Here is a 115343-nt window from a genome sequence, read left to right as displayed (position 1 = left end):
TCTATTATAGGTACCAAACAATCATTATTATTAAGGTTAGCTATGCGATTATATAAAAATAAAGGATTAGAAAAAACATTATCATTTTCAAATATTATACCGAGTTTTTCAGCACTGAATTCGTTTAAATCATTTAAAATATTATTAGTGATATTGTCTAATTTTTGAAAAGCTGAATCTAAGTAGTTATTTTCAAAATCAGTAATTAATTTATGAGATAAAGAATTTATTAAAGAGTTAAAATTTGTGATGTTAACTTTAGCAGAATCATGTACTATAGATATATATAAAGTATTAACGAATTTATCATTCCAATGGTTTTTTCTTTGCCATAAGGTATGAATATTTGCCGGTAATAATTTTTTGTAAGGAGTTGAATCGTCTAAGTTTTGTTTTTCTCGTATTGTATGTAGCCAAAAAGCAAAATCATAATCGGTTATATTCTTTTTTATAGAAACTCTAACCATTTCACGTAAATTTTGTATGTTATCGCTTATTTTCTCTGAGGTAATGCCGTGTATTTTGATAATTTGTAGTAATTTACCGTCTTTGGTAAGTAAAGTATTTTCATTATAATGACATGCTATAGGTATAAAATTAGGAGCATTATAATTATATATATCTTTATCAAATTTTCGTAAACCACTAAACACAAATAACCTGAATTTAAATTATCGTTTTGTATACTCGTTCAACTTGAAAAATTGGCTACGTCGTCTTTGTAAGTCCTCGGATGCTCACGTATTGAGTATACGCTCCTCCGCCCCTCGGCTTACAGACTCCTTGCTCTTTTCCAAGTTGAACTTCGTATAATAACTCTTCATTTCACAGGAGTATATACTAATGAACTTTGCCTGTGTGGATGCTAGAGGCGTCATTGCGAGCAGCCGTAGGTCTCTACTCGATGTCATTCCCACGAAAGCGGGAATGACATAAGAGCCATGCAACAAAACCAATTTAACAACAACTAGAAACTTTATATTTTATATTTAATAAACAATTATTCACTATAGGCAATGATTTTTTGTAATCCTCCCATGTAATTTATCAAGACATCCGGTATAGTTATTGATCCATCTTCATTCTGATAATTTTCAAGTATTGCAACCATAGTTCTTCCGATAGGTAATCCTGAAGCATTTAAAGTATGAACTAAGGTAGTTTCGTTACTGCCGAATTCTTTATATCTTGCTTTCATTCTACGTGCTTGAAAATCTCCACAATTAGAACAGCTAGCAATTTCGCGATATTGCTTTTGTCCCGGAAGCCATACTTCTATATCATAGGTTTTTTTTGCCGCAAATCCCATATCTCCGGTGCAAAGTAACATAACACGATAAGGAAGATTCAGTTTTTGTAAAATAGTCTCTGATGCATTAGTTATATATTCATGCTCATTTGTTGATTCTTCAGGGGTAGTAATAGATACTAGCTCAACTTTACCGAACTGATGTAATCTAATCATACCTCTTGTATCTCTACCGCTACTACCTGCTTCTGATCTAAAGCACGGGGTGTAAGCAACATAACGTATCGGTAATTTTTCTCTTGGTATAATAGTATCGGCGACCATATTTACTAAAGATACTTCTGCGGTTGGAATTAGTCTGTAACCATTGGTTGTTGCAAAAGACTCTTCGGCAAATTTAGGTAGTTGTCCTGCATTATACATAGCATTATCTCGAACTAATACCGGAGGTGATATCTCAAAGAAATCCCACTCTTTAGTATGAACATCAATCATAAAATTAATTAAAGCACGTTCTAGCTTTGCTAAATCACCTTTTAACGTTACAAATCTAGTTCCAGAAATTTTAGCAGTTTGTTCAAAATCCATTAAATTTAATTTTATACCTAGTTCAAAATGCTGTTTATTCAAAGCATTTGGATTTGTCTCTCCGTAAGTACGAACTAATTTATTCATACTTTCATCCATTCCGTAAGGTACTTCGTCGTCCGGAATATTAGGAAACATATTTAATAGTTCATTTAATTCGTTATTATTATTTAGATCCTGTTCAAGTGCTTCCAACTTCTCATTTATATGTTTGACATCTCTTTGTAACCCTTCAAATTCTTCGCCGCTTTTAGAGGCCATATTACCTAAAATCTTTGATTTTACCTTACGTGCATGCTGAAATTCTTGAATTAAACTCGTAATTTTTCTTTTCTCTCCGTCGAGCATAGCAATTTTACTAGACATAGGTTCAATAAATCTTTGGCTAAGCTTTTCATCGAACAATTCTTTATTTTCTCTAATCCATTTGATATTTAACATTTAGTGTCCTCAGTTTTTCTATAAAATTACATATCATTATTGAAATTTCATATAATAAAAGTAGCGGTATTGCAAGAGCAAACTGGCTTAAAATGTCAGGAGGCGTTAATATTCCTGCAATAATAAAGTTAATTACCACGGCAATGCATCTTTTTTGCTTAAGTGTTTGTACCTTAACTATTTTTAGTATATTTAATATCATTATCACAATTGGCAGTTGAAAAGCGACTCCAAAAGCAATAATTAAATGAATAACTAAATTTAGATACTCGCTAATTCTTGCTTCCAAAACTATCGGTACTATCATATCACGTTTTTCAAAACTAAGAAAAAAATTCCAAGCTTTCGGCATTACAAAGTAAAAAACAAAAATACTACCGCACCAAAATAAAATAGGCGACATAAAAAGAATAAAAGCGATAATTTTTTTTTCATGACGGTGTAACCCGGGACTGATAAATAAATAACACTCCAAAGCAATTATAGGTATAATAATAGTAAAAGCAGTAAAAGCTGCAAGTTTAATATAGGTAAAAAATGCTTCTGTAAGTCCTGTATAAATTATATTTCGTACCGTAGTATCACCGCTTAGCTTAGCAAGCGGTTTTAATAAAACACTATAAATATTGTCGCTAAAATAATAGCAAATAGCAAATATAATTATAAAAGCAGTAAATATTCTAAGAAGTCTTATTTTTAATTCTAATAAATGTTCTTGAAAACTATATAGTTTCATAAAAATTCTGACTCTTCATTTCGCAGAAATATATATATCAATATTATAAACTTTTTTTAATAATTGTCATATCTTTTTAGAAATATTCACAAAGCCTAGTTTCTTTCTATATATTTTATAAAATATCGGGATAAATAACATGCTAAACAGAGTATTACCTAAAAAGAATACAGGCCAAGTAAGATATTTTGCACAAATACCGCCAAGGCTAGCTAGAATAATACGGCTAAGCGAGCTAAAAGATGCAATAATAGAATATTGTGTGGCAACAAATTCACTATTGCAAAGGCTAGCAAAATAGATAGAGATAATAGTTCCTGCAAAGCCTGCACAAAAATTTTGTACTGTAACAGTTATTATAAATGTCTTTATATCATAGCCGATAGTAGCAAGAATCATAAACATAAGAGGTGACAATAATTGAATAACTCCACCAATTAAGACACTATGAAATATACCCATTTTTGCAGCTAAAACGCCGCTTAAAGCTCCTCCGACGATCATGATTAGTAACCCGTAAGCTTTGTAAATAACGGCAATTTCATGAGTAGTAAAACTTAAATCGAGCAATAAAGGCGAACTCATAGCCATAGGTATAGAATCCGCAGCCTTATATAAAAAGATAAACAATATAATTAGCAGTAAATATTGCTGTTCATTTTTTAAGGAGATAATACTTTTTTTAATAACTTCAAAATATTGTTGTAATCCTATTAAATGAGTAGTTGTATGGTGTATTTCTTTTGATTGTGGTTCTTTAATACATAAAATTACTATAGGTCCAATTAGAGTAATGAATAGAGCCGATTTATATACTGTATTCCAGCCGAAAATAATTGATGAATATAAAGTACCGACGCTGCCAAGTAACATACCTAAACGAAACCCTATGCTACTAAAGGTAAAAGCCATTGAAAGCTCTTCTTTAGATGTAGGTCTCTCAATTCTATATGCATCAAGTACAATATCTTGTGTAGAACTGCAGGATGAAATAATAAATAAGATAATTGCAGTAATATATAAGTTATTACAAGGGTTTATGTTTAAGAACCCCGTCATCGCTAGGATTAAAAATATTTGTGATACCAATGCCCAGCCACGCCTGTGACCGAATTTAGAACATAAAAAAGGTATAGAGTATTTATCTATAAAAGGTGACCATATGACCTTTAAGCAATACGGAAAGGCAGCTAGTGATATCGAACCTATTATATCAGTGGTGTATTTTGCTTCGGATAATTGATATGGAACTGTAAAAAAAATTAAATTGAACGTCAGACCGGAAATTAAGCCTAAAAGTAAAATACCGATTAAATATGTATGGTTATTTATGTCATTCTTGCATGAATTGATCTTCAACGTCATTGTGAGGAAAAACTGTAAGTTGCGACGAAGCAATTCAGTAAAAAATTCTGATTTACAGAATATTCTATTATTATTTCTGGATTGCCACCACGCTCCTTGCAGTTGTGGCTTTGTTGCATGTCTTGCTTCCACTTCTGTCATCCCGCAAGTTTGTAGCAGGATCCAAATACTAATATTGTTAGTATTTTTAGTTGTTTTCTGGATACCGTGGTCAAGCCATGGTATGACACCGAACACGTTTTTTGAGCCATGCAACAACGCTTTCAGTCGCTCGCAATGACGATTAGGTACACACGCAATAATGCCTCGCAGGAATGACATAAAGGAATGATTAAAAATTTTGTACATGAAATCTAATAGCTTTAAATAGTTACTTAATATTTCATTTTTAGGGAGTAAGGAGCGACTTTGGAAAATATTTTACCGACTACCGGTATTTTAGTTACAATAGTGCTGATTAAGAAAAAGGAAGGAATAACATTTCCTTTAACCATAATTAATTGCTGCTTGGTATCAATATTACCTGTCATAGTAAAATCAAAGAACGGTCCATGTGCTTCCGTATCAAAAATTGTAATTATATTTCCTCTATAATTAAATTTACCGCTCATATCTTCAAATAAAATATGTTTATTATTAGTTATTGAACTAAGAAAACCCGGCAACGAAACAAAGGAAACAAGCCGTGTTAAAAAAGGAGTATCGACTACCGTAAAATGTTTTATAGAAAATTTGCCGTCTAATATTGGCACTATTTCACCTTTTTTTACTTCATATCTTTTTGTATTTAAGTTGATGTTAATTTGACCGTTTTGCATAGTGGTATACATTCCAAGTCCCTTAAGCAATGCTCCGGCATTATCGGATTCAATGAACCATTGTTCAAAAGTTTCCTTAGCAGTAAGCGACATCTTAACTTTTTTATTATCAATATTAGCATTTAGAAAGCCGGAGAAACACCGCACTTTATCACATTTAATTGCTAAATCAAGATTACCTAGAATTATATTATTCTTTAAAAGTATTTTTGATATATTAGTTTTTAAATTAATATTACGTGTAGAATCTCCCGCTTTTTCTAAAAACTGCATCATATTAGCATTTGATAAATCTAATCTGTTTCCATAAAGTGTCGTATTAAGATTATGGTTATCTATGATTATGTTTCCTTTTAAATCCGTATGATTATGTTTAACAGAGGCTAGATTAATATTATAAATATTTTTCTTAATTAAGGCATTACCGTTAATTTTTAGATTATCCTGCCCTGAAAGGTTAAATACAATATTTCTATCGAAATTTTTATCATTTAATTTAGTATATAAATATAAATTGGCTTTTTTATATAATTTTTTATGAATAGATACTTTATCTATATAAAATTCTAAATTATTAAGATTAGAATTAACGGTAATAAAACTCTCATTATTATGCTGTTTTTTATACTCAAAATTTAAAACGGTGCTGCCTGAAATTAATTTAAATACTCCAAATCTTTGATTATTTGCCGCAATATTGCTTTTTATTTTAAGTAAACACTCATTATTTTTATCCGATATATCATGATCATAAGTAAAGCTGCTTGCATAATTATTAATGTTACCTTTACCGCTAATATTTAGTTTATTATCTTTAAAACTACCTTTGGCTTCACCGTTTTGTAATAGGATATTATTGTCTAAGGTGTTAAAAGAGATATTTGTTAATGTCGACAAAACATTATAGCTATTAGGGATATTGGGGCTAATAGGAATTATTAGCTCTATTATTGAATTTGCCGTTCCTTTGATGTTTTTAAGATCAATATTTTGAGCTTTAATATTTTGATATGCATCATGTGGAACAAAGGCAATTAAGTCATTAATTTCACCTTTAGCAGTAGCATTAAAAACAAATTGTGATTTATCCAGTCCTTCCCATTTGAAAGTCATAATACCGTCTGAAACGACACTTTTACCGCTATATGCTTCATTAATTAGAAATTTTATTTCCGGTCCTGAAATGATTATATTAGTATCAACTTTAGTCAAAGGTGGTAAATCTGTATGATATTTATATTCAAAATTCGAGATATGTAAATTTGCTTTTAAATTATCTTCTACTAAAATATTTTTTTTAAAAAATTTTTTATCTAATTTAATATTTAATTCTCCGTTTTGGATGTAACCTTGTTTTATATGTTCTCGTAAATATGAGATTATAGGATTATCCGGAATGATTTTTTCGACTGTTTGATAAATTATTAAAGGCATATTTGCGGCAGCTGCACTTGCATCGATATTTTTATCGGTTATTATACTGCTTAGTGATAAAAAAGCTTTGTTCCCAAAGGTGAGTTTGCAATTAACAGTCTTTGGATTATATTTAGAATAGGTGGTTTTATATGAGCATAAAGCATTTCCTAGAGGTAAGTCTGCTCCTTGCTCATCAGTTAGGATATCACTTTTTATTGAAGTTAGTCGTATGTCGGTTAGGGAATTTTTTTTAATTATATTTAACGAATAATCACCGGTCGTTGAAGTATTTATAATCTCTTCATCGTTATTTGAAATTACGGAAATTTTATCGATATTAAAATTAGCCTCTATTAACGAATTAGAGAAGAAATTTTTGAAATTAAAGAAAAGATTAAAATCGTTAATTTCTCCTCTAGCATTATCTATAAGACTTAAGGAAATTTTATCTATGGATAATCGGTTTTCTTTAAATTCTAAATTATGTAGTACAGCCTTTATATCATTTTTACTTAAATAAAATTCAATTATTTTTTTCAAAGGTTCATTTAAGTGTCCTTTATTTGCACTATAAACAGTTAGAGTTATAGCCAAAGATAATGAAATCAGAATTATAAAAATACTAATAAAGGTTTTTTTAATAAAATTCATTTGAGCTTGTAAATCTATTGAAATATGATAAAAGCTTTATATACTCGGATAGAACTGCAAAAATTGGCTACGTCATCCTACAAGTACTCCGGTACTCACGTATTAAGTATACGCTCTGTTCCTCGTCTTGTGGACTCCTTGCACTTTTTGAAATTGAGCTTCGTCTATACTACTCTTCATTTATTTGAGGTATACACTTGGAATATAACGTATAATTTAAAAATTTAATATAAAAATCACAAAAAATTATGAATATTACATTTATCGGTAGCGGATATGTGGGATTAGTCTCAGGTATTATTATGGGCTATTTAGGTCATAATGTTACTTGTCTTGATAATGATGAGGTTAAAATATCCAAATTAAATAAGCAAATATTACCGATTTATGAAGCTAAACTTGATGAGTATCTTAAGCAAGCTTTAGAATCTGATAGGTTAAAATTTACAAATATTTATAATAATGAACTTCAAAATGCTGATGCAATATTTATTACGGTCGGTACACCTTCAAAAGGGTTGGGAGAAGCGGATTTAAAATATGTTTATGATGCTATTGATAAAGTTTTCGAGCATATAAATAAAGATTGTTTAATAGTCATAAAATCTACCGTTCCGCCGGGTAGTTGCAGTAATATTATAGCTTATTTAAAATCAAGAGGCTTTTCATTTAATGTTGCTTCTAATCCTGAGTTTTTAAGAGAGGGTAGTGCGGTAGAAGATTTTTTATATCCTGATCGTATAGTTATCGGTGTAAATAATAAAGAATCAGAGGCAATATTGCGAAAAATTTATGCACCTTTACAAGGTGTAAAGTTTGTGGTTACTGATTTAGTGACGAGCGAACTTATTAAATATGCTTCAAATAGTTTCTTAGCTACCAAAATTGCTTTTATTAATGAGATGGCTGATTTATGTGAAAAAATCGGCGGTAATATTAAAGATTTATCTAAAGGTGTAGGACTTGACCAAAGAATCGGTCAAAATTTTTTAAATGCAGGACCTGGTTTTGGCGGTTCGTGCTTTCCAAAAGATATTCTAGCATTAAATAATCTTGTAGAAAATCATCATATAGATTGTAGGATTCTTAAGGCAGTAATTAAAAGTAATAAGCAGCGCCCAAGTAATATGGTAGATAAAATAGCTACTTTGTTAGACGGAGATTTAAAAGGTAAAAATATAGCAATTTTAGGCTTAACATATAAAGCAGGAACAGATGATGTAAGAGCAAGCCCTGCCATCGCAATTGTAAAGATCTTATTAAATAAAGATGTATATGTTAAAGCATTTGATCCTATCGGTCTTGAAAATGCTAAAAAGAATTTGGAACATAAAAATTTGCTATATTTAGATTCAGCAGTTGACGCCTGTAAATCAGTAGATATTATAGTTATTGCAACTGAATGGTCAGAATTTAAAGAACTTAATTGGCAAGAAATTTATGATTTAGTAAAATCGCCGATAATCATTGATTTTAGAAATATACTAGATAATGAAACAATGAAAAAAATCGGTTTTAGATATTATGCAGTCGGAAGTAAAATTTAGTCTTGTCGTTAAGGCTTCCGATGTTATTCCCGCGTAGGCGGGAATCCAGGGTAAAGCGAGATAAATCGAGCTTTTAAAAAGTTTTAAAGTACTGGATTCCCGCCTACGCGGGAATAACATAAAAAGTCTACGGCAGTAAGACAATAAACTTTAACATTAATTTAAAATGCGACCTGAATTTATTCATTTAAGAACTCAAAGCTCTTATTCTTTTCTAGAAAGTGCATTAACGATTGAGAAGGTAGTAGAACTTGCTTCATCGAATAAAATGCCTGCTATTTGTTTGGCAGATAAGGGAAATTTATTCGGCTCATTAGAGTTTGCATTATGTGCAGTAAAAAAAGGACTGCAGCCGATACACGGAGTTATTCTAAATATAAAATACGATATAGATATTTTTGCTCAAATTTTGCTTATAGCTAAAGATGAAACTGGTTATAAAAATTTACTCAAACTATCAAGCCTTACTTTTACTAAAAATGATCGTAAGATATGCGATCACATTGATTTTGAAGATTTAATCGAATATCAAGAAGGATTAATAGGATTATGCTGTTATACCGACGGTATTGTCGGAAAATGCTTGCTAGCTCGTAACGAGGAGCAAGCGATGCTGTTTGCACGTAAATTACAGGAAATTTTAGGAGATCGTTTTTACTTTGAGATTATGAGACATGAGCTACCGGAAGAACAGTTTATTGAGGATAGTTATATTAGAATTGCTGCCGAGCTTGCTATTCCGCTTGTTGCTACTAATAAAGTTTTATTTAGTGAGAAAAGCATGCATGATGCACATGATGTATTGTTATGTATATCAGCCGGTGTTACTAAAGAATATCTGGATCGAAAAACAGTTAGCGAAAATTGTTATTTTAAATCACCGCATGAGATGATAGAGCTTTTTTCCGATTTACCTAGTGCCATCCAAAATACCGTGAATTTAAGAGAGCGTTGTTATTTTGCCGCACATGCAAACCCGCCGATGTTGCCTAATTTTGCCACCGAAAATATTAGTGAAACGGATTTAATTAAAAAAGATGCAAAAGAAGGGTTGCTTGCAAGGCTTGCTACAAAGTTTAAATCTGAAAATATTGCGTTAGAGAATCAAGAAGCATTGAAAACCGAATATTTTGCTCGTCTTAATTATGAGCTGGATATTATCTGTAATATGAATTTTGCCGGTTATTTTTTGATTGTATCTGATTTTATTAAATGGAGTAAAAAAGAGGGTATTTTAGTCGGACCGGGTAGAGGATCGGGAGCAGGCTCGGTTGTTGCTTGGAGCTTGCTTATTACTGATCTCGATCCGATTAAATTTGGCTTATTATTTGAAAGATTTTTAAATCCTGAACGTATTTCAATGCCTGATTTTGATATTGATTTTTGTCAGGAAAGGCGTGAGGAAGTAATTAATTACGTACGTTCCAAATACGGTAATAATAGAGTAGGACAGATTATAACTTTCGGTAAGATGCAGGCAAAGGCTGTAATTAAGGATGTCGCTCGTGTGCTTAGCTTACCTTATAAATTTGCTGATTATCTAACGGAGCTTGTCCCTTTTAGTGCAGTTAATCCAGTTAGCTTAGAACAGGCAATGCGTGAAGTTCCGGAGCTTGCAAATGCCGCTAAAGGTAATGGGCTGTATAATTTAGACGGTGAAGCGGAGTTAATTAAGTTAGTGATTGATACTTCGTTAATTCTTGAGGGGCTGCATAGGCATTCCTCAACTCATGCTGCAGGAATCGTAATAGCAGGTACTGATTTAGTCGATATAGTACCGGTATATAAAGATGCTAACTCCGATATGCTGATAGTCGGTTATTCTATGAAATATTCCGAGATTGCCGGTTTAATTAAATTTGATTTTTTAGGGCTACAAACCCTAACGGTTATTACCGATTGTAAGAAACTGCTTAAAGAGCAAGGGATAGAAGTAGATTTTAACAATATGACGTTTGATGATAATAAGACTTATCAAATGTTGTGTAAAGGTAAAGGAGTCGGCGTTTTCCAATTTGAAAGTATCGGGATGAAAGATGCACTTAGACGCCTTAAACCTGATTCTATACATGATTTGATAGCTCTTGGTGCTTTATACCGTCCTGGTCCTATGGAAAATATTCCTACCTATATAGCTTGTAAGCATAAATTACAACAGCCTGATTATTTACATGAGCTATTGCAACCAATCTTAGAAGAAACTTACGGAGTGGTGATATATCAGGAGCAGGTACAAAGAATTGCTCAGGTTCTTGCAGGTTATACGCTAGGAGCTGCCGATTTACTTCGGAGAGCAATGGGTAAGAAGATAAAAAAAGAAATGGAGGAGCAGGAAGAAATTTTTGTTAAAGGAGCAATTGCTAATAATATTTCGGAATCTCAAGCTAAATCCATTTTTGCGACCGTGGCTAAATTTGCCGGATACGGTTTTAATAAGGCACATGCTGCGTCTTACGGTGTTATTTCATACCAAACTGCATATCTTAAAGCTAATTATCCTGCTGCATTTTTAGTAGCATGCTTAAATCTTGAATTGAATAATCACGATAAAATTAATTTATTTTTACAAGAAGCAAAAGATAACGGCATAAAAATTATTGCACCTAATATTAATATTTCTGAAGGGTATTTTAGTGTAAAGTTTTCGGACACTGTCATCCCGCATAGTGTAAAGCCTGTCATCCCGCGACTTGATCGTGGTATCCAGAAAATTTCAAAAGATACCGTGGTCAAGCCACGGTGTGACATCGCGGGTGCAATAATCTTCGCCTTAGGTGCTATTAAGGGAGTTACGCCGAATTTCGGTAAGTTAGTAACGGATGAGCGAAAAGCAAGAGGGGCGTTTAAATCAATTACTGATTTTATTGAAAGATTACCCCCAAAATCTATTAACAGTAAATTATTGGAAAATTTAATCAAGTCAGGCTGTTTTGATGAGCTACATGATAATCGATTGCAATTATTGTCAAGCATTCCAAAATTGCTTTCTTATTCAACTGCATATCACGAAGAGCAGGAATCTAATCAATTTAGCTTAATTAAAGTTTCTAGTTTAAGTCCAACTATTTTAGTATCAAGCGATTATGCCGATAAAAATACTTTAGCCTTTTATGAATTTGAGGCTATGGGTTTATTTATCTCTAATCATCCTCTTACGGAATATCAAGAAATATTTAGTCGTTTAAATATTTTAAATACTGCGGATTTGCATAATAACTTACCTGATGGTACTAACCGAGTAAATCTTGCCGGTGTAATACAAAAAAAGGATTCTCGTATGTCGGCAAGAGGTAGGTTTGTGACGCTCGTGCTTTCCGATCCTGAGAATATCTTTGAACTTAGTATTTTTAGTGAGGAAGTTTTAAAAGATTATGTACATTTACTTGATGTTAAAAGTTTGGTAGTTGTTAATTGTGACATAGTTAAAGATGAGGGAGGAATAAAACTAACGGCAAAAAGCTTTTCATCAATTGAGGATGCAATTAATAATAAACAATTTGAACTACAGTTTTATCCACAAAATCATGAAGAATTACGGCAGATAGTAACCTTGCTTGCAGCTCGTATAAATAATGAAGATCAGAGTAATGCTAAAGCTACAATCTATTTACAAAGCGCAGATGTAAAAAATTTTGTAGCAAAAATTACATTACCTGAAAAATTCTTGCTCCAAGGGCAAGATTTTGAGATTTTAAAAGGATATAGTAAATAGCGTAGTTGTTGAGTGGTTCGGTTTTCCACTGTCATTCCCGCAAGGCATTGTTGTGTGGATATCGGGTCGTCATTGTGAGCAGCCATAGGCTGCGTGGCAATCTCATGAAATAATAACAAACTTGAGATTGCGGACGTACAATTACTTCGTAATTTTCCTCGCAATGACGAAAAAACCGAACCATGCAACAAAGCCAATGCCTCGCAGGAATGACATCGAAACCTTGAGTCAACTTTTTATAGGCAATACCTGAATTGACAGTAAAATGAATCTATTATTGATATAATTGAGTAATATTCTTTGATGTTTTTTTACCGCTAAATACTGCATTATTATTTTTAGTATCGCTAAGTTCCATATATTTTGTTAGTCGATGTTTGTCTGCTATTAACTTTGCTTCTTTTTCTAAATTGATATTTTGCTCAAGATTTGGGTCTTTAATTAATTCTTTAAAATAATTACTTATGGATTTGAATCCCAATTTTCTCGTTAATTTACTTAAATACTTATAAAATTTATTTTTGATAGTTTGTTTTTTAGGTTCTGAATTTTTATTGAATGTATTATTGGTTTTAACTTCTGATTTTTTATCTTCTAATACTCCTGTATTAATTGATCTTTTGGTGTTTGATTTAGTTTTGAATTATCTGCTCTTACCCCAGCACCGGCATTATATATATACGATAATTTTTTCCGTTTTCTTTAGAATATTTTATAACATTTGTATGTAATCCTGTATTAGTAGGAGCATTAGAATATGATAAATATGCTTCTCCGGTTTTTTGCAGTTTATCATATATTTCATTTGTAGTTTTTTCTAAAAATTTTTTTAACTGTTCTGCTGGTGGTAATTCAATTGAGCTAGTTAATTTACGTAAAAAGGATTGCTTATAAATCTCATCTAAGCCATCCATAAAATGGTCTAATTTTTTACCTGTATTTTCGTCAGGATTTAAAGCTTTATACGCTTAGCCGTTATAAAATGAACTGAGCCTAAATTATAATCTTTTGTGGATTTATCATAGGTACGGGTATCGTCAAGCATTTCGCAGTACTGAGTTGCTTTTGCTTCATACTCATATTTCTGTATGTTATTTAAGGTTTGAGTGATATTTTCATAATGTTCTTTCAGCTTATTTTGGTTATTCTTGTTTAGAGCAGTATTTGTAAGTTGATTATCATAATTTTCTAAGTTACCGAACTTTCTATTATTATTTACATTCTCAACCATATTTTCAACTAATTAGTTAAGCAGGGATCAAAATAATCATGTATTACGAATAAATGTCAATAATTACTCACCTCAATATATCTACTTTATCTAATTGTTCCCATGTAAAATTTGCGTCTTCTCGGCCGCAATGACCGTAAGAAGTCGTTTTTTGATAACATGGAGTGCGACGCTTAAGATGTTTAATAATTCTTCCTGGACGCATATCAAAATGCTGTGTTATGAGCTTAGTAATTTGTTCGTTGCTTAATGTGCTAGTACCGCAAGTTTCAGCATAAACAGATACGGGAGCAGCTACGCCTATTGTGTAGGATATTTGTATTTCACAGCGATCGGCAAGTCCTGCTCCTACTATATTCTTAGCAATATAGCGTGCCATGTAAGCAGCCGATCTATCTATTTTTGTTGGATCTTTTCCAGAAAAGCAACCGCCGCCGTGTCTTGCCATTCCTCCATAGCTGTCCACGATAATTTCCCTACAGGTTAAACCGCAATCTGCAACGGGACCGCCTATAACAAACCGACCCGTCGGATTAATTAGGTATTTAGTGTTTTTATGAAGTAAATTGCTTGGTAATGCTTGTTTAATAATTTCTTCCATTACTGCTTCAATAAGGTCTTTTTGTTGTATTTCCGGATGATGCTGAGTTGATAAAACTACTGTATCAATGGCAATTGGTTTGTTATTTTCATATCGTAACGTGACTTGAGCTTTTGCATCGGGTCTAAGCCAAGACAAGATATTTTGTTTACGTAAATATACTTGCCTTTTCATTAATAAATGAGCGTAGTAAATCGGTGCGGGCATGAAATATCCGTTTCATTACAGGCATAACTGAAAACCATACCTTGGTCTCCTGCACCTATTTCATCGTCATTTGCATTGTCAACACCCATAGCTATATCGGGTGATTGTTAATGATAGCTGAAATTACGACACAACAGCTACCGTCAAATCCATAATTTGGATTATTATAGCCGATTTCTTATATCTTGCTACGTACTATTTGCTCAATATCCACATAGGTACTAGGCCGCTCACTAGAACTAGACCGGTTGTTACAAATGTTTCACAGGCAACACGATCGTTAGGGTTTTGTTTTAGAATCTCATCAAGTACCGTATCTAAAATTTGATCGACAATTTTGTCCGGATGCCCTTCAGAAACTGACTCAGACGTAAATATAAAATTTTTCATACATTACGCTCTTTTTAAAATTCTTCAAATGTTATATTAATATATGCTTATTTTATCAAATATGTATGCTGTATTATATGTTGAAGTTATTTTTCTGGATTCCTGCTTTTGTGGGAATGACAGCAAGTCATGCAATAACGTCGCCTTTAGCTAAGAATGATACACCTTCAATGAATTTCCATCCAGTTATTACCTGCTCTAATTTCGGTTATAATCGGTACAGCCATATTAGTAGAATTTTCCATGATTTTTTTAATAATAGGTGTTATAATTTCTACTTCATCAATCGGTGCTTCAAATAGTAATTCATCATGAATTTGCAGTACTAATCTTGTTTTAAGTTTACGTTTTTCTATTTCTTGATCTAGATTGATCATAGCAATTTTAATTATATCGGTATTAGTTCCTTGAATCGGAGCATTAATAGCCGCACGTTCTGCGAATTGTTTAAGCTTTTTATCATGAATTAGAGGTACAAAACATTTTCTGCCAAAGCAATTTGTGACATAGCCGTTGCTACTTGCAAAAGCTTTTGTTTGCTCCATATATTCTTGCACTCCTTTATATTCAGCAAAATATTTCTTGATATATTCGGATGCTTCGCCGTTAGTAACGTTTAATTGCTTAGCAAGCCCAAAAGCACTTATACCGTAAATGATACCAAAATTTATAGCTTTTGCTTTACGCCTATGTTCGCTAGTTAGTTCGTGTTTTTGTAAGTTAAAGATCTGACAAGCAGTTTGAGTATGGATATCGTCTTTATTGATAAATGCTTGTTTTAGTGCATCTATATTTGCGATATGGCTTAATATTCTAAGCTCAATTTGAGAATAATCGGCAGATATTAATTTATAACCTTCTTCAGCAATAAAAGCTTTTCTGATTTGATTCCCCTCACTAGAGCGAATAGGTACATTTTGTAGATTAGGTTCCTGTGAGCTAAGTCTTCCTGTAGTGGTAGAAGTTTGTAAAAATGTCGTATGTACTCTATGTGTTATATTATCTATCTGTTTCGGCAAACTATCGGTGTAGGTATTCTTTAATTTTGTTAGTTGCCTCCATCTTAATAACAAATCTGCAATATTATATCCATGCTCACTAAGTTTTTCTAGTATTTCCGCTCCCGTTGAGTAAGAGCTTGCTTTAGCTGAAGCTTTACCGAAAGGTAATTGCATTTTTTCGAACAAGATTTCGCCTAATTGTTTTGGCGAACCAATATTAAATTTAGTTCCGCTAAGAGCAAAAATTTCTTCTTCAAGTTTTAGAATTTCTGTTCCAAATTCAGCGGATAATTGTTTTAGGTAATTAGCATCTACTGTAATACCCACTTTCTCCATTTTATCTAAAATAAAACAAATAGGTAAATCAATGTTGCTATAAAGTCTAAAGGTTTTGTTGTCTTTAAGTTCCCATATAGTTTGCTTATAAAGTGCGATAAAGTTTATTACTATTTTTGCTGATTCGATAATTATATTTTCTATCCAAGTTTCTTTCAAAACTTCTTTAAATAAATTTTTCTGTGATAAACCAGCAGATAATGCATACTGCATTAATTCTAAATCTTCTATAGCCGTAATGTCATGAGATTGGTTTGCATAAAATTTAAGTAGAGGTTTAAGAGAGTAAGTAATTTTTTTTATGGATTTATCGGTTAGTAAATTGAAGATTATATCCGAAAACCAGTTGTTATTACTTTTAGTATTATAAGAAAATAGATCATGAGAAGTGTTTGAAATTTTAATAATATAGCTTTGGTTTTGCAGTGATAAAATAAAAGCAAGATTAGCTCCTTTATGCTGTAATAAATATATCCCGAATATTCCTATTTTCGTGGCTTCTTTAGCAAAGTCTGCTAACTCATTAGCATTATTAAGTTCTTTTATTTCCGTTACTTTACTATCTGCTATCTCTTTGTGGTCGTTAATTTTAATATCCAATAAATTTTCTACTCTTTTATATAAAGATCTAAAACCGTATTCCTGTAAAAATCCTGTTAATTTATCGCTATTTGGAGGTGACCATTCTAAATTATTTAGCTGAAAATCTAAATCAACATTAGAATTAAGCCCTATTAACTGCCATGAAATTAACGCCGCTTCTCTTGAATTTTGTAAAGTTTCACGTTGTTTTACGCTTGAGACTTGGTCTAAAGAGTTAAATATATTTTCTACAGAACCAAATTGTGTTATAAGACTACTTGCAGTTTTTGGTCCAATAGATGGTACACCCGGAATATTATCCGATCTATCGCCGATTAAAGCCATTACTTCACGTAATTTATCAGAAGTAGTGCCAAATTTTTTAACCACATCATCCTCCGTAATATATTTCCCTTTTAACGGATCATATATCTTGATGTTTTCAGTCATTAGCTGTAATAAATCTTTATCGGAAGAGATAATGACTACATGTGCGCCAAGTGCAGCAGTTTTAGTAGCAAAGGTTGCGATAATGTCATCGGCTTCATAACCGTTCTTCTCTAGAATAGGAAAATTTAAGTTACTTGCAACATCACGAACTAAAGGTAATTGTATAATTAAATCTTCAGGGGGTGGAGGGCGGTTAGCTTTATAGTCGGGATAAATCTGATGGCGAAAATTTTTCCCGCCGCTGTCAAATACTACAGCGACATGCTTAGGCTTAAAGTCGCTCAGTAATTTTAGCAGCATTGAAGTAAAACCGTAAAGAGCACCGACAGGCTCGCCTTTTGGTGAAGTTAAAGGCTGTTGTGCATAATAGGCTCTAAAAACAAATCCGTATCCGTCTATGAGCAATAAGGTATTTTTTTGAGTCATTTTATGATTTTATTTTTAATTAGATCGTCATTGCGAGGAAATTACGTAAGTAATTGACGAAGCAATCTCAGGAGTTTATTATTACTTCATGAGATTACCGTGCAGCCTACGGCTACTCGCAATGATGACTCAATATTTGTGCGGGCAATGACGTAGCAAAACCTCACAACCCCACTAGATTTCTAGCAAAATCATGTTGGTTGAATATTTTTAAGTCCTCTATCTTCTCGCCTATACCGATAAAGTATAAGGGTAAATTAAATTTTTGTACTACTCCGACAATTACGCCCGCTTTAGCACTGCCGTCTAGTTTAGTCACGATAAGCCCCGTCAAATTAGTAGCATCATTAAAATGTTCTACTTGGTTATAGGTATTTTGTCCGGTAATAGCATCAATGACTAAAACGCTATGAGTGGGGGCATTCTCGTCTAGTTTTTTTATAACTTTTACAATCTTAGACAGTTCATCCATCAAATTTTTCTTATTATGAAGCCTACCTGCTGTATCGATAAAAAGTATATCGATATTTTGTTTTATCGATTCTTCCATCCCGCGATAAGCAACACTTGCGGGGTCAGCCGATTCTTCACCGGTAATAAGTAGTGCATTTGCTCTATCTGCCCAAGTACTTAGCTGATTTACGGCAGCTGCTCTAAAAGTATCGCAGGCTGCAACTGCTACTTTTTTCCCTTGTGCCGAGTACATTGAAGCAAGCTTACCTATAGTCGTGGTTTTACCTGCTCCGTTAACACCGCAAACTAAAATTACGTTTAATTTATTTTCGCTTAAAGTAAAAGGAATTGCTGATTTTGATAGCTGCTGCTCTATTAATTTAGCAAGGGCTTCTTTTACTGTATCACTATCTATTTCTTTGTCAAATTTTACCTTTTTAAACTCTTCAATAATATTAGTTACTACCAAAACACTCATATCACTTGAGATAAGTAGCTCTTCTAGCTCTTCTAGAGTTCCTGCATCTAATTTTTTCTTGTAAAATATTTTGTCGATACCTTCCGATATTTTATTAGAAGTTTTAGATAAACTTTGTTTTAATTTACTAAATATCGAAATCATATTAGATAGTTTTTTGTTTTATGGGTGTTGGTGTTACGCCTGCGTGAGTATCAAATCGTCATTGCGAGGAAATTACGTAAGTAATTGACGAAGCAATCTCAGGAGTTTGTTGTTATTTCATGAGATTGCCACGCAGCCTATGGTTCGCAATGACGATTAGGTATCTACACAGATAAGCCATCTTGCAATGATGATTAAGGTACTTATCTCTTTTTCTTATTTTTGCTTTTGTTTTTATTTCCGTCAGTGGTTTTATTGAATCTACCTAAATTTTTAACAAATTTTTGTAGTCCGTTAAGTTCCGTTCCATATGTCCTAGTATATTCATGGACTATTTCTATATCTTGTCTATGAGAATCATCTATTACTACTACTTCCTGCATAAAATTATTAGCATCAAACGTAATTTTTACTATCTTCTGCTTTTCAATTTTTGGATTGAGCCAAGCTCTTTGAGACATAACTCTTTCAACATAATACCAGGTATTTTGGGAATATTCCGGTACTATAGTAGGCGTACCTATTAACTCTACGACTTCTGTTTTATTTAGTTTTTTAGACTCTAATTTTACAAGTGCCGAATCATCTATAGATTGCCCTCTATTTTCGATAGTTTTGCAGCCGCTTAAGGAAAAAAAGGCTAATATACTAAAAATGTATGTTATAAAAATTTTCATAAGTTTAATTTTATCTAGATTTTATTACAAGATTATAATATACTGCTTCACTAATTTGACAAATACTTTTTAATTTATATTTAGAGAGACTAATAATGGCAGTTCCAAAGAAAAAAACATCAAAATCAAGACGTAATATGAGACGTTCGCACTTAGCACTTGGCAAAGTTAACGTAATAGTTGATTCGCAAACCGGTGAATATAAGCTTCCGCATCACGTTTCTTTAGTCGACGGTACTTATAATAATCGTCTAGTAGTAACAAAGAAAATTAAAACTGAAGAAGAAGTAGCCTAAAAGATTTATGACCTGTAAAATTATTGGTTGCGGCGGGTATCTTCCTTCAAAAATAGTTAGTAATGACGAGCTTGCAAAATTCGTAGATACTAACGATGAATGGATTAGAACAAGAACAGGTATTACGCAGCGTCATATAGCAGGTGATACAGAATATACTTCCCATCTTGCTTTAAAATCAGCTGAAAAAGCTATAGCAGATGCAGGGATATCGGTAAATGATATTGATTTAATTATTACATGTACTACTACTCCCGATAATAGCTTCCCTTCGGTTGCCTCTAAGCTTCAAGGTTATCTTGGTTTAACTAATATACCGTCTTTTGATTTACAAGCAGTATGTGCCGGCTTTGTTTATGGTTTACAAGTAGCAAATTCTCTTATCTCATCAGATAAATATAAAACTATTTTGCTTATAGGAGCCGAGAAAATGACGTCGTTATTAGATTGGAATGATAGGACTACTTGCGTTTTATTCGGTGATGGGGCCGGTAGCGTAATATTACAGCGTAGTAGTGATGATTCCGGTTTGATAGATAGTAATATCTTCTCAAGCGGGGCTGATTATGATGAAATATTATACACAAACGGTGGTGTAAGTATGAACGGTATTAGTGGCAAAATAGTTATGCAGGGGCAAAAATTATTTCGTCATGCAATAGAAAAAATGCAACAATCTATAAAAGATTTACTGCATGCTAATCAATTCAGTGTAAGCGATATTGATTATTTTATACCTCATCAAGCAAATATCCGTATTATAAATAAACTCGCTGAACTATTAAATATAGAAGAGCATAAAGTAGTGAAAACCGTAGACAAACATGCTAACTGCTCTGCTGCTTCTATTCCGCTTGCTTTGAGTACTCTCAAAGCATCAGGCAAAATAAAAAAAGGTGATATTCTACTATTTTCAGCTATCGGTGCAGGTCTTACTTGGGGCAGTGCATTCATTAGATGGTGAATATACTCGTTGTATTACATCTTCGGAAACTCTACTACTAGAGGTAATTTGTACGTTGATCCTGTACTCGAATCCTCACGTACCTCTATGTACGCTGCGGTTCTGCGTGCCGTGTCTCCTTCAAATTCCTCTCTATAAGCGAGTTTCTGAAGATGTCTATTTGAAAAATTGGCAACACTACTTATTTGCTTATAATTCTCACATATTATATATACGCTGGGGTTATAAGCTTCAAAATCGATTCCTCTTTTCCCCATTAAACTGCATCTATCTATTTATCCAAAGTATATACTTGTATTAAATGATATTTTTACCACATTTATACATGAGTAATTGCATTTTATAATATTTTAGCCTTTAAACTAATAAAATAATGATATATACTAACTCACATAGCTTTTGGTTAGTTTAGTTTTATGACTAGCTAAAATGAATTCAATATTAATAAATTATAATCTCAAGGAGTTTACATTATGAAAACAAAAATTACATTAGCTTTTCTTGCATTATGTGTGCTTGCAGGGTGTAATACAACAAAAAGAGCACCGCAATTTGACGGTAATATGAACCAAAGTGAAGAAACTTCATTAATGAAAGATTTCGAGAAGCATGCAGGAAATGCAGTATGGTTTGCTTTTGATAGCTCTGCTTTATCACCAAAGGCTAAAGAAGAACTAGAGAGACAAGCTTGCTGGTTATCAAAGCATCCTGAAGTAAAAGTTACTGTTGAAGGACATTGCGATGAAAGAGGTACCAAAGAATATAACTTAGGTTTAGGTGAAAGAAGAGCAGCAGCAGCGAAAAAATTCTTAGCTCATAAAGGAATCGATCATAACAGATTAAATACAATCTCTTATGGTAAAGATAGACCTGCTATGATGGGTAATACTGAAGAAGCTTTTGCCTATAATCGTAGAGCTGTAACAGTTGTACACCACTAAAATTATTTACTAATTATAGTATCCTAAAAGGTCGAGTTTACTACTCGGCCTTTTTTTATTTATAACTTGATGTTATTATTGCGAAAGCGTTGATGCGTGGATACCAAACCGTCATTGCAAGCCATAGGCTGCGTGGCAATCTCATGAAATAACAACAAACTCCTGAGATTGCTTCGTCAATTACTTTGTAATTCCTCACAATTACGAAAACACTGAACCATATTGCCCTGTTTTTTAGGCGATACCTCAAAAATATAAAAATTTTACTAGACTTAACTGCATAATAATTATATAAGTTTCAAATGAAAAGGGGCTGTAGCTCAGTTGGTTAGAGCACGCCGCTCATAACGGTGTGGTCGTAGGTTCAAGTCCTACCAGCCCCACCACACAAATTCTTATTTAAATTCGCATTAGCACTGAATTTATAATGATTAATCTAAAAACACTTTCTTGGTATCTTACTAAATTATATTCTAAGTGTTTCTTTATTATATTATTTCTTTTAATCGGGCTATTAATTATCTCAAATGTTTTTGATCTTTTACAAAAATTCAAAAATATTTATGTTCCTTTTAGTTTTTTTTGGAGACTTATCTTATATAAGATTCCTTATTTACTAGGTCAAGTATCTTCATTAATTAGTTTTACCGCTATGTTATTTTTTCTTAGAAATCTAACAAAAAATAATGAATTAACGGCTATGTTATCTAGCGGTATTCATATTTGGCAAGTGCTTGTTATTCCATGTATTGTAACTTTAATGTTAGGTATAGTTTTTACGACTATATTGAATCCTATCGGTACTATAGGCTTACAAAAATATGAGTTATTAGAAGCAAAACTAACTAAAAAAGCCTTGAGTGAGGGTATAATATCTAAATCAGGCTTATTATTTTTTGAATCTTTAAATGATGAAACTCAAATTATCCAAACACAATTTATTAATGTTGCCGAGAAAAAATTAAATAATATTACAATTTTATTTGTTGATCATAATAATTCTTTTTTAAAGAGAATTGATGCATTATACGGTATTATTGAAAATAAAATGTTACATTTAAATAGAGTTAAGGTTTTCACAAAAGAGGAAACTAAGGCTTACAATAATTTAACTATGCAGACAAATTTATCAATTAATAGTTTAGTAAATAAATTTATTCGTCCTGAAATGGTTTCTATTTGGGCTTTACCTAAATTAATTAATGAATTATTAAATTCAGGTTTACCGGCTATTAATTATCAAATTTATTATTACAAGCAATTATTTAAGCCTATAATGATGATGGCAACCGTAATTTTAGCAAGTTGTTTTATTAGTCTTAAACAGCGTGATAATTCCCAAGAAAAAATACTGCTATTAGGTTTATTTTCAGGTTTTATAGCATATTCGTTATCAGAAATATTATTAAAAATACTTACTTATAATAATTTGTCTTTAATTGCTGCTATTTTATTACCTAGTATGCTAATATTTTTTATTAGTAACTTTATTATGTTACATTATAAAGAAATTTAATATAGACGAAGTTTAATTTGAAAAATTGGCATCGTCGCTTCTCATTGTTGATTCTCACGTAGTATTCTACGCTGCGGTCAAAAATTCCGAGGCTTCTCGCTCTTTTCCAAATTAAACTTCGTCTATATTAAATTTTTATTTACTATGGGACTGTTTATTTTGTTAACAGTTCTATAGAAGTGTTTTTAGAATTTAGAGAGAAAAAATAAAATGATAATGAAATTTTTGGAAGGGTTTTCTTCCGGTATGGCCATAGATCTTGGTACGGCAAATACTATTGTCTATCAAAAAAATTGTGGAATTGTTCTAAGGGAACCTTCTGTTATTGCGTTAATAAAAAAAGACGGTGCTTTTGTGCCTTATGCTTATGGTCATGAAGCAAAAATGATGCTTGGGCGTACTCCTACGGATATTGAAGCAAAAAGACCTTTAAAAGATGGTGTTATTGCCGATTTTAAGGGTGCAGAGGAAATGATAAAGTATTTTATTAGAATGGTACATAATCGTCGCTCTTTTTTTGGGCCGACAATTGTTATTTGTGTGCCTTCCGGTTCTACGCCGGTTGAGCGTCGTGCTATCCAAGAAGCAGCAGAAAGTGCAGGGGGTAGGGATGTCTATTTAATTGAAGAACCTATGGCGGCAGCGATCGGGGCAGGGCTACCCGTAACGGAAGCAACCGGTTCGATGATTGTTGATATTGGAGGAGGCACTACCGAAGTTGCAGTTTTGTCACTAGGGGGCATAGTATATGCAAGGTCGGTAAGAGTCGGCGGTGATAAGATGGATGAAGCTATTATCTCATATATAAGAAGGCACTATAACCTATTGATAGGTGAGGCTACTGCTGAAAAGATAAAGCAAGAAATAGGTACGGCTTATGTAGATGAAAATGCTGAGCCGAGAAAGATGGAAATTAAAGGACGTGATTTAATTTACGGTATTCCTAAAGAAATGATATTGAACGAAAGACAAATTGCTGATAGTCTAATTGAACCGGTAAGTCAAATTGTTGAAGCGGTAAAAGTAGCACTAGAAGCAACACCTCCTGAATTATCTTCAGATATAGTTGATAAGGGAATTGTTTTAACAGGCGGCGGCTCATTATTACGAAATCTTGATTTTGTTCTTAGTGAAGCCACTAAATTGCCAGTAATAGTTGCAGATGATGCCCTCTCTTGTGTGGCACTTGGAACAGGAAAAGTACTTGAAGATTTTACAAAGCTAAAACATGTACTATTTAAACAGGATTAAAAATGGCAATACTTGCAAATAGAGTAAAAAATTCTTCAAATTCATTAGAATTAATAAGAATAATATCAAATACTCTTAAGCGTTTTTTTGTTATATTTGGGCTTGGATTGTCTGTATATTTATTTTTTGCTACACCTAAAAAAATATCTAGTATATCACTTGAAGTAACCGGTAGTATAGTATCAATCGGTTTAGCAGTGTATGAAGATATATTTGAATATATAAATTCAATAACACAAAAATTTGTTTATTTTCAAGATTTAGAACGAAAAAATATAGAACTTAAACTTGAGATAGCAAGATTACAACATTTACAAAGTGAAGTAGAATTGGTAAGAGCCGAAAACATTGCATTAAAAGATTTGTTAACGATTGCTGAGGAAGAGGAATTTGAATATATTACTACTAAATTACTGAGTGTTTCCTTTAATTCCTTTTCTAGAACTGCTTTGATTTCTGCAGGTAAAAAGCAAGGCATTGAACCTGATCAAATCGTTGTTAAGTCAGGAAAATTAGTAGGAAAAGTAATAGAAGTGAGTAATAATTATGCGAAAGTAATGTTAATTAGCGATGTTAATTCTAGAATACCTATTAAAGCTAATTCTTCAAGAGAACAAGGTATTTTAGCAGGTAATAATAATAATAGTAAAATTTTATACTTGCCTAACAATCATTTAGTACAGAAAGATGAGGAGATAGTAACCTCTGGACACGGTAATATTTATCCTGCAGGTATTTTAGTGGGCTATGTGTCTAAAGTGACAGAACATGATGTTATGGTAAACGTAGCAGCTGATCTATCTAAAACGGAATTTGTACAAGTATTATTGCCTAAGGAGTAATTTCTGTTTTTTTTGTACTCTATGTCATTACCGCGTAGGCATTGTTGCATGGATCGGTACAATCCCCTGTGTGTCACCCCGTGGCTTGACCACGGGGGCCAAACAACAATAAAAAATACTAGCAACAAAGCTTTCCCGTGTAGGTGGGAATTCAGCAAAATAACTTCAATATTGCTACAGAAGTTATATATTTGATAAAATAACCATATAAAAACTTGTTTTTATATGGTTTTACTAGATTTTTGCTTACGCGGGAATGAAATTGAGTAGGCTTTTCGATCCATGTAACAAGGCTGGTAATACTCGACTTTGTATATATCTATCCTTTATTTATTCAGAGGTTATTAATATGGCACTTGCTACTAAAGTAAAAGAATTTTTAGAAGAAAAATTAAAACAAGAAAAGATAGATCGTAAATATCTTGCCGAAGTCACTAATATCCCTTATACTACTGTTAGTAGAATTATGAGAGCGGAAGCTAATCGTGAATTCAACCCTGAAATAGATACTATTTTAAAAATAGCAAAATATTTTAATTGTACTATGGATGAGGTAATAAAAAGAAAAGTACAGAATAATTCATAAAGCTTGATACAAGCGAATTTTGCATGACTCGCCTGTACTCACTCACGTAGTTTACCTACCGCTTTCGCAGGCTTGCATTTAAATTCATCTTGTCTAAATCTTTCTGAAATATGCTGTACCTACGAAATAAAACATAAAATATGACAACAAAAAATAAAAGAGTGCTTCAGAAATGCGCTTATAGAGAGGAATTTAAAGGAGACATGGAACGTAGCACCGCAGCGACGTCTAAATTACCTCTAGAAGTAGAACTTTCGAGGAACTCTAAAGGACTGATTATAATTTTATCTTCCCCTTCAGGTACAGGTAAGTCGAGTTTAGCTAAAGCATTATTGAAAATAGATAATAATTTGCGTTTATCTATTTCGGCAACTACAAGAAAACCACGTTTAGGAGAAGTAGAGGGCATAAACTATTACTTTAAGACCGGTCTAGAGTTTGAAGAATTAGTTAAGCAGAATAAATTCCTTGAATATGCTAAAATATACGATAATTATTACGGTACGCCTAAAGAATATGTCGAAATGTTATTAAATCAAGGCTTGGATGTTTTGTTTGATATTGATTGGCAAGGAGCAAGGAGTATTAAGAAAAATGCTACTAATGTTGTTACTATATTTGTATTGCCTCCTAATATTGAAGTATTGGAACAACGCTTAAGAAATAGAGCGACCGATAATGAAGAAGCAATAAAATTACGTATGCAGTTGGCACAAAACGAAATATCACATGCTAATGAGTATGATTATGTAGTTACTAACGATGACTTTGACCGGACGCTTAAAAAAATACATGCGATTATAGTTGCAGCACGAGACAAAGCGTTTTGACTTTGTCGTTTTTTCTTTCTATACTGAGAATTAGACGTTATGTTTCTAATTTTCATATCGTAGAAGCTTATAATATTCCTAAAATCAATATTTTTGATCTTGAAAATCCTTTAGATTTAGCAAGATTAAATGAACCGATGCTTGCTTTGTCTGCTCTAAAAGGATTTGTTATTATTGATGAAATTCAGTATAAATCGAATCTATTCCCTATTTTAAGAGTTCTTGTTGATACAACTGATATTAAATTTTAGTACTAGGCAGTGCATCAAGAGACTTAATTAAACAAGGTTCTGAAACACTAGCAGGTAGAATAGGTTATATTGAAATGACACCGTTTACCTTATCTGAAGTGTCAGGTACTCAGCAATTATGGATACGCGGCGGATTTCCTTTATCATATCTTGCAGATGATGAAGAGTTAAGTGCTTTATGGCGTCAGAATTACATTAAAACATTTTTAGAAAGAGATATACCAAATTTAGGTTTTACAATTCCGTCTATGCAGTGACGTAGGTTTTGGTTAATGCTTTGCCATTATCACGCTAATATATTATGCTTCAGAACTTGGAAATTCTTTCTCTATCTCATATATCATACCGCAAAGCATTATTTAGATATTTTAGAGGGAACTTTTATGATCCGTATTTTGCAGCCTTGGTATGAAAACCTTAAAAAAAGACAAGTTAAGACTCCAAAAATCTTTTTTAGAGATATTGGAATATATCACGCTTTATTAGGCTTAAATAATTATGAAGCTTTAAGCACTCATCCTAAAATAGGTGCATCATGGGAAGGATTTGCCTTAGAACAAATTGTTAGATATTAAAAGCCGAACCCGAAGAATATTATTTTTGGTCATCTCATAATGGAGCGGAAATAGATCTTTTAATTTTTAAAAATGGAAAACGTGTGGGGTTTGAAATTAAATATACAAATACACCGAGCATTACAAAATCAATGCAAATATCTTTAGAAGATTTAAAACTTGATCAAATTAATGTAATATTTCCAGGTGAGATTAGCTTTAAATTGTCAGAAAAAATACAGGCAATAGGTCTTGCGAGCTTAATTCAAAATGATACAAAAGCTGCAACTATATAGTTACAGCTTTTAGAATGTTATATTATTTCACATACGCCTTTAGAAGCTTTACCGGCAAGTTTGATATCTTTGGAAGCATTATCCACACAATTACCTAAATCTTGATTATATTGGTGGATTTGACTACTCGCTTGCATAGCTTCTTTTAATATTGCGTTATGTTTTTGCTGTTGTTCTTCAAATTGTACTTTTGCAGCTTCTAAAGCTGCTTTTCTTTGTTCAGGAGTTAATTTTTTAAATTTAGACATAATAATTACTACTTTAGTTAAATTCCTCTCGTTTTATTATTTGTAACTTTAATATTAGGAGTACGAGCAGGAGATAAACTCCTAGTATTAGTATCTTTTACTTGTGTTTGTTCTCTGATTTTATTAGCTAAAGATTTAGTTTTATCCACGTTAATTTTATTTAGTACTTTATTATGATGCTCTATATCTTTTACAACGCCGTCTGTCTTAATTGCTTTATGCTGATGTTTTAGAACTAAATATTTTTCATATGCATCTAAATATTTTTCTGGTTCTTTTTTATAACGCTCTTTAATATCACTTCCTAATTTCTTTATTTTATCTTTATTTATGTTGTGTTCTTTTTCATATTTAATAATTTCTTGATCTACTATTTTTTTACTATTTTCAATCTTCTCTACATGTGCCTTATGTATTTTTAACATTTCTTGGTGAAATTCTAATTCTCCTTTTAATTCTTTAACTTTTTTTGGTGTTAAGCCTTTTTTTTGTAATTGTTGTGATAAATTCGTTATTGTTTTATTTAATTCATTTAATTCTGTATGTGCTTGTTTGTGTTCTTCAGTTATTTTTTTATGGTTTTTATGTAATACTTTATACGCTTGATTTAGTTTAAATATTTCTTCATGAGTTAATATTTCACGATTTAACTCTTCATGATCAATAATGTTTTCCTTTTCTAGTTTATTTATTATCTTATCTAAACGCTTATTACTTTCTTCAATTCTTTTAGTATCTTTAGTAATATTTTTTATAAATTCATTATGCAAATTATTAAGTGCAGCAATTCTTTGTGCGATTTCTTTTTCTTCTTCGGCAAGTTTTATTGCTCTTTGTGATTTTAGAAATTCTTCTTCTTGAACCCTAGCTTTCTCAATAGATTGTTCTACTTCATAGTGCTTGAGCTTAGTTTCAGCAGTCTCTTTTAGATTGGATATGTCAAAATTCAAGCCATATGAAGCTGCTTCGCTTTGTAAACTACTCAATTCTCCTAGAATTATTTCTATTTGAGAGCGAGAATAAGAATTGTTACGATGCTCTTTTAAATTATCGAATTTATATTTTAATGTAGCTGTTATATCAGACATGCTCATCATCTTTAATATTAACGCCAAGAAACGTTAACAAAAGTTAATAATTAAGTCAAGAAAATTTTAATAAAAATTAATCTTGTATTTCTAGCCATTGATTTAATAACTCGTCTAGTTTCTTTTTATCATTAATTAATTGGCTAGTAATGCAGTTATATTTTTGAGGATTATCTAAATATAGATTAACGTCTTCAAGTTCTTTTTCTAAGTGTTTGATGGATATTTCTAGCTTTTCAATATAGTTGGGTAATGTTTCAAGCAAACGCTGATATTTATAAGATAGCTTTTTATTTAGAGGTTCTTTTTGAGAAGTTAGTGGTAGTGGTTTTGAAGCTTTTTTGGCTATAGGAGAGGTAGTAAAATACTGCTTATAATCTTCATAACCTCCTGTTAAATCATGAATTTTACCTTGAGCGAAAACTAAAGTTCTAGTAACTAACCTATCTAAAAAGTCACGATCATGGCTCACGACTATTAAAGTACCTGAATAATCTGTAAGTATATCTAGTAAAATTTCCAGACTATCCATATCGAGGTCATTAGTCGGTTCATCTAAAATTAACAGATTGCCAGGGTTAATTAGAATTTTTGCAAGTAATAATCTATTAGCTTCACCGCCTGATAAAACAGCGGTTTTTGCATTAAGTAGTTTAGGATTAAACATGAATTGTTTTAAATAACCGGCAACATGCATGGTTTTACCGTGTGGCAAAAATACTTGATCACCGCCTGTAGGACATAAAGTTTGTTGTAATGTATGATTAGGCTCTAGTTTTTCTCTATGTTGATCAAAATATGAAATATCTAAATTACCGCCATATATAATTTTGCCGCTTTCAGGGGTAAGCTGTTTTGTTAGTAGTTTGATAAAGGTAGATTTGCCTGAGCCATTTGCACCGATTATACCAATTTTCTCGCCGTTTTTTACACGAAAGCTAAAATTATTGATAATTTTAGTATTTTTATAACTAAAAGTAATATTATCTGCTTCAATAATGAATTTACTTTTAGCTATATTTTCGGCAAGTTCTGCCCTAACTCTTTGTGTTGAACTAGCTAGTTTTGCAGTCTGTTCTTGTGTTATTGCTCTTAAAGCTTTCAAATCCGCAAGTCTCTTTTGATTTCGTTTACGTCTAGCAGTAACACCGGCATTTAACCATTCATTTTCTTGAGATAATTTTTTATTTAATTTCCGAAGAGCGGCTTCTTCTTGGTCTATGATAATTGTTTGCCATTCATCAAAAAATTTAAATCCTTTATCGGATTTACGTAAAATTCCTCTATCAAGCCACCAAATTTTATTAGTAACCTTTGAGAGGAATGTTCTATCATGACTAACGCAAATAATAGCACCGTTATAAGATTTAACAAATTCTTCTAACCATTCGATTGTTGCAATATCTAGATGGTTAGTCGGTTCATCAAGTAATAATATTTCCGGCTCTAATATTAAAGCTTTAGCAAGGCTTGCTCTTCTCAGTTGACCGCCTGAATAGGTGGATAAATTATCTGTTCCGTTGATTTGTAATTTTTCTAGAATTATATCGATTTGGTATTTATCTATTTCTTTTGTACTATCTGTTTGTTGTAAAACAAAATCATAAACAGTTAGATGAGTTTTTATAGCAATATCTTGTCTTAAATAACCGGTTGTAACTAAAGGATCTTGAAATAATGCACCGTTATCTAACTCATAATCACCTGATATGACTTTCATTAAGCTTGATTTCCCGCAGCCGTTACGTCCTATAAGACAAATCTTATCGCCTGTGTACAAATAAAGCTCTAAATCAGATAAAATTACTTTATCCGCAAAACTTAAGTTACCGTCTTTAATGTAATAAATTGGGGTCATAGTTGATTATTGGCTCGTTTTAATGTCATTCCTGCGAAAGCAGGAATCTAGAAAAATAACCTTAATATTGGTACAAAATTACATATTTGATAGAATAAACATATAAAAATAAGTTTTTATATGTTTTACTGGATTCCTGCTTTCGCAGGAATGACATTAAGTTAAAGGTTGGTAAACGAAGTTTAATTTGGAAAAGTACAAGGAGTCCATAAGACGAGGAACGGAACGTATACTTAATACGTGAGTACGGTGCTTATAGGACTTTGTGCCAATTTTTTAAATTAAACGAGTATACTCTTAATCACTAAACTAGCATTAGTACCACCGAATCCGAACGAGTTGGAAAGCACGTAATCTATCTTAGTTTTCTTAGCTTTAAGTGCAACTAAATCTATATTCACCTCATCCATAGGGGTATCTAAGTTTAAGGTTGGCGGTGCAATCTGGTCTCTAATTGCAAGAGCTGAAAAGATAAACTCAACACTTCCTGCCGCACCAAGCAAATGTCCTATTGATGATTTAGTAGAAGACATTAAAACTTTGGGATTCGCTTCTAAAAATAATTTTTGTACGGCTGCTAATTCTATTCCATCACCAAGTGTAGTAGAAGTACCGTGTGCATTAATATAATCAATCATATCGGGCGTGATAGTTGCATCTAGCATTGCGTCTCTCATCGCTCTATAAGCTCCTCTACCTTCAGGATGTGGAGCTGTCATATGATAGGCGTCACCTGTAGAGCCGTATCCTATAACTTCACCGTAAACTTTAGCCCCTCGATTTAAGGCATGCTCATATTCTTCTAAGACTACAACGCCTGCTCCTTCACCCATAACAAAGCCGCTGCGGTCTTTATCCCAAGGTCTTGAGGCTTTTTTAGGATTATCGTTATATTTAGTACATAATGCTCTAGCAGCAACGAAACCTGCAACTCCGACAGGTGTAACTGGAGCTTCCGCACCGCCTGCGATCATAACATCGGCATAGCCGTGCTTTATCATACGCATAGCATCGCCTATAGCATGTGCCCCTGTAGAGCAAGCTGTTACTGCCGTTTGGTTTGGACCGCTAAAACCGTATTTTATAGAAACAAGACCGGATAAAAGATTAATTAATGAAGCGGGGATAAAGAAAGGACTAACTTTGCCGTTATTTTCTTGATAAAGTTTGATAGAGGTATCTTCGATCATTTTAAGCCCACCGATTCCTGAACCTAATATCAAGCCGGTTCTATCACGAGATTTTTCATCGTCGGGTAACCAGCCGCTATCTTCAACTGCTTCGGTTGCGGCCGCTACTCCGTAATGGATAAATTTATCCATTTTACTTAGTCTATTAATGTCATCTGCTTGTATGAAATTTTCAAGTTTAAATCCATCTTTCTCAGAGTTATCTATAAGTCCGGCAATTTTACACGCAAGTTTAGAAGTGTCAAATTCTGTAATAGTTTTTATACCGCTTACTCCATCTACAATATTTTTCCAAGATGAGCTAACATTAAGCCCAACAGGAGTAACAAGTCCAAGTCCGGTAATAACTACTCTTTTATTTACTCTTTGATTCGACATTTTTATTATCTATTAGGGATTTTTTATGCAGATTAAGATTGGCGTTCTTTGATATATTTTATAACATCGGATACGGTTTTAATTTTAGTGGCTTCATCATCAGGGATATCAATACCGTATTCAACTTCTATTGCCATCATTAACTCTACGGTATCAAGGCTATCAGCTTTCAAATCTTCTATAAATCTTGAATCCGTAGTTATTATCGATTTATCTTTATTTAGCTTTTCAGCAACCATTTCAATAACTTTCTGTTCGATCTTATCCGTTGTACTCATAATTTTGAACTCCATAAATCATTTAATTTTATATGCCGTATAATAGTGGTTATTCAGCTATTAGACTTTATTTTAACTTGTATGAATATTTATTTAAAATATTCATTGCATTTTATCTTTAAAAGAACTTCTAGCACAAAAAATTATTTTATGCTAGCACAAAATAATCTTATTAATTTTTATACCATTAACATACCACCGTTTACATGTATAGTTTGACCGGTAATATATGATGCCTGATCGCTTGCTAAAAATGCAACTGCGTGTGCCACGTCTTCCGGCATACCATAAGTGCCTAACGGAATTTTTTGTACTATAGCTTCTCTTTGTTTTTCATTTAGTTTATCGGTCATATCTGATTTAATAAATCCTGGAGCTACTGTGTTAACCGTAATGCCTCTGGTTGCAACTTCGTAAGAGAGCGATTTGGTCATACCTATTAAACCTGCTTTAGAAGCACAATAATTAGCTTGCCCGGGGTTACCTGAAATTCCTACTATTGAAGATATGTTAATAATACGTCCATACCTGTTTTGTATCATTTTTTTTATTGCTTCACGATTTAAAATAAAATTTGCTTTTAAATTAATATCAATAACTTTGTCAAAATCTTCATCTTTCATTCTAATTGCTAGCGTATCGCTAGTAATACCGGCATTACATACTAAAATATCTAACTTTGATGCTTTAGATATTAAATTTCTACATTCTTCCTTATCGGCAAGATTACATACTTCTATCGTATAATTATCTTTTACAACCTTTCCAAGGGATTGTAATTTTTCCTCATTACTACCGCTAATAATTACATGGCTTCCGAGTTTGTGCAGTAACCTCGCTATAGCTCCGCCTATGCCTCCTGAAGCTCCCGTAATTAAGGAAGTTTTACCTGTTAAATCAATCATTTTCTTCCTCCGTTTGATCAAGATTTATATTAGTAATTTTTGACGATTTTTCACGTATTATTTTCTCAATTTCGTTGGAAATTTGTGGATGTTCTTTTAAATATTGTTTGACGTTTTCACGCCCTTGACCTATGCGTACGTTCTTGTAGGAAAACCAAGAGCCGGATTTCTCAACAATATCAAGCTTAACTCCAAGGTCGATTATCTCGCCTTCTTTTGAAATACCTGAACCGTACATTATATCAAAATCTGCAGTTTTAAATGGAGGAGATACTTTGTTTTTGACTACTTTTACTTTGGTTTGGCTGCCTATTACTTCTTCTTTATCTTTAATGGAGCCGATTCTTCTTATATCGATCCTAACAGAAGCATAGAATTTTAAGGCATTACCGCCTGTCGTAGTTTCAGGACTACCGAACATCACACCTATTTTCATTCTGATTTGATTGATGAAAACAGTAATACAATTGGTGCGATTAATTGATGCAGTAAGTTTACGCAAAGCCTGGCTCATTAACCTTGCTTGAGAAGCCATTTGAGCATCACCCATTTCGCCCTCAATCTCTGATTTCGGTACTAAAGCCGCAACACTATCTATTATTATCATATCAATACCGCTGGAGCGAATTAACGTATCGGCAATTTCTAGGGCTTGTTCACCTGTATCGGGCTGTGAAATAATAAGCTCATCAATATTTACGCCTAATTTTTTAGCATAAGCAGGGTCTAATGCATGCTCGGCATCAATAAAAGCACATGTACCACCCTTTTTTTGAGCTTCTGCAATTAAATGCAATGTTAGAGTGGTTTTACCTGAGCTTTCAGGACCAAAAATTTCGATGATTCTACCTTTGGGAACACCGCCGATTCCAAGAGCTATATCTAGCCCAAGTGAGCCGGTTGATACGGCCTCTATATCAACATGCGGACGCTGCCCTAGTTTCATTACCGAACCTTTACCGTAGCTTTTTTCAATTTGTGCGAGTGCTGCGGCAATGGCTCTTTCCTTATCTGTATTTGACATAAATTTCCATATTATAAACTTACCAATTAAAATATAAGCTTGAGAAAGAAAAATCAAATTTTATTTATGTTATTGTGCTTGTAAGATTAAATCTTGACTTCCATACTAGGTGATGCTTAGATGTTAAATTTACTTGTGTTATGGTTAATTGATTTGGACTTGCTGACAACTGAATTAACCTAGGACTATTAACAAAAGAAATTTTAAAGCTAATTAAATTACTTGTTAACAGTCCCATAGTTCTCGAAAAAGATAGATTTAGTAAAACCCTTATTAAATAACTTATCACATATGGTACCACAATTTCCGCAAACTGAATATATCGCTAAAGATAATTCATCATCTATATCTTATAAATTTAGATGGCATATTTTAATTATTTTAAGCATTTGCTTACTTTTGGTATCGATGGATGCTACAGTCTTGTATGCTGTTATGCCTACTATAATCCTTGATTTAAAACCATCTAATTTACAACAATTATGGATAATCAATGCATATGCATTAGTATTATCAGGTCTTCTCATTACCGCAGGTGCATTAGGAGATAGATTTGGTCGTAAAAGATTATTACTTTGGAGGCTTTTAGTTTTTTCCATCGCTTCAATGTTAGTTTATGTATTTGATAGCTCATGGGGATTAGTATTATGTCGTGCTTTACTTGGGTTAGGAGGATCAGTGATGATGCCTTCCACTTTATAATACACATGAACGTATGATCGCAATATCCGTGTGGGGAATAATGGCAACCGTAGGAGCAGCTATAGGACCAGTACTAGGAGGAGTATTGGTTGAGCTTTTAAGTTGGCAATTTGCATTTTTTAATAAATGCACCTATTGCATTAGTAATTATTGCTTTTGGTATAGTTTGGATTCCTAAATCATCTAATCCTAGTAATGAACCCATGGGATTGGATAGGAGTATTTCAATCGTTTTTTGGGATGGCAGCTTTAGTTCAAGACATTGAGATGTTGGCTAAATACGGTATTATGAATCTAGCATCCGGTGGAATGCTATTAATTGGCATTGTGTTACTAATAGTAATTACCTTACGTTATGCCAACTTAAAAGTGATGATCCGTTAGTGGATATGCGTTTATTCTTAATTAGCAATTTTAGTATAGGAGTAATAGTTTATTTGCTGATTACGTGTGTCTTAGGACCCATAATGTTATGGTTACAGTTTATCAAAGGGTTAAGTCCTTTGTATGCAGGTCTTTATATGTTGCCTGCAGCAGCTTTTGCTTTAATTGCATCTTTAGTTATGCCATATTTACTCACACGATTTATCGCACGTGTAATAATGTTTAGTGGGCTTATCTTTACTACTATATCATTGATGTTACCTAGTATATTAGACTATAGAGATTTATTATCGAATACTATGTTATATATCTTGGATTGCTTGGTATAGGAAGTAGTCTATGCCTCTCTACACCGTAACAGTTATGATGAATGCAGTACCGGCAGAGAGATCTGGAGGTGCAGCAGCATTACAAGAAACAGCATATGAATTAGGTAATGTATTAGGTATAGCTGTTATTGTGAGTATTACGTCTTTATATATATAGTAACAATCTAGTAATGCCTCACGGTGTTTCTGTATCAATTGCAGAAGTAGCTCATGACTCAATCGGTGAAGGAATAATTATTGCTCAACAACTACCACCTTCATTTGCTTACGAATTAATTAAGGATGTTAATATTACTTTTATAAATGCATTTAATATAGTAGGTATTATTCTAGGAATAATCATGCTAATATTGGCGGGTGTGATTATGTATGTTCTTCCTCCTTTTAAAGTATCTACCTCTCTACATTAATATGATGAAACTGGTATAGAAACCTTACCGTCTTTTGCTATTTTTGCACTATAATGGTTAATAATGATCTTAGTGCTTATTTTATAGTAGGTAGTTAATAAAATGAGATGATGATATTTTCAAGGCTATAAATCATTACTAAATATTTTTTCTAATTCTGTTAAGCGTTGTTCTATTCTTTCGATATCGCTTTTTGTTATAGATCTTTCTAGTAAATCTGCTATCTCGGCTCTTAGATTTTTTTATTTTCATTTAAAATAAATTCTATGATGAGTCTTGAGATGGTTTTAGTATTGTGGTCAGATATAGTTGTTCCCGATTAATTAAACTTACACTGCTTAAGTTTCAACCACCGAAGAGAAATAAACTCTTAGTGGTCGGGGGAGTAAGAAAAGCATCAACGATAGCCATAATAGCCTTTAGGTTCTAAGCTTAAGCTTTAAACCTTGGACATAACTATTATAACCCCGACCGTGAAGTCGAGGATTGCATCAGTTTTGTAAGAAATGTTCTCACTTTTGGCAGAGGTTCCGATACCCCGAAATAACACTTTGCTACTCTAAGCATCATTTTATATATAACTTTCAAAAAGTCAATGATGGTTTGTGATGGTACTAACAACGTTCTATGCTTCTATACCTAAGGAGTTATATGGTGATGATACATCGGCTAATAACGGCATTTTGCAATTTTGATAGTCAATATCTGTGTAACAAGGATTAAATATCTCAAATGTTTCTATAATGCTTTCTTTATATTCTTCAGACTTGGGATTTGCTGTTCGTATAATTGTTATTAAGCGTGCAAAGTTGCTGATAGTCTGAAAACTATCATCACCGCCAAGACTCTTACATATTTCATGCAATATTCCGCTTGAAGAATCTAAGTTTATTGCTATAGCGGATGGGGAATTTAATTTTACAATTTCATTATTTAAATTAGTTAGTGGTAGTATTGAGAATTCATATTCCTTAATAGATTTTGCTAGTTTTATAATATCATGTAAATTATTTATTTTTATAACTTCATCGAATATAACTGCATTCTTCTTAAAATTTTCATATAGTAGTTCTACAAATGCTAATTCTTTATTCTTCATTACTAAATCTAAATTTTCATTTTGTATATTTCTTCCCTTATACCAATCCCATCCATATTTAATACAATACCCTAAGATCGTACCTACAGCGAATGTTCCTAATGCTATTCCAGCTATATAAGCACCGCTGCTATATCCACCGTCATTTGTATCATCGTTAGGTCTTTCTGTAGTAGTAGGGTCAGTGTAAGCTTTACCGAGTTGATCTAAAATATTTTTACCTATTTCTGTAGGAGAGACATTATCTAAAGAGAGACCTAAGTGATTTAGAGTATTTTCAAGAGTATTTATAAACGATTCACGAGGGATTAAAGTTTCTGTATAAGCGTTATAGTTTTGTAAAGCACTCATAGCTTCTTCTTTAGTGCATTCATTTAAACCTAAGAAATCAGCTCCGCTAGTTTCGGTAATATTGCCTTGAGAGAATATATAATCATTCATTACTTTATAAAGTTGACTAAGAATACTAGCCGTACCGTTTTGATGAGGTGTTACGGTTTGTTGTAAAAGTATATGAGGATTATTTTCAGCATCGATAAAAATATTATTTATTGGAATATTTAAACCATTGTTGCACTCTTGGTGTAGTATTGAAAAATCATTTGGGGACTCATTGAAAGATTGTTCAATGTTTTTCCAATTACACTGTGTATTATCCACTATATAACCTTTTTTAAAAGCTCCTTCAACAGTACTATATACTGATGAAAATATAGTACTGCTTAATTTATGAATGATGTGGCTTACATTACCCGATAAACGGCTTACTATTTCATTGCTAAATATAGGCATAACGCATTTAAAATTTATATTTAACATAGATGCCATAATGTTACTCCTTTAATTAATAAAACATGGTTTCTAAAGTATGTTAATGTTTTTGTCAAGATAAAGTTAAAATAAATTAATATATGGAAAGATTTGAGAAAGATGATTGTTATGCTGTAATGTTTCGTTTTTTTGTCATTGCGAGGAGAGACAAAGCCTCGACTTGGCAATCATTTTGTACTAGACTTCTTGCATAACCTATCTTATAAAGAGGAATTTACAGGAAACGGATGTGAGTACCGGATTGAAGTACAAATTATCTTTAGAAGGAGGTTATGCAAGAAATCTACTGTTTCATGAGGTTGCCACGCTCCTTACAGTCGCTCGCAATGATGATTTGGTGTCCATGCAATAATACCTTGCGGGGATGACATAGAACGAGCTATACAATATTACTTACCTATGCAGAAATTTTTAAAGATCTCGCCTAGTATTTCTTCTACGTTGATAACACCTGTAATTGCACCGATGCAGCGTGCCGTCATTCTAATATCTTCAGTTGCTAGAACTAAATCATTATCTAAGCTAAAAGCCGTTAAATGTGAGAGAGCTTGTTGTAAATAGTTACGATGACGCTGATTTGTTATATAAGGAGTTTCGGTAAATCCTGCCATATTTTCGGCAATATTTTCAATATTTTTTAATATACTTGAAAGAGCAATATTATTTTTTACTGAAACTCTTAAGCATTTATATTTATTTTCAATAGAAAAGATTTTACTAGCTTCGATTAAATCGATTTTATTAATTATTGTGATAGTATTTTCATCAATTAAATTAATAATATCTTCATTTATAGAGGAGTCTAATTTTTCGGCATCAAACATTATAATTTTAATATCTGCTGTTTTAGCTGAATTTATAGCTCGTTTTATACCTTCCTGCTCGATAATGTCACTACTTTCTTCTCTTATACCTGCTGTATCCTGTAAAATAATAGGATAGCCGCCAATGTCTAAATGTCCCTCAATTATATCTCTAGTAGTTCCTGCAATATTTGAGACAATCGCTATATCTCTCTGCATTAAGAAGTTTAGTAAGCTAGACTTACCAACGTTTGGCGGACCGATAATTGCAAGCTTAAGACCACTTCGTAGTAATTCTCCTTTTCTGTTATCATTAAGATATTCCGATATTGTATTTACAAGAATTGTATGAGTATTAGTAACTTCATTAAGGACGGTATCAGGTATATCTTCATCCGGGAAATCTATATAAGCTTCAAGCAGAGAGAGCATTTTTAAAAGTTGACTACGCCAATTATTATATAATGCTTCAAGTTTGCCGCTTGCTTGTCTAATTGCTTGCTTATGCTGCATTATAGTTTCGGCATTAATTAAATCGGCTATCCCCTCTGCTGCTGTTAAATCAAATTTGTTATTTAAAAAAGCTCTTTTGGTAAACTCTCCTGCTTCTGCCAAACGAATACCAGCTATATTTAATAATGCATTTGTCAGCATTATAGATATAGCTTTACTGCCATGCGTGTGAATTTCGACTACGTCTTCCCCGGTAAAGCTACCAGGTGACTTAAAATAAACAACCATAACATTATCGATTAGCTCCTTAGTTTCAGGGACTGTAATTTGTTGATAATACATTAATCTTGATTTAAAGTCCTTTCTACCGGTAAGTAGCTGTAAAACTTCTAAACTTTTAGGACCAGAAATCCTAAAAACTGCTACGCCTGCTTTACCGAATGCAGAGCTTTGTGCAAATATCGTTTCCACTTATTTTCTATGCCTCTTGCTTAAGTTATTTTATATAATATAATAATAACAGAAATAATCATATTATTATTAATTAAGAAAATCATGACCCCAAAAACAACCTCTTTAAACTTTAGCCGTTTAAATTGTCAAATCCCGAATTATAAAACTAAAATTCTAGAACTTAGCAAGGAACGTGAGTCAAGTTCTATATATATAGATTTTGTTCAAAAGTTTTTAAATTATATTCCGATAGATTATGATTTTGAGAATAGAGCAAAATTATTCCAAAATTTTGCAGATGAAGCCTTTAAGTTTTTTAAGCAAAGGATAGCAAGAGCAAGAAAAATAGCAATAACAAAGGCAGTTATCGAAAATGATCCGGCAATAAATGTCTTGATATTACTTGATAATAAGCCGCATATTGTTGATTTTATCATATGTCTGCTTAAAAACATGAATTTGCAAACTAAGTTTTTACTCCATCCGGTAATAAACTGTGTCCGAAATAGTAAAGGAGAATTAGAAAAAATATTAGCAAATTCTGTGTCGGATGCAAAATCAGAATCAATACTACATTTAACCATTTTAGGAAATTTTGACGATAAAACTACTAGATTTTTAACCGAGGCTATAAATGAAAGATTAGAAAAGTTAGAGCAAAGCTATAGCTATTTACCGCAATTACGCACAAAATTACAAGATTTATCTAAAAATATAATTGATAATTATAAATTAAATTTTAAAGAGGCTAAAGAATTCTTAAATTGGTTACAAAACGATAATTTGGTTTTATTAGGGACTCTTGATTTTGAAGTAAAATCTTTAAAATTAAGCAATGAAATAGGAGCAGTAAAAATATGGCAAGAAGTAAAAGACGAGATTGATGATATTATAAAATGTTCTGCTAATCCTTTATATCAAAATCAATTAATAATACTCGGTAAAATAAATAGTGCGTCGCTTATCCATTCAGATAATTTAATCGACTATATCTTAGTGAAAAATTTTGACTCTTCGGGTGAATATATTTCGGGAAGTATAATTTTCGGTATATATAATTCAAATATGTATTACCATTCAATAAGTAATATTCCAATCCTACGACAAAAATTTAATTTTGTAATTGAGAAAGCCGGTTTTGCATTATCTGGTTATAATGCTGATAAGTTAAGAATTTTAATGGAGTCGTTACCGAGAGAAGCTTTAATACAAATTGATCAAGGCGATTTATATTGTATGTGTTTACATATGCTCTCAAGTATGATGAGTAAGAAGCTTAAATTATTTATTCAATATGATTGGTCTAGTTCTTTTCTTAATATCATAATTTTTCTGCCACGAGAACGTTTAACGGCTGAAATCCATAATATGATAGATTGTTATTTAGCAGAAAAATTCGGTAGTAAAATTTTATCCAACTATATCACCGAAGTAGCCGGTAATTTTTCTTATCTTTTTGTAACGCTTGAAGCACAAGGGGAACATAAAATAAATTTTGAAGCAGAAATAATACAGCACGATTTAGATCGTATCTCTACATGTTGGAGTGAAGATTTTTATTTTAAGTTTTCTAAAAAATTCGGCGAATATCAAGCAGGTATTAATTTAAAGCTTTTTGATAATGTTTTTTCGGCAGATTATCGGCAAAAATTTTCTCCGGAAATAGCTTTAGTAGATATTGAATATCTAACGGAAGCAAGTAAGTCACAAAAATGTATGTTTAATCTAGTTTCTGTAAATGAAACGGAATTTTACTTAAAAATATATAGTCCAAAAGTAAAACTTGCACTTTCTAACATATTGCCGCCAATAGAAAATTTAGGTTTTAAAGCAATTGATGAACAAACTTTTGCAATTAAGGAGGCTCTCGAAATCAAAGAAAGCTGGATATATAATTTTATCTTAACTTCTATTGTACCTGTAAAGGATAATATTACCGCATTAAAAATAAATGTTGAAGAAGCTTTAGACAAAATGGCACTTGGGATGCTTGCTAATGATTCTTTAAGTAAATTAATAGTGCTTGCCGGTTTTAATTGGAAGCAAGTTAAACTCGTCAAAGCTTTAACAAGATATTTACATCAAACGGGATTTAGTTACGGTAAAGGCTATGTACAGTTAACGTTACTTAAACATCCCGAATATACAAAAATGTTGGTAAATCTATTTGATATAAAATTTAATCCTAAACATTCGGATAATAATTGTGACGTAATTAAAGATAAACTAAATAATTACTTAGTAACCGTTGAGATGAGTAGTGAAGATAAAGTACTACGTAATATGCTTGGTATAGTTAATGCTATTACTAGAACAAATTACTATCAACCACATAAACATATTTTTTCATTTAAGTTTGATTCTTCAAAAGTACCGGATTTACCTAAACCTGTTCCGTTTGCCGAAGCATTTGTTTATTCTAGAAATTTTGAAGCTGTTCATTTAAGAGGCGGTCCCGTATCACGCGGAGGGCTTAGATGGTCGGATAGAGCAGAAGATTATAGGCTTGAGGTCCTTGGGCTTATGAAAGCACAAATGACTAAGAATTCTGTTATTGTCCCTGTCGGTTCTAAAGGCGGATTTTATGTTCATTTTACTGAGGAAGGGCTTACTCGTGATGAATATATGGAAAAAGTGGTAGAGTGCTATAAGAATTTCCTTAGAGGTTTATTAGACATAACTGATAATATCATTGATGGTAAAGTAGTACATCCAAAAGACGTTATTATTTATGATAAAGAAGATCCTTATTTAGTGGTTGCTGCCGATAAAGGTACAGCCTCATTTTCGGATTATGCTAATAGTGTGGCAAGAGAATATAATTACTGGCTTGATGATGCTTTTGCTTCCGGTGGTTCTGCAGGTTACGATCATAAAAAAATGGCTATTACTTCCAAAGGAGCTTGGATTGCCGTAACTAATCACTTTAAAACTTTAGGGTTAAATGTCCAAAAAGACCCTATTACCGTCGTAGGTATAGGAGATATGTCGGGAGATGTGTTCGGTAACGGTATGCTCAGATCAGAGACTATTAAGTTAGTTGCTGCCTTTAATCATAAACATATATTTATTGATCCTACTCCTGATCCTTTATCAAGTTTTAATGAGCGTTTGCGTTTATTTAATTTAAAGGGGTCTAATTGGTCTGATTATGATTCTAAGCTTATTTCTAAAGGAGGCAAAGTATTTGAACGCAGTAGTAAATTAATAAAATTATCGCCGGAAATTAAAAAATTACTTGATATAAATGATAATGAATTATCACCGGAAGAATTAATTAAAGCTATTTTAAAAGCAGATGTTGATTTATTGTGGAATGGCGGAATAGGCACTTATATCAAAGCTAAAACGGAAAATAATTTAGAAATCGGTGATAAAGCAAATGATAACCTTAGATGTAACGGTGAAGAAATTAGAGCAAAAGTTATAGCAGAAGGCGGTAATGTTGGGGTATCACAGAGAGGTAGAGTTGAATATGCTAAAAAAGGCGGGCGCATAAATGCTGACTTTATTGATAATTCAGCAGGTGTTGATTGCTCCGATCATGAGGTAAATATCAAGATTGCTTTAAGTAGTGCGATAACCTCAGGAAAAATTACTTTAGAAGAACGTAATAAACTTCTAAACGATATGACAAAGCAAGTTGAAGAGTTAGTATTAATTGATAATTATAAGCAAACCGAAGCAATAACAATTATGCAACTATCTCCTACTTTAACTGTTAATATACTTAGTCAATTTATAGATATTTTAGAAGAAGAAAAAGTATTAGAGCGGGAAAATGAATTCTTGCCTAGTGCAGAAGAATTGAATAGCAGAGCTATGAGCGGTGAAGTATTAACTCGTCCTGAGCTTTGCATATTGCTATCATATAGTAAGAGATCTGCTTATCATGAGTTAATTAATTCTACTTTTTCCCATGATAAATATTTTGATGCATATCTTATAGATTATTTTCCTGAAATGATGCAAAAAAAGTTTCGTAATGAAATTTTATCTCATCCACTTAAACATGAGATTATTAAAACCGTTACTATAAATAAAATAATGAATCAGCTTGGAGGACCGCTTATTAGTATTGTAAAGCGTGAGATTGGGGCTCCTCTTTGTGATATAATAAGGTCATATACCATTATTTGTGAAATTTTTGATCTTGATGATATATGGGAAACGATAAGTAAGCTACCTACTAATATTGATTACAATGTAAAAATCGACATGTTTACCGAAATAACGAAATTAATGCGTCGAGGTATTTCGTGGTTTATTAAAAATTTAAAACATCCTATTAATATTAGTGAAACTATAGAAGAGTTTAGAGTTCCTGCACAAAACTTAAGAAAAACGGTAGATACTTTATTAGTCGGAGAAACTAAAATAAGATTTGAAGAAAAATTAAATTATTATACCACTAGCGGGGTAGAGGAATCATTGGCTGCTACTATCGCTACATTTGACAATTTAATTTCAGTATTTGACATTATATATGTAACAAAACAGACTTCAGGGAATAATAAAGAGATAGCAAAAGTTTATTTTGTTATAAGTGATATGTTTAGTCTTGATTGGTTACGTAAAGCTTGTGATAGGCAATTGAACGATTCATTTTGGCGTCGCTTAGGTATTCAATCGCTAAAAGATGATTTATATGACAAACAACGTAGATTATTAATAAAAATAATTAATAAATCTAAAACAACTATTGATTTAGATTTATGGATTGATAATAATAATAACTTAGTTAGAAATTTGCTTGATTTTATTAAAGAAATTAAAGCTCAAGAAACTATAGACTTAAATATAATTATTTTAGCAAACAAGAAATTTGAAATATTCTTACAAAAACTTGAGTAAATTATGTCGTCAATGCTTAAGCAAATTAGGTTAGAGTCAGGTAAAACTTTAAATCAGGTATCTAGTGATTTAAAAATTAGAAAAAAATATTTAGTAGCTTTAGAAGAGGGTGATTTTGATGTTTTACCGGGAGAAGTATACGTAAGAGGTTACTTAAAATTATACTTGGATTATCTTAATGTAAAAGATAGAAATGCAGAGCAGATAGAAGCTACTAAACAGAACGAAACCGAAAAATTATTAAATAATAAAAGAGCTACGGTGATAAATTATAAACGTAAAAAACAATTAGTACTTATATCTATTATAATGTTATCAATTATTATTGTAAGTCATCCATTCATAATTAACGCTTAAACGAAAATGGATAATGAAATATTAGACTGCTTACAGAATGAAGCTAATAAAGAGGCATTTGAAGGAGACACGGAACGCGGCACCGCAGCGTACATAGACGTACGTGAGGATGCGAGTACAGGATCGACGTACAAATTACCTTTAGACGCAAGTTATGTAAGCAGTCTAAAGAAATTAATGGAAGAAGTAGAACATAAACTCGATGATTTGTTGAGTATGCTTGTAAATAATCAAAATGAAGTTCAAAAATTACAAAACGAAAATAAAGCATTAAAAGATAATTATATAATAATGCTAGATCAAATTAACATTTATATTAATGAACTTGAAGAAATAAAAAAACAGCAAAAATAATTATGTCAATTGTTACGGTAACATTAAATAACAAGAGTTTTCAATTATATTGTAATAATGGAGATGAGGAAGAATTACTATCTTTAGCGAATAAATTGAATGATAAAATAGCGGAAATTAAACTTGGTAGTCCCACAGCCTCTTTTGAGCTATTATTAGTTATGGCATCACTTAATGCACAAGCTGAAATAGTTAGTCTAACAGAAAAACTTAATAAAAATGGTCTTCAAAAAAATCATCCCGACGAAGAAAAATTCGCAGAAACCTTAACTACTATAGCAGGTTACCTAGAAAACCTTGCACGTAAAATGGGAAAGTGATATATTAACTATTAGCTGCTTGGTTCGTGAGCTTAATATTAACCTAGGACTACCACTAACTTTTAGGACATCGTCCCTGTCTAATACTAATTCAGTTTAGATATATGAAGTCCACCTTTACATAAAGGTCTTTGAAGGATTTTAAGTAACGGCCAAAGCGGTCATGTATACTCGTTTAATTTGAAAAATTGGCTACGTTGTCTTTGGCTGATAATCCTCACGTACTAGTATGTACACTGCGGTTATCAGCTTCAAAACGCCTTGCTCTTTTCCAAATTAAACTTCGTCGTCTACCTACTTTTCGTTTACTCACAGTATACCTTTAAAATGAAACAAACAAAATCACGCAATAAAGTTCTCGGTGCTTTTTTAGGCACTATTATTGAATATTACGACTATAGTTTATATGGTTTTTCAGCGGCAATTATCGCTGATAAATTCTTTTCAGCCAGTACTGATCTATTAACAAAGCTTGTAAATGTTTTTGCCGTTTATGCAGCAGCATATTTATCAAAGCCTATGGGTGCTTATATTTTTGGACGTATAGGGGATATATACGGTCGAAAAAAAGCCTTAAGTTTTACGATTATCGGTATTGTAATCCCTACCTTAATAATAGGTTTATTGCCCGATTATTCCTCGATAGGAGTTTGGAGTACAATAATTTTAGTTTTATGTCGCTTCATGCAAGGTATTTTTATTGGAGGGGAATATGACGGTGCAGCGATTTATGTTATTGAACATTTAGGAGCAAAATACCGATTTACTGCCTCGGCAATAACTAGATGTACAGGAGTAATGGGTTTATTATGCGGAATCGGTGCAACTAATTTCTTTAATTCTCATATTTTTCCGGAGTGGGGTTGGCGTATTCCGTTTTTACTAAGTTTACCACTTGCATTAATAACTCTTTATTATCGCCGGAAATTTGATGAAACACCGGAGTTTAAAAAAGCACACTATAGCCAAGATTCTATTGAAAAACTTAGCTCTATAATTAAAAAGCAATGGAAAAATATTGCACGGTTAATATTTTTAGCCGGAGGTTTTGGAGCAACATATCAAATTGCTATCATCTTTATGAAGCAATATTTACCGATCGTATTACCTTCAATCGGTATTATTATGAGTGCTTTTTCGGTCTTAATAGTAATATGTTTTGCTGTTTGCATGCCGATTGCCGGTTTTATTGCCGATCGCTTAGGAGTTAATTCAGTATTAAAAATCGCATTTATATGTACTATTACAGCAAGTGTATTTTTTGTGATAGCAGTAAAATATCAAATGACTAATTTAGGGCTTGCAGCTAGTTTAATGTTAGCTGCATCAGTTGCACCTTTTAATTCTCTTGCTCATAGTATAGTTATTAAGTCTTTTGTAGTTAAAGAACGCTATCGTGTTATAAGTTTAGGACATAATATCGGCTCAATGTTAATGTCCGGTACTGCTAATTATATTTGTGCAAAGGTAATAAAATCATTTGATTTTAACCTATTCCCGATTTTATATCTTTGCATGTTTGCCGTACTTGCTTATTCTATGACCATATTATTTAACCGTAATAGGTAAAAAATAAATCTTGACGATAACTTTAAATGTTATGCATAAAATTTTTCATAAATCTATAATTTTTATTATCTTATGTATACAAGGAAATATTAGTTTTACCGATGCAAACGGAAGTATATACGTTAGATATTGGTAATTGCAAAGAACGTAAATATAACTATGAAGATCATTTGGAAGAATTGTTGAAGCAAGAAATTTCTTTAGCAATGCAGAAGAATGGTTTAAGAGTTAAGCTATTGTACAACAAAGATATTAGAACACAAAAGCTTGATGATTTAGTATCTCGTTTCCGTAGCTCCTATAATAATACTTATACTGCTTTATATACGCCTTTATTATGGTCTGAGGTGAACCTGTTATAATGTTAGGAGAAAAAATAGGAGCTGATATATTTGTATTACTTAATTATGTGCAAATGATAAAGACTAATGGAGCTCGTACACATTAATGAGTGCTTTGGGTTGTTCAGTAAGTAATGCAGATAATATATTTATGTCTATAGGAATAGTAGAAGCAAAAAGTGGTAGAATATTATGGACTAATGCAACGCCCCAAGCACAACCATTTAGTAGCTCTATTTTCTCTTCTTGTGATAAATCAGAAATTGGCAATTTTTATTCAGTAATAAATATGCTTTTATCTCCATTATAAACTGAATTTTCTGTCGTTCAGGGGTGGTTGGTGTGGCTTATTATTCCTCTCTGTCATTCCGTGATTTATTCACGGGATCTAGTAAAACATATAGTATGGGTAGACAAAACACATCTAATTTAAGTGCATAAACTATAAATCATTTTTATCAAATAGGAAAAATTCACCTATTTCAGGGGTAATCAACTTATTTTCATCAATATTATGTTTTTTTCCGATCTCTTTAAAAAGATTATCGTTATAACCCGAATCACCTATAAAACAAATATCTCCTATCTTAGTTTTAATGATCAAAGTTCCCCATAATGCTTTATTTTTATCAAATATTCCTCTAGCCGACCAATGCTGTGTCGGTTCTAAATAAAATTCTACATCGCCTTTAATTTCATCTTCTTAGAAACTTTTTGAATTTAGCTGTATTTCTTGTTCTTTATATGACTCTCCCCACCCTAAGGTAACAATTTCTGCATCGGTAATATGTTTTTTGATTATTACGTCATTCATTAGCGGTGTAATAATCTTAGGGTTATCTTGTACCCATAAATCTTTAATTGTTCTGATGTCTAAATGGTCATAGTGATTATGGCTTATTAATATAACATCTATTTTAGGTAAATCGGTAAAATTAATACCGGGTTTTACCACTCTCGTTGGTCCTGTAAAAGTAAAAGGACTAAGCCGCTCCGACCATACCGGATCGGTTAAGATATTTAAACCGTCTATTTGAATTCAAAAGGTTACATGTCCTACGTAGGCTACTCGTACAGCGTCATCTCGATCACTTGATACTAATGAATTTCGTGGAACTCGTCTGTAGTCACTAATGTACACTGTGCAGACTCGTCCTTAAATTCATCTTGTCTGAAGCGATCGAGATTTAGCTGTGTATTTTTACTGCTAGTTATTTTTTGTGGTGGAATATCAGTGGAAGTAAACGGCAGTGTTGTCGGCCATTTTGGTCATTTTGAAGTTATTTTCCATTTTAGAATATCAAGTAAGGTTTTAAGTTTTATATTAGGCTCAATATTGAAAAACATATTTTTATTTAGATAGACCTTCCTTTCGGTTTATTAGAGCTTTTAACTTGTTTAGCAAAAGATTTTGTCTTTTTATTTGTTGGTTTATGAATAAACCCTCTAGTTTTTTCTCCTATCAACATGGCTTCTTGCAGTATATCTTTTGGTAGTTTAGCTATAGATGCCGATATTTCCGGAGTTTGTTTTATTTCTACCGTTATCTTTTTTGCTTTATTTATATCTCTGCCTATTACTTCATCTAGTGGAACATTTTTATAATCTGCAAGAGCAACAATTGCTCCCATATCAGGCATTTTTGTACGACCATCTAGAAAATTTTTCCACGCTGTTTCATGAGTACCTGTTTTTTCACTTAACTTATACGGGGTTATATTGTCTGTTTCTAATATATTCAGTACAAATTTTTTAAAATTATTTCTAATTTCTTCTGGATCATCTTTATTTGTTTCTGATATATCGTTAATCCGATTAAATCGTTCTTTTGACCTTATATCTTCGCTCATTATTTGTTCCTGTAAAATTTACTCCTAAAAATTGAGAGTTAAAATAACTTCATAGATAGGTTCTTAGACTTATTTATTAATATATAACTAATAAATAGTAAATAGAAGATAATTATAATGAAAATAATAAATTTAAGCTATTGAATTAAGTATTTAGGTCGTATATATGAAATTTAAATTAATCTATTTTAACTTTTTTTGTCACAAATTATAAAATTTTTCTGTAGTATGAGCCATGTCTGTTCCACTTCTTTTTCTATAAATTAAATTTCAGATGCAGAATCTAAGATATTTTAAAAAGATTATATAAATTAAAAATTGTTTTTTCTGTATCTTGATCATTTATGAATAAGGTAATTTTAACTTCTGATAATTGTATCATGTGAACATTTATATTATCGTTTGTTAACTTTGATAATATCGTTTCAAGTAATTTACAATCATTTTTAATCCCATAACCAATAAGAGAGATTGTAGCAATTTCGGTATCAAAAGTAAAATATTGTATCTGCTTATCATCTTTTAAATTAGTCAGTAAAGCTTGTAAATTATTTTTATCGGTTAAATTTGTAATAAAACTATATTCTTCATTATTTTTTATCTCTTGCATAAACTCAATATGATTATTATTTTGTGTAATCATATTTGCAACTTGCAAAAAACTTAAAGACATGCTCTTTACAGATATTTTTAATAAATTTTTATTAGAAGTAATGCTGTTAATAATCCCATTCTCCATATTTTTATCCTTTGAAGTGATTAACGTACCTTCTGTATCCGGTGAAAATGTTGACAGAACACGCATATCTATTTTATACCGCATTACTAACTCTCCGGCTCTAGGGTGTAGTACTTGTGCTCCACTTGATGCTAGTTCTAACATTTCTAAAAAATCTATTTCTTTTATCTTCTTGGCATTTGGAATAATTCTTGGATCAGCAGTAAATATTCCCTCTACATCGGTATAAATATCACATCTATCGGCTTTCATAGCTGCAGCGATTAAGGCGGCAGTAGTATCAGATCCTCCTCTGCCCAAAGTAGTTAACCTATTGGATTTGTTAATTCCTTGAAAACCGGCTATTATAGGGATGGTATTTAACTGTAAATATTTTTCTAGTAAATCTGTAGTAATTGATTCTACTAAAGCTTTACTATGATTATTATCGGTGAGCATCGGTAATTGCCAAGCTAGAAATGATCGCGCCTTTATATCTTCTTCTTGAAGAGCGAGCGCTAGTAATGAAGCAGTGACTATTTCACCGCTAGAAAGTGCTACATCATATTCTGCAAATTGAGAAATGTTATTAAGGCTTGATAATTCATTACACAATGTGACAAGTTGATTAGTAACACCTGCCATAGCCGAAACTACTACAATTACTTGGTTATTTTTAGCTATTTCGGTTTTTATGATAGGAACGATTTTTTTTATTCTATCAATATTTGCAACGGAAGTGCCACCGAACTTTTGAATTATTAAGGCCATAAGTAAAGAAAGCCTAATAGAATATTATGTTATATAATTAATTTCCGCCTGTCGTCATCTAGCGCACTTACAGACATTATTGTGTGGAACGGTTTTCAATTGTCATCTCGCGACTTGACCGCGGGATCCAGCTTAAAATACTAATAATATTAGTACTTTAAATTATTTTTATGGGCCCTTTAGTCAAGCCACGGGGTGACCAAGTGGACTTTACCAATCAACGTAACAATGCCATAAAAAGCATTTTTCGTTCCACGTAACACTAGTAGATCAAATCGCAATACTTAAGTACTTGCAATTTCTTTAACATTCACGATTTTATGATTTCGCTTAGTTAAAAATTCTACTCTACCTTCTATCAAAGCAAATATTGTATGATCTTTGCCAAGTCCTACATTCGTTCCAGGATGAATTTTTGTGCCGCGTTGTCTAACTATAATATTACCGGGTATTACATATTGTCCATCGGCTTTTTTAACTCCTAGCCTTCGACCGGCCGAGTCTCTTCCGTTTCTAGAACTACCACCGGCTTTTTTGGTTGCCATTTTATAATTCCTTTTAAGTTATTATTATTGTTTGGTAATATCTAATATTTTTAATTCCGTCAATTCTTGACGATGACCGGCTTTACGACGATAATTTTTTCTACGCTTTTTCTTAAAGACTATAATTTTATTATCTTTAAGTTGGTTAGTAATTTCAGCCGTAACGACAGCCCCTTTAACTATTGGAGTCCCAATAAAAGAAGGCTTTGAGTATTCGCCAATCATTAAAATTTGATCAAACTGAATTTTAGAGCCAAGTTCTCCATCAATTTTTTCGACTTTAATAATACTATTTCTGTCTACTTTATATTGTTTTCCACCTGCTTTTATAACTGCGAACATGAAAACTATCTCTTTAAAAATTTATAAATATTTATCGTATCATATTATTATATTAGAAATTAGTCAATGATCTTTTTTTATAGCAAATCTATTGTCGAATATCTATTAACACAAATATAATTGCGTATTGAGTTACCGCAGCAAATATTGCGGCTAGCAAATCATCAAGCATAACGCCGATACTGCCCTTAATATTTTTGTCCAACCAATTAATAGGCCAGGGCTTTACTATATCAAAAAATCGGAATAGACAAAAAGGTAATACGAAAAGTAATATAATATTTATTGTTAGCGGACTAAAATATTTAATTAAATACGATTCATTAGCAAATAAAGCGGAAAAAAATACTAAAACAATAGTTAGTATTTGCCCTACTACTTCATCAATGATCACTTCTTTAGGGTCTTCTGAATTTGTATAATTTAAATATATTTTAGTAAAATAAGTGCCGAGTATTAAGAGTATCAAACATAGGCTAAAGCTTATAATAAATATACTGACAAGTTGAGCTTCACCGAGAGTAAGACTTAAGAAAGGAATGATTATTTTGTTATTAACAATAAAATATATTAAGAAATAAGTTAGAGGGAAAGCAGCAATCGATCCAAAAGTGCCTGGGCAGTATTTTATTTTCCCGATATAAAAAAAAGTAGCAAAAAATTCTGAAAATTGTTTTTTAGTAAACATTTCTTTAATTATTTTATCCTAGATTAGAGCTATAATATCTTATATAATTAAATTTTAACTTATACAGCAAAAAAAATATCATGGGAATGAGCTTGAGCCATTTATTAATAGTTTTATTAATTATTTTTGTATTATTCGGTGCCGGCAAATTACCGCAAGTCATGTCCGATCTTGCTAAAGGTCTTAAAGCTTTTAAAGATGGCATGAAAGACGACGGTAGTGATAATGATAAAAATAAATAATTAATCTTTAGTTAGTGTCGCTTTGTCATCCTGTGGCTTGACCAGCCTTGTTGCATGGCTTGAAAAACCTACTCAATGTCATTCGTACAACACATGGTCAGGTCACTGAGTGACCAAGATACAACAACGCCCTAATTTCCTGAAACAGTAGAATATATCCCATTCTCTTTCCTAATAATATCATATCGTCTCTGAGCTACCCCATCGATGAAATAAATATTACCGGATAAACCTATATAAGGTTGTCTACTGTTCATTCTATTTAAAAACCTTTCAGATGCAAATTCATTGCCTATATAGTTTGCAGTCATACGTCCTAAATCATAAGAAAGAAGATGCATGAAGCCTATATGGTTAATACCTAAGTCTTTTGCCCTATCCGGAACGTTGCTATTGAGTAAATTTAAAGAGCCGGTAAAGCTAATATCGATATTTTCAGGGTAATCGATATCAATACGATGATCACCGATTAAAATAGCCTTTTTATCTAAATTATATTTACGAATACTATCAGCAAGTAGGTTTAAATTTTTTGGATCGTCTGATAGATAAATAACCGGTTTTGTCGTGTCGCTACGTTCATTTATAATATCGGTATTGTCTGAAATATTTCTTGCGGCTTTTGCTATAGATTCAGGATTATCCTCATAAAATTCAGTGCGTGATAATGATGCATTGTTCTGAATCAATATATTTTGCATTACTTGACTAATAGTTTGCGAATGCTTCCCTTTAGGTAATAATGCCATAAAATCTTTATGGTTGTTACTTGCGTAATAATTAATGATACGTATCAGTTGTTTTAAAGGTGCATGACCGAATACAAATAATTTATCTTCTGCAAGAGCCGGATTATTTGACATAGTTATTATAATAATATCATTTGCCTTTGCTTTTTCGGCTATTAGAGAGGTAAAGTTAGAATATAGAGGACCTAAAATAATCTTAGTTTTACGTGCTACTATTTTATCCATAGCAGCTAAAACGTTTTTTTCGTCTGAACCATCGTAAGAAGTAACATGTATGTAAGATTTGATTCCGTCGTTAAGTCCCATTTTAATTAAATCTTTATATTGTTTCCCGACAATACTATCAGGACCCTGATTTGGCATTAAAATTGCAATCTCAATTTCTGTTTGTTCTTTTTTAGGAAAACTTATAGGTTCTTCTTTAGGAGTTTGACAGGACGTTAAATATATCAAGCAAAAAAATGATAGAACGATTCGTAGTTTATGTTTTATACTAGCCATAATGTTACTTAAAATTAAAAAACTATGATTAGATATCTTGCCAAACCGGGATTATATATTGTTTCAACACCGATCGGTAATTTTGCAGATATAACGCTTCGTGCTATATCGACTTTAAAAAATTCGGATATTATCTTATGCGAGGATACTAGAATATCACAAAAATTGCTAGCAAAACATGATATTCATACAAAATTACAAATTTATAATGATCATAGTGACGAGAAAGATAGAGAAAATATCATAAGTTTAATAAAATCGGGCAATATAATAAGCTTAATTTCTGATGCAGGGACTCCTTTAATTTCCGATCCCGGCTATAAGTTAGTTAGAGGTATACGCAATCTTAATTGTCATATAGACGTAGTACCGGGAGTATCTGCACCGGTTACTGCTCTAACTTTATCGGCTCTTCCTACTGATCGATTTTTATTTCACGGGTTTTTACCTAAAACTATAGAAAGTAAGAAAAAGATTTTTTCTGAACTAGTAAATCTTAAGGCTACTTTGATTTTTTTTGAAACGGCTCCTCGTTTGATAAATACTTTATCGGTAGCTAAGGAAATACTAGGAAACCGAGAAATATGTGTAGCTCGTGAGTTAACTAAACTGTATCAAGAAATAAAAACAGGGGATATAGATGAAATAATAGAGTTCTATCAAAATAATATTTTAAAAGGTGAGATAGTATTGTTGATTTCAGGAAATATACAGGAACAAAACCAACACAAAAATTTAGAAAAATTTATAGAACTTTGCTTAAGTAAAAACTTAAGTAGCAAAACTACTACCGAACTTGTTTATGACAAATTCAAAGATGTTTATAGTAAAAAAGAGATATATAGATTGGTGAATAAGCAAAAGATTTAATATAAATTTATAGTAGAATATTTACCTCAGAATATGCTAAAATAAAGAGAAAATCACATTCAGTAACATAATAATATGTCAAAAGTTAATCCGAGAGTAGATTTAGCATTTAAAAAAATCTTCGGAGTAGAAGAGAATAAAGATTTATTGATATCGCTTATTAATTCGATAGTAAGTGAGAAAGATCAGATTGTAGAAGTAACATTACTTAATCCGTATAATCCAAAGAATTTTAAAGCCGATAAACTATCTATACTTGATATAAAAGCCAAAAGTAAAAGCAGTAAAAGGTATAAATCGAAATCCAAGTAACCGATGAAGTGGATTACGATAAAAGAGCTTTGTATTACTGGGCGAAAATGTATACGGAGCAACTGAAAGAGGGATCAGATTATGTGGCATTAAATAAAACAATAGAGATACACATACTTAACTTTACCAGTATTACAGATACAGATGAATATCATAATTCTTTTCAGTTAAAGGAAATAAAAAGTGGTTTAGTATATTTTAAAGATATAGAGTTACATACGATAGAGATTAATAAATTTGCTAAGCATCCTAAGGAGGAGTTATCTGATGTTGTCAAGAAAGTTAAAAATGCTTTAGATATATGGCTAGCATTTTAACACGTAATGATTTATTAAATAAAGATAATTTACCGAAAGATTTGGATAATGATGTATTGAAAAAAGCATTAACCGTGCTTGAGGTAATAAATTTAAATGATGCAGAAAGAGAGGAATATGAAAATCGTTTAGAGTGGCTTAGAATTGAAACTAGTGCTTTTAAAAAGATGAAAGAGGAAGGAAGAGCTGAAGGCGAAGCTAGAAGAAATATTGAAATAGCAAAAGAAATGCTAATTGATAAAGAGCCTCTAGAAACAATAATTAAATATACTAAACTTTCAAAAGAAGAAATAGAAAAGCTAAAAGCAGAAATCGATGAGGCAGAAAAATAAAAAGTCGTCTGCGATATATACTCCGAGTAAATGAAGAATCGGCAGACGACCCATTATAAAAAACAGTATATTTAGTTAGCTGAGCTGTGAGGACAGCCGCAACCTTTTTGAGGCTTATTGCTTTCTGCCGAATCTTTAAGTTTTTTACCGGCTACCTGTATATCTTGACCTGCACCTTGCATTGTATTACAAGCACTTGTTAAGAAAGCTACAGCTACTAATATAGAAGTTATAAGTGCTGAACGCATAAATTTTACCTTTATCAAATTGAGCCTAGATATTATGAAGTAAGCAAAAAATTGTCAACTTGAAAATATATTAAAATTTAAAGTATTTGTACACATCACTTAGCCGTATCTTTATAATCACATAAGATATTTTGTTGATAAAATATTAATTTTTAATATTTCTTTAAGAATTAATATTTAAAAGATTTATAAAATGAAAGAAAAATCAATGATCAATTGAAAGAAGCACTATCTTTTATGAAAGACGGTGTCTTAGATTGTACAAATTTAGAGGGAATAAGCTTACAAGAGATTTTTAATTTTCTTCAAAATCCTTATATAGTAAAGGATAAAATTATCGCTCTTGATATATCAACTTATGAACATTGGAAAGAAGTAAATGATTTTATTTTGCAATTAAATGATAATTCATCTTTTAAGCCCCAAACTATAGAAATTTATACCTTCTATAGATATATGGAAGATATTTTGAATTTAAGATTAAAAACAGGCATAAATATTACTAATCATATTGATGTTAATATGACAGATCGCAGAAAAGAGGCTTTATTAAAAAAATTCTTAGAGAAATTTAAAAAAAATAATTTTACTAAAGATGAAGAACAGTTAAGTCAATTTATAAAAGCTGTATGTAAAGAAGATAAAACCCCGGATGGAAATGCAATATGGGCGAGCTTTACGGCTTGGTTCTAAGTATAATTTCAGTAAAATAGATAAACAATATTCTGATTTACAGGGTATTTTTAAAAAGTTACAAGAGACACAAATACAAAAAGTAAATTCAGAAATTCATCATTATAAACAGGAAGATGATTTACATTTTTATATGGTAAAAGTCAACGAAGCGAATATGTCTGCTTGGCAAGATTTTTTGGGTAAGCAGAGTAGCTTTCAAAGTTCTTATCAAGGTAATAATCTGGTGATAAAAATTTTTAAGGGGAAGTATGCCTTTTCCGCTAGCTTAGATTATCATGATCAAGGCTTAACCGATGTATTATGTAGCCTTTGTTTCCAATAAAATATGACTCGCGTGATACTTCATCTATAGAGATGTTTATAACCATGCTGACTTCTCAAAATGCAAGCTTTATTTCGCATTCTGGTATAGCAAGACTTCCAATATATCAAGAAAAACCTTTTATTATAAAACATAAAAATCTTGCAGTTAAACTTCATAGTTTTATTGCCGCCTGTGCCAAAGATATTTATTCTAATAAAAAAGAATATATGATTACTGTACTGGTAAAAGAAATGACACAAATAATTCTTAAAGAATATGAGAAAAAAGGAGTTTTAGATAAAATATATATATAGGACATCAGCAAGAAAATTTAGAGAATAAACAAACCCCTATAAAACTTATTGAGGATAATGACAAAACTTTATTTAGTCTTTATGATAAAAACGGTAATATATTACATGAATTAACTAGTGTACAAATGGAAGGAGCATTCGCTTGGTTTTGCAAACATCCGTATCTATGCAGGGGGCAAGGTAAAAGGTGCACCGTTCGTTACTTGTCATTTAGAAACATTAGCAACACTTGATTCTAAACCTAATTCTATAGAACATGAATATTATTCAGAAATAATTGGTAATTTATAAGATTTACTATAACTCTTATTTAAGGTTAAAATAATAATCGCAATACTCTTTAATAGGGCAGATGTCGCAATCGGGTTTTCTAGCTTTGCATATATATCTGCCGTGCAGAATTAGCCAGTGATGGGCATGCGTTAGCCATTTTGTATCGATAATCTGCAGTAGCTCGTTTTCTACTATTTCAGGAGTATCGCCTTTAGCAAGCCCGATTCTGTTGGCTACTCTAAAGACATGCGTATCAACTGCCATTGTAGGCATGCCGAATAAGCAATTTAGTACAACATTAGCAGTTTTTCTGCCAACGCCCGGTAGTTTAATTAATGCCTTAAAATCATTCGGTACTGAAGCTTGATAATTGCTTATCAATATTTTACATAATGCGATAATATTTTTTGCTTTGCTGTTAAATAGTCCTATAGATTTTATATATTTTTTAAGTCCTTCTTCGCCGAGTTCTAAAATTTTTTCTGGTGTATCATAAGTTGCAAATAAAGATTTAGTTGCTAAATTTACTGATATATCGGTGGCTTGAGCAGATAATATTACCGCTACTAATAAGGTAAAATCATTCTTATATATTAATTCGGTTTTCGGATTTGGATTATTCTTGCTAAAAATCTCAAAAATTTTATTAACTATTTGTGCTTGCATATATTGCTATAGAAAGTGTATTTTAGAAGATAAATTATTTAGAAGATAAATTATTGAGTCTTAAAATGCTAGAAAATAAAAATTTTAAATTTATAGAAAATGAGATAAAAAATAATAAAGTAGTATTGTTCATGAAAGGTATTAAAAAGTCGCCTGCATGCGGATTTTCAGGAACCGTAGTAGCTATTTTGAATAAATTAGGTGTAGAATTTCGTGATATTAATGTACTTTTTGATGCTGAATTACGTGAAGATTTAAAAAAATTTAGCGACTGGCCGACATTCCCACAATTATACATTAACGGAGAATTGGTCGGCGGGTGTGATATTGCTAGAGAGTTATATCAAAGTGGAGAACTTGAGAAGATGTTGAAAGCGTATACTCGGTGAATTTCAAAAATTGGCGTATTCGTCTAGTAAGTTCTGCGGTGTTTACGTATTCAGTATACGCTCCGCTCCTCGCCTTGCAGACTCCTTGCTCTTTTTGAAATTGACCTTCACTACTACTCAACCTTAATATTTTAAGTACATAAACATATAAAAACATGAGCAAATATTTAGAATACCCCGAAGTAGAAAGTAAAGAGCAGCCGCCGAAGAAGCTAGTAGTATTACTGCACGGTGTCGGCTCGGACGGACATGATTTAATAGGACTTGTGCCTTATATCAAAAATTATTTACCCAATTGTCATTTTATTTCCCCGCATGGTATCGAGGCTTATGATATGATGCCTTATGGTAGACAATGGTTTAGTTTGCAAGACCGCAGCCCGCATATTATGGCAAAGCTAATTGCAAATAATATTTCTAAGGTTGAAGATATAATAAAGCAAAAGCAGGACGAGTTAAATCTAACCAACAAAGATACTATCATTATTGGCTTTTCTCAAGGTACGATGATAGGATTATATTTAACACTAGTTCAAAAAGAGCCGTTTTGCTGTACTATAGGTTTTTCGGGTGCATTAATTCCACCTATGGAAGTGAATAATAAGCTTACTCCTATATGCTTGATTCATGGGGAATTAGATGAGGTGGTCGGTGTTAGTGAGATGTATAATGCTTCAAACTATTTATCTAAGCTGCATATAGAGCATAGCGGACATAAATTAACGTCTCTTGCTCATTCAATAGATGGACGGGGGCTTGAGATTGCGATTAATTTTATAAATAACCGTCATTGCGAGCAGCAGTAGGCTGCGTGGCAATCTCAGGATTGTGGTATGAGATTGCTTCGTCAAAATTTTCAATTTTTCCTCGCAATGATGATTAGATATCCACACAACAAAACCAAAAAAATATGAGGATGAATGAATATTTTTAATAATAATTTACACGAAACGGATAAAGAGATTAATGAAATAATAAAGCATGAAAAGCTACGTCAAAGTAGTGTAATCGAGCTTATTGCATCAGAAAATTTCGTAAGTCCTGCTGTGCTTGAAGCTCAAGGGGCGCTTCTGACTAACAAATATGCCGAAGGATACCCAAGTAAGCGATTCTATAACGGTTGCGAGGAAGTAGATAAAGCTGAAAATTTAGCTATAGAACGAGTAAAAAAACTCTTTAACTGCAAATATGCAAATGTCCAACCTCATTCAGGATCACAAGCAAATCAGGCTGTATATCTTGCTTTATTACAGCCGGGTGATACGGTTCTTGGTATGTCCTTAGATAGCGGTGGGCATCTAACGCACGGTGCAGCTCCTAATATGTCTGGTAAATGGTTTAACGCCGTTTCTTATAGCGTAAATAAAGAGACTTATTTAATCGATTATGATGAGATTGAACGCTTAGCGGATTTGCATAAACCAAAATTACTTATAGCCGGTTTTTCTGCTTATCCTCGTAATATTGATTTTGCAAAATTTAGAGAAATCGTGGATAAAGTAGGAGCTTACTTTATGGCAGATATTGCTCATATTGCAGGACTTGTTGCCACAGGTGAGCATCAAAGCCCTATTCCTTATGCTCACGCTGTTACCTCTACTACTCATAAAACACTTAGAGGTCCAAGAGGCGGTTTAATTTTATCTAACGATGAAGCGATAGGTCACAAAATAAATTCTGCATTATTTCCAGGACTACAAGGTGGTCCGTTAATGCATATAATAGCTGCAAAAGCCGTAGCTTTTTTAGAAAATTTGCAGCCTGAATATAAAAGTTATATTCAGCAGGTAATAAGTAACGCTAAAGCTTTAGCAAGTAGCTTGCAAGAAAGAGGATATGATATATTAACAGGTGGTACCGATAATCATATTGTTTTAGTGGATTTGCGTAAAGACGGAATCACGGGTAAGCTTGCCGCAAATTCTTTGGATAGAGCAGGGATTACGTGTAATAAGAATGCTATCCCGTTTGATGAAACTTCGCCTTTTATCACTTCAGGTATTCGCCTTGGTACTCCCGCATGTACTACTAGAGGTTTTAAAGAAAAGGATTTTGTATTAGTCGGTCATATGGTAGCAGATATTTTAGACGGCTTAAAAAATAATGAAGATAATAGCGCTCTTGAGCAGAAAGTATTAAATGAAGTGACAAAATTAATTGAATTATTTCCGTTTTATGGCTAATTTAAATAAACGACCTGATTGGATAAAAGTAAAAGCTCCTAATTCTACAGAGTACTATAATACAAAAGATTTAATAAAGAATCTGAGATTAAATACTGTGTGCGAGGAAGCTGCTTGTCCTAATATTGGTGAGTGCTGGTCAAAAAAACATACAACTGTGATGATTTTAGGTTCGGTTTGTACTAGAGCTTGTAGGTTTTGTAACGTTAAAACGGGTAGACCGGATTTACTTGATCCGTATGAACCGCAAAGGTTAGCGGAGGCGGTACAAAAGCTAAATCTTAAGCATGTAGTAATTACTTCCGTCGATCGTGATGATCTTGAGGATGGCGGAGCGTCACATTTTGCGGAGTGTATTAGCGAAATCCGAAAATCATCGCCAAATACTACTATTGAGATTCTAACACCCGATTTTTTAAGAAAAGAAGGAGCAGCTGAAATAATAGCAAACGCAAAACCTGACGTTTTTAACCATAATGTCGAAACAGTACCGTCTTTATACAAAACGATTAGACCGGGGGCTAGATATTATAATTCTTTAAGTTTACTGCATAATATTAAAAAATTATCTCCTGAAATTTTTACAAAATCCGGTATGATGGTAGGACTTGGGGAAGAAATAAATGAAGTAGTACAGGTTATAGATGATTTAAGAGAAGCAAAGGTTGATTTCCTAACTATCGGGCAGTATCTGCAGCCTACCAAAAATCATGCTGAGGTCGCAAAATATGTTACGCCGGAAGAGTTTAAATATCTAGAGCGAGTAGCAAAAACAAAAGGATTCTTGATGGTTTCGGCAAGCCCGCTGACCCGTTCTTCATACCATGCTGATGAGGATTTTCAAAAATTAAAAGAGAATTACCAACAAAAACTGGTGTCTTAAAATATCATGCTTATTGCCTGTGTGGTCAGTTTTCATAGCTATTATCTTTGTTTACTAAAGTAAATAATCCTTATGTTGATTAATTTATATATATGATATCATACGTGTAGTAACACACGTGTATACGAGTATTTTATGCAGAAGAAATTGACAATTACTATAGATGAAGCGGTTTATTATAGGCTTTATTCTGTAATAGGTGAACGTAAAATTAGCAAATTTATTGAGCAACTTGTAAAACCTTATGTAATTAATGAGAAGCTTGGAGCCGCTTACAAAGCCATGGCTCAAGATATAAAAGCTGAGGAGAAGGCCAATGAGTGGGTAGAAGGGTTAATAGAACGCGATTTTTATGAAAAGAGCTGAGGTATGGTGGTCGACTTTAATCCTTTGTTAGGTGGGAAGTCGCTAAGGTAAGACTGGCAATAATTACTCAAATGCTTCATTAAATCGTGTGCAAGTAATACCTTTAACTAGTAACATCGATAAATGCTATCCTTGTGAAGCCTACGTAATGATAGGTAGCAAAAAAGGTAAAGCCATGACTGATCGAATAATGACAGTAAGCAAATTAAGATTAAAATCTAAAATTAACGTTATCTCTAATGAAGATATACAGCTTTTAAAATATGCTCTTAAGTTACAGCTAAGTCTATAACGACTATTTATTCAATATTTGGTACAATGATAAACGTAGAAATTGTAAGAAACTACAACAAATGGCGTGAGCATAAGCAGATAAATAAGAGTTTAATCAAAAAAATAACTCAAAATATTTTATTGCGGTTTGATAATTTTAGTAAAATAAAACAATTTGAATTATCAATTTTACTAACAAATGCTGCAGAAATATTGACCTTAAACAAACAATTTCGTAATATAGAAAAAGCTACTAACGTTCTTTCTTTTCCAAGCAACGAATTAAATTGGCAGGATTTATATTCTAAACTTGAATTTTTAGGTGACTCTGATTATATGCATTTAGGTGATATAGCATTTTGTTATGAGGTAATATATAACGAATCGTGCGAGCAGCACAAAACTTTTGAGAATCATTTTATTCATCTTTTAATACATAGTATTTTACACTTAATTGGTTTTGATCATCAAAATGACACAGAAGCAAATATTATGGAAAATCTAGAAATTGAAATATTATCATATTTCGGTATTTTCCCCCCTTATTAACTAAATAAAAAAATTTATGTTAAAATCTTCAAAAAAAGAAGATTCTAGTAAAAAAAATCAAAATAATAAGTTAATTTTTACTGTACGAAAATTATTCTCTCCGATAAAAAATTTTTTTAGAAAAACAAAAACGCCCGATAATTTTTTTGGTGTCATAAAACGCCTTAAAATTAATAGCCAAAAAATGACTTTAGACGAGCGTAATATTTTAGCTAATTTATTGGAGCTAGAAGATAAAACTATTGAAGATATAATGGTACCGCGTTCCGATATTGCGGCAATAAAATTAACTACGAATCTAGAAGAATTAAGTGAGTCTATTAAGTTAGAAGTCCCACATACACGAACTCTTATATATGACGGTACTTTGGATAATGTAGTAGGGTTCATTCATATCAAGGATTTATTTAAAGCATTGGCTACAAAGCAAAACGGTCGTTTAAAAAAGCTTATACGTAAGCATATAATTGCAGCTCCTTCTATGAAATTATTAGATTTGCTAGCAAAAATGCGTCGTGAGAGAACACATATTGCAATAGTTGTTGATGAATATGGCGGTACTGACGGTTTAGTTACTATTGAAGATCTGATAGAAGAAATAGTAGGACGAATAGATGATGAGCATGATCAGCAATTAGATAGCGATAATTTCAAGGTTATTAATAACTCAACAATTATTGCAAATGCACGTGTTGAAGTAGAAGTGCTTGAAGAAATAATAGGAGAAAAGCTACACAATGATTATGATGAATTTGATACGATAGGTGGATTAGTATTGACTAGAGTCAGTAGTGTTCCGGCTATCGGTACTAGAATAGATATTTCAGAAAATATTGAAATTGAAGTTACAGACGCAACTCCTCGTTCTTTAAAACAAGTCAAAATTAGACTAAAAAACGGTTTGAATGGTCAATGAATACGAATTTAGAGTCGGTGTGTCCTCTAAATTCGTTAAAAATATTTTATTATTATATTGCAGCTTGTGCTTCATTTCCTATCATCGGACTTTCTTGCGAAGTTGCGTCTGTATAATGCTCATATGCTAGCATTGCTCCCATTGTTGCTACTATATCGGCACCACATTTGAGAATAAAAGCCGGAGATTTAAGTAAATCACCTGCTATCACATAAAATTCCAACAGCACATGCTCTTACTACTGCAAGCTTACCATACCAAGGGGTTGGTATCATCACTTCTAAATAATTCTACTATTTTGTTAAGCATAAAAATAAACCTAATTAGTTAATATTAAATGTTAGTTATGCGATATATAACTAAACATTAACTAATTGTCAATGATAATTACCATGAAACATGGACAATATAATTTTATGCAATTATTGTCATTTGACTTAGCAGAGAAATTTGAGTTAAATATCAAAGCTCTATACATAAAAAATTATCATTATGAATGAATTATATATTAAACTACAAAATTACAGTGGTACATATCCTGAAGAAATTGTTACAAAAACAAAAATGCTTGAATTTTTAAATGAATATGAAAACCCTTTTAGCTGAGATTTACAAATAGGACATTTCACTGCTTCGGCTTTTTTACTTAATAATGATAAAACTAAATTTTTATTGATGCACCATAAAAAGCTTGATAAGTGGCTTCAACCAGGCGGTCATTGTGATGGAGATAGTAATATATTAAATGTAGCGGTTAAAGAAGCTATAGAAGAATCCGGAATTAATGAAATCAAAACGATAAATAAGGAGATTTTTGATATAGACACCCATTATATTCCGCGAACTCATAAGGAGCCTGCTCATTATCACTATGATGTACGATTTTTACTAAAAACAGTAAATAATGATAATTTTATAAAAAATAACGAATCGAATGAACTTAAATGGTTTAACTTTTCTGATTATTCAAAATTAGCTATTGAGCTAGAACGTTCTGTTACTAGAATGATAGAAAAGTTTATGACAATTAACCATCCTGCTTGTTAAATATAAATTATTGCTCTATAATAAATAGCGTTTTTTAAATAAAATGTAAATCAAATGCCATCATCTAGAATTTTTTCATTCCGTAGTAAGAACAAGGAAGATAATACTCCAAAAAACCTAGAAATTACGCATCCAGATTCAATTAATAAGAACAGATATCCGAACTCTCTAGCAGGCTAAGTTGTTACTATTAAACTTAAGGATTAACCTCAGCCTCATAATTTTATAAAGAGTGAAAAAGTTACCCTAACTTCATTTAAACCGCCTTCTTATTAAAGTAAAGACGATCTCTTAAAGGATTTTGAGATTTTCTTAGATAATATAGAGACTAAAGCTTTAGGAGAGATTGATTCATAGTAACATCGATAGTTTTATGCTGTAAGGTTCCTAGCTAAAAAGGGCATTACCCGCGTGGATCAAAAAACGCGTTCGGTGTCATACCGTGGCTTGACCACGGTATCTTGGTCAAAGACTTGTATTCTTAGATTCCGTGGTCAAGTCGCGGGATGACAATAATTTATTTTATGCTATTTTTTGATATTCACAATATATTTTTCTTACTGCATAAATCCACGCTAAGCATACAAAAGTAAATACCACCATTAGAATTGGTGAGATTAAGGTAAAAGTAGCGGTTGGAACTAAAGTAAAAATAATAGATTGCACAAGACCGCTAGAGGATTTGCCGACTTTTGCACTTATCACGTCAACCGCAGCTTTGCCTTTGGTTTTAAGCTCCTCATCAAGAGGGATATATAACATTTCTCTTGAAGTATCCCATATAGAATATTTAGTACCTTTAGCTAAAATATTTTGAATACCACCGATTGAAACGGCAAGAGCAAGAGGTGACATTAAAATTGCTCCATCAAATAATGATAAAATTTGTTGGTCAAATACGATAAGTACAAAGAACAAAATGCCGGTCACCATTATTATAACCGGTGAAATAACTGCTGCTACAAACCAGTTGTGCATACGCATAATGTTATTACCGATGATGGTCATAACCATTATTGCCACGCCTGTCCAAAGTATATACAGACTGTTAAATTCAGCATAGGTATTTACAGTCGGATATAATTCCTTAATTTTTGCTTTCCATACGGCTTCGACTAAGTTAATAGCAAATCCGAAAGCTGCCGAACAAATTAAAAGTAGCCATAAATATTTTGATTTCGCAATATATTTAAAGCTTTTAATTAGCCCCATACGTTCTGAAGTTGAGCGACCGCTTTTTGCTTTAGCATAAAATAACGGATTAGTAAAAACGTTCTTGCTAATAAATCTAACTAACAAACAACAAATAATAGCAACAATTGCCACAATTGTCGTGGATACTTGAACTAAAGTGATTTTACTATCCGAAATACTCATAAACTTCTTAATAATAGTATCTTCCGATGATAGATTCATCATTAAAAAGCCGACTAATATTAAAGAAGAGTTGCCGAATAGCGAAAAGAGAGTATAAAATCTTTTTGCTTCTTCGGTAGTAGTAAGTTCATTAGCGAACTGCCAAAATAATAATACGTAAAAAATATTAGGCCAAAGCTCGGCAAGACTATAATATACTATATAACCCCAATTACCTACTAATGAGATGTACCACTTAAAATGAGGATAACGTTCCATCCAGTCAGCTAGATTATTGGGATGTACATGAAAAATATGAATATTAGGATAGATTACAAAAGTGAATAAAACAAAAAAGCTGATAAAAAATGCACTTAAATAATAAAAGATCTTTTCAAAAGTAAGATAATTAATCATTTTAGCATAAATAATCACGAATAAAGCAGCGGCAGGCGTAACGCAATAAACTTTAGCAAAACCTGCTATTTCTGCACTAATCTCGGAGATTAAAATACTATCTTTTAAGATTCGTAAAACATTTTGATTAAATAAAATACAAAACATTAAGGTACTCATCGGAATAAACTTTCCGAGTTCGTAATTATGCACAGGCCAAAATGCCGCTCTGAATTTGTTTTTAAACGATCGTGATGAGGTACTTAGCATTATAAATCCCTAAGGACAAAAAAAAAACTTAAGCACTTCAAGATTTTATGAAAAGATATTTCCCCTAAAATTTTAGAGCCTATATACTTGTTATTACATTCTGAAGGTGCTGAACTTATACAATATATTTAGCCTTTTGTCAAGAATTACTAGATACTCTCAATGCTAGATAGTAATAAACTACAGGAATATTTTGACCTTTATAATAATTATACAAAGACACATAATTTAGGTAATTAATATTTAAAATCAGGTAAAATAGTAATGCAAACAGAGCATTATAGGGTGTTGTATTACTCGGCGTTATCCCGTGGTTTGTCCAGAGATTCCAGTAAAAATAAATTAAAAATGGATTCCCGCTTTCGTGAGAATGACAAAGGGGAAGTCGGGAATGACATAGAAAGAAGTCAGGATGACATCAAAACTTTCCTAATCATCCTCTCTATCTTCAACTCACTGGAAATATTTTTTTTAGCTCGTGACAAAAGTTTTATTGAAACTTTGAGAAGCTACGGTGAAGTTTATTGAATAGATTGGCTAGAGATTGAGGAACCTAAATATTTACTAGACGACTATGTGCATAAAATAATCGAAGTAATAGATAATTTGAAAATTAAAGACATTAATTTAATAGGTCATTGTATCGGCGGTAACCTTGCGATAGCTACAAACGTACTTATGCCTAAATTTATCAAAACTCTGACTTTACTTACCTGCCCGTGGGATTTTTCTCATTTTTTCTATATAAGAATGTTGCATCGATATTTAAAACTAGATAGTGGCATAGACAATTTACCGATAATTCCTAAAATTCATATTCAAATTTTATTTTTTCTTTTATTCCCTGATTATTTCAATGCTAAATTAAAAAATTTTTTCTCTATAACTTCCGATAAGGAGCAAGAATTAGCATTGAGAATAGAGAATTGGCTTATGTCAGGTAATAGTATATCTCAGGAGGTTTATAATCAAATTATACAAAATATATTAGATAAAAATATGTTTATAAATCTTAAATGGAAAATCGAATAATTTTATTATTGATCCGAGTTTAATTCATTGTCCTGTATATATATAGTAGCAGCAGAAGATGATCAAATAGTACCTAAATTTTCCATTTTACCTTTGCAAAAATTATTAAAAAACTCTAATGCTTATAGATGTAGCAGGCGGACATATTAGTTATTTAATAAATGATAAACTAGATAAATTGTTTAAGGAGTACACATTATGACAAAACTGGTTTATATAACTTATGCGAAAAGGACTGCTTTCGGCTCGTTTATGGGTAGCCTTAGTACAACGGCTGCACCTATGCTTGCTGCTCATTTAATAAAGGATATACTGCAAAACAGCAAAATCGATCCAGCTTTAGTAGGTGAGGTAATCCTTGGACAGGTAATAACCGGGGGTAGTGGGCAGAATCCGGCGAGGCAAACTCTGATTTATGCGGGAATACCGAAAGAAGTGCCGGGCTATACGATTAATAAAGTATGCGGCTCAGGTCTTAAAAGCGTAAGTACTTGCAGCAAATTCAATTATGATGGGTGATAATGCAATAGTTATAGCAGGTGGGCAGGAGAATATGTCGCTCTGTACGTTAGCTATATCAGAGCAGGAGCTAAATTCGGCGATATTAAAATGGTTGATCTAATGCAGTATGACGGATTAACCGATGTATTTTCAGGAGTATTTATGGGTATTACAGCCGAAAATATCTCGAAACAGTTTAATATTAGCAGACAACAGCAGGACGAGTTTGCCTTAAGCTCTCACAAGAAAGCAGCTAAAGCACAGCTAGCAGGAGTTTTTAAAGATGAAATCTTACCTGTCGAAGTAACGATTAAAAAAACTACTAGTTTGTTTGATCATGATGAAACAGTAAGACCTGATATCAGCCTTGAAATTCTGAGTAAATTACGTCCTGCTTTTGATAAAAACGGTGTAGTTACAGCGGGTAATGCTTCCTCTATTAATGACGGTGCGGCATGTCTTATGGTAGTTTCCGAAGAAGCTTTGAAAAAGCATAATTTAACGCCGCTAGCTCGTATTGTTTCTTATGCTTCAGCCGGTGTTGATCCAAGTATTATGGGTACTGCCCCTGTTCCTGCATCCAAAAAAGCTTTAAGTAAAGCAGGTTGGAGCGTTAATGATTTGGAAGTTATCGAGGTTAATGAGGCGTTTGCCGCTCAAAGTATTTATGTAAACCGTGAAATGAAATGGGATATGGAGAAGGTTAATGTTAACGGTGGAGCAATAGCCATCGGTCATCCGATCGGGGCAAGCGGCGGACGTGTACTTATTACTCTGATACACGGCTTACGCAGAGCTAAAGCTAAAAAAGGCTTAGTTACTTTATGTATCGGTGGCGGTATGGGTATGGCTATGTGCGTTGAAGCGGTTTAAATGTGCATTTGACTATATAGGCATTCATTGCTTTATTTGCTAAAGAAGAAAGTTGTATTCATCTGAATTAACTATAGTTCATTGTAATATATATCTGATCTAATATCTCTACAACCTAATAATGCATCATTACAATGTGTTATTGTATTTATAAACTCATGAAAGGTAGAAAAATGAGAGAATGCCTCCGGTTCATAACTCTCCCAATAATTTTCTGCTTCTTCTATATTATTACAAACACGCTTTAGCTTTTGACCAAAATATTTAGGAATATTCCCTAAATTTTTTGCCTAACTCCATACCATAAAATAGTTAGGATTAAAATCAGTAGAATCTATAAGAGGAGTTAGTTTAAAATGCTTCAATAAATTAGAAAAGTTATTTATGAGCTTATGAGAGGCTAACGCTTCATTGGGTATATAATTCTCATCATCAAATTGATGAAATATTTTTAATCTTTTTAGGCATATAGGTATCTCTTTTGCAAGTTCCATATAACGGAGAAGATAGAAATTGGGTATTATAAAAGGTATAAGTTTGATTGCTTTTAAGCCATTCCTGGTCATTATTTATTATTTGTGCATCTTCATGGATATGCATCATTCCCATCAATTAAACAAGACAATATATAACTTAAGGTAGCTAATTGTATGCTTGGTGACCAGTTTATAGGATTCCAATAAGACCAAATGCTAGACACTATATATTTAATAATTTCCTTAATTAGTTTGCATTTATTATATCCTATTTGGGTTAAGGAAATATATTAAATGAATTTATAAAATACTAAATTTTATTAAATCATTAATAATTTGGTGATAATTGTGTTAATTATACACATCTTTATATGCTATAAATAGTAACATTAAAAAGTTGTTTACTTCTTCTAGTTTCATACTTAGGATATTTCTATTTTAAGTGTACACTTCTTTTGATGTACAATCAATCTGATGAACAAATCAAATCTATCCTCGGTGTATGGAAGATTATTGAAGTACTAACTCCTAATAAAAACGAAAATTTAAATAGATATTTTGACATTATTAGAGAACATACCGATAAAAAAGGCAGTTTTAGTTGCAAACTGGATAAGAAAGAAACACTTTGTTCTTAAAAGATGCTTAGTTTGTGGATAAAACAAAACTCGGTATTGATCTTGAGAAAAACGAAGTAGCAGTGCATTGGCATATTTATCTCGGTTATTTAAAATGGTCGGAAGCTGCACTTGATATTTTAAAGAAAATCCAAAATATCACTAAATTAGATCAAGAGTTCTTAAATGATTATAATAACCATCAAGATAAGCAAGAGCAACCGACAAACACCTATTGCTGGTTTAACTATAGATGAAAACGGTAAATATATTGAAGGATTGATGGTTATCTCTACTGCTGCTTATGCTCTCGGTAGAATCATGAGAGATGAGTTCCAAGAAAAAGAATTAAAAGATTTACCAAATTTTGTAGATAATAATAACAGCCTAATAGAGGAAGTATTTTCAGAAAGTGAGAGAATATATGTTAAGGATAAAAAGCAAGATTCTTGAGTTAAAACTCTAGATTTAAAAATGATTAACCTTATGATTGATCTTGTAGTGCAGAAGTTAGAAATTGACAAAAAATATTTATTTAGCCGCTCTGAAATATGCTTAAGAAGAGTTACCTCGCATAAAAAGAAAAAAGATAAACCGGTAATTTATAATTTTGCCGCTCCTTCCTTAGAAATGTTTAATAGTTTTTTTCTAAGACCATTAGATTTTGTACGAAGTAATATAGAAAAATTTGACTTGGAATCAGCAATTGCCAAATATCTCGGTAAAGAAGATAAGCCGGATTCCATAGATGTTTTAAAGCATCAAGAAAGTCTACAAGAACTGTTATCTCCATTTATGATGCAACCGATGCGTTGGTGTTCATCGCCGAGTCATTCTCTTGCGGTACTGCAAGCTGTTGCGATTAATTTGGTATTACCCTCTTTTCAGGAAAGCTTTTTGCTGTTAATGGTCCACCTGGTACAGGAAAACCACTATACTTTTTGATCTTATAGCAAATATCTATGTAGATCGTGCTTCTTATTTAGTAACTTTAAAGATCCTAAGGAGGGGTTTCAAAATAAAAAATCTTCCTTACATACACCAAATTTTGATTATCATGTTAATTCTTTAAAACCGGAATTACAAACTTACGGTATGGTTGTTGCATCATCTAATAACAATGCCGTTGAAAATATATCTAAAGAAATATCGTTATATAGTAAAATAGATAAGCTATATCATAAAGATTTAAGTTATTTTAAATAACTTTTATTGAAAGAGGAAAAAGAGAAAGATAGGGGTATATTTGCTGCGGTGCTCGTTAATCATGGAAATAAAAAGAGATTTTCAAATAAGTTTTGGAAATATAAAGATGAAGAAGAAAACGATGATAAGAATGATGCAAAACATACAATGCTGCAATATCTTAATCTGCTAGTTAATAATAAATGTAGAGATAAAGCCCCTGCACATTTTAAACCTGAGTATTGTAATTCTATAGATGAAATTAATAATGAATGGAAAGAAGCGTGTGCTGGTTTTAACAATTTATAAAGTGAAATTCATGAAGTTTATGAAAATATTGCATCAGTTATTGAATTTAATAAAAAGAAAAGAGAGTTAATTAAGGAAGAGGATTGATATATGCAGAAAAAAAGAAGAGTAAAATGAGTTAGAATTAGAACTTGATTATAAAAGCTCTAAAAATACTTAAAATTGATTGTGAAATAAAATTATTAAATTTGGGTTTTTTTGAAAAAATTCATGCATTTTTTAAAACCGCAAAATACAATTCTTGCTATGAGCAAAAACGGGATTTAATTAAGCTAAAAAATAAATCTTCAGAAGAAATTGACTGGATAAAAACTGATATTAAGAATATTAAAGCTGCAATTAAGAAAATTGAAGTTTCTGTAGAAGAAATAAAACAGCTTAACGACGATATAAGCTTGGCTATCGTAAGTTTAAAAGATAAATATTTCAATATTAAGGATTTTGAAGAAGATTTATTTTGGAAAAATTGGCAAGAAAATTTTTAACTTACAAAATTGCTTGGCAAAATTTCTTTATGGTCATACCTGTTGTGTCTACAACTTTTCACTCATTCGATAAAATGTTGGCAACATCCGAACATAATGCAATTCCTTGGTTATTTATTGATGAAGCAGGGCAGATACCGCCACAATACGCAGCTAGTGCTATTTACAAATCAACAAAAGTCGTAGTAGTCGGTGATCCGCTGCAAACAGATCCTATTTCTATATTAAAGCAAGATTTAATCAAATTATGTGAACATTTTAAGGTTTCATATCCTGAGTGGTCACCTTCGGAAGTTTCATTGCAAAACCTAGCTGACCGTAATTCTTTATATCAAACAAAAATAGATGATGTTACGGTTAGTTTCCCTTTATGAGTGCATAGAAGATGCCAAAATCTGATGTTTAAAATATGTAACAAAATAGCTTACGGTGACAAAATGATTTTTGCTACCTCTGATTGTAACTTTGATATTAGAACGATTTTAGGTACTTCAAAATGGATAGATATAAAAGATAATAAGGTTCAACGTTATAAATATGAATCGGAAGCCGAATTTCAAAAATGACTAGAGTTATTAAAACCAAGTATTAAAAGAGAAAAATGGGGATGATTTGCTCAAACAAATTTATATCATTACAATGTATAAAGATTACAGCGAATCTATTCGTAGAAAATTGAATGAAATATATGACGATTCAAGATATGAGAAAACAATTCAAGTATTTGGATATAAAAATATCGCCACTATTCATGCATTTCAAGGCACAGAAAATGATACGGTAATAATACTACTAGGAGCTCAGCATCCTCTTGATAAAGGTGCACGAAATATAATGACGCAAAAGCCAAACGTTTTAAACGTCGGTATTAGCAGAGCTAAAAATAACCTTTATATTATCGGTAGCCTTGAGATTTGGCTGAAACATAAATATATGCCGGAAATCTATAATATGCTTGGTGATAAAGATTATACTTAGATAGCACTACAAGAATTGGTTAACTGTCTAGACTGGGGGGGTACGTTATGCACAAACCCTTAACCAGTTTAGATTAGCCTTGATTCAGGCTACGCTTAGGCCTGTTTATGCATTAGTACCAGCTCCAAATATTTAGTTTAAATATATTTTACCCCATGCTCATTAGTCCGGCTAAAATAAGCTCCTTATCATCATTATTAATTGCTTCGTAGATTAAATTAGGGCTTAGTAATGTAGTGGCCACTTGTAGCAATTCTGGATTATTGAAAAGCGGTTGGTAATAAATCCTTTGCTATAAATGTAATTATACTAGTGGATTCGTTTATTTCTTGAAGTATTATTGTCTCAATTTTCTTTCTTAAATCTATAACTGTTCCTTTAGTAATGTTGCCATCTAAAAGTTGCCCCATCCAGTTTGTTATTTGCTATATACTAACATTGTTTTCTAAAGTTTGTACTTTACTTGATATTTCGTTTATTTGTGTTTGTATCACTGCACTATCTTTAATGTTAGCAGTTTCTAATTTCGTAATTATTTTTTTACTGTTGCGTTGAATATATTTAACTTTTGTTGCGTTTGTTTTTCTGCCATTTCATTAACTTCATCTTCTAAATCTACAACTGTCCCCTCGGTAATTTCGTTTCCTATAAGTTCTGTTATACTTTGAGTTATATTTATTATGTCGTTTTGATCTGTTAGCTTCTGAACCTTATTAAGTATTCTATATAAGCTATTCTCTATATGGGCTTGTCTGCTTCATCAATATTAGTACTATTTTGTAAGTTAAAAATTATCTTGTCTATTATTTGGTAAATATTTGCTTCCTCTGCAATAATAAGTTTTTCGTCCTCGTTCTTATATATATATTTGTTTTATTGAATTGATTATTTAGCTCATTTACTCTTAAAGTTAATAAGTCATATATATTTTTAAAATTATTTTTTATAACTAAATTTAATACTGTTTCACCTTTATTATTAACATGATGAATAGCTTGAATAGTCGTTCTAGGTATTAATATAACTCACAAACCCTTTCTAAACCCTTCCATACAGCTAAAGTTAAGGCTATAGTACCATATAAGTTTTGGTAATAGTATTAATAGCCGGATCGCTCATTAGAGGGATTAGTGACATGCATACTTTACTTAAGCCTTTACTAGCAGCATAAGTTAAAACCGTTTCACCATTGCTATTAATAGTACTAATAGCCTGATTAGACATTTTAGAGATTAGTTGCAAACTTTATCTAATCCCTTTATAAGCAGCTAAAGTTAAAGCCGTATCTGTTATCGTCTATCTTGTTAAGCGTGTCACCGTTTAGCTCTTTAACTAAATTTTCTGCTTCTTCTTCCGTACTTTCTTTTATTACTAAAATTAGTTGATTATATTTTAGCTCATCAAGCTTGAGGTTTTGCTGTTGTTTTTCTTGTTCTTCCAATAGTTTTCTTTTTTCTTCCTCTACTTGTTGTGTTTCTAGTTCTTGCTTTTGCTGTTCTTCATATTTCTTTTCTGCTTTTTTTGGTTATAGTTTTATTTCTGTACAGATATTCATTAATTATTTTAAATGTTGCCTCGCCTATGTTGTTCCAAGGAAGATAAAGCGACGTTAAAGATCTATTAGCTTTAAGTGCTGCAGCTAAATCTTTTGCTTGTTCATCAGTTATATTTTTATTACTAAGGTCACTTGTTGTACTTTCGGATAATATTTTGTGCCAGTTTGTTTTAAAAATGTTTAGTATGAACATAATTATATTCTTATTAAATTCTATAAATTTTAATATTTTGTTAAAAATGAGCTATAGACAGAATCATAATAAGAAACTTTAAGAACGCAATAGAAATTTCACTAAAAGCATAAATAAATTGGAATTGATTTAGGGAATTTTTGAATATATAGAAGATTAAGAGAGGTTATTTTAATAAATGATAATAATTACAATTAGTAATTTAATATATTAGTTAATTATTTTAAACAATCAGTTACTACATTTGCAGCAACCGCAATCTCATTAGCAATTGAGGTTGTGTCTGTTGCACTTAAGGATAATGACCGCTCTATTTGCCGGCGTGTCACTAAGTATAGTACCGGACAATTTTTAAAAAGCCCTAGATGTCATCCCTGCGAAAGCAGGGATCCAGGCTAAAAAATCTTAATTTTAAATATTTTTTATTATATCATTTTTTTCAAGGTAAAACTTTTAAAAAAGCTTTAAAGTACTGGATTTCCGCTTTCGCAGGAAGGCATTGTTGTGTGGATCAATTTCACCTCTGTCATCCCGTGGCTTGACCACAGGGTCCATAAAAACAATAAAAAATACTAATAATTTTAGTATTTTTAACTGGATCCCGCGGTCAAGCCACGGGATGACAGAGGTGAAATTGATCCACACAACAATGCCTCGCGGGAATGACAGTAGCACCTCAAATTGTTTGATTAAATCAGTCATAATTTAATCCTTTAAATAATATCTCAACTACTAAGCTATAATTATTGTAAGTTGAGTATTGAAGTGTTATAATATCTTATGTGGGTTCGTCCTTTCCCACCAATGAGCTGAAGAGGTCGTTTACTGGGTAGCGGGATACGATTTTGTATGTTGTGATTGCGTAGTTAACGCCTTAGATTTATTCCTTAATTTCTGCTATTTTGCATCTCGATTATATACCAGCTACCGGCTTCATCTTTAACCTTTAAATCAAATATGCTTTTTTTCCTTTATTGAGCATAGGTACTTGCTCTATGGGCATAAACTCTATTTCTTTAATTCTAAAACCCTCCTGAAGTTCAAGAACTGCATTGATACATTCCTTTAATCTCTCTAAATCACGAAAGATTTTTTTAAACAAACTATCATTCGTTGGGTCTAAATATCTTTGCATATTAATTACTACTTTTAGTATTGTTTATACTATTTTCTATATTTAGTAATTATGGCTTTTGATATCTTACTTATGTACTTTCCGAATAAACCGTAATTTTTTGGTGTGTAATTGCTACTCATATATAAATTCTATTAAACCTAAGGTTACAGGAGATAAACCTTATATTTATATAGTGTATTATAGGTTTTCCTACTTATGATTTAGCAGATTTGTATAATTTATGTTGTAATCAAAAGCTGAAATAGCTAGGTTATTTTGAATAAATAGAATTTAACTATTGTAAGAAGTAAAAAATGAAAGAACAAAAATTATTTATAAATGAGATGAATTATATAAATCAACACTTGGAAATACAGAAGGAGTACAAGGTTGGTGTTGGGGTTTGTTTCACAAATACGATAGTAGTTTACCTTATGTTTCTTGGCGTGCTAATGAAGATATAAATGATATAAGAAGTGCAGTTTCGCAAGGCGTAAATAATATATTTAATGAAGTAATAGATGGTTTTCGCAACATAAGTGATATAAAATTGGCTACCTTAGAGGAAGTAACACAATTAAAAGATTTAGTAGCAAATGATAAAGTAAAATTAGGATGTACCATGTGTAATAATGGTAGCACAGACTGTAGTAATAAAGAAGAAACGTTGAAATTTTTAAACCTTTATATTTCCGACCCAACCCTTGAGCTTTATTTAAGTCCTCACTCAATTCTGGTAATAGGTGCAATTTTTATACACAAAAACTGAAAAATTTTGGTATAAACAATTAATTCTATTAAAAAAAATTTTTACAAAAAGCCCTCCAATCCCTTATTTTACGAGGAATAGCTCCTAGTTTGTATAGCGTACATATTTTTAGAAAAAAAATGGCTAAAATTGGTGAAATTTGTAGAAAATAACGTATAAGTAACAGAAAATATTAGAGAAAAGTCTAGCATAAACTAACATATGAATAGCATAGAACATATTAGTAGGTTTGTATTAAGAGCTGAAATCCTTGTTAAATCAAGGCAATAAGGCGATAATGTGTATTTGCGAACCTAAATTTGAAAGGCGGAAATCTTGATTACTCCTTGGCTTTTCCATTCGATAAACTACAAGAATTGGCTAACTATCCAGACTGGCGGAGAGAGAGGGATTCGAACCCTCGATACGGTATGACCCGTATAACGGTTTAGCAAACCGCCGCCTTCGGCCACTCGGCCATCTCTCCGGTTATGGCTTTACTTTATATCATCTAATAAGCACAATTTCTAGAATTATTTTATAATTTTTCTAACTAAATATAATCATTTTCCGGCTTTACGGAATTGCCCATAATCAAAGCTTCCTTATCACATCCGGATGGCCCTTTAAAGTCCATATACCAATAACTAGGTAAATCATCCCAACTACGGAAATATTCAATATATTTGTAAAACTGTTTAGCCTTGGCTTCGAGAGTTTTAATATCCGTGTTATCATCACAAATATCAAAAAGTTGTTGGGTTATGTAATAAATAGATTTAGTATCATTTTTATATTTATCTATTAAGTACTCTATAATTTCGATTCGCTTGTTTAAGCTAAGATTATAAGAGTCTGAAATTAACAATTTTACAAAATTCTCACTATCACTACAGATGCTAAATAATATGTTCTGAATGTTCTCAAATAATTTCTGATATTTAACTAAAAATCTATTCCAAGTTATTGCTTTAAGATTGACAAAACTCTTATAGTCTTTTGGTTGGCATTCGGGAATATATTTTTGTAACGGAAAAATTGAGGTTATCTAAATTTTGATGAAAATTGTTTAATTCTTCAAAATATGCAGCCATAAAAATGATTGTACACTGAGTAATAAGAAAATCTACAAAATAAAATTGATAAATAAATTTGATGATATTTGAATATCTGCTACTAACTTGCTGTCTAGTTTGCTAATATCATTTACTATATCACCTATATATTTTAACTCTTCATCCGTGTGATCTACATATTTAATATTTAAATCTTCAAAGGTAATAACTTTATCTTCGGCCATTTTATCTATTATTGTATAGTTTTTAATTATAGGTTCTTCATAATTAGCAATAATATAAATTTCCGGATTATATATATCTTTGAAGTTATTTTGCAGCATATTTTTTACTGCTTTTACCGTATTTTGATTTAGATAATCAAGCTCTAATATATGAGAATATTGGTAAGTAATAAACTTGCATGATCTATTTTATTAAAAGGAGCAACATACCATGGATATTCACCTTCTTTAATGTCTTTTTGGATAAGAGCAATTATAACATTCTTCTTTTAAAAATGTATCATTAGTATCTGTTAAGGCTAAATTTTAAAATCCTCTATTACCTTGTCTAAATAGCTCTGCCAATCACTAGTGAATAATTTTAGTAATTGCTTAAAAAAACTAAAACTAATTTGCATATAATAATATTAAGTATGAATCAGAAGTTATTAGAGACAGTTATTGACTAATGTTATCTAAACAATGCTGTAGTTCTTCTAAATTACTTATATTACTTAACTTATATGGATAATTAATTTTCCGGAGCATATTTGTTAGTACGCTTCCTGCCCCTATTTCTACTATATGAGCGATTTCTAATTTGTGAAATAGTTCTAAAGTTTCACGCCATCTAACTCGCCCGCATATCTGAAGCATTAAATTTTGTTTGATTTCTGTAGGATCTAGAGTAGGTTTTGCGGTATAATTTTGGATTATCGGTATCAGAGGTTTATTAATTACAGCTTTATCAAGAGCTACTCGTATTTTTTCTTCTGCCGGCTTCATTAAGCTACAATGAAATGGAGCACTGACTTTCAGCTTTATTGCTTTATAACCTAAATCTTTAATTATACTAATAGCATGATCTATAGCTGTGGTCTTGCCGCTAATAACTATTTGTCCTTCGATGTTATCGTTGGCAATTTGGCATAAATTTATTTTGTTGATCTCTTCTAATATTTCTTCAAGTTTTTGAAGCGGAATATTGATACAAGCCGCCATGCTTCCCTCACCTTCAGGACATGCTTCCTGCATAGATGTACTACGTATATGAAGTAGTTTTGCTGCTGTCTCAAGGTTAATACTTTCGGTGCTACATAAAGCACTATATTCACCTAGCGAATGACCGGCAGCATAATCGCAAAGCCTATCCAAACTTTTACCGGTTTCAGCTTTGATAATATTTATTATTGCCATAGATACTGCCATTAATGCCGGTTGTGCGTTAGTGGTTAAGGTAAGTTCTTCAGAAGGTCCATTAAAAATTATATCAGTGAGTTTTCGGTTTAGTACTTCATCAACGATTTGAAAAGTTTCTTTGGCGGGTTTAAAATTATCATAAAAATCTTTTCCCATGCCGATCAATTGCAACCCTTGACCGGGGAAGATAAAAGCTGTTTTCATATTTTGTATTATCGATTGAGTTTATTAATAGATTTTATTAAAATTTTCTAAAATAGTCAAATTATTTTAAGCATTTTAACACTGTTTTTCAATTTTTACGCTATATATAATTTTTACAAAAGTATTAATTTTTCTTAGCTCTATAACTTGATTACTGTCAACTAGTACTATAAATTAAACTAAGAAAATATAAACAAGGAAATTAGTTATGAAGTTAAAAGAATATTTTAAAAAGTTAGAAAGTACAGCTTTTGGTCCGTGGCTTGCTGCATTTAAAAAATTATTTAGTAAAGAGGCATTAGAAGAGGAAATACTGAATATAAAACTAAAGGAATCTGAAAAGCAAGAGGTTAATAAAAAAGATTTAGTTATTTTATCTAATAATGTTATTGAAATTGGACAAAAAGATACAATAGCGCATGAAATTTCAAGAGTTAACCAATATAAAGAAAATATAGGTTTGGTATTTACTCTAATTACCAATATTCAATTAGAAAAATTTGCAGAATTTATCTCTAATTTACCGAAAAAACATAGTGAATTTAAGGATTACTTTCGTAGTGAAGAACAAAAAGATGGGTTTTTTAAAGAAGATGCTTATAAAAAAGTTGTTAATAAAGGTAAATTAGTTGAAAAATTCCAAAACTCATATAAATATAATTATGAAAAAATAGAACAAAATGTTCATGAATTACAAGCTTATTTAGATTCATATGAATATAATTCTGGTATTCTTAAATCTGATTTATTAAGGCATGATTATTATCATAATGCATAAATTATTATGCTATCTATTTTAGAAGTAGCGGTTTCAATAAAAATCTTATTAATTTTCTTATGACAATATCTATAAATGATTTAAATTTAAGATATAGGAGTAAATAAAAAATATTTAAGTTGAAATTCAAATAAATGTTACTACTATTATGTAGTATCTAACTAAATTCTGTGAAATTAATGATGTTTGATCAGTTAAATATCTTATATCCTCTGTTAATAAGTATTTTTATTTTTCTTGTTGTAGTTGTTATTTCTAAAATAACAAAGTATAAACAAGCCTTAAAAGAAAAAAATTTAAGTATTATTCCTTATGACCTTTTTCATAAGCATAATGCAGGGATGGTAATTGTTTAACCTTTCTATTTTAATTCTTGCTTTATTTTCAAAGAAACTTTCTAAAATTTTTAACATAAGATGCTGTTTAAATATATGTGCGTCTTAATAGTCTATTATATTTAATATAGCAGCTACTAATTGAGAGATTTATCGCAAGTTTGTTTGGCTATTTCATACCAGCAATTTTCAGGAGTGGTAGATTTATTACTAAAACCGCATATAATCAGCCTGTCTTTAGCTCTTGTCATTGCAACGTAGAGTAGTCTTATATATTCTTGCAAATCTTTTAATTTTTCAGCTTCTTTCAGCTCTTGCAAAAACTCAGGAGTATCGGCAGCATTAGCAGAGAAAAACATTTCTCCTTTATCATCCCAAATAAATTTATTGCTGCTTATCGGTAAAGTAGTAGAATCGCATAGTATAACAATAGGAGCTTCAAGCCCTTTAGAGCCGTGGACGGTCATTACTCTTATTTTGTCTGAATGCTCTATATCACGTTTAATATAGATATCGTTATTCTCAAACCAAGCAACGAATCCTTGCAGTGAATTATCTATATCATTTGCATAGTTTTTGCTTAATGTTAATAGCTCATTTATCATATCATCACTATCATCATCGTAAAGCTCTCGTAAATTTAGATTATGTACCACTAAATCAAAGAAGTTCTCAACAATAGATATTTTATAAATTTCAATTAGAGAATCTAACTTATTATATATCTCCTCATGTGAAGAGAGTATATCCCATAAGCTATTCTCACTTTTATTTACAAGAAGTTCGTATAATTGCTGCTCGCTTATTCCAATAATCGGTGATTTTAGTAAACCGGCAAGATTTAAATCATCATCAGGTAGTAACACAAATTTAGCTAATGAAATTAAATCCATTATAGTTAGATTTTCCTTAAGGTTCATTCTATCGCTTACCTCAACTTTAAGCTTAGCTTTGCTAAGTTCTTTGATCAGATTATTACTAAATTCATCTCTCTTTCTGACTAATATCATGAAATCTTTTTCAGATATTCTGTGTGCAGTAGATGGTAAAATTTCTTCGCTTTCTATTTGTTCTTTTATAAAATTTACGATTTTTTCTATGAGTAAATCGGCAGCAGATTTAGAATTTTCATAATCTTCAGGTAGTGCCCAAAAAAGCTCTTCTTGTTTTTCACTCGTCACTAATGGCCAAACCGTTACAGAGCCTTGATGTGTACGAAATGAGGATATTAAAGGATTATTCGAAAGGAATAAACCCGGGTAATTGGATTTTATATTTTTTAAAACATTATAAGTAAATTGTAAAATCTCTGTACATGATCTATAAGAATATTCAAGGGTGATATTTTTGAATTTCTTATTAGCATTTGTAAGATTTGCTTTTAGTCGCTCATTTACTAAGTTGAAATTACGAAGATCAGCCCCTTGAAAACTGAAGATCGATTGTTTATCATCACCGACTATGAAAACACTATTATTTGGCCTCTCTACAGCATTAAACTCTGTTATTAAAGTAGTAATAATATTCCACTGCGAGGGGCTTGTGTCTTGTGCTTCATCGACAAGAATATGATTTATCTCGCTTTCAAGCTTATGCAGCAACCACTTATGAGTAGTTTTATTATTTAGTAATTTCTCGGTGTAGTAAATTAAATCGTCGTAATCGAGTAAATTATTTTCTTCCTTATATGAATCGTATTTTTTTAAAATAATATGCGCAAGTTTAGTAAGTAAGTTCGTATGATATTCTAGCTCTTCTATGCGACGCAGCTCATCTAATCGGTAAATTTCAGAGGTAATTTTTTCTAGCTCTAGTAATAATTTAGGATATTTCCTTATTAATTCTTTCGATAAAAGGCTTTTTCGTTTTTTCCCATCTTTGGTAAAAAAAATTTCTTTCGGTGCTATCTCCACATCATACTCGGCAAATAAGTTTTTTACCTTATCGTAAATATTATTTAATTCCCCTAACGCTAATCTTTTATTAGATATTTCTTTGGGAATTTGCTTATTTATAAATAACTTTCTGAATTTAATTTTCTGCTCGATTATCTCGGTAAAAATATCTTGCAGAGTTATTTCATGAAATCGGTTAAGTAAAATTTTCATTAAGTCATTATGTTCATCGCTTAAGTAAATTTCGTTTCTGATATTTAGGAAGATATCTTGTAATTTAGTTTCTTCAAGGATTTTAAATTCTGGTGTTATGCCGGCTTCTAAGGGAAAAGTGTTAAGGATTTTTTGACAAAAAGCATGTATTGTATAGATATTTAAAAGCTTATTGCTATTTAGTATTTTATCATATAAAGTTTTTGCGTTTTCTGTGTCTTGCGGCGATGGCTTATTGCCGCTCATTAAGAAAAGTGCTTCTTCTAGTTTCTCGGCGTTGCAAAGAGAAAGATATTTAAGTCTGCTATTAATCCTTACTTGCATCTCTATAGCTGCAGCATTAGTAAAAGTAAGGCATAAAATATTGGAAGGCTCTACGCCCGTTATTAACAGACGTAAAAATCGATCGGTTAGGATTTTGGTTTTACCGGTACCGGCAGATGCCGATACCCAAACGGAGTAATTAGGATCAGATGCTTCTCTTTGTAAGTCACTCATTTATGTATCGATTTTCTACTGTTACCCCGTGGCTTGACCACGGGGTCCAGTCTTTTTAATTATTTTTCTGGATCCCGCTACAAGCTCGCGGGATGACATCCACAGCCATATAACGACGCCGATAAATTACATATATTACGATTAAAGAAATAGCAAGTCCAAACCAAGTTAGGGCGTATTCTAAATGGTCATTTCTGATTGCTGCTAAATGATTTATTGCAAGAGGTAATAAAATATCTAGATTGCTAATATCTTTTCCTTCCGCAATAATATAAAAATTCTCAAGATCTAAGCCTAACACTTTGGATGTTTCTTTTAAATTTAGCGTTAGCCACACATTATTTTTTATATCGTTAGCAGGTAAGTAGATACGAGTTTTTTCTGATGGCATGGTAACACCGATAATCTCGTGCTGCCGGTCGTTTGTAGCTTGCGTGATAATATTTTTATTGCGATTACTGAACCAACCTCGTGCTACTAAAATAACTTTATCTTCTATGGTTTTAAAAGGAGTAACTAAATAATATCCGTCTTTTTCACTCGACATTGACCTTCTACCGTATAAATATATGTCTTTATTAGGCAAAAATTGACCGGTAATTTTTACTTTGTGATAAGGTAAACCGTCTTGAATTTCTGCTAAATTAATTGCAGGTGAGGTTAGGTTAGCTTGCATTGAAGCTAAAAATAATTTCTTTTCTTTTAAACGACTAAGCTGCCAAAAGCCTAAAGAGATAAGTATTGTAAAGGTTATAAATACAAGAAAATTTGTTTTCATAGATAAGGGGATTGTTGATAATCGTCATTGCGAGCGACTATCGCAATGACGTTTTAATAAGCAGTTTTTAAAATCCTACTGAGAAACTCTTTATGTTTTTGCAGTTCTTCTTTTGTAGGTTTAATAACAATAGTAGTTTGCTCTGTTTTGTTATTTACTTGATTAGTTGCTAAATTATTTATTACGGCAGATTTATCAACCATTTTAAAGGCGGATTGTCTACCGCCCATTAATTCTACATATACTTCTGCAAGTAATGCGGCATCTTTCAAAGCTCCGTGAAGCTGCCTACCTGAATTATCAACTTTAAATCTTTTACATAATGCATCAAGATTATATTTTGAGCCTGGAAATATGCTTCTAGCCATTACTAAAGTATCAATAGTATTTGCTAGTTCCAAGAGTTTAATGTCGGTTCTTTTTAATAATGATAATTCGTGATTTAGAAATTTAATATCGAAAGGAGCATTATGAATAATCAGTTTGCTATCTGAAATAAACTCTAAAAAATCATCGGCTATTGTATGAAATAGAGGCTTGTCTTTTAAAAATTCGCCGGATATACCATGAATTCTATAAGCCTCAAACGGCATATCTCGCTCAGGATTAATATAAAAATGAAAATTCCTGCCTGTTAATACCTTATTTACCATTTCAATAGCACCGATCTCAACGATTCGATGACCTTGTCGTGGGTCAAGTCCCGTAGTCTCGGTATCTAAAATTATTTCTCTTAAACTCGACATTCCAAATCCTTTATTAGCTTCGCTATTTGTTTTTCCAAGTCTAACATATCAACGCCGCTATTTATAGCAAAATCTGCTTTTGCTATTTTGCTTTCTTGTGATAGTTGAATTTCTTTGATTTTATTATAAATTTCTATATCAAACGAAGATCTCGTTATTGCTCTTTGCATTCTTATTGCTTCAGAGCAGTATATTGTTACGACAAAATCAAAATATTTCTCAAATTTAGCTTCATAAAGCAGCGGTATTTCGGCAAAGCCAAATTTGGAATTAGCATTTTCTTTTTTAAATAAAATGAGTTTATCTATTAGTAAGGGGTAAATAAAATTTTGTAGTTTTTCTCTAGCTAGGTCGTTATTGTAAATTAAATTACTGATTTTTCTAATATTGAAAGACTCAAGTTCAGGTAGTAATTTTAAAATCTGAGTTTGCAAAACTACATCTTGATATAATTCTTTTATGCATCTATCGGCACAAAAAGTTTTATATCCTTTTTCTGTTAAATAATCCAACATAAAAGTTTTACCCGATGCATAGCTACCGGTAATACCTATTGCTAACATTTTGTTATAAAAATTTTATGTTTATTAGCGAGTTTTATAGTTAATTCCTCTTCGACTATAATTACGTTATTTTTTTGAATCGCTACCCCTTTGTAATTATATTTAGCAAGATTCTTTATAGTATTAGGACCGATCGTCGGCATATCTAGTCTATTATCTTGACCTAATTTCGCTATTTTTACTAATACTCCTCCATGAGGATTTTTACGTAAATCTGCACATCTCGTTATTAAATTATCCGTTCCTTCGGCAGCCTCTATACCAAGTATATAGCCACTTTCAACTATAACCGATTGTGCGATATCGAATGCACTTAGATGATTCAATAATTTTATTCCAAGCTCAATATCATTTTTATCTGAACTTATAGGGTTAGTATTGGTTATAATATTGGAGTTACCTTGTTGATTTTTATATATTTCATTACTTGAAATTACCTTGAAACCGTAACTTTCAAAAAAATCCGCTACTATTTTTAGCAAACTATCATCTCCTCGAATTTTTTGCCCAACTATTTTGAAAAGCAATAAACCGCCTATTTTATCTACGGCTAAATTTTTAAAATTCGGTCTATTAACTCCACCGATAAAAATAATATTTTTTACCTTATGCTCCTTAAAATATTTTATAGCTTCCCCGACCATACCGATTTTTAAAATCTTATATTCAAAATCTTTAATTTGCTCTATATCAGCTTCGTCTTTAATTGCTGCGATATAGCAATTACCGCCTTGCTTTGTATAATTACCTGCTATTAAGTAAGGTAATGAACCTCTGCCGGCTATAATTCCAAGATTTGGTAGCATAATTAAGTTTTTAATTTAGAATTCTAACCATTTATTATAAGTCTATTTTTAATATAAATCTAGAATTCTTATTTGACCTTTACATTTTAATCAAATTAAGGCATAATATTTGGTGCTAATATAGCTATAGTAATAAACGTAATTTAGAATAGAGGTTGCGGACTCGGGGGCAGTACCCGACGCCTCCACCAAAACTTTCTAAATAACTTGCTCCTAAAGGTAATTTGTACGTCGATCCGGTATTCGAATCCTCACGTTACTTGCGTGTACCCTGCGGTTCTGCGTTCCGTGTTGCCTTCAAATTTCTCTTTATTAGCTACGTCATTTAGAAAAGTTTAAATATGTAATAACTCTTAAAGAGTAGACAATACGAAGTTCATCGAGTATTTTTGGGGGGCGAAATAGGATCGACGTGCCTAATAAAAAGATTGCTTTTACTCGGGATGATTCCGCCGATGGCTTGTGCCATATGGGTCAAAACAAAGAAACGCAAACGATAATAATCGTTCTGTAGGTCATTTAGCTTTAGCAGCTTAATCCTACGCGGCTGGAGGGTGTGCCGGGCAACAGAACAACCCTCACTTATACTTGTTTAATTTGAAAAATTGGCATTGCCTAAAAACGGTTGATCTTGTCATTGCAGGCGAACGTAGAGAATGTGGCAATCTCATAAAGTAGGACTCCTGAGATTGTTTCGTCAAAACTTACAGTTTTTCCTTGCAATGACTTAAACTGTTCAAATTAAACTTCGTCGACTTATTTTTATTTATTTTTCTCGTATGAATATTGAATATAAAAAATTTGTGCATGAATATATGCTAGAATTTGTGAAAAAAATTCTAACAAAAATTCAGCATGAAAATTTATATTGGGATCAGTTAATATACATATCGTACAGAACCGATAATCCTGCAGTAATTTTACCTTCAAAAGTTAAACAGGCATATCCGAAACAGATAACAATAGTACTGCAATATCAGTTTGAAAATTTAATAGTAAATGATACGGGCTTTTCTTTAACGGTAAGTTTTGACGGTGTTAAAGAAATAATTTACGTACCTTTTGATGCACTTATTAGCTTTGTTGATTTCAATAATAATTACAGTCTCACTTTTAATCAGTCGTTAAATATACATGAAAATCCTCAACATGAAGAGGCAATAAGTAATAATAAAAGTGATCAGACTTCATCATCTTCAAGTCCAAATGTTATAATGTTAGATAAGTTTCGTAATTCTTCTAAACCTAGTTAATGCATATTATGGATTCAAAAGTAGTGATATATACTGATGGTGCATGTGCAGGTAATCCAGGTCCCGGAGGGTGGGGAGCTTTGCTTCAATTTAATGATACTAGCAAAGAAGTATTTGGGTATGAGTTAGATACGACTAATAATCGTATGGAAATTACGGCAGCACTTGAAGCCTTGAGGATTTTAAAAAAATCTTGTAATATTGAGATTTATACCGATAGTAAATATTTGCAACAAGGAATTACCGCTTGGATTCATAATTGGATAAAAAATAATTGGTGTAAAAGCAACAATGAACCCGTTAAAAATGCCGATTTATGGCAAAAATTATACGCAGAATTGAGTAAACATACTATTATTTGGAAATGGGTAAAAGGTCATGCAAATAATAGCGGTAATATTGCTGCCGATAAACTTGCAGTGCAAGGAAGAGAAACTGCTATAGAAATTTTAAAATGTCGTGGATAGATAAGTGTTTTATTACTTTTTTTCACAAAAAAGTAGGAGAAGATGAGTTTTTGAATCAATATTATGAAAGCCGTAATATTGATTATTTGGGGCGTCCAAGGAGGTTTGTTATTTATAAAAATGTAAATGAACCTACAAAAATTCCGCCAAGTTGGCACGCTTGGTTACATCATTTAGTAAATGAGAGACCAAAAAGTATTCAGCTTTTTCCATGGCAAAAGAATAATAAAATGGTTAAAAAGCTGCCTAAAACATCAAATCTTAAATATAATAGATGGCAACCGTAATTAATTAATAAAATATAAAAAACAATGCAACAGAACATTATTGAAACAATTATAGGCTTTGTAGTATTAATTATTGCTTTGCTATTTTTGATTTTTGCCTACAAAACAGGTAGTTCTATAACTAGCTCAAAAGGATATCAGGTAACTGCTCATTTCCAAAGTGCGGAAGGGATAGCAGTTGGAAGCGACGTAATGATTTCAGGTATAAAAATCGGTAGTGTAAAGCAAATTACTTTAGATCCAAATAGTTTTGATGCAAGTGTATATCTAAATATTAATGATGATGTTAAAATACCTAAAGATTCTAAAGCCCAAGTAGTCACCAGCGGGTTACTTGGAGGTAAATATATTTCAATTGTACCGGGTAATGACGATGAAAATTTAGCGGCTAATGAAGAGATAAAATATACTCAATCAGCAATTAATATTGAATCATTAATTAATAAAATTGTTTCTTCATTCGGTAGTAAGTAGAAGTAATACGAAATAAAAAATCATTAAATTTAGCCGAATCTAGTTTAGATTCGTTTTTTTATTGTGTAAGCTATTGTAAAGTGCTTATAAGAGTAGCATCGTATAAGTTTTGTAGGCAAAATAATTTGCTTAACAAAATGTAAACTAATAAAGGAGTAAATTATGAAAGAATCAAATTCAAACTCTACTAAAGCAGATGTCGAAGGTATCAAAAAAGATATTGAAAGCTTAGTGTCAAGATTACGTAATTTAAAAGGTAATCCAGAGATATTCTAGATGAGCAGTTAGGTAATTTATCATCCCGTTATGGAACATTATAAAGATAAAGGAATGGATAAAGGTAAAGCTAATGTAGCGGATTTATGTGAATTGACACGTGACCACCCTTTGCGGAATCTCGCTTACGCTTTTGGTGCAGGTGTATTGCTCGTTATTCTTATGAAATAGGTAATTCCATGTTAAAATCTCTAATATATTAATTATTAAAAAGTAGCATTAAGCAAGAAGAGAAATCTTATGGCAAACCATTTGTCTATTTTTTTAATATTCTAGGTTTAGTTTTAATACTTATTGCTAATTATTGTTATTGTTCGGATAGTCTGGAATTTTATTTTCTTATGCAAAGCGGAATAATTTCTATTATATCTTCTATGGTTATTGAAGTTGTTAGATGTTATTTAAAATACAAAAATAGATATCGTACTTTAGATTGTTTAAGATCAAAAAGTAGAGAGTTAGTAGAGAGCATCAGTACGTCGTTTACTGACTTAGTCTCAACTAAGACCTTAATAAGATATTTACCTACGATAATTCGCTATGTTCCAAGTACCGTACTGACATTTTTAGTATGTACTTATATTAAAAGAAAATTCTTAAAAAATGTTACATATCCACTTTTAGGTAAGTAGTAATTTATCTCTCGGTTTAGGTAACTCTAAACCGAGCTTTAAATAACTCTGTCTTACTTAAAAATATAGTTTCAATATTAAGCTCTTGATACCGAATTTGGTAAGATTCGCTTATACGACTTCGTTAAGCTCACTCTTAAATTTGTTATTTGAGTGTCTAATTTTGTTTTTGGGAAATCTACATTATCTTAGCCAAGTAGTATGAAAGTGTTTAAGCTTTCTTCGTCGTCTTTGGTCATTATATAATGCACTTTGACATATATAAGCATTTGATGTGTTTTGTCCGATATTTTATTTTTCTCTAAAAACGCATATGATTTATGAGTATTGTTATGTTCATCTTGTATACTAAACACTTTATTTACTGTAACTGATTTATCGGATTTTGATATAAAATCAAAAATCATCAATAAAATAGTTTAAAGAATCTCTAAATAATTCGCTTAATTGCTTATCATTTTCAAGTTCTTCATATGATAACGATCTTGCGGTTTTCAACTTAAAATATGATTTAATCATTTCAAGAGCAGAATATCTATCGCAGTTATTATTAAGAATTTAATATAACATTTTTTTATCAAAATATGCAGGTATTATTTTTAAATCCTTATTAATAATTTGCTGTTTGTAATAAGATAATTGACGCATAAACACGATAAAAGTAGCTGTAAGACCTGCAACTAAGATAGAGTATAAATTTAGTGATTGAAAAAGCATATTTTGAATATATTTAATTATAATGACCAATGATAGTATAGTATTTTTTCTTTCAATTAGTGTATTTATCACATATCTATCCATGCTAAAAAATAAAGTAAATTTAAAGTACTAATTGTTAGTTTGTTTCTTGCTTTTAACGTTACTATTTGCTGGGGAATACAGTTAAATCTATATAATTACAACTATAAAAAACATCGCAATATATTATAGCTTTTTTCTATCAATTCACGGCATATATTAAGTTGCACTTCCTTTTCTTATTTATCGTGTAAAGTGAAATTTTCTATTGACTTTTATATAAAACAGTATAAATTTCTTTACAATTTAATTTTTTGTAAAGAATTTATGCTAGGCTATGAAAAAGAACAGAGAAGTTTAACAAGCGACCAAAAAGCAGCCACGGGAAGTTGTACGTTCATTTAGCAGTATAAATGAATTGTTCTTTCCTAAATATGATGCGAGTGCAGCTGCTCTTCTCTCTGCCTTTACCTTTTGTTCTACCTTTATATTTAGACCACTAGGAGCATATGTTTTTGGTCGAATAGGTGATATAAATTAGGGCGAAAATCTACTATTATTATCTACCTTAATGGCTTTATCCTGTATAATTATGGCAAATGCTCCTACTTAAATTGGGACAACTGTAGCTTTAGCTATAGTATCTTTAGTGACTACTCAAGGATTTAATTGGCGTCTTGCCGTTTGGATAGATGCAATTATTGCAGTTGTGAGAGGTTACGCTAAAGCTCATCTTAGAGAAACGCCTGATTTTGTAGATGCAAGTGCTAGACTTTTACGAAAATATGAAAAAGCAAATATCGACAAAAAAGAATTAAAAAACGATGAGATTTTTTACCAAAAACCTAAAAGAAGACAACTATATATTTTTTCATAATGGTTGTGCTTGGCCCATATTTTCTACTATACTTATATTACTTGTGGTGAAGTTTTAAAGAATGCATTTGGATATAGTGCAGCTCAGGTTATTCATCATAATTTTATTATTTTAATGTTCCACCTAGCTAGTATGTCTTTAATATGTTTTCTAAGTTATAAAATATATCCTTTAAAAATTCTTAGAGTAAAATTAGCTTTACTCTTATATTTATTCTATTTGCACCATACCTTTTAAAAAGTACAACTACACCTTTCTAGCTTCTTTTAATTCAAATAGGTTTGATAATATGTTCATTTGATACTGTTCATGCTGTTTCAATCTTTTTTTTAGGCTCCGGTTTTTAAACGCTTTACAGTAGTATGATATATGCTGTTTCTAGAGCCTTAATGTGTATAATTACTTCGTTTGGCATTATATATTTAACAAAATATTGGGGTCAATATGGTTTGTTTGTTGTGATGGTTCCATTACTTATAATTTGTATGTTTGGTCTAAATCATTTTCAAAAGTTGGAAAAAGAAACAGGTTATTCATAGTGAATAATGATATTTATTTTTGTTGAGAAAATTTATCTTTGTATAAAAACCTATAGCAAATTTCATTAAACTTTTCTTCAATTTCATAACACTCTAAATGTATAGCAACAACTAGACACTTCTTAAATGTTTCCATAATGATCTGCTTCGCTTTTTCAGGTGATTTAGCTGCTAATGTTTGTACATTATGAATACGAAAATAATTTTATAAGTGCGGTATCCTATCGTTTTTGCTTAATTAATAGGTTTAAGCTTTCCTCGACACTGATTTGTCCGTGAGGTTTAATTCTAGTTAAACCTTCTACATGTTTTACTATTTCTTTACCAAAAATTTCGATGATCAGCTTTTCAGTAAGTTCTGTATCCTCAATAGTATAGTGGAAGTAGAGCAGCATTTATCATATTAGAAGTAAAAAGCTTAGGCGCTTCGTCTGCTACAAACTTTGCAAGTATAATCGCTGCTTCGATCGGGTGCGAATAATACGGATCACCTGACTGACGCATTTGTGAACCATGATATTTACGAGCGTAGTAGATACCTGTTTTAACTTCCTCTATATCAACAGGATTTTTTACTTTAGTGTTTAAATATTCGAGTTTATCAACTAGCTTTTTAGCGTAAACACAAATTTCAAACTTTTCTTTCCAAGATTTTATATCTTCCATAAAAGTTATTTTATTTATATTAATAATAGTTGATTACAATTAAAGCAAAAGTGTAAAAATTGTAAATAATTTTTTAACTTTAAATAGATTAATAGTTTTTGGTTACATTGTATTTAAACAATTTCATTTTGTGTTATTATGTATTTTTGCTTCTTGTTCTTGCTGTAATTTATACTCTGCTGCTTTTTCTTCTATATAGTTAAAAAAGAAATAACAAAAAGTTAACAAACTAGTGAGAATAATAGCAAATGTTATTAATATTAACTTAAGCTCTTTCCTTGCATTGTGAGCTTTTAAACGCTTTTCCTCCTCTTCATCTATTATTCACTCAAAGGTTAAAGTTTCTTCTTCTTTATTTTCCATATTTTAACTCTTATAAATTAAATTATATTATGAATGACAGAGTTTAATTATCATTTTTAAGAAAAGTAATCTATAAAGTAATTAAAATAAGTCAATGACTATAATTATTTAGAGTTGAAAAGATTATCATTACGCGGGAATGACATCGGAAGGCTAAATTACAGCATAAAACAACTGCTTTTAATCTTAATTTTTATATTCCAGGATAAACTATAGTATGCTAAGATATTGCTTTTAAAAATAAGTGATTATCAGTGTCAAAATTTTCTTTTAATATTCATCATCAGCATAAAAAAGCTAGAAGCGGTATTATCGTAACCGCACACGGTGAGATGCGTACACCCGCTTTTATGCCAGTTGGAACTAGAGGAACGGTTAAGGCAATGCTACCTGAATCGGTAGCAGAAACGGGGGCGGATATATTGCTTGGCAATACTTACCACTTAATGCTTCAGCCGACTGCCGAACGTATAGTACAGCTTGGTGGCTTACATAAATTCATGAATTGGGATAAGCCGATATTAACCGATTCTGGCGGTTTTCAGGTAATGTCGCTATCGAAGTTATGCAAGATAACCGAAGAGGGAGTAAGTTTCAGCTCTCATATTAACGGCGATAAATATATGTTAACTCCTGAGCGTTCTACCGAAATACAATATCTGCTCGGTAGCACAATCACTATGGCTTTTGATGAATGTACGCCTTACCCTGCAACCTTTGAAGAAGCTAAAACTTCTATGCAGCTTACGACTAGATGGGCGAATAGATCACGTAATGCTTTTGTTAAGCGGGAAGGCTATGCACAATTCGGTATTATTCAAGGTAGCGTTTACGAAGAATTACGTGAGCAATCGGCTAAGGATCTAGTAGAACTTGATTTTGAGGGTTATGCTATAGGTGGACTTGCAGTAGGTGAGGGGCAGGAGCTTATGTTTAAAGTACTTGATTATGCTCCTGAGTTTCTGCCGCAAAATAAGCCGCGTTATTTAATGGGAGTCGGTAAGCCTGTTGATATTATAGGTGCGGTTAGCAGGGGTATAGATATGTTTGACTGCGTAATCCCGACACGCTCAGGTCGCAACGGTCAGGCTTTTACGAAATACGGTACGGTAAATATCCGCAATAGCAAATATGCCGATGATAACAAGCCGCTAGAACATGATTGCCTATGTCCTGCTTGTAGAAACTATAGTAAAGCTTATCTACATCATTTAGTTAGAATCGGTGAAATACTTGGCTCTATGCTAATGACATGGCATAATTTAACATATTTCCAAAATCTCATGAGCCGTATTAGAGCATATATTAAACTAGGTAAAGATTTTGATTTTGATTCTTAAAGTGACTAGTTATAAAACATGCCTTATTACATGTAAACGTACTTAAGTGGGTTATGTTATGAAAAAAGTTTGTGCAGATCACATTTCAGTGATTGTAACTAGACAAAAACAAAAACTGGTGGTTATTATGTCGCTTGAAGATCATAATGCTATGGAGGAAACTATACTTGTTAAAAAGTCCTAAAAATGCTGAAAGACTAAAACGAGCAATTAGCGATTTTAAAGAAAATAAAAATTTTAGGAATTGGATTTGATTGTAAATTAAAATAAAAGTATGAACTACTAATGCAAAATATTGATTTAATATCTGAAGAGGAAGCACAAAAATTACTAGAAGAACTCGCTGATAAAATTGCAGCGTATAACCATGCTTATTATATAGAAGATAATCCTTTAGTTTCTGATAGCGAGTATGATCAGCTATTTAATACCAATCTCAAGTTAGAACAAAAATTTCCTCATTTAATTTTAGAAAATAGTCCTAGCAAAAAAGTAGGGGCTAAAATAGCAAATAAATTTGCTAAAGTTACGCATCAAGTGCCCATGCTATCTCTCAGTAATGCTTTTGATGAGCAAGATGTGAGAGATTTTGTAGACCGTATAAAAATTTTCTTACGCCTTAATGAGTTTGCTCCTATCTTTTGTGAACCTAAAATAGACGGTTTGTCTTTTTCTGCTGTTTATAAACACGGGGTGCTTACAACGGGAGCTACAAGAGGTGACGGATATGTCGGTGAAGATATAACAGCAAATATTAAAACAATCAAAAATTTTCCTCATAAAATAGATAATGTTCCAGAGTTTTTAGAAGTACGAGGGGAAATTTATATTGAAAAACAAGATTTTTTAAATCTAAATAAAGAACAAGAAGAGCAAGGCAAGGATAAATTTGCCAATCCTCGTAATGCTGCTGCCGGATCACTTCGTCAGCTTGATTCTTCTATTACGGCTAAAAGACCGCTCAAATATTTTGTATATTCAGGAGGGGTAACTGAACAGAATCTCGCTTCTTCACAAGATCAATTACTTACAAAATTAAAAGAATGCGGCTTTAACATTAATGAAATATCTAAACTTGCGAGTTCTGAAGAAGAAATTTTCGCCTTTTACGAATATCTCAAAACAAATAGAGAAAATTTACCTTATGAAATTGATGGAGTAGTATATAAGCTAAATGATTTTGCACTGCAAAATAGAATGGGCTTTATTGCACGAAGTCCACGCTTTGCTACCGCTCATAAATTTCCTGCAATAATAGGACAAACAAAGTTACTTTCTATTACTGTACAGGTCGGTAGAACTGGTACGTTAACGCCGGTAGCCGAACTTGAACCCATAGAAATAGGCGGGGTAACTGTTAGCAGAGCAACATTACATAATTTCCAAGAAATTGCACGAAAAGATTTGCGGATTAAGGATTATGTATTCCTGCAACGTGCTGGTGACGTTATTCCTAAAATCATGGGAGTTGATTTTGATAAACGTCCTAATGATACAGAAACGTTTGATACTCCTTTATTTTGTCTGTCATGCAATTCTAAATTGCATTATACGCCTGAAGATATTATTATACGCTGTGATAATGGTCTTAACTGCCCTGCTCAGAATTATGAGCGTATCCGTCATTTTGTATCGAAAAATGCTATGGATATTGAGGGGCTTGGGCGTAAGCAAGTTGAGTTTTTAATAGATAAGGGATTGATTAGTAATCTTTTAGATATTTTCTTTTTAAAAGAAAAAAATGACTCTAGCTTAGCAAAACTTGAAAATATGGATGGATGGGGTAAAAAATCAGTAGAAAATCTTTTTAAAAATATAGAAAAATCAAAAAACGTTAGTTTGCCAAGATTTATATATGCATTAGGCATAAGGCATATCGGTGAACAAAATGCTAAATTACTTGCTAGAGAATTTGGCAGCTATAATAATTTTATAGCTCAAATGGAATTGCTTAGAACAAATGAGCCTGACATTTATCAAAAACTAAAGAATTTAGAAGGAATCGGTGATAAGATTTTAGTAGATATTATTGATTTTTTTGATGTTAAAGAAAATATTGAGCTTATCAAAAAACTTGGTGAAATATTAAATATTGAAGATTATAAAGAGACTAGAGAACAGAGTGGTTTAACGGACAAGATAGTCGTATTTACCGGTAGTTTACCGACGATATCTAGAGCAGAAGCTAAAGCAACGGCTGAGAAGCTTGGGGCTAAAGTTGCAGTTGGCGTATCATCGAACACGGATTTAGTTGTAGCCGGCGTTGATGCAGGCAGTAAACTTAAAAAAGCTAAAGAGCTTAATATTAAAATTATTGATGAAGAAGAATGGCTTACGCTTATAAAAAATGTTTAAAGCAAGGCATTGCTAACTAAATGATAGTAAATAAAAAACTCGATGTTATTTTCACGAAAGCGGGAATGACATCGGAAAGCTAAACTACACTATAAAACAACTTTTTCTAGGCAATGCTAAACTTTTTGACAAAGATAGAACAGTTATTACAAAACATATTAATAAAATTCTAAAAGAAAGAAAACTAGACAATATAGTATGTGCAAATTTTGCACATACTGCCGCTGATGGTAAAACATACCAAGTAGAATACTATAATTTAGATATGATAATATCAGTAGGATATAGGGTAAATTCTAAGAGAGGGATCGCTTTCAGAAAATGGGCTACTAACTTACTTAAAGAATGTCTAATTAAAGGCTATAGTATTAATCTACACTGCTTTTACAAAAGATTGCACAGTAAAATTATACTATGATATAATATATAATTACTGTAGCTAATACTGTAGCTAAATTAGACGAGATGCCTAAATCTACTAATACGAGAAGCCATTAAAAATTATTTATGTGAACTAAAAGAAGATAGAGAAGATGCAGAAACTGCTTTAGCAAGAAGCAATAATAAAAGTGATAAATTACTTAACTTCAGCAGAAGCAACGGAATTCTTAAAAAAGAAGTATGGTTTATAAAGTATATGCTCTATGTCATTCCCGCTTTCGCGGGAATGACATAGAGCCATGCGTGCGAGTTGGTCATAGAAGTGAAATTTATGATTAATTTAAAATGCAGGCAATTTTGCCGATATAGTCAAACATTTAGTCCTAATTAGTATTTTAGAACAGCTCAAGAAAAAAGAAAAACCTTTTGCGGTTTTAGATGCTTTTACTGGGCTAGGTCTTTACGCTTTAAACTCGGAGGCGGCTTCTAAAACTCTAGAAAGCGATACGGGAATTAATAAATTACTGCAAGCGACCGATCCTATTCCTCAGCTCTTACAAACTTTTTTAAATATAATAAATATAACAGGCAAAAGTCACTACCCAGGTTCACCTTTTATAATTAAGCAATTATTAAGACCAAATGATCGCTTAATTGCCTGCGAACTTCATCCAAGCGATTATTTAAGTTTAAAAAAATTATTACCAAATGATACGCATAATATAGATGCTTATAATGCTATCAAAGCTTTGCTACCATTTAAAGAGAATAGAGGATTAATTTTTCTTGATCCGCCTTTTGAAGTAAAAAATGAGTTTCAAAAATTACTTGAAGCACTTAAAAAAATTAAGCTACGAGTTCTTAATAATACTGTCTTAATTTGGTATCCTATAAAAGATTTATCTTTAGTCCGTGATTTTTACCATAATTACAAAAATATCGGATTTAAAGAAACTATGATTATTGAATATGAGCTTTTAAATAGTGATAAAAATATGGTAAAGTGTGGGTTAATGTTAATTAACCCTCCAAATATTAGAGGAGAATTAGAGAAATTAACAGAATATTTAAGTGGCACGAAATTTACATACATTTATCTTTAATGTCTTTTAAAAAATATATCTTTTTACTGTTTATAGTTTTTCTTGTTCAAGGTTGTAGCAGTATTAAAAAATCTAGTGATACTACGTTACTTGCTACTACTTCATCTCAATTAAAACAAAAATATAAAATCAGCCATGCGGATTTAGTAGTACAGTATGATTTAACAAACAAAAATAGCAAATGTATATATGCAAAAAACTTAGGTCTAATAATTAATAACCCTAAACAAAATAAGATTTTTTTACACAAATTACATAATAAAAACCTGGCAGAATTTAATAAAGCAGCCGAAATAAAAATAGCTAATATAAAGGCAGTTGTAACGAAACTACATTCAAAATATAAGTTTCTCTCTAAACCGGAAGCTAGCTATTTTGCAAAAAAACAAACTCATAGGAATAATATCTCAGAATTAACCAAGCTTGATAAAATAATTAGTACAATACCACTTATGATGCCGGAATATGAGCCGAAAATTACTAGCCATTACGGAACTAGGACAAGTCCTCATAAAAAGAAAAGAAAAAAGAAATGTTTCCATAGCGGTATTGATTTACAAGCTAAAAAAGCAGCACCGATATATGCAGCAGCAAGCGGAATTGTTATAAAAGCCGCTAGAGCACCTGATTACGGGAATTTTGTTGAGATTAAACATGGACGCAAATTTGTTACGAAATATGCTCATTTAAAAGAAATGTCAGTCAAGGAAGGAAATAAAATTAAGCGTGGTCAATTTATCGGTATACAAGGAAGCACTGGTAATGCAACGGGTGAACATTTGCATTTTGAAATTCTGTTAGATAATAAAGCAATCAATCCGTTTGACTTTATTTTTAACTACCATAAATGTTAAACTATGATCAAACTTTTATATCCTGAATTTTGGCAGAAGCGAAATATTATAGCTTATTTGCTTTTGCCTATAAGCGTGATATATAAATTTTTAGGCTATTTACGAGCTAGTTTAGCACGTCCTATTATGTTGCCTGCTAAAGTTATTTGTGTCGGTAATTGTAGCGTAGGAGGTACGGGTAAGACGCAGATAGTAATGTATCTAGCCAAATTACTAAAATCTAGAAATGTAAGTTTTGTAATAGTAACTAAGGCTTATGGTAGTAACCTTAAAAGTGCAACTACCATACATCAAGGACATACAGCATTAGAGGTAGGAGATGAGGGGGTAATACTTGCAAAGTACGGAGCAGTTATTGCGACTAAAAATATTAAAGAGATTGTGCCGTTACTTAACGAGCTTAAACCTGATATAATAATAGTTGATGATTTCCTACAAAATCCTTATTTTCATAAAGACTTTACTATAGTCTCAGTAGATAGCCAAAGGCTTTTCGGCAACGGTTTTCTAATTCCTGCCGGTCCTTTAAGACAATATCCAAATAAAGCCCTTGATGCAGCTGATTTAATTTTTTTAGTCAGTAGCCACCAAGATAAAATACCAAATATTTTAACTCCTTATGTCAATAAGTTAATAAATGCTCAAATAGTTCCTTCAAATAATATAGATAAAACTAAAAATTATTTTGCTTTTAGCGGTATCGGTAATCCTGAGCGTTTCTTTGCGACTTTAAAAAATTACGGATTAAATATAACCGGTTACAAAATTTTTCCTGATCATTATAATTATTTACAAGCAGATTTAGAAAATTTATATTCATTAGCTAAAGAGCATAATGCTACCTTAGTTACTACAAGAAAAGATCATGTTAAGTTTAATGATTTAAATAATAATATTGTCTGTCTAGATGTAGAATTATCTATAAACCATCCTGATTTATTAAATGAAAAAATTTTTAAAAAAGCTTAGATATTTAATTGAGTATTTTATCGTTGTTATATTCCTGAAAGTAATAGGAATATTCGGTGTAGATAAAGCGGCGGATATTTGTAGTTTTATAGCAAGAAAAGTCGGTATATTATTTGCTGTTAATAAAATTGCTAGACGAAATATTAAAGTAGTATTCGGCGATATGTGTGATGTTGAAAAAATCATAGATCAAACTTGGGATAATTTTGGTAGGTTTATCGGTGAATTTACATATGTTAGCAAGATGGATGAAGCCGAGTTAGAGCGTAGAATCGCAATAATCGGCATAGAAAATATTAAAAAACTTGAAGGACAACCTTTTTTATTATTTGGCGGTCACTTTGCCAATTGGGATATTAGTATTAAGATTCTTCATAAATTTTATCCGAAAGTTGCCGTAATTTATCGTAAAGCAAATAACCCGTATGTTAACAAGTTGGTTAATGAAAGTCGTGCCGGTGATAAATTAAGACTTATACCGAAAGGTCCTGAAGGTAGCAGAGCTTTAGTCAGGGCTATCAAGGAGAGTGAATCTATTGTTATGCTTGTTGATCAAAAAATGAACGATGGAATTGAAGTGCCTTTTTTAGGGCATCCTGCTATGACTGCAAGCGCCATCGCTAAAATTGCTTTGCAGTATAAATATCCAATTATACCTTGCCAAATCATTAGAACTAAAGGCAGTTATTTTAAAGTAATAGTTCACCCGCAATTAAAGTTTGAGCAAACCGGCGATAATAAAGCCGATTGCTATAATATTATGCTTAATATTAATCAAATGCTAGGAGAATGGGTTAAGCAAAATCCTGCTCAATGGTTTTGGTTTCACAATAGATGGAAGAAATGAAACGTCATTGCGAGCAGCCGTAGGCTGCGTGGCAATCTCGTCAAATATCCTGAGATTGCTTCGTCAATTGCTATGCAATTTCCTCGCAATGACAAAAAAATGAGCCACGGTATGACATTTTAAGAAAGCATAGTCCGTAATTTCTCAAGTACTTCTTGAGCGTGATTTTTAGCATTTACCGACCGCCAAATATGCTTAACTATGCCTTCCTTATCAAGTAAAAACGTAGCTCTATCAATACCCATATATTTTTTACCGAACATTGATTTTGCTATCCATACCCCTAGTTGTTCGCATAAATTTGAATTTGCATCAGAGGCTAAATCAAATCCTAAACTATATTTTTCTTTAAATTTATCATGAGAGTCAAGCTTATCTTTGGATACTCCGATAATTACCGTATTAAGTTTATCGAATTCCGGTTTTAGCTTGTTAAAATCTTGTGCTTCAATAGTACATCCAGGTGTATCGTCTTTCGGATAAAAATATAATATTACGAATTTTCCTTTTAAATCCGATAGTTTAATTACGTTATCTTGACCTATGTGTAAAGATAAATCAGGAAGTTTTTTTCCTAGTTCTAATGTCATAACACCCTCAAATTTATTTGATATAATAACTATATATTCAATATGTACTTTTTAAAATTGCTTTTTATAATTATATTATTTATGATACCGGTATATAATATTTAAGTTTAATTTTTATTAACTATTTCAATAAAGAGGTTTTATAAGAACTATAAGTGAAGCACTTGAAGAATTAAATCTTAAGGACTCTGCTAAAATTATTACTGTCGATTTTAATAAAAAATGTCATGAAGTAGCAGATAAATTATCCGTCAAAATTAATGATTTAGAGGAATATGCTAAGGATAGTAAAGACCATTCTTTAGAAACTATAAAAGCGCAATATAAAAATTTAACGAAAGAGTTACAGGATTATCAGAAAATTAAAGATGATAAAGTGGAAGAATATAGACAGACTCTTGTGAAAAAACTTGATGATTTAAGTAAGAAAGTTGAACAATATAATAATAAACATAAATAATTGGAGAATATAATGAAAAAATTTTTAATAACATTAGGTGCTACCGCTACTTTATTATTAACATCTAGTATTTTTGCAGATTTGCCTACCAAGGATGAAACAAAAGCAAATGAAGTGCAAACTGCAGAAGTAGCTACAAGCAGTACAAAAACAATTACCGAAAACTTACAGGAATTAAAAGACAATTTAACAAACCTAGCACAAACGGGAGCCGATAAATTTAATCAGACCTTAAGCAATACTTATGATCAGATAGCCCAAAGCGTTACAGAGATAAAAAAGAATGTGAAAGATCAGAAAGATAAAAAAGGTGAAGAACTGCAAAAATCTATAGATGCTGTAAAAGCAAAAATGGAAGCTTATAAAAAAGCAGGCAGCAAGAAGCAAGAAAAAATACGTCAGCACCTAGTGGATAAATTAGAAGAGCTAAATAAAAATATTAACGAATATAATAACGATAAAGAAAAAGCAAATTCGTAATTTTTTAATGTCATTGCGAGGAGATGCGTAGCATCGACGCAGCAATCTCATAAAGTAGGATCAACTTCTGAGATTGCTTCGTCGAAACTTATAGTTTCTCCTTGCAATGACTGCAGACAATATACCCTTAAAAACCGGTATTATTTATGACTATTACCAAAGCAAAAATTGCAGCTATGTTAAGCTCTAAATTGGGTTTTTCAAATAATTTATGCGAGGAAATAGTTCATACGGTTTTTTCTAATATTTTAGAAATAGCAAAAGAGCAAAAATTAACTTTAAAGAATTTTGGTAGCTTTGAGGTGAAACAAAAAAATCCACGTCCCGGAATAAATTTTCATACCAAAGCACCGGTAATTATAGAATCAAAAAAGCATTTACGTTTTGTCCCTTCTTCTAAATTAAAAGCTTTAATTAATGAATCTACTCGATGAACTTCGTTATAATTTGTTGGCTTGTTGTATGTCTCGGAAAATGCTTTTTATGTCATTCCCGCGAAAGCAGGAATCCAGTAAAACCTATAAAAAACTTGTTTTTTTAGGTTTATTGTGTCAATAATGTGTATCAATATTAAGGTTATTTTTGGGACTCCCGCCTACGCGGGAATGACATAAAACGAGCCATGCAACAAAATCTGTATTCGGAGTATATGACAAACAATAAGCTAACAAAAAAATATTATTCTGCTAGTGAAGTGATTAAGCATTTAAATATTGCTTTACATCAATTAAGATATCTAGAGACAAAAAACCCTGATTTATCTAATTATAAAATAAATAATAGAAAATATTATACTGCTAATGATATTGATCTACTCCAAAAATCTTTAAATAAAGATATTACATCTCTTTCTACCGCTAGAATCGATATATTACTTACCAATTTCCATAATTTGTCTCTTCAAATAACAAAAATTCTTGCCGATTCCTCGATGACGTGCGTATAGTACTTGTCATATCACGTTTTAAAGAAAAGAAAGGAACATATTATGACAATAAGACAAATGGTAAAGCCAGTAATTATAGGTATATCTGGTCCTGAATTAACCGATGCCGAAAGAGAATTATTTGAAGAGCATAATCCTTTAGGTGTAGTTTTATTCCGTCGTAATATTAGAAAGAATGATAACGGTGCGCAGGCTAAAGAAGCCCTTATTAAGCTTATTGCAGATATAAAAGAAGTATTAGGGGAAAATACTATCATCTCTATAGATCAAGAAGGCGGTAGGGTACAAAGGCTTATAGCACCGACTTTTTATGACGCTCCGGCTGCTCAAACTTTTACTGATCCCCAAGCATGTAAACAAAATTATAGTGATATTGCGAAAGAGCTGAGAGAAGTAGGCATTAATCTAGATTTTGCACCGGTAGCGGATTTGCTCCACGAAGGAGCAGACAAGATAGTCGGCGATAGAAGTTTCGGCGGGGAGCCGGAAGTAGTCGTGCCTTTATGTTTAGCTGCTATAGACGGATTACAAGAAGAGAAAGTCGGGGCTTGTATAAAACATATTCCGGGCCATGGTAGAGCTACGGTGGATAGCCATAAAAAATTACCGATTGTCGATGTTGATATAGAAGAGTTAGCAAAAACAGACTTTAAAGTATTTAAGGAGCTCGCGAAGCACGATAATATTAAACTTGCTATGACGGCACATATAATTTATAAAGCTCTTGATCCTGAGAATCCTGCCACCCTATCAAAAAAAGTGATAGACTATATTAAAAATAATATCGGCTTTAAAGGGCTTATTATTTCCGATGCAATAGATATGAAGGCTTTAAGCGGTAGTATGGCAGATATGACCAAAGAAGTTTTAGATGCAGGTGTAGATATAGTGCTTGAATGTACCGGAGAATTTAACAAAATGTCTGAAGTTCTATGTAGTGTTTCGGAAAGTTCTATAGATAAATTTTCTGACTTGTTTATTGCGTAAGGCTATTATTCCATTTAATGTCGTACCGCGGCTCGACCGCGGTATCTTAGGACACAGTCTGTGATGTAAGATCCCGTGGTCATAAAGCCACGGGATGACAACAGAACTGCACAACGGCAGGTATTTAGCCGTAAAATATGGCTATTAAGGAACTTATCCAATTAATCTAAGTTAAAATTAATTAAACAATTATATTGAAAAAATTTATTTTTACTATTAATCTGTTTTTTAATTTTTGGTTAAAGAATTAATTTTATAAATTACTTGAATAGTGTTATGAACAGTCTTGTGGATTTAAGTTCTAAAAGCTATAGGTAATATTGACTAAGAATAGAGATAGAGAGAATTTTAGGTAGCAGGAGGGGATTTGATTTGTGATATTATTAATCTGCTTAAAGAAGATTTAAATAAAGCAGATATAGAAAATGAGATATATATGCGTCTTAAAGAACCTTATTCTGTTTTAAAAAAGATGAAAAGGAAAGAAGTGCCGATTGATGCATTGAAAGACTTATATTGCATGTAGGATTATAGTTAAATCTAAAGCTCTATGCTATAATGCTTTGGACGTAGTTAAGAGTTCTCCGCATTTAGATTGGTTATACACCAAAGATTATATCAATAGACCAAAAAGTAACGGCTATCAGTCTCTTCATAATATAATGCAGTTTTTACACTCTAAACGTAATTTTGAAATACAGATAAGAAGTGAAAATATGCATAAAGATGCCGAGCTTGGTAGAGCAGCTCATTTAAATTATAAAGAAGAACAAGACCGTCATTTGCAAAAAGTTTTTGACGTTACTAATGACACGATACTTTCTAAAGCACGTCAAATGGTGAAACAATTTGAAGGATTCGAAGAGCAAATTGTAGAATATGAAAAAGAAATTATGCGTATTTGGCATACTAAATACGACGAAATGCTAAAATGGGCAAATACTGCTGAAGTGCTAATATTTAACAAAGATTAGGGGGATAATTAGTTCGTAATCCCGTGACTTGACCACGGGATCCAGTGCTTGGTGTCATACTGCGAGCTTGTAGCGGTATCCATCTAAAAAAATCAAAAATGTATACTTATTAAGTTATTTTTTTTGGATCCTGCGGTCAAGCCACGGGATGACACTGATAAGGCATAACGCTAATGTGGTAAAAATATAACATTTATTAAAACTTTATAAAAAAACTATAGCGATGCTTGTAATTATATACAATATATAGTATGCTACAGCTTGTAGTTTAGAAACTATTGAAACAAAATATTCAGGTTATTTCCTTATCAAATGTGGGATATCTTGACTCACGTTTGATTGTTTTAATACTAGGTACTAAATTTTAACTTAAATATAGGACAAAAATTATGGCTCAAAAACCAAATTTTCTAAAAAAATTAATTTCCGCAGGGTTGGTAACTGCTTCTACAGCTACCATAGTAGCAAGTTTTGCAGGTTCAGCTATGGGTGCTGCTATACAGCAGAATAGAACAACAAACGCAGTTGCTACAACTGTTGATGGTGTGGGATTTGACCAAACTGCAGTTCCTGCAAATGTTGCAGTTCCTCTAAATGCAGTTATTACTGCTGGTGTTAATAAGGGTATTACTTTAAATACTCCAGCCGGTAGTTTTAACGGTTTGTTTTTAAATACTGCAAACAATTTAGACGTGACAGTGCGTGAAGATACTACCTTAGGGTTCATCACTAATGTTGTTAATAACGCTAACCACTTTAACCTTATGCTTAATGCCGGTAAAACTCTTACTATAACAGGTCAAGGTATTACTAATGTACAAGCTGCTGCTACAAAAAATGCTAACAATGTTGTTGCACAAGTTAATAATGGTGCTGCTATTGACAATAATGATCTTCAAGGTGTAGGAAGAATAGACTGCGGTGCTGCGGCTTCTACATTAGTATTTAATTTAGCAAATCCTACAACTCAAAAAGCTCCTCTTATACTTGGAGATAATGCTGTAATAGTTAATGGTGCTAACGGTACATTAAATGTTACTAATGGATTTATTAAAGTTTCAAGTAAAAGTTTTGCTACTGTTAATGTAATTAATATCGGTGACGGTCAAGGTATCATGTTCAATACTGATGCTGATAATGTTAATACTTTAAATTTACAAGCAAATGGTGCTACTATTACTTTTAATGGAACAGACGGTACGGGTAGATTAGTATTATTAAGTAAGAATGCTGCTGCTACCGACTTTAACGTTACAGGAAGTTTAGGCGGTAATCTAAAAGGTATTATTGAATTTAACACTGTTGCAGTAAACGGTCAACTTAAAGCTAATGCAGGCGCTAATGCAGCAGTAATAGGTACTAATAATGGCGCAGGTAGAGCTGCAGGATTTGTTGTTAGCGTAGATAATGGTAAGGTAGCAACAATCGACGGACAAGTGTATGCTAAAGACATGGTTATACAAAGTGCTAATGCAGTTGGACAAGTAAATTTTAGACACATAGTTGACGTTGGTACAGACGGTACTACTGCCTTTAAAACAGCAGCTTCTAAAGTTGCAATAACCCAAAACTCAAACTTTGGTACTACTGATTTCGGTAATCTTGCAGCACAGATTATAGTTCCTAATACTATGACCCTTAACGGTAATTTTACAGGTGATGCTAGCAATCCCGGTAACACTGCAGGTGTGATAACTTTTGATGCTAACGGTACTTTAGCAAGTGCTAGTGCAGATGCAAATGTTGCGGTGACAAATAATATTACAGCAATTGAAGCATCAGGTGCCGGAGTTGTCCAATTATCAGGAACACATGCTGCCGAGTTACGTTTAGGAAATGCCGGTTCTGTCTTTAAACTTGCTGACGGTACAGTTATAAACGGTAAAGTTAACCAAACTGCTCTTGTTGGCGGTGCTCTTGCAGCCGGTACTATTACCTTAGACGGTAGTGCTACAATTACCGGCGATATAGGGAACGCTGGCGGTGCTGCTGCGTTACAAGGCATTACTTTAGCTAACGATGCTACAAAAACATTAACACTTGGTGGAGCAAATATTATCGGTGCTAATGGTGGAACGATTAATTTCCAAGCTAACGGTGGTACTATTAAATTAACAAGCACTCAAAATAATATTGTAGTTGATTTTGATTTAGCTATAGCTACTGATCAAACAGGCGTTGTTGATGCGAGTAGCCTAACAAATGCTCAAACTTTAACTATTAACGGTAAAATCGGTACTGTTGGAGCTAATAATAAAACTCTTGGACAATTTAATATTGGCTCAAGTAAAACAGTTTTAAGTGACGGTGATGTTGCTATTAACGAGTTAGTTATTGGAAATAACGGTGCAGTACAATTCGCGCATAATACTTATTTAATAACAAGAACTACAAATGCTGCTGGTCAAGGTAAAATAATATTTAATCCTGTTGTAAATAATAATACAACTCTTGCAACCGGTACAAATTTAGGTAGTGCTACAAATCCACTTGCAGAAATTAATTTTGGATCTAAAGGGGCTGCTAATGTTGATACTGTATTAAATGTTGGTAAAGGTGTAAATTTATATGCTACTAATATTACTACTACCGATGCTAACGTAGGTTCTTTCATCTTTAATGCCGGTGGAACAAATATAGTAAGCGGTACAGTCGGTGGACAGCAAGGTAATAAGTTTAATACTGTAGCATTAGATAACGGTACTACTGTTAAGTTCTTAGGTAATGCAACATTTAACGGTAACACTACAATTGCAGCTAATTCTACCTTACAAATCGGTGGTAACTATACTGCAGACTTTGTTGCATCTGCCGATGGTACCGGTATAGTAGAATTCGTTAACACCGGTCCTATTACCGTAACATTAAACAAACAAGCTGCACCTGTTAATGCTTTAAAACAAATAACGGTTTCTGGTCCCGGTAACGTAGTGATTAATGAGATAGGTAATGCAGGTAATTATCATGGTGCCGTGACTGATACGATTGCTTTTGAAAATTCAAGTTTAGGTGCAGTTGTATTCTTACCTAGAGGCATTCCATTCAATGATGCAGGCAACAGAATTCCTTTAACAATTAAAAGTACCGTAGGTAATAAAACAGCTACAGGTTTTGATGTTCCTAGCGTGATTGTTTTAGGTGTTGATAGTGTCATCGCTGACGGTCAAGTAATCGGTGATCAAAATAATATCGTAGGTCTAGGTCTTGGAAGCGATAACGATATAATCGTTAATGCTACTACATTATATGCAGGTATCGGTACTATAAACAATAATCAAGGTACTGTCACACTTAGCGGTGGTATTCCTAATACCCCTGGTACAGTTTATGGCTTAGGCACAGGTATTGGCGCTTCAAAGTTCAAGCAAGTAACGTTTACTACAGACTATAACAACTTAGGTAATATTATTGCAACTAACGCAACAATTAATGACGGTGTAACTGTTACTACAGGCGGTATAGCCGGAATAGGTTTTGACGGTAAAATTACTCTTGGAAGTGTTAACGGTAACGGTAATGTAAGATTTGTTGACGGTATATTGTCTCATTCTACAAGTATGATTGGTACTACTAAAGCTAATAATGGTACTGTAACTTATTTAGGTAATGCATTCGTCGGTAATATAGGTGATTCAGATACTCCTGTAGCTTCTGTTAGATTTACAGGTAGTGATGGTGGTGCAGGATTACAAGGAAATATTTATTCACAAGTCATAGACTTTGGTACTTATAACTTAGGTATTTCAAATTCTAATGTAATTTTAGGCGGCGGTACTACTGCTATTAACGGTAAAATCAATCTTCGTACAAATACTTTAACATTTGCAAGTGGTACTTCAACATGGGGAAACAATACTTCTATTGAAACTACTTTAACATTAGCAAACGGTAATATAGGTAACATCGTTATTTTGGAAGGTGCGCAAGTTAATGCAACAACCACAGGAACTACAACCATTAAAGTACAAGATAATGCCAATGCAAATTTCAGTGGTACACAAACTTATACTTTAATCCAAGGTGGTGCTAGATTTAACGGTACTTTAGGAGGTCCCAACTTTGTTGTAACCGGAAGTAATCGTTTCGTAAATTACGGTTTAATACGTGCTGCTAACCAAGATTATGTAATAACACGTACTAACAATGCAGAAAACGTAGTTACTAATGATATCGCAAATAGTTCGTTTGGAGGTGCACCGGGTGTAGGTCAGAACGTTACAACATTTGTAAATGCAACTAATACTGCAGCATATAATAATCTTCTTTTAGCTAAAAATAGTGCTAATTCTGCTAACTTTGTTGGAGCTATCGTTACCGATACAAGTGCGGCCATAACTAATGCACAATTAGATGTAGCTAAAGATATCCAAGCTCAACTTGGTAACAGATTAGGTGCTCTTAGATATTTAGGTACTCCTGAAACTGCTGAAATGGCTGGACCTGAAGCTGGAGCAATACCGGCTGCGGTTGCTGCAGGTGACGAGGCTGTTGATAATGTAGCTTACGGTATATGGGCAAAACCTTTCTATACTGATGCACATCAAAGTAAGAAAGGTGGTTTAGCTGGTTATAAAGCTAAAACCACCGGTGTTGTAATCGGTTTAGATACGCTAGCTAACGATAACTTAATGATCGGTGCTGCTATTGGTATCACTAAAACTGATATAAAACACCAAGATTATAAGAAAGGTGATAAAACCGACGTTAACGGTTTCTCATTCTCTCTATATGGTGCCCAGCAGCTTGTTAAGAACTTCTTTGCTCAAGGTAGTGCAATATTTAGCTTAAACCAAGTGAAGAACAAAAGTCAGCGTTACTTCTTCGATGCTAACGGTAATATGAGCAAGCAAATTGCTGCCGGTCATTACGATAACATGACATTCGGTGGTAACTTAACAGTCGGTTATGATTACAATGCAATGCAAGGTGTGTTAGTAACTCCAATGGCAGGACTTAGCTACTTAAAGTCTTCTGACGAAAACTACAAAGAAACCGGTACAACAGTTGCAAACAAGCAAGTTAACAGCAAATTTAGCGATAGAACCGATTTAATAGTAGGTGCTAAAGTAGCCGGCAGTACTATGAACATAACTGATCTTGCGGTATATCCGGAAGTTCACGCTTTTGTGGTTCACAAAGTAACCGGTAGATTATCTAAAACTCAGTCTGTATTAGACGGACAAGTTACTCCGTGTATCAGCCAGCCTGACAGAACCGCTAAAACATCTTATAATTTAGGTTTAAGTGCAAGCATAAGATCTGATGCTAAGATGGAGTACGGAATCGGTTACGATGCTCAGATTTCAAGTAAATATACTGCACATCAAGGTACTCTAAAAGTCCGTGTAAACTTCTAATCGCTCCTGATTAGCCGGTTTATAAGTTCCTCAAGAAAAAAAGCCCTCTTTGAAAAAAGAGGTGCTTTGTTTGTTCTTTCTTCCCGCCTACATGCCTTGTTGCATGGCTCAAAACCTATTACATTCCTGCGTAGGCAGGGATCCAGAAAAAAGCGAGATAAATCGAGCTTTTAATTTTACAAACTTATTGTGTATAATCTTTAAATTACTGGAGTCCCGCTTTCGCGGGAAGGACATAAACGAGCCATACAACAACCCTCCGCCTATGCGAGAATGACATCACCTACTTTTCCACCCCGTGCAATACCTTCACTAACCTCAAATTTTATTGACTTCTAGTCGAAAAGATATAAATTTTTACAGCTAAGAGTTTAAAATTAATAAATATTATGAAAAAAATATATATTAGTGATTATTATGCTTCTAATAAGCGGCAGTATATTTGCTCAAAGTCAAATATCCAATTTAGTTGTACCGGTTAGCTATTTTATAAATCATGTATCCCAATTGGAAAAACTAAAGGAAAATCTTAATAAATATAAGTAATCTAGTGTAGTAGGGGTAAGCGGTATGGGTAAAACGCAGCTTGCTAGAATGTACGCTTATGAAAATAAAGATAACTATAACATAATTTGGTTGATTGATTGTAATCTAAATATAGAGTCGCAATTACTCAAATTATCTAAAACTATTAATACCGAGGTAAAATCACCGGTGATTTCAGAAGATATGGCAGTGATGAAGAAAGATTTAATGGTTTATCTAGTAAGTAAGGATAAATGGTTATTGGTGTTTGATAATTTAAAAATAGGCGAGAATAAGAAAATAGAGGATTTTATTAATTGGTAGTATAAAGGTAATATTATATTTTGTACCCAAGACGATGAATTATTATCTAACATAATCAAAGCAAACGCTTTCACTAAGCTGGAAGCTGCATTACTTGCAACAAATATATTGGAAAATAAAAATCTGGAATTAATAAATTGTTTGACTCAAGCATTTGGAGGTTATCCGATTCTCATAGTTCAAGGAGCACAAATATTAAATCAAATACAAGGTTTAAACTTAGAGAAATACAAGAAAAAGATAAAAGCCTCTAAGGATAAAATTGAGCTAAATATAACACTTGTTAGCAATGAATTAAAGCCTAGTGCCAAGAGATTACTAGATGGGATAGCATTGCTTAATAATCAAAGTGTTTCAAAAGAATTATTAAATTCTATTACTGAAGATAAGCATAGTCTAGATGATGATATTTATCAGTTTTCTAAATTTGCTTTGATCTCTAATATTGAACCTAATGAAGTTAATCCGATATTTGAAATGCATGATGGAAAAAATATTACAAAATATTACAAATAAATGGAGATAAAGGAAATAAAGAATATCTTGAACGTAGTGTTACTAATCTTTTAAATTCTATGCCTAAAAGTTTAGTAAAGGGGCGTATTTTTAGAAATGCTAAAACTATACCGGATTAATTACAAAAAATGCAGAAAAATACGATATATCAATATATAAAATTTTAGAGTTATAAATTTATTAATACAATATGCTAATTCTTCCGATTTATATAACTCAAAAAAATTAGTAAATTGGTTTGATAAAAACGATCAAAAAGGTAAATTTAAATTATGGACAATGAATAATGAAGAAAAATTTGCTTATGCTGCATATTTAGGACGCATAGGGTGGTATTATAGAACCTGGTCAGATCCTAAAAAGCAATTGAATAGATACGAAAGCTAAGCAGGTATTTGATGAAGTGAAAGTATATGATTCCGTAAAATGTAATGTAGTTTTCGGTTCGGCTATATCCAATATTCAGCTAGGAAATCTAGAAGAAGCAGAAAAAAATATCCAAATGATGGAAGATATGTTCAATCAAAATCTAGTAGATCAAACTGACATAGCAACTATATATTATGCAAAAGCTAAATTATTTAATATCCAAGGTAAAAATTATGAAGCATTAAGAAGAATTGACGATACTATAAATGCTTGTATCGAAAACGGGATGAAACCTCAAGATTTATTTCTTACCGGTTCATATTTCATTAAATTAGATGTATTAAATAATCTTAAGAAACATCAGGAAGCTCTTTCTTTATTAGAATAAGTATATATGATATGAATAAGTCGAGTAAAAAAGAGGAAAATCAAGTATTTGGACGAATTTTTACCCAAAAATCAAGAGCAAAACTAGGTTTAGGTGATGTTACCGAAGCTCTAGAATAAAAAAGCTAAAGCAATTTTTCTTAATGATCCAACTAGACCTAACAAAGAGATTATTATATCACCGGATATAGATTTGGCAAAAACGTTTGTTGCTGAAGGGGATGCACTAGTGTTACTTAATCAAAATGAGGAGGCGGTAGATACTTATGCTACTGCTGAAAATATATATTGGAATAATTATAAAGAAAATATGAAAAATGTGTATGAAATAAGTAATATGTATTTTGCAGCCGCTAAAGCTAGTTGTACTTTACCTAAGAAATTTTGGTATGAAAAATTCCATAATAATCAGATAGAACAATTCGGTGCTGATCATCCGAATAGTATTAAAATTTTAAACCTTAAATGTGATGGTTCAAATTAGCTAGAATTTTTTCTGATTAGTGCAATAAAAAAACCGGACGCGGTAAGAATAATTCCAAGCCAAATAAAGCTTATCGTTGGCTTGTAATATATTTTAGCATGGATTATATCGCCGTCTATATTACTTAAAACTGCGTAAAGATCATATAATAAGTAAGAGTATATATCACTTTCTTGCGATAAACTCTTTTCAACTATATAAAGTCTATTTTCCGGCTTTAATATAGTTATATTACGGCTATTATCCTCAAGCCAAAATTCAGCGATTTGTCTATAATAATTTTTACCTTGAGCAAACTTAATATTTTGCAATGTTACTTTAAATTCGTTAAATGTTTTACTTGTTCCTACTCTGCCGGTAAAATCCATTTCACTTTGTAATAATGTATTCATAGTAATACTAAAACTAATTAGTGCAAAACCAAAATGCCCAAGGATCATACTAGCGTTACTTGCTTTAAGTCTATTTCTACAATAATTAGTTTTAACCAAAAGATAATGAATATTATGAAGCATAAGAAATATAGATGCGATTATAGTTAAAATCGATATAACACTAAATGTTACTTTTAATGATATTAAATAAGTAATTATTAGAGATAATATTAGAATTATAATATGTTTTTTAATAGAGCTTCTGGTAGTAAATAATCCTATGGTACCAAGAATAGGGATAACGAATATAATAAAATTATTAACAAAAAATGTTTCACTAATAATAATAGATTTATCGTCGAATAAAGAGTAAAGTGGCGGATAAAGTGTGGCAGCTATTAGCACAATAAGGCTAAGAAGGAGGAATATATTACCGAGGAGTATGGAGTTTCCACAATGCGTCATTGCGAAGCCACAAAAGTGGCTGTAGCAATCTTGGTTAGCTTCCTGAGATTGCTTCGTCAATGTTAATGCATTTCCTCGCAATGATGTGGTAGTATACCACCCAATACTACCAATCCCCATAATCAAAAATATCCCAAGCAAGTATATTCCTCTCTCAGGTGAGAATGCAAAAGAGTGAATTGAGGTAATAAAACCGGAACGTACTAAAAAAGCACTAAATATTACTAATAAAAAAGTAATGATGGATAAAATTACTGTCCAGTTTTGCATACGTCTGGTTTTTGTTGTTACAATTATAGAATGATGGAGCATAATTCCGGATAACCAAGGAAATAGTGAAATATTTTCTACCGGATCAAAAAACCAAAATCCGCCCCAGCCGAGTTCTCTATATGCCCACCAAGAACCAAGGCTAATTCCTATGGTAGTAAATAAGATACCGATATTGGAAAATGTTTTGAGAAGTCTTAGGTCATTAATGGATGCCCGCTTTCGCGGGAATGACATAAGTGGGTATGAGAATGACATAGAGGCACAAACAATAGTAAACGGTACTACATAGCTAACATAGCCTAAATAAAGCAGAGGAGGATGGATGCTCAAAGCAATATCTTGTAGCATCGGGTTTAAGCCTAACCCTTCTTTAGGAACGAAAGAAAACACGTTAAAAGGATTGGAGGTAAAGTAAATAAAGCTGCTAAACAATAATTGTATGGCTGATAGAATAATAATAGATAAAAATTTAAGACGGTTATCTTCAAGTAAAAATATATAACAGCAACTAACGATTTGTAATAAACAAAACCATAATAACATTGAGCCTTCGTGGCTCGACCAACTACCGGCTATTTTATATATTAAAGGTTTTAAAGTACTGGAATTTAAGAAAACATTTTGTAG

The 115343-nt window shown here is 31.9% G+C and carries 129 protein-coding genes, 2 tRNA genes, 2 other RNA genes and 9 pseudogenes (2 of these 142 only partly in view); 86 read left to right on the top strand and 56 right to left on the bottom strand.

The features are described from left to right. From RC_RS06020 to RC_RS06000, 6 genes are all read right to left on the bottom strand, one after another. Positions 1-653: the start of a VirB4 family type IV secretion/conjugal transfer ATPase gene (locus RC_RS06020; protein WP_010977782.1), read on the bottom strand. The gene continues 1780 nt to the left of window position 1, outside the view; the window shows 653 of its 2433 coding nt (coding positions 1-653); it begins with the start codon at positions 651-653; its stop codon lies beyond the left edge, outside the window. A gap of 84 nt (positions 654-737) precedes the next feature. After that, positions 738-956, bottom strand: a complete 219-nt coding sequence (locus RC_RS11115) for a palindromic element RPE5 domain-containing protein (protein ID WP_071597821.1) — start codon at positions 954-956, stop codon at positions 738-740. Between the two features lie 44 nt (positions 957-1000). Next, complete coding sequence (serS, locus tag RC_RS06015; RefSeq protein WP_010977781.1) at positions 1001-2278, bottom strand: serine--tRNA ligase; 1278 nt, start codon at positions 2276-2278, stop codon at positions 1001-1003. Further along, the gene (tatC, locus tag RC_RS06010; protein WP_010977780.1) at positions 2256-3014 is read right to left on the bottom strand and encodes a twin-arginine translocase subunit TatC; all 759 of its coding nucleotides are present in this window, start codon (positions 3012-3014) and stop codon (positions 2256-2258) included. The genes serS and tatC overlap by 23 nt, the downstream gene beginning before the upstream one ends. Before the next feature lie 66 nt (positions 3015-3080). Beyond that, the gene (locus tag RC_RS06005; protein ID WP_041471748.1) at positions 3081-4616 is read right to left on the bottom strand and encodes an MFS transporter; all 1536 of its coding nucleotides are present in this window, start codon (positions 4614-4616) and stop codon (positions 3081-3083) included. A 137-nt stretch (positions 4617-4753) separates the two neighbouring features. Further along, complete coding sequence (locus RC_RS06000; protein WP_010977778.1) at positions 4754-7264, bottom strand: DUF3971 domain-containing protein; 2511 nt, start codon at positions 7262-7264, stop codon at positions 4754-4756. Between the two features lie 248 nt (positions 7265-7512). Between RC_RS06000 and RC_RS05995 the strand changes: the two genes are divergently transcribed. Then, positions 7513-8811, top strand: coding sequence for a UDP-glucose dehydrogenase family protein (locus RC_RS05995; RefSeq protein ID WP_010977777.1), 1299 nt, complete (start codon positions 7513-7515; stop codon positions 8809-8811). Positions 8812-8977: 166 nt separating this feature from the next. Beyond that, complete coding sequence (dnaE, locus tag RC_RS05990) at positions 8978-12523, top strand: DNA polymerase III subunit alpha (RefSeq protein ID WP_010977776.1); 3546 nt, start codon at positions 8978-8980, stop codon at positions 12521-12523. 274 nt (positions 12524-12797) lie between these two features. On the opposite strand, the gene RC_RS05985 is transcribed toward dnaE, so the two are convergent. From RC_RS05985 to RC_RS05950, 7 genes and pseudogenes are all read right to left on the bottom strand, one after another. Continuing rightward, entirely contained in the window at positions 12798-13004 is a 207-nt protein-coding gene (locus tag RC_RS05985; protein ID WP_010977774.1) for a hypothetical protein, read from the bottom strand. 172 nt (positions 13005-13176) lie between these two features. Then, positions 13177-13437, bottom strand: coding sequence for a hypothetical protein (locus RC_RS05980; RefSeq protein ID WP_010977773.1), 261 nt, complete (start codon positions 13435-13437; stop codon positions 13177-13179). A 38-nt stretch (positions 13438-13475) separates the two neighbouring features. Then, entirely contained in the window at positions 13476-13754 is a 279-nt protein-coding gene (locus tag RC_RS05975) for a hypothetical protein (protein ID WP_010977772.1), read from the bottom strand. A 67-nt stretch (positions 13755-13821) separates the two neighbouring features. Beyond that, positions 13822-14952 (bottom strand): annotated as a pseudogene (gene metK, locus RC_RS09305) (methionine adenosyltransferase). Positions 14953-15119: 167 nt separating this feature from the next. Then, positions 15120-17747, bottom strand: a complete 2628-nt coding sequence (gene polA, locus RC_RS05960) for a DNA polymerase I (RefSeq protein WP_010977771.1) — start codon at positions 17745-17747, stop codon at positions 15120-15122. Positions 17748-17910: 163 nt separating this feature from the next. Further along, positions 17911-18822 (bottom strand): signal recognition particle-docking protein FtsY, encoded by a 912-nt coding sequence (gene ftsY / locus RC_RS05955; RefSeq protein WP_010977770.1) that lies wholly within the window; start codon positions 18820-18822, stop codon positions 17911-17913. A gap of 203 nt (positions 18823-19025) precedes the next feature. After that, positions 19026-19499, bottom strand: coding sequence for an outer membrane protein assembly factor BamE (locus RC_RS05950; protein ID WP_010977769.1), 474 nt, complete (start codon positions 19497-19499; stop codon positions 19026-19028). Between the two features lie 95 nt (positions 19500-19594). On the opposite strand from RC_RS05950, the gene rpmF reads away from it, so the two are divergent. Both rpmF and RC_RS05940 read left to right on the top strand, forming a co-directional pair. Beyond that, the gene (gene rpmF, locus RC_RS05945; protein ID WP_004997395.1) at positions 19595-19795 is read left to right on the top strand and encodes a 50S ribosomal protein L32; all 201 of its coding nucleotides are present in this window, start codon (positions 19595-19597) and stop codon (positions 19793-19795) included. 7 nt (positions 19796-19802) lie between these two features. After that, complete coding sequence (locus RC_RS05940) at positions 19803-20759, top strand: beta-ketoacyl-ACP synthase III (protein ID WP_010977768.1); 957 nt, start codon at positions 19803-19805, stop codon at positions 20757-20759. A 14-nt stretch (positions 20760-20773) separates the two neighbouring features. On the opposite strand, the gene RC_RS05935 is transcribed toward RC_RS05940, so the two are convergent. Beyond that, positions 20774-21016 (bottom strand): palindromic element RPE1 domain-containing protein, encoded by a 243-nt coding sequence (locus RC_RS05935; protein WP_010977767.1) that lies wholly within the window; start codon positions 21014-21016, stop codon positions 20774-20776. Positions 21017-21232: 216 nt separating this feature from the next. Here RC_RS05935 and pal point away from each other — a divergent pair, with 216 nt between their 5' ends. The 12 genes and pseudogenes from pal to RC_RS11285 all read left to right on the top strand — a co-directional run bounded on the left by pal (position 21233) and on the right by RC_RS11285 (position 27826). Then, the gene (pal, locus tag RC_RS05930) at positions 21233-21700 is read left to right on the top strand and encodes a peptidoglycan-associated lipoprotein Pal (protein ID WP_010977766.1); all 468 of its coding nucleotides are present in this window, start codon (positions 21233-21235) and stop codon (positions 21698-21700) included. Positions 21701-22009: 309 nt separating this feature from the next. Further along, positions 22010-22086, top strand: a tRNA-Ile gene (locus RC_RS05925). Between the two features lie 41 nt (positions 22087-22127). Continuing rightward, positions 22128-23216 (top strand): LptF/LptG family permease, encoded by a 1089-nt coding sequence (locus RC_RS05920; protein ID WP_010977765.1) that lies wholly within the window; start codon positions 22128-22130, stop codon positions 23214-23216. A 210-nt stretch (positions 23217-23426) separates the two neighbouring features. Further along, the gene (locus RC_RS05915; protein ID WP_010977764.1) at positions 23427-24467 is read left to right on the top strand and encodes a rod shape-determining protein; all 1041 of its coding nucleotides are present in this window, start codon (positions 23427-23429) and stop codon (positions 24465-24467) included. Positions 24468-24469: 2 nt separating this feature from the next. After that, entirely contained in the window at positions 24470-25309 is an 840-nt protein-coding gene (gene mreC / locus RC_RS05910) for a rod shape-determining protein MreC (RefSeq protein ID WP_010977763.1), read from the top strand. Between the two features lie 256 nt (positions 25310-25565). Beyond that, the gene (locus tag RC_RS05905) at positions 25566-25895 is read left to right on the top strand and encodes a helix-turn-helix domain-containing protein (protein WP_010977761.1); all 330 of its coding nucleotides are present in this window, start codon (positions 25566-25568) and stop codon (positions 25893-25895) included. A 140-nt stretch (positions 25896-26035) separates the two neighbouring features. After that, positions 26036-26725 (top strand): guanylate kinase, encoded by a 690-nt coding sequence (gene gmk / locus RC_RS05900; RefSeq protein ID WP_010977760.1) that lies wholly within the window; start codon positions 26036-26038, stop codon positions 26723-26725. Between the two features lie 2 nt (positions 26726-26727). Beyond that, on the top strand, positions 26728-26976 hold the full coding sequence (locus RC_RS11305; protein ID WP_407635648.1) for a hypothetical protein: 249 nt from the start codon (positions 26728-26730) through the stop codon (positions 26974-26976). Positions 26977-27050: 74 nt separating this feature from the next. After that, entirely contained in the window at positions 27051-27233 is a 183-nt protein-coding gene (locus RC_RS11300) for an ATP-binding protein (protein WP_010977758.1), read from the top strand. 15 nt (positions 27234-27248) lie between these two features. Continuing rightward, positions 27249-27551 (top strand): DUF4143 domain-containing protein, encoded by a 303-nt coding sequence (locus RC_RS11295; RefSeq protein WP_010977757.1) that lies wholly within the window; start codon positions 27249-27251, stop codon positions 27549-27551. Then, positions 27545-27613, top strand: a pseudogene (locus RC_RS11290) (hypothetical protein); the annotation flags it as partial. The gene RC_RS11295 and the pseudogene RC_RS11290, both read left to right, overlap by 7 nt. Positions 27614-27634: 21 nt before the next feature. Then, the gene (locus tag RC_RS11285; protein ID WP_010977756.1) at positions 27635-27826 is read left to right on the top strand and encodes a hypothetical protein; all 192 of its coding nucleotides are present in this window, start codon (positions 27635-27637) and stop codon (positions 27824-27826) included. A 17-nt stretch (positions 27827-27843) separates the two neighbouring features. Here the strand turns inward: RC_RS11285 and RC_RS05890 are convergent, their stop codons facing one another. From RC_RS05890 to recA, 7 genes are all read right to left on the bottom strand, one after another. Next, entirely contained in the window at positions 27844-28074 is a 231-nt protein-coding gene (locus tag RC_RS05890; protein WP_010977755.1) for a hypothetical protein, read from the bottom strand. A gap of 17 nt (positions 28075-28091) precedes the next feature. Next, on the bottom strand, positions 28092-29162 hold the full coding sequence (locus tag RC_RS05885) for an actin-based motility regulator RoaM (RefSeq protein ID WP_041471745.1): 1071 nt from the start codon (positions 29160-29162) through the stop codon (positions 28092-28094). A gap of 76 nt (positions 29163-29238) precedes the next feature. Then, complete coding sequence (locus RC_RS05880) at positions 29239-31020, bottom strand: ABC-F family ATP-binding cassette domain-containing protein (protein ID WP_010977753.1); 1782 nt, start codon at positions 31018-31020, stop codon at positions 29239-29241. A 281-nt stretch (positions 31021-31301) separates the two neighbouring features. Beyond that, complete coding sequence (fabF, locus tag RC_RS05875) at positions 31302-32588, bottom strand: beta-ketoacyl-ACP synthase II (protein ID WP_004997426.1); 1287 nt, start codon at positions 32586-32588, stop codon at positions 31302-31304. A gap of 32 nt (positions 32589-32620) precedes the next feature. Then, entirely contained in the window at positions 32621-32881 is a 261-nt protein-coding gene (acpP, locus tag RC_RS05870) for an acyl carrier protein (protein WP_008579292.1), read from the bottom strand. A gap of 164 nt (positions 32882-33045) precedes the next feature. Beyond that, positions 33046-33771 carry a 3-oxoacyl-ACP reductase FabG gene (gene fabG / locus RC_RS05865; protein WP_016830954.1) on the bottom strand — a complete coding sequence of 242 codons (726 nt, stop codon included), beginning with the start codon at positions 33769-33771 and terminating at the stop codon, positions 33046-33048. Beyond that, positions 33764-34795: a recombinase RecA gene (recA, locus tag RC_RS05860; RefSeq protein ID WP_014411056.1), complete on the bottom strand. Its 1032-nt coding sequence runs from the start codon at positions 34793-34795 to the stop codon at positions 33764-33766. The genes fabG and recA overlap by 8 nt, the downstream gene beginning before the upstream one ends. A gap of 291 nt (positions 34796-35086) precedes the next feature. On the opposite strand from recA, the gene RC_RS10870 reads away from it, so the two are divergent. The 5 genes from RC_RS10870 (at position 35087) to RC_RS10535 (ending at position 36620) form a co-directional block, all read left to right on the top strand. Continuing rightward, entirely contained in the window at positions 35087-35497 is a 411-nt protein-coding gene (locus RC_RS10870) for an MFS transporter (RefSeq protein WP_010977749.1), read from the top strand. Positions 35498-35510: 13 nt separating this feature from the next. Further along, a complete protein-coding gene (locus tag RC_RS11110; protein WP_010977748.1) occupies positions 35511-35675 on the top strand; it encodes a hypothetical protein in 165 nt (54 codons plus the stop codon). A gap of 17 nt (positions 35676-35692) precedes the next feature. After that, positions 35693-35881 (top strand): hypothetical protein, encoded by a 189-nt coding sequence (locus RC_RS05850; RefSeq protein WP_010977747.1) that lies wholly within the window; start codon positions 35693-35695, stop codon positions 35879-35881. A gap of 339 nt (positions 35882-36220) precedes the next feature. Continuing rightward, positions 36221-36367, top strand: coding sequence for an MFS transporter (locus RC_RS10540; RefSeq protein WP_146709393.1), 147 nt, complete (start codon positions 36221-36223; stop codon positions 36365-36367). A gap of 13 nt (positions 36368-36380) precedes the next feature. Beyond that, positions 36381-36620: a hypothetical protein gene (locus RC_RS10535; protein WP_010977745.1), complete on the top strand. Its 240-nt coding sequence runs from the start codon at positions 36381-36383 to the stop codon at positions 36618-36620. Between the two features lie 625 nt (positions 36621-37245). On the opposite strand, the gene RC_RS05835 is transcribed toward RC_RS10535, so the two are convergent. Next, a complete protein-coding gene (locus tag RC_RS05835; protein ID WP_010977744.1) occupies positions 37246-38547 on the bottom strand; it encodes a DUF5460 family protein in 1302 nt (433 codons plus the stop codon). Positions 38548-38939: 392 nt separating this feature from the next. Then, positions 38940-40277 carry a tRNA uridine-5-carboxymethylaminomethyl(34) synthesis GTPase MnmE gene (gene mnmE / locus RC_RS05830; RefSeq protein ID WP_010977743.1) on the bottom strand — a complete coding sequence of 446 codons (1338 nt, stop codon included), beginning with the start codon at positions 40275-40277 and terminating at the stop codon, positions 38940-38942. Between the two features lie 84 nt (positions 40278-40361). Here mnmE and RC_RS05825 point away from each other — a divergent pair, with 84 nt between their 5' ends. The 8 genes from RC_RS05825 to RC_RS05795 all read left to right on the top strand — a co-directional run bounded on the left by RC_RS05825 (position 40362) and on the right by RC_RS05795 (position 48364). Beyond that, positions 40362-45113 carry an NAD-glutamate dehydrogenase gene (locus tag RC_RS05825; protein ID WP_010977742.1) on the top strand — a complete coding sequence of 1584 codons (4752 nt, stop codon included), beginning with the start codon at positions 40362-40364 and terminating at the stop codon, positions 45111-45113. Positions 45114-45116: 3 nt separating this feature from the next. Beyond that, on the top strand, positions 45117-45470 hold the full coding sequence (locus tag RC_RS05820; protein ID WP_010977741.1) for a helix-turn-helix domain-containing protein: 354 nt from the start codon (positions 45117-45119) through the stop codon (positions 45468-45470). Between the two features lie 6 nt (positions 45471-45476). Beyond that, positions 45477-45824, top strand: a complete 348-nt coding sequence (locus tag RC_RS05815) for a palindromic element RPE1 domain-containing protein (RefSeq protein ID WP_010977740.1) — start codon at positions 45477-45479, stop codon at positions 45822-45824. 2 nt (positions 45825-45826) lie between these two features. After that, positions 45827-46144, top strand: coding sequence for a cell division protein ZapA (locus RC_RS05810; protein WP_010977739.1), 318 nt, complete (start codon positions 45827-45829; stop codon positions 46142-46144). Between the two features lie 9 nt (positions 46145-46153). Next, a non-coding RNA gene (gene ssrS / locus RC_RS08075) (6S RNA) lies at positions 46154-46312 on the top strand. Between the two features lie 159 nt (positions 46313-46471). Then, positions 46472-47713, top strand: a complete 1242-nt coding sequence (locus RC_RS05805; RefSeq protein WP_016830950.1) for an MFS transporter — start codon at positions 46472-46474, stop codon at positions 47711-47713. Positions 47714-47814: 101 nt separating this feature from the next. Further along, entirely contained in the window at positions 47815-48075 is a 261-nt protein-coding gene (locus RC_RS05800) for a hypothetical protein (protein ID WP_010977737.1), read from the top strand. Positions 48076-48160: 85 nt separating this feature from the next. Further along, complete coding sequence (locus RC_RS05795; protein WP_010977736.1) at positions 48161-48364, top strand: hypothetical protein; 204 nt, start codon at positions 48161-48163, stop codon at positions 48362-48364. Between the two features lie 132 nt (positions 48365-48496). Here the strand turns inward: RC_RS05795 and RC_RS05790 are convergent, their stop codons facing one another. The 8 genes and pseudogenes from RC_RS05790 to RC_RS05760 form a co-directional block, all read right to left on the bottom strand. Continuing rightward, positions 48497-48658, bottom strand: a complete 162-nt coding sequence (locus RC_RS05790) for a hypothetical protein (protein WP_004997461.1) — start codon at positions 48656-48658, stop codon at positions 48497-48499. A gap of 99 nt (positions 48659-48757) precedes the next feature. Then, a complete protein-coding gene (locus tag RC_RS05785; protein ID WP_071597819.1) occupies positions 48758-49072 on the bottom strand; it encodes an MBL fold metallo-hydrolase in 315 nt (104 codons plus the stop codon). Positions 49073-49093: 21 nt separating this feature from the next. After that, positions 49094-49401: pseudogene (locus RC_RS11280) on the bottom strand (palindromic element RPE3 domain-containing protein). An 8-nt stretch (positions 49402-49409) separates the two neighbouring features. After that, positions 49410-49904 carry a hypothetical protein gene (locus RC_RS05780; RefSeq protein ID WP_010977734.1) on the bottom strand — a complete coding sequence of 165 codons (495 nt, stop codon included), beginning with the start codon at positions 49902-49904 and terminating at the stop codon, positions 49410-49412. Positions 49905-50187: 283 nt separating this feature from the next. Then, positions 50188-51393: an aspartate kinase gene (locus tag RC_RS05775; protein ID WP_010977733.1), complete on the bottom strand. Its 1206-nt coding sequence runs from the start codon at positions 51391-51393 to the stop codon at positions 50188-50190. 284 nt (positions 51394-51677) lie between these two features. After that, a complete protein-coding gene (gene rpmA / locus RC_RS05770) occupies positions 51678-51938 on the bottom strand; it encodes a 50S ribosomal protein L27 (RefSeq protein WP_004997475.1) in 261 nt (86 codons plus the stop codon). A 24-nt stretch (positions 51939-51962) separates the two neighbouring features. After that, entirely contained in the window at positions 51963-52280 is a 318-nt protein-coding gene (gene rplU / locus RC_RS05765) for a 50S ribosomal protein L21 (protein WP_004997480.1), read from the bottom strand. A gap of 88 nt (positions 52281-52368) precedes the next feature. Further along, positions 52369-52968, bottom strand: a complete 600-nt coding sequence (locus RC_RS05760; RefSeq protein WP_010977732.1) for a phosphatidylglycerophosphatase A family protein — start codon at positions 52966-52968, stop codon at positions 52369-52371. 80 nt (positions 52969-53048) lie between these two features. Here RC_RS05760 and RC_RS05755 point away from each other — a divergent pair, with 80 nt between their 5' ends. Next, positions 53049-53210, top strand: coding sequence for a twin-arginine translocase TatA (locus RC_RS05755; protein WP_010977731.1), 162 nt, complete (start codon positions 53049-53051; stop codon positions 53208-53210). A gap of 131 nt (positions 53211-53341) precedes the next feature. On the opposite strand, the gene RC_RS05750 is transcribed toward RC_RS05755, so the two are convergent. Continuing rightward, the gene (locus tag RC_RS05750; RefSeq protein WP_010977730.1) at positions 53342-54460 is read right to left on the bottom strand and encodes a penicillin-binding protein activator; all 1119 of its coding nucleotides are present in this window, start codon (positions 54458-54460) and stop codon (positions 53342-53344) included. Between the two features lie 24 nt (positions 54461-54484). Between RC_RS05750 and rsmI the strand changes: the two genes are divergently transcribed. The 4 genes from rsmI to RC_RS10520 all read left to right on the top strand — a co-directional run bounded on the left by rsmI (position 54485) and on the right by RC_RS10520 (position 56291). Beyond that, a complete protein-coding gene (gene rsmI / locus RC_RS05745; protein WP_010977729.1) occupies positions 54485-55330 on the top strand; it encodes a 16S rRNA (cytidine(1402)-2'-O)-methyltransferase in 846 nt (281 codons plus the stop codon). A 75-nt stretch (positions 55331-55405) separates the two neighbouring features. Beyond that, a complete protein-coding gene (locus tag RC_RS10865; protein ID WP_010977728.1) occupies positions 55406-55642 on the top strand; it encodes a PD-(D/E)XK nuclease family transposase in 237 nt (78 codons plus the stop codon). A gap of 8 nt (positions 55643-55650) precedes the next feature. Continuing rightward, positions 55651-55959, top strand: a complete 309-nt coding sequence (locus RC_RS10860) for an Rpn family recombination-promoting nuclease/putative transposase (RefSeq protein WP_010977727.1) — start codon at positions 55651-55653, stop codon at positions 55957-55959. Next, entirely contained in the window at positions 55944-56291 is a 348-nt protein-coding gene (locus RC_RS10520; protein WP_010977726.1) for a hypothetical protein, read from the top strand. Before RC_RS10860 ends, RC_RS10520 begins: the two co-directional genes overlap by 16 nt. Before the next feature lie 71 nt (positions 56292-56362). Here RC_RS10520 and RC_RS05730 read toward each other — a convergent pair whose 3' ends face one another. Next, a complete protein-coding gene (locus RC_RS05730; protein WP_016830947.1) occupies positions 56363-56539 on the bottom strand; it encodes an entericidin A/B family lipoprotein in 177 nt (58 codons plus the stop codon). A 216-nt stretch (positions 56540-56755) separates the two neighbouring features. Between RC_RS05730 and RC_RS08670 the strand changes: the two genes are divergently transcribed. From RC_RS08670 to RC_RS10505, 4 genes are all read left to right on the top strand, one after another. After that, positions 56756-57232 carry a hypothetical protein gene (locus RC_RS08670; RefSeq protein ID WP_010977724.1) on the top strand — a complete coding sequence of 159 codons (477 nt, stop codon included), beginning with the start codon at positions 56756-56758 and terminating at the stop codon, positions 57230-57232. Continuing rightward, complete coding sequence (locus tag RC_RS10515; RefSeq protein WP_010977723.1) at positions 57192-57557, top strand: hypothetical protein; 366 nt, start codon at positions 57192-57194, stop codon at positions 57555-57557. The genes RC_RS08670 and RC_RS10515 overlap by 41 nt, the downstream gene beginning before the upstream one ends. Continuing rightward, a complete protein-coding gene (locus tag RC_RS10510; RefSeq protein WP_010977722.1) occupies positions 57545-57853 on the top strand; it encodes a hypothetical protein in 309 nt (102 codons plus the stop codon). The genes RC_RS10515 and RC_RS10510 overlap by 13 nt, the downstream gene beginning before the upstream one ends. Positions 57854-57970: 117 nt before the next feature. Next, positions 57971-58144 (top strand): hypothetical protein, encoded by a 174-nt coding sequence (locus tag RC_RS10505; RefSeq protein ID WP_010977721.1) that lies wholly within the window; start codon positions 57971-57973, stop codon positions 58142-58144. Between the two features lie 15 nt (positions 58145-58159). On the opposite strand, the gene nth is transcribed toward RC_RS10505, so the two are convergent. Next, the gene (nth, locus tag RC_RS05705; protein WP_010977720.1) at positions 58160-58792 is read right to left on the bottom strand and encodes an endonuclease III; all 633 of its coding nucleotides are present in this window, start codon (positions 58790-58792) and stop codon (positions 58160-58162) included. 65 nt (positions 58793-58857) lie between these two features. Here nth and grxD point away from each other — a divergent pair, with 65 nt between their 5' ends. The 8 genes and pseudogenes from grxD (at position 58858) to tlyC (ending at position 64351) form a co-directional block, all read left to right on the top strand. Then, complete coding sequence (gene grxD, locus RC_RS05700) at positions 58858-59181, top strand: Grx4 family monothiol glutaredoxin (RefSeq protein ID WP_012151266.1); 324 nt, start codon at positions 58858-58860, stop codon at positions 59179-59181. Between the two features lie 155 nt (positions 59182-59336). Beyond that, positions 59337-59987: an alpha/beta hydrolase gene (locus RC_RS05695; protein ID WP_010977718.1), complete on the top strand. Its 651-nt coding sequence runs from the start codon at positions 59337-59339 to the stop codon at positions 59985-59987. Between the two features lie 114 nt (positions 59988-60101). After that, positions 60102-61364, top strand: coding sequence for a serine hydroxymethyltransferase (glyA, locus tag RC_RS05690; RefSeq protein ID WP_010977717.1), 1263 nt, complete (start codon positions 60102-60104; stop codon positions 61362-61364). Continuing rightward, positions 61357-62247, top strand: coding sequence for a lipoyl synthase (gene lipA / locus RC_RS05685; RefSeq protein WP_004997515.1), 891 nt, complete (start codon positions 61357-61359; stop codon positions 62245-62247). The genes glyA and lipA overlap by 8 nt, the downstream gene beginning before the upstream one ends. A gap of 135 nt (positions 62248-62382) precedes the next feature. After that, positions 62383-62613: a hypothetical protein gene (locus tag RC_RS05680; protein ID WP_010977715.1), complete on the top strand. Its 231-nt coding sequence runs from the start codon at positions 62383-62385 to the stop codon at positions 62611-62613. Positions 62614-62683: 70 nt separating this feature from the next. After that, positions 62684-62905 (top strand): annotated as a pseudogene (locus RC_RS05675) (type II toxin-antitoxin system PemK/MazF family toxin); the annotation flags it as partial. 26 nt (positions 62906-62931) lie between these two features. Further along, a complete protein-coding gene (ybeY, locus tag RC_RS05670; protein ID WP_010977713.1) occupies positions 62932-63435 on the top strand; it encodes an rRNA maturation RNase YbeY in 504 nt (167 codons plus the stop codon). A gap of 16 nt (positions 63436-63451) precedes the next feature. After that, the gene (tlyC, locus tag RC_RS05665; RefSeq protein WP_010977712.1) at positions 63452-64351 is read left to right on the top strand and encodes a hemolysin C; all 900 of its coding nucleotides are present in this window, start codon (positions 63452-63454) and stop codon (positions 64349-64351) included. Positions 64352-64403: 52 nt separating this feature from the next. Here the strand turns inward: tlyC and RC_RS08660 are convergent. Beyond that, positions 64404-64626, bottom strand: a pseudogene (locus RC_RS08660) (hypothetical protein). 217 nt (positions 64627-64843) lie between these two features. Here RC_RS08660 and RC_RS05660 point away from each other — a divergent pair. Further along, complete coding sequence (locus RC_RS05660) at positions 64844-64957, top strand: hypothetical protein (protein ID WP_041471743.1); 114 nt, start codon at positions 64844-64846, stop codon at positions 64955-64957. Positions 64958-64966: 9 nt separating this feature from the next. After that, positions 64967-65398 carry an NUDIX hydrolase gene (locus tag RC_RS05655; RefSeq protein WP_071597818.1) on the top strand — a complete coding sequence of 144 codons (432 nt, stop codon included), beginning with the start codon at positions 64967-64969 and terminating at the stop codon, positions 65396-65398. Positions 65399-65920: 522 nt separating this feature from the next. On the opposite strand, the gene tlc5 is transcribed toward RC_RS05655, so the two are convergent. After that, positions 65921-67420, bottom strand: coding sequence for a GTP/GDP exchange transporter Tlc5 (tlc5, locus tag RC_RS05650; RefSeq protein ID WP_010977709.1), 1500 nt, complete (start codon positions 67418-67420; stop codon positions 65921-65923). Positions 67421-67582: 162 nt separating this feature from the next. Here tlc5 and RC_RS11105 point away from each other — a divergent pair. From RC_RS11105 to RC_RS09250, 11 genes and pseudogenes are all read left to right on the top strand, one after another. Further along, positions 67583-68654: pseudogene (locus tag RC_RS11105) on the top strand (alpha/beta fold hydrolase). Beyond that, positions 68651-69826: pseudogene (locus RC_RS05635) on the top strand (acetyl-CoA C-acetyltransferase). The pseudogenes RC_RS11105 and RC_RS05635 overlap by 4 nt, the downstream one beginning before the upstream one ends. 934 nt (positions 69827-70760) lie before the next feature. After that, positions 70761-70940: a hypothetical protein gene (locus tag RC_RS05625; RefSeq protein WP_014411028.1), complete on the top strand. Its 180-nt coding sequence runs from the start codon at positions 70761-70763 to the stop codon at positions 70938-70940. Between the two features lie 14 nt (positions 70941-70954). After that, positions 70955-71176 carry a hypothetical protein gene (locus tag RC_RS09280; RefSeq protein ID WP_010977702.1) on the top strand — a complete coding sequence of 74 codons (222 nt, stop codon included), beginning with the start codon at positions 70955-70957 and terminating at the stop codon, positions 71174-71176. After that, complete coding sequence (locus tag RC_RS09470) at positions 71106-71372, top strand: hypothetical protein (protein ID WP_010977701.1); 267 nt, start codon at positions 71106-71108, stop codon at positions 71370-71372. The genes RC_RS09280 and RC_RS09470 overlap by 71 nt, the downstream gene beginning before the upstream one ends. 21 nt (positions 71373-71393) lie before the next feature. After that, positions 71394-71864, top strand: a complete 471-nt coding sequence (locus tag RC_RS09275; RefSeq protein ID WP_010977700.1) for a hypothetical protein — start codon at positions 71394-71396, stop codon at positions 71862-71864. Positions 71865-72131: 267 nt separating this feature from the next. Further along, entirely contained in the window at positions 72132-72413 is a 282-nt protein-coding gene (locus RC_RS09270) for a hypothetical protein (RefSeq protein ID WP_010977699.1), read from the top strand. 188 nt (positions 72414-72601) lie between these two features. Then, positions 72602-72898 carry a hypothetical protein gene (locus tag RC_RS09265; RefSeq protein WP_041471776.1) on the top strand — a complete coding sequence of 99 codons (297 nt, stop codon included), beginning with the start codon at positions 72602-72604 and terminating at the stop codon, positions 72896-72898. Then, positions 72871-73272: a DNA2/NAM7 family helicase gene (locus RC_RS09260; RefSeq protein WP_010977697.1), complete on the top strand. Its 402-nt coding sequence runs from the start codon at positions 72871-72873 to the stop codon at positions 73270-73272. The genes RC_RS09265 and RC_RS09260 overlap by 28 nt, the downstream gene beginning before the upstream one ends. A gap of 24 nt (positions 73273-73296) precedes the next feature. Then, positions 73297-73464 (top strand): hypothetical protein, encoded by a 168-nt coding sequence (locus RC_RS09690; RefSeq protein ID WP_164490345.1) that lies wholly within the window; start codon positions 73297-73299, stop codon positions 73462-73464. Between the two features lie 46 nt (positions 73465-73510). Next, on the top strand, positions 73511-73876 hold the full coding sequence (locus RC_RS09250; RefSeq protein ID WP_010977695.1) for an AAA domain-containing protein: 366 nt from the start codon (positions 73511-73513) through the stop codon (positions 73874-73876). A gap of 260 nt (positions 73877-74136) precedes the next feature. Here RC_RS09250 and RC_RS09685 read toward each other — a convergent pair whose 3' ends face one another. The 6 genes from RC_RS09685 to RC_RS05570 all read right to left on the bottom strand — a co-directional run bounded on the left by RC_RS09685 (position 74137) and on the right by RC_RS05570 (position 76759). Then, positions 74137-74286 (bottom strand): hypothetical protein, encoded by a 150-nt coding sequence (locus tag RC_RS09685; protein ID WP_164490344.1) that lies wholly within the window; start codon positions 74284-74286, stop codon positions 74137-74139. Positions 74287-74944: 658 nt separating this feature from the next. Further along, on the bottom strand, positions 74945-75100 hold the full coding sequence (locus RC_RS05585; protein WP_233417446.1) for a hypothetical protein: 156 nt from the start codon (positions 75098-75100) through the stop codon (positions 74945-74947). A 34-nt stretch (positions 75101-75134) separates the two neighbouring features. After that, the gene (locus tag RC_RS05580; protein ID WP_010977693.1) at positions 75135-75317 is read right to left on the bottom strand and encodes a hypothetical protein; all 183 of its coding nucleotides are present in this window, start codon (positions 75315-75317) and stop codon (positions 75135-75137) included. A 58-nt stretch (positions 75318-75375) separates the two neighbouring features. After that, positions 75376-75624: a hypothetical protein gene (locus RC_RS05575; RefSeq protein WP_010977692.1), complete on the bottom strand. Its 249-nt coding sequence runs from the start codon at positions 75622-75624 to the stop codon at positions 75376-75378. Between the two features lie 453 nt (positions 75625-76077). Beyond that, positions 76078-76326: a palindromic element RPE4 domain-containing protein gene (locus tag RC_RS08650; protein WP_029374486.1), complete on the bottom strand. Its 249-nt coding sequence runs from the start codon at positions 76324-76326 to the stop codon at positions 76078-76080. A gap of 244 nt (positions 76327-76570) precedes the next feature. Then, on the bottom strand, positions 76571-76759 hold the full coding sequence (locus tag RC_RS05570; protein ID WP_004997554.1) for a hypothetical protein: 189 nt from the start codon (positions 76757-76759) through the stop codon (positions 76571-76573). Between the two features lie 385 nt (positions 76760-77144). On the opposite strand from RC_RS05570, the gene RC_RS05565 reads away from it, so the two are divergent. Further along, complete coding sequence (locus RC_RS05565) at positions 77145-77510, top strand: hypothetical protein (protein WP_010977691.1); 366 nt, start codon at positions 77145-77147, stop codon at positions 77508-77510. A gap of 374 nt (positions 77511-77884) precedes the next feature. Here RC_RS05565 and RC_RS05560 read toward each other — a convergent pair. The 4 genes from RC_RS05560 to fabD form a co-directional block, all read right to left on the bottom strand. Continuing rightward, a tRNA-Ser gene (locus RC_RS05560) sits at positions 77885-77976 on the bottom strand. 66 nt (positions 77977-78042) lie between these two features. Continuing rightward, positions 78043-78357 carry a hypothetical protein gene (locus RC_RS05555; protein WP_010977690.1) on the bottom strand — a complete coding sequence of 105 codons (315 nt, stop codon included), beginning with the start codon at positions 78355-78357 and terminating at the stop codon, positions 78043-78045. A 258-nt stretch (positions 78358-78615) separates the two neighbouring features. Next, positions 78616-78888: a hypothetical protein gene (locus RC_RS05545; protein ID WP_010977689.1), complete on the bottom strand. Its 273-nt coding sequence runs from the start codon at positions 78886-78888 to the stop codon at positions 78616-78618. Between the two features lie 339 nt (positions 78889-79227). After that, the gene (gene fabD / locus RC_RS05540; protein WP_010977688.1) at positions 79228-80172 is read right to left on the bottom strand and encodes an ACP S-malonyltransferase; all 945 of its coding nucleotides are present in this window, start codon (positions 80170-80172) and stop codon (positions 79228-79230) included. A 208-nt stretch (positions 80173-80380) separates the two neighbouring features. Here fabD and RC_RS05535 point away from each other — a divergent pair, with 208 nt between their 5' ends. Next, the gene (locus RC_RS05535) at positions 80381-80950 is read left to right on the top strand and encodes a hypothetical protein (protein WP_010977687.1); all 570 of its coding nucleotides are present in this window, start codon (positions 80381-80383) and stop codon (positions 80948-80950) included. A 472-nt stretch (positions 80951-81422) separates the two neighbouring features. Here the strand turns inward: RC_RS05535 and RC_RS05530 are convergent, their stop codons facing one another. From RC_RS05530 to RC_RS05510, 5 genes are read right to left on the bottom strand one after another with little or no spacing between them, the layout of a single operon-like run. Next, the gene (locus tag RC_RS05530) at positions 81423-83891 is read right to left on the bottom strand and encodes a UvrD-helicase domain-containing protein (protein WP_010977686.1); all 2469 of its coding nucleotides are present in this window, start codon (positions 83889-83891) and stop codon (positions 81423-81425) included. 55 nt (positions 83892-83946) lie between these two features. After that, entirely contained in the window at positions 83947-84669 is a 723-nt protein-coding gene (locus RC_RS05525; RefSeq protein WP_004997569.1) for an SURF1 family protein, read from the bottom strand. 53 nt (positions 84670-84722) lie between these two features. After that, the gene (gene dnaQ, locus RC_RS05520) at positions 84723-85415 is read right to left on the bottom strand and encodes a DNA polymerase III subunit epsilon (RefSeq protein WP_010977685.1); all 693 of its coding nucleotides are present in this window, start codon (positions 85413-85415) and stop codon (positions 84723-84725) included. After that, the gene (gene coaE, locus RC_RS05515) at positions 85403-85978 is read right to left on the bottom strand and encodes a dephospho-CoA kinase (RefSeq protein WP_010977684.1); all 576 of its coding nucleotides are present in this window, start codon (positions 85976-85978) and stop codon (positions 85403-85405) included. Before coaE ends, dnaQ begins: the two co-directional genes overlap by 13 nt. Next, the gene (locus RC_RS05510; protein WP_010977683.1) at positions 85972-86784 is read right to left on the bottom strand and encodes an LpxI family protein; all 813 of its coding nucleotides are present in this window, start codon (positions 86782-86784) and stop codon (positions 85972-85974) included. Before RC_RS05510 ends, coaE begins: the two co-directional genes overlap by 7 nt. Positions 86785-86858: 74 nt before the next feature. Between RC_RS05510 and ssrA the strand changes: the two genes are divergently transcribed. From ssrA to RC_RS08025, 6 genes are all read left to right on the top strand, one after another. Further along, positions 86859-87367, top strand: a transfer-messenger RNA (tmRNA) gene (gene ssrA, locus RC_RS06910). 196 nt (positions 87368-87563) lie between these two features. Then, positions 87564-88037, top strand: coding sequence for an SspB family protein (locus RC_RS05505; RefSeq protein ID WP_010977682.1), 474 nt, complete (start codon positions 87564-87566; stop codon positions 88035-88037). After that, positions 88037-88504, top strand: coding sequence for a ribonuclease HI (gene rnhA, locus RC_RS05500; protein ID WP_004997577.1), 468 nt, complete (start codon positions 88037-88039; stop codon positions 88502-88504). Before RC_RS05505 ends, rnhA begins: the two co-directional genes overlap by 1 nt. Continuing rightward, positions 88492-88791, top strand: coding sequence for an NADH-ubiquinone oxidoreductase subunit NDUFA12 family protein (locus RC_RS05495; RefSeq protein ID WP_010977681.1), 300 nt, complete (start codon positions 88492-88494; stop codon positions 88789-88791). The genes rnhA and RC_RS05495 overlap by 13 nt, the downstream gene beginning before the upstream one ends. 24 nt (positions 88792-88815) lie before the next feature. Next, positions 88816-89265 carry an outer membrane lipid asymmetry maintenance protein MlaD gene (gene mlaD / locus RC_RS05490; protein WP_004997581.1) on the top strand — a complete coding sequence of 150 codons (450 nt, stop codon included), beginning with the start codon at positions 88816-88818 and terminating at the stop codon, positions 89263-89265. Positions 89266-89759: 494 nt separating this feature from the next. Next, positions 89760-90173 (top strand): hypothetical protein, encoded by a 414-nt coding sequence (locus tag RC_RS08025; RefSeq protein ID WP_233417475.1) that lies wholly within the window; start codon positions 89760-89762, stop codon positions 90171-90173. A 178-nt stretch (positions 90174-90351) separates the two neighbouring features. On the opposite strand, the pseudogene RC_RS11100 reads toward RC_RS08025, so the two are convergent. Beyond that, a pseudogene (locus tag RC_RS11100) lies at positions 90352-90920 on the bottom strand (hypothetical protein). A gap of 640 nt (positions 90921-91560) precedes the next feature. Between RC_RS11100 and RC_RS08635 the strand changes: the two are divergent. After that, positions 91561-91788 (top strand): hypothetical protein, encoded by a 228-nt coding sequence (locus RC_RS08635; RefSeq protein ID WP_010977677.1) that lies wholly within the window; start codon positions 91561-91563, stop codon positions 91786-91788. A gap of 905 nt (positions 91789-92693) precedes the next feature. Here RC_RS08635 and RC_RS08625 read toward each other — a convergent pair. Together RC_RS08625 and RC_RS10485 are read right to left on the bottom strand one after the other, a co-directional pair. Beyond that, on the bottom strand, positions 92694-92993 hold the full coding sequence (locus RC_RS08625; protein WP_010977673.1) for a bifunctional (p)ppGpp synthetase/guanosine-3',5'-bis(diphosphate) 3'-pyrophosphohydrolase: 300 nt from the start codon (positions 92991-92993) through the stop codon (positions 92694-92696). A 123-nt stretch (positions 92994-93116) separates the two neighbouring features. Then, positions 93117-93317, bottom strand: a complete 201-nt coding sequence (locus tag RC_RS10485) for an RP671a family tick cell line-upregulated protein (RefSeq protein ID WP_233417474.1) — start codon at positions 93315-93317, stop codon at positions 93117-93119. A 293-nt stretch (positions 93318-93610) separates the two neighbouring features. On the opposite strand from RC_RS10485, the gene tgt reads away from it, so the two are divergent. The 8 genes from tgt (at position 93611) to RC_RS05440 (ending at position 101205) form a co-directional block, all read left to right on the top strand. Further along, a complete protein-coding gene (gene tgt, locus RC_RS05465) occupies positions 93611-94696 on the top strand; it encodes a tRNA guanosine(34) transglycosylase Tgt (RefSeq protein WP_004997587.1) in 1086 nt (361 codons plus the stop codon). 58 nt (positions 94697-94754) lie between these two features. Continuing rightward, positions 94755-94880 carry a type II toxin-antitoxin system Phd/YefM family antitoxin gene (locus RC_RS10850; protein WP_016830934.1) on the top strand — a complete coding sequence of 42 codons (126 nt, stop codon included), beginning with the start codon at positions 94755-94757 and terminating at the stop codon, positions 94878-94880. 101 nt (positions 94881-94981) lie between these two features. Further along, positions 94982-97051: an NAD-dependent DNA ligase LigA gene (gene ligA / locus RC_RS05460; RefSeq protein ID WP_010977672.1), complete on the top strand. Its 2070-nt coding sequence runs from the start codon at positions 94982-94984 to the stop codon at positions 97049-97051. A gap of 70 nt (positions 97052-97121) precedes the next feature. Then, entirely contained in the window at positions 97122-97469 is a 348-nt protein-coding gene (rhuM, locus tag RC_RS11095; protein WP_081420729.1) for a RhuM family protein, read from the top strand. A gap of 328 nt (positions 97470-97797) precedes the next feature. Further along, positions 97798-98535, top strand: coding sequence for a 23S rRNA (adenine(2030)-N(6))-methyltransferase RlmJ (gene rlmJ / locus RC_RS05455; protein ID WP_152023029.1), 738 nt, complete (start codon positions 97798-97800; stop codon positions 98533-98535). After that, positions 98535-99389 (top strand): M23 family metallopeptidase, encoded by an 855-nt coding sequence (locus RC_RS05450; RefSeq protein ID WP_004997590.1) that lies wholly within the window; start codon positions 98535-98537, stop codon positions 99387-99389. Before rlmJ ends, RC_RS05450 begins: the two co-directional genes overlap by 1 nt. A gap of 3 nt (positions 99390-99392) precedes the next feature. Further along, positions 99393-100358 carry a tetraacyldisaccharide 4'-kinase gene (gene lpxK / locus RC_RS05445; protein WP_010977669.1) on the top strand — a complete coding sequence of 322 codons (966 nt, stop codon included), beginning with the start codon at positions 99393-99395 and terminating at the stop codon, positions 100356-100358. Then, positions 100333-101205, top strand: a complete 873-nt coding sequence (locus RC_RS05440; RefSeq protein ID WP_010977668.1) for a lipid A biosynthesis lauroyl acyltransferase — start codon at positions 100333-100335, stop codon at positions 101203-101205. Before lpxK ends, RC_RS05440 begins: the two co-directional genes overlap by 26 nt. Positions 101206-101324: 119 nt before the next feature. Here the strand turns inward: RC_RS05440 and bcp are convergent, their stop codons facing one another. Continuing rightward, a complete protein-coding gene (gene bcp, locus RC_RS05435; protein WP_010977667.1) occupies positions 101325-101795 on the bottom strand; it encodes a thioredoxin-dependent thiol peroxidase in 471 nt (156 codons plus the stop codon). 472 nt (positions 101796-102267) lie between these two features. Between bcp and RC_RS05430 the strand changes: the two genes are divergently transcribed. The 10 genes and pseudogenes from RC_RS05430 to RC_RS05390 all read left to right on the top strand — a co-directional run bounded on the left by RC_RS05430 (position 102268) and on the right by RC_RS05390 (position 113604). Then, positions 102268-102735 carry a hypothetical protein gene (locus tag RC_RS05430; protein WP_016830933.1) on the top strand — a complete coding sequence of 156 codons (468 nt, stop codon included), beginning with the start codon at positions 102268-102270 and terminating at the stop codon, positions 102733-102735. A 146-nt stretch (positions 102736-102881) separates the two neighbouring features. Further along, the gene (locus RC_RS05425; protein WP_004997606.1) at positions 102882-103169 is read left to right on the top strand and encodes an HU family DNA-binding protein; all 288 of its coding nucleotides are present in this window, start codon (positions 102882-102884) and stop codon (positions 103167-103169) included. A 215-nt stretch (positions 103170-103384) separates the two neighbouring features. Next, positions 103385-103681 (top strand): MerR family transcriptional regulator, encoded by a 297-nt coding sequence (locus tag RC_RS05420; protein WP_016830932.1) that lies wholly within the window; start codon positions 103385-103387, stop codon positions 103679-103681. Between the two features lie 42 nt (positions 103682-103723). After that, entirely contained in the window at positions 103724-104668 is a 945-nt protein-coding gene (gene nagZ / locus RC_RS05415; RefSeq protein ID WP_016830931.1) for a beta-N-acetylhexosaminidase, read from the top strand. A 367-nt stretch (positions 104669-105035) separates the two neighbouring features. After that, positions 105036-105642 (top strand): annotated as a pseudogene (locus tag RC_RS05410) (bifunctional (p)ppGpp synthetase/guanosine-3',5'-bis(diphosphate) 3'-pyrophosphohydrolase). A gap of 389 nt (positions 105643-106031) precedes the next feature. Then, positions 106032-110999, top strand: a complete 4968-nt coding sequence (gene ompB, locus RC_RS05405) for an outer membrane protein OmpB (RefSeq protein WP_010977663.1) — start codon at positions 106032-106034, stop codon at positions 110997-110999. A gap of 570 nt (positions 111000-111569) precedes the next feature. Then, complete coding sequence (locus tag RC_RS10480; protein ID WP_010977662.1) at positions 111570-111848, top strand: hypothetical protein; 279 nt, start codon at positions 111570-111572, stop codon at positions 111846-111848. A 141-nt stretch (positions 111849-111989) separates the two neighbouring features. Then, positions 111990-112364 carry a hypothetical protein gene (locus tag RC_RS10475; protein WP_233417444.1) on the top strand — a complete coding sequence of 125 codons (375 nt, stop codon included), beginning with the start codon at positions 111990-111992 and terminating at the stop codon, positions 112362-112364. 403 nt (positions 112365-112767) lie between these two features. Then, positions 112768-113121 (top strand): hypothetical protein, encoded by a 354-nt coding sequence (locus tag RC_RS05395; protein ID WP_010977660.1) that lies wholly within the window; start codon positions 112768-112770, stop codon positions 113119-113121. 192 nt (positions 113122-113313) lie between these two features. Next, on the top strand, positions 113314-113604 hold the full coding sequence (locus RC_RS05390) for a hypothetical protein (RefSeq protein ID WP_010977659.1): 291 nt from the start codon (positions 113314-113316) through the stop codon (positions 113602-113604). On the opposite strand, the gene RC_RS05385 is transcribed toward RC_RS05390, so the two are convergent. Beyond that, a protein-coding gene (locus RC_RS05385) for a heme lyase CcmF/NrfE family subunit (protein WP_010977658.1) crosses the window boundary here: on the bottom strand, positions 113601-115343 show its 3' portion. 246 nt of this gene lie beyond the right edge of the window; 1743 of the gene's 1989 nt are visible here — the last part of the coding sequence; its start codon lies beyond the right edge, outside the window — the gene reads right to left on this strand; the stop codon is at positions 113601-113603. The genes RC_RS05390 and RC_RS05385 overlap by 4 nt on opposite strands.

Origin of the sequence: Rickettsia conorii str. Malish 7 (assembly GCF_000007025.1) — a bacterium.
Taxonomy (GTDB): domain Bacteria; phylum Pseudomonadota; class Alphaproteobacteria; order Rickettsiales; family Rickettsiaceae; genus Rickettsia; species Rickettsia rickettsii.
Note: the sequence above shows the minus strand (reverse complement) of the source record. Positions and strands in the feature narration are given on the sequence as shown.

Coding starts and splice junctions, on each gene's coding strand:
- RC_RS10870 (WP_010977749.1), top strand. CDS start 35,087: ATGGTACCACAATTTCCGCAAACTGAATATATCGCTAAAGATAATTCA.
- RC_RS05695 (WP_010977718.1), top strand. CDS start 59,337: ATGAGCAAATATTTAGAATACCCCGAAGTAGAAAGTAAAGAGCAGCCG.
- bcp (WP_010977667.1), bottom strand. CDS start 101,795: ATGACATTAGAACTAGGAAAAAAACTTCCTGATTTATCTTTACACATA.
- ybeY (WP_010977713.1), top strand. CDS start 62,932: ATGATAAACGTAGAAATTGTAAGAAACTACAACAAATGGCGTGAGCAT.
- RC_RS05825 (WP_010977742.1), top strand. CDS start 40,362: ATGACCCCAAAAACAACCTCTTTAAACTTTAGCCGTTTAAATTGTCAA.
- polA (WP_010977771.1), bottom strand. CDS start 17,747: ATGACTCAAAAAAATACCTTATTGCTCATAGACGGATACGGATTTGTT.
- RC_RS10535 (WP_010977745.1), top strand. CDS start 36,381: ATGCCTCACGGTGTTTCTGTATCAATTGCAGAAGTAGCTCATGACTCA.
- RC_RS10515 (WP_010977723.1), top strand. CDS start 57,192: ATGGAAATGCAATATGGGCGAGCTTTACGGCTTGGTTCTAAGTATAAT.
- RC_RS05885 (WP_041471745.1), bottom strand. CDS start 29,162: ATGTCTGATATAACAGCTACATTAAAATATAAATTCGATAATTTAAAA.
- nagZ (WP_016830931.1), top strand. CDS start 103,724: ATGACAATAAGACAAATGGTAAAGCCAGTAATTATAGGTATATCTGGT.
- RC_RS05820 (WP_010977741.1), top strand. CDS start 45,117: ATGTCGTCAATGCTTAAGCAAATTAGGTTAGAGTCAGGTAAAACTTTA.
- dnaE (WP_010977776.1), top strand. CDS start 8,978: ATGCGACCTGAATTTATTCATTTAAGAACTCAAAGCTCTTATTCTTTT.
- RC_RS05940 (WP_010977768.1), top strand. CDS start 19,803: ATGACCTGTAAAATTATTGGTTGCGGCGGGTATCTTCCTTCAAAAATA.
- RC_RS05980 (WP_010977773.1), bottom strand. CDS start 13,437: ATGGATGGCTTAGATGAGATTTATAAGCAATCCTTTTTACGTAAATTA.
- RC_RS05505 (WP_010977682.1), top strand. CDS start 87,564: ATGAATATTGAATATAAAAAATTTGTGCATGAATATATGCTAGAATTT.
- RC_RS05905 (WP_010977761.1), top strand. CDS start 25,566: ATGAAATTGAGTAGGCTTTTCGATCCATGTAACAAGGCTGGTAATACT.
- RC_RS10520 (WP_010977726.1), top strand. CDS start 55,944: ATGGCTAGCATTTTAACACGTAATGATTTATTAAATAAAGATAATTTA.
- RC_RS08650 (WP_029374486.1), bottom strand. CDS start 76,326: ATGACTGATTTAATCAAACAATTTGAGGTGCTACTGTCATTCCCGCGA.
- RC_RS05950 (WP_010977769.1), bottom strand. CDS start 19,499: ATGAAAATTTTTATAACATACATTTTTAGTATATTAGCCTTTTTTTCC.
- RC_RS05755 (WP_010977731.1), top strand. CDS start 53,049: ATGGGAATGAGCTTGAGCCATTTATTAATAGTTTTATTAATTATTTTT.
- RC_RS05780 (WP_010977734.1), bottom strand. CDS start 49,904: ATGAGCGAAGATATAAGGTCAAAAGAACGATTTAATCGGATTAACGAT.
- RC_RS05995 (WP_010977777.1), top strand. CDS start 7,513: ATGAATATTACATTTATCGGTAGCGGATATGTGGGATTAGTCTCAGGT.
- RC_RS10865 (WP_010977728.1), top strand. CDS start 55,406: ATGTCAAAAGTTAATCCGAGAGTAGATTTAGCATTTAAAAAAATCTTC.
- lpxK (WP_010977669.1), top strand. CDS start 99,393: ATGATCAAACTTTTATATCCTGAATTTTGGCAGAAGCGAAATATTATA.
- RC_RS05430 (WP_016830933.1), top strand. CDS start 102,268: ATGAAAAAATTTTTAATAACATTAGGTGCTACCGCTACTTTATTATTA.
- pal (WP_010977766.1), top strand. CDS start 21,233: ATGAAAACAAAAATTACATTAGCTTTTCTTGCATTATGTGTGCTTGCA.
- RC_RS09275 (WP_010977700.1), top strand. CDS start 71,394: ATGATTAACCTTATGATTGATCTTGTAGTGCAGAAGTTAGAAATTGAC.
- ompB (WP_010977663.1), top strand. CDS start 106,032: ATGGCTCAAAAACCAAATTTTCTAAAAAAATTAATTTCCGCAGGGTTG.
- gmk (WP_010977760.1), top strand. CDS start 26,036: ATGACAACAAAAAATAAAAGAGTGCTTCAGAAATGCGCTTATAGAGAG.
- RC_RS05575 (WP_010977692.1), bottom strand. CDS start 75,624: ATGTTCATACTAAACATTTTTAAAACAAACTGGCACAAAATATTATCC.
- acpP (WP_008579292.1), bottom strand. CDS start 32,881: ATGGAGTTCAAAATTATGAGTACAACGGATAAGATCGAACAGAAAGTT.
- RC_RS05730 (WP_016830947.1), bottom strand. CDS start 56,539: ATGCGTTCAGCACTTATAACTTCTATATTAGTAGCTGTAGCTTTCTTA.
- tlc5 (WP_010977709.1), bottom strand. CDS start 67,420: ATGCTAAGTACCTCATCACGATCGTTTAAAAACAAATTCAGAGCGGCA.
- coaE (WP_010977684.1), bottom strand. CDS start 85,978: ATGTTAGCAATAGGTATTACCGGTAGCTATGCATCGGGTAAAACTTTT.
- RC_RS05805 (WP_016830950.1), top strand. CDS start 46,472: ATGAAACAAACAAAATCACGCAATAAAGTTCTCGGTGCTTTTTTAGGC.
- dnaQ (WP_010977685.1), bottom strand. CDS start 85,415: ATGTCGAGTTTAAGAGAAATAATTTTAGATACCGAGACTACGGGACTT.
- RC_RS05680 (WP_010977715.1), top strand. CDS start 62,383: ATGCAGAAGAAATTGACAATTACTATAGATGAAGCGGTTTATTATAGG.
- RC_RS05530 (WP_010977686.1), bottom strand. CDS start 83,891: ATGAGTGACTTACAAAGAGAAGCATCTGATCCTAATTACTCCGTTTGG.
- RC_RS05510 (WP_010977683.1), bottom strand. CDS start 86,784: ATGCTACCAAATCTTGGAATTATAGCCGGCAGAGGTTCATTACCTTAC.
- rpmA (WP_004997475.1), bottom strand. CDS start 51,938: ATGGCAACCAAAAAAGCCGGTGGTAGTTCTAGAAACGGAAGAGACTCG.
- RC_RS05625 (WP_014411028.1), top strand. CDS start 70,761: ATGTACAATCAATCTGATGAACAAATCAAATCTATCCTCGGTGTATGG.
- RC_RS09690 (WP_164490345.1), top strand. CDS start 73,297: ATGTTTAAAATATGTAACAAAATAGCTTACGGTGACAAAATGATTTTT.
- RC_RS05535 (WP_010977687.1), top strand. CDS start 80,381: ATGAAGTTAAAAGAATATTTTAAAAAGTTAGAAAGTACAGCTTTTGGT.
- RC_RS05835 (WP_010977744.1), bottom strand. CDS start 38,547: ATGGCATCTATGTTAAATATAAATTTTAAATGCGTTATGCCTATATTT.
- RC_RS05880 (WP_010977753.1), bottom strand. CDS start 31,020: ATGACCCCAATTTATTACATTAAAGACGGTAACTTAAGTTTTGCGGAT.
- RC_RS05495 (WP_010977681.1), top strand. CDS start 88,492: ATGTCGTGGATAGATAAGTGTTTTATTACTTTTTTTCACAAAAAAGTA.
- ftsY (WP_010977770.1), bottom strand. CDS start 18,822: ATGATTTCGATATTTAGTAAATTAAAACAAAGTTTATCTAAAACTTCT.
- RC_RS05660 (WP_041471743.1), top strand. CDS start 64,844: ATGAATGAATTATATATTAAACTACAAAATTACAGTGGTACATATCCT.
- RC_RS05795 (WP_010977736.1), top strand. CDS start 48,161: ATGAGTGCTTTGGGTTGTTCAGTAAGTAATGCAGATAATATATTTATG.
- RC_RS05750 (WP_010977730.1), bottom strand. CDS start 54,460: ATGGCTAGTATAAAACATAAACTACGAATCGTTCTATCATTTTTTTGC.
- nth (WP_010977720.1), bottom strand. CDS start 58,792: ATGCAAGCACAAATAGTTAATAAAATTTTTGAGATTTTTAGCAAGAAT.
- RC_RS11295 (WP_010977757.1), top strand. CDS start 27,249: ATGCTTTGCCATTATCACGCTAATATATTATGCTTCAGAACTTGGAAA.
- RC_RS05850 (WP_010977747.1), top strand. CDS start 35,693: ATGAACCCATGGGATTGGATAGGAGTATTTCAATCGTTTTTTGGGATG.
- RC_RS05570 (WP_004997554.1), bottom strand. CDS start 76,759: ATGCAAAGATATTTAGACCCAACGAATGATAGTTTGTTTAAAAAAATC.
- RC_RS05420 (WP_016830932.1), top strand. CDS start 103,385: ATGACAAACAATAAGCTAACAAAAAAATATTATTCTGCTAGTGAAGTG.
- RC_RS05425 (WP_004997606.1), top strand. CDS start 102,882: ATGACTATTACCAAAGCAAAAATTGCAGCTATGTTAAGCTCTAAATTG.
- RC_RS05585 (WP_233417446.1), bottom strand. CDS start 75,100: ATGTCTAATCAGGCTATTAGTACTATTAATAGCAATGGTGAAACGGTT.
- serS (WP_010977781.1), bottom strand. CDS start 2,278: ATGTTAAATATCAAATGGATTAGAGAAAATAAAGAATTGTTCGATGAA.
- RC_RS06000 (WP_010977778.1), bottom strand. CDS start 7,264: ATGAATTTTATTAAAAAAACCTTTATTAGTATTTTTATAATTCTGATT.
- RC_RS05915 (WP_010977764.1), top strand. CDS start 23,427: ATGATAATGAAATTTTTGGAAGGGTTTTCTTCCGGTATGGCCATAGAT.
- RC_RS05450 (WP_004997590.1), top strand. CDS start 98,535: ATGTCTTTTAAAAAATATATCTTTTTACTGTTTATAGTTTTTCTTGTT.
- RC_RS08625 (WP_010977673.1), bottom strand. CDS start 92,993: ATGGAAGATATAAAATCTTGGAAAGAAAAGTTTGAAATTTGTGTTTAC.
- lipA (WP_004997515.1), top strand. CDS start 61,357: ATGGCTAATTTAAATAAACGACCTGATTGGATAAAAGTAAAAGCTCCT.
- glyA (WP_010977717.1), top strand. CDS start 60,102: ATGAATATTTTTAATAATAATTTACACGAAACGGATAAAGAGATTAAT.
- rsmI (WP_010977729.1), top strand. CDS start 54,485: ATGATTAGATATCTTGCCAAACCGGGATTATATATTGTTTCAACACCG.
- RC_RS05525 (WP_004997569.1), bottom strand. CDS start 84,669: ATGAAAACAAATTTTCTTGTATTTATAACCTTTACAATACTTATCTCT.
- RC_RS10850 (WP_016830934.1), top strand. CDS start 94,755: ATGAAAAAAGTTTGTGCAGATCACATTTCAGTGATTGTAACTAGACAA.
- rpmF (WP_004997395.1), top strand. CDS start 19,595: ATGGCAGTTCCAAAGAAAAAAACATCAAAATCAAGACGTAATATGAGA.
- tlyC (WP_010977712.1), top strand. CDS start 63,452: ATGTTAAAATCTTCAAAAAAAGAAGATTCTAGTAAAAAAAATCAAAAT.
- ligA (WP_010977672.1), top strand. CDS start 94,982: ATGCAAAATATTGATTTAATATCTGAAGAGGAAGCACAAAAATTACTA.
- RC_RS10540 (WP_146709393.1), top strand. CDS start 36,221: ATGCCTCTCTACACCGTAACAGTTATGATGAATGCAGTACCGGCAGAG.
- rplU (WP_004997480.1), bottom strand. CDS start 52,280: ATGTTCGCAGTTATAAAAGCAGGTGGAAAACAATATAAAGTAGACAGA.
- RC_RS05975 (WP_010977772.1), bottom strand. CDS start 13,754: ATGGTTGAGAATGTAAATAATAATAGAAAGTTCGGTAACTTAGAAAAT.
- recA (WP_014411056.1), bottom strand. CDS start 34,795: ATGTCAAATACAGATAAGGAAAGAGCCATTGCCGCAGCACTCGCACAA.
- RC_RS05920 (WP_010977765.1), top strand. CDS start 22,128: ATGATTAATCTAAAAACACTTTCTTGGTATCTTACTAAATTATATTCT.
- RC_RS10480 (WP_010977662.1), top strand. CDS start 111,570: ATGGGTAAAACGCAGCTTGCTAGAATGTACGCTTATGAAAATAAAGAT.
- mlaD (WP_004997581.1), top strand. CDS start 88,816: ATGCAACAGAACATTATTGAAACAATTATAGGCTTTGTAGTATTAATT.
- RC_RS05440 (WP_010977668.1), top strand. CDS start 100,333: ATGAAAAAATTTTTAAAAAAGCTTAGATATTTAATTGAGTATTTTATC.
- fabG (WP_016830954.1), bottom strand. CDS start 33,771: ATGATTGATTTAACAGGTAAAACTTCCTTAATTACGGGAGCTTCAGGA.
- RC_RS05815 (WP_010977740.1), top strand. CDS start 45,477: ATGGATAATGAAATATTAGACTGCTTACAGAATGAAGCTAATAAAGAG.
- fabD (WP_010977688.1), bottom strand. CDS start 80,172: ATGAAAACAGCTTTTATCTTCCCCGGTCAAGGGTTGCAATTGATCGGC.
- RC_RS05890 (WP_010977755.1), bottom strand. CDS start 28,074: ATGTCTAAATTTAAAAAATTAACTCCTGAACAAAGAAAAGCAGCTTTA.
- RC_RS05775 (WP_010977733.1), bottom strand. CDS start 51,393: ATGGCCTTAATAATTCAAAAGTTCGGTGGCACTTCCGTTGCAAATATT.
- RC_RS05760 (WP_010977732.1), bottom strand. CDS start 52,968: ATGTTTACTAAAAAACAATTTTCAGAATTTTTTGCTACTTTTTTTTAT.
- rnhA (WP_004997577.1), top strand. CDS start 88,037: ATGCATATTATGGATTCAAAAGTAGTGATATATACTGATGGTGCATGT.
- RC_RS11300 (WP_010977758.1), top strand. CDS start 27,051: ATGACACCGTTTACCTTATCTGAAGTGTCAGGTACTCAGCAATTATGG.
- grxD (WP_012151266.1), top strand. CDS start 58,858: ATGCTAGAAAATAAAAATTTTAAATTTATAGAAAATGAGATAAAAAAT.
- tatC (WP_010977780.1), bottom strand. CDS start 3,014: ATGAAACTATATAGTTTTCAAGAACATTTATTAGAATTAAAAATAAGA.
- RC_RS05545 (WP_010977689.1), bottom strand. CDS start 78,888: ATGCTGCAAAATAACTTCAAAGATATATATAATCCGGAAATTTATATT.
- mreC (WP_010977763.1), top strand. CDS start 24,470: ATGGCAATACTTGCAAATAGAGTAAAAAATTCTTCAAATTCATTAGAA.
- RC_RS09470 (WP_010977701.1), top strand. CDS start 71,106: ATGATTATAATAACCATCAAGATAAGCAAGAGCAACCGACAAACACCT.
- RC_RS05810 (WP_010977739.1), top strand. CDS start 45,827: ATGTCAATTGTTACGGTAACATTAAATAACAAGAGTTTTCAATTATAT.
- fabF (WP_004997426.1), bottom strand. CDS start 32,588: ATGTCGAATCAAAGAGTAAATAAAAGAGTAGTTATTACCGGACTTGGA.
- RC_RS09685 (WP_164490344.1), bottom strand. CDS start 74,286: ATGGGGCAACTTTTAGATGGCAACATTACTAAAGGAACAGTTATAGAT.
- RC_RS05800 (WP_010977737.1), top strand. CDS start 47,815: ATGCAAACGGAAGTATATACGTTAGATATTGGTAATTGCAAAGAACGT.
- RC_RS05935 (WP_010977767.1), bottom strand. CDS start 21,016: ATGGGGAAAAGAGGAATCGATTTTGAAGCTTATAACCCCAGCGTATAT.
- RC_RS11110 (WP_010977748.1), top strand. CDS start 35,511: ATGATCGCAATATCCGTGTGGGGAATAATGGCAACCGTAGGAGCAGCT.